Source organism: Spirosoma lacussanchae (assembly GCF_005870035.1).
GTDB classification, from domain to species: Bacteria; Bacteroidota; Bacteroidia; order Cytophagales; family Spirosomataceae; genus Spirosoma; species Spirosoma lacussanchae.
Genome location: NZ_SWJG01000001.1, coordinates 2,386,555 through 2,501,897, shown reverse-complemented (window position 1 = coordinate 2,501,897; position 115,343 = coordinate 2,386,555). Strand labels below are relative to the sequence as shown.

Sequence of the window (115,343 nt, the reverse complement as noted above, 5' to 3'; positions counted from 1 at the left end):
GGGAAGTGGGAAGGCGGTGAATGTGCAAAGGGTGGGATTATACCGGACAACGGCCCGGTTGTCGGGCCCCAGCAACCCCCATATTTCACCCGACGGCCCCGTAGCCAGCGCGGTCATGCGAAACGACCCACCCGGTAACCAGCGGGCTTCGATACCCGTTGGGGGCACCGCTTCGAAGGACTTCTGACTGGCGTTGTAGCGGTATAAAGGGGTTACGGCACTGCTGAGCCATAGGTTTTTCTGCCTATCGAACTGGTACCTAAGCGCATCGGGCCGCTGCTGCCGGATCAGGGGAGGGATCGAGCTGAGCGGAATACCCGCCTGCTGGGTCATCCAGTCAGTCGAGAACGAGCTGGTGTAGGGCCAGGCCGTAAACGGACGTTTGTTCAGATCGTATTTGATGACCCCGTCGCCGTCGAGCCCGATCCAGAGCACATTGGACCGGTCGACCAGCATAGACAGGGCCGAGAAACGGCTAAGCTTTGCATCGGCGGGTAAGGGCTGTAGACCGGTCTCATCCGTGTAGCGGTGCTGGTTGATGTAGTCGATTCCCCGTGTGTCGCTGGCGTATAGCGGGATCTGGTTCGGCGATCCTGGAAGAGATAACGTCTTCGTAGCCCGCCCAGCGGCAGGGTCGAAAAAGACGGCTTTGCCCGGAAAGCCCAGAACAAAGGTACCGCCCCGGCGTTCGTAGAGGCTGAACACATCGTTCTGGGGTAAACCCTGAGCTATACGATAGGCGACAAACTGCTTCGATTGCGGGGTATAGCGAAAGAGTCCGAGGTTGGTACCCAGCCAGAGATTCCCACCTTTGTCGAGGAGCAGCGACCGAATCAACGGCTGGGGCTCGTGGCTGGCCGCCCAGTGATGATGCGACACCGACCCGTTTGCATTCAGCCGGAAAAAGCCGTTTGTTTGCGTAGTGACCCAGACATTGCCAGACGGGTCGGGCCAGATGCCCGTAAGTTGGTGGCGACCCAGGACTTGCCGAAAGGCGGGGGAGTTGGACGGGTGATTCGTTTTTTCGGTTACGGGGTCGAAACAGTCGATATGGTTATTCTCCGTACGGATCCAGATTCGGCCGGCTTTATCTTCCCGCAGGCCGGTCAGGCTGCTGAAAGCGAGTGACCCCGGCTGCTGGGGATCATGGTTATAGACCTGAAACCGGGTGCCATCGTAGCGGCAGAGACCATCGCGCGTTGCCAGCCAGATAAAGCCACGCTGATCCTGAAGCATGGCGCTTATGAAACCCTGGGGCAGGCCATTCCGTACGGTCAGGTACTCCGAAACCGGACCGGTAGCCTTGGACGGGGTAGCTTGAGTCAGCAATCCGACAACGACTAACCTGACAAACCACCACTCGAACCGATGCATAAACCGATTGTAAAGTTGCTTAGGTCGACCTGGAAATGGCCGATTCTGACTGGTCAAATTGGCTAAAATCGGCGTCTTTATCAATTTTACGGTAGTAAGATTTATTAAGCGGTATAGAAAACTCATCGGATATAGAGTCTTTGATACGTAGCAGTACATGCACATCGTTCTCGAAACCGTAGTACAGGCGGCCCTCCCCGACGTCTGGTCTGGGTTTGATCGCAAGTTGTTCGATCAGCTCAGTCCGCCTTTTCCACCCGTTGAGGTCGTTCGTTTCGATGGTTGTTTACGGGGAGACGTCGTTCTCCTGCGGTTGAATTTTCTGGTGTTTCGTCAGGACTGGGAAAGCCTGATCACCGATCAGCAAACCACAGCTGATGAAATCTACTTCGTCGACGAAGGGGTGCGTCTGCCGTTTTTCCTGCGGTACTGGCGACATCGGCACCGACTGGTCAGACACGAGTCGGGCGGAACCGTCGTTATCGACGATATTACGTTCAGAACCCCGTTTTGGCTCTTTGATTACCTGATGTATCCGCTCCTATGGACGCAGTTTGCGTACCGAAAACCAATCTACAAACGGGTTTTTAAGGCCTGAACGATTACCGACCTAGCCGCCTGCCCGGGCTGACAGATCGGCATCCGTAAGCGGGTAAGATCTCGGGCTGCCCACGCTCTGGATAGCCTTCTGAGCGCTCTGGCTCTACTTCTGTGCGGCTCCGGTTTTCTCAACTGCTCCGATTGCGTTACTTTTGTTCATACTGGCTTTCAACCTGACTGCATGAAACTCCCTAACTTGACTACGCGTATCTTTCTGGGCATGGTGCTCGGTATCCTGATTGGATACTTGTTTCCAGCAACTGACTCTGGATTTTCGGGAACGGACCTGAATATACTTTCCAAAATTTTTCTTCGGCTGATCAAGATGATCATTGGGCCGCTGGTATTTGCCACCCTGGTCGTGGGTATCGCCAAACTGGGCGACTTTGGTACCGTTGGTCGGATCGGGCTCAAGACGCTGGCTTATTTTTATTTCGCTACCATTCTGTCGCTGGTGGTTGGTTTGCTGGTAGTAAACATCCTGAAACCGGGCGAGGTAATGAGCCTGCCCCTGCCTCCCAAGGGAACTGATACGGGTGTTGAAGTGCCCAAGATGACCTTCGAGAACTTCATTACCCATATCGTACCGACAAGTTTTATCGATGCCATGGCCACCAACGAAATACTACAGATCGTGGTCTTCAGCATTTTCTTCGGGATCGCAGTTGGGTCCATTGGGGCGCAGGGAAAAATCGTGATTAAAGCCCTCGACGCTTTGTCGCATGTCATGTTTAAAGTGACAGGGTACGTGATGTCATTTGCGCCCTTTGGGGTGCTGGGTGCTATTGCAGCCGTGGTAGCCCAGCAGGGGCTCGGTATTCTGGCGGGCTATGCCTACCTGATTCTTTGCTTCTTTGGGGGGCTGCTCTTTTTCGTTTTTGTCGTTTTGTGGGTAATCTGTCTGGTCGTGCGGATTCCCTATCTGGCGTTGCTGGCCGAAATCAAGAATGCGATCATCCTGTCGTTCAGTACCGCCAGTTCGGAGGCTTCGTTTCCGCAGACCATCGAGGCTTTACGGCGGTTTGGCTGCTCAGAACGGATCATCTCGTTCGTGCTACCCCTGGGATATTCGTTCAACCTCGATGGGTCAATGCTCTACATGACCTTTGCGACGGCTTTTATAGCCCAGGCTTATGGCGTACCGCTAAGCATTGAACAGCAGATTACGATGATGCTGACGCTGATGATCACGTCTAAGGGAATTGCTGGGGTACCACGGGCGTCGCTGGTCGTTATTGCCGGCACCATGTCCCTGTTCAATTTACCCATCGAAGGGCTGGCTCTGCTGCTGGGTATCGACCAGGTTCTGGATATGGGGCGCAGCGCCACGAGCGTGGCCGGTAACGCGGTCGCTACCTGTGTAGTCTCTAAATGGGAAGGTGAATTCCGCACTCATCCTATTGATTCTGAAGAGATTACCGCTTAGTAAAGATTGCGGCCGTAGCTGAACAGAAATGCAGAACGTTTCCGGAGATTTTGTAGGTTAGGTGAGATTTTTTTACAAACCGTTTTACCTAAACCCGTATCCTGTGTAATCGTCCTTCACCTCGCTCAGCACCCAGGTCAAAGCCAGTGCCGGTGTGCGTTTTATTGCGTATCTTATCGATGTCGTCGTGGCTTATGTGCCACTACTGATCCTGGGCGTCATCAGTTACAGGCTTTCCTTCATCGGCATGATTTTCGCCCTGGGCTATTTCCTCGTTAAAGACGCCCTGCCCGAAGTGGGCGGTTTCCTGGGTGGCCAAAGCATCGGGAAAAAGCTGATGGGCATCAAAGCGGTCCGAGAAGACACCGGTGCCGGTCTGCTGGGTGATTACGGCACCGCCATCACCCGACAGGTGTCGCTCATGATCCCGGTTTTTAACGTCATTGACGCCCTGATGGTACTAGGCGATGAGAAAAAACGCTTTGGCGACAAATGGGCCAAAACGATTGTTGTTAAGGCCTGACCAGCTGTATTCTTTATAAAAAAACCACAGTCCCGACCGGGGCTGTGGTTTTTTTATACCGTCTATATACCGCAATGGCAGTTCATCCGTAAATTGGTTGTTGATTCAGTGTAGGCCCCGTTCATTTGTCGGATCGTTAGATAACCTAAACGTTATACCAAACTCTGTGAATATTCTCGAAACCCACCACATCGTCAAGCAGTATGCCGAGCATCGGGCGCTGGACGATGTCAGCCTCCACGTACCCAAAGGCAGTATTTTTGGGCTGCTGGGCCCCAATGGAGCCGGTAAAACCTCGCTGATCCGTATAATTAATCAGATCACCGCTCCCGACTCGGGGGAGGTCATTCTGGATGGTGAGCGGCTCAAGCCGGATCACATCAAACGTATTGGCTACTTGCCCGAAGAACGCGGCCTTTACAAAAAAATGAAGGTTGGTGAGCAATTGCTTTACCTGGCTCAGTTGAAAGGGCTGACCGAGAAAGAAGCGATGGAAAAGCTCAAAATCTGGTTCGTGAAGTTCGATATCAAGACCTGGTGGACCAAACAGGTAGAAGATTTGTCGAAGGGTATGCAGCAGAAGGTGCAGTTCGTGGCCACGGTCATGCACGAGCCCGATCTGATTATTCTAGACGAGCCGTTTTCCGGCTTTGACCCCATCAATGCCAATCTGATCAAGGACGAAATTCTCGAACTGCGCGACAAAGGGAAAACCATCATCTTCTCGACCCACCGCATGGAATCGGTTGAAGAACTCTGTGATCATATTGCGCTCATCAACCGATCGCATAAAGTGCTCGATGGGCCTAAGCGAGCCATCAAGGAACAGTTCAAAACCCATACCTACCATGTCGAGTACCAGGGAACGCTTGACGACCTGCCGCCTGCCTTCGAAGTACTGACTACCACCGCTACTGACGACAACTTTCAGCGAACGGATATTCGGATTCCGCCCGACGCTGCCGTCAACGAACTGATCCGTCACCTGCTCGATCGGGTGGCTGTTCGGTCTTTTGGCGAGAATATTCCCAGCATGAACGATATCTTCATCCAGGCCGTCGGCGAAACCACTGATTAATACCGGCCCGCGCTGCCGGATCGTGTACCGTCTAAGGCCATTCACCTGTCAAGTCCATGCATACAATTTTCCTGATTATCAAACGCGAATACCTGGTCAGGGTGCGTAAACGGTCGTTCGTAATCATGACCATCCTGGGGCCATTGCTGATCTTTGCCTTCTATGCCATCATTGGCTGGGCGGCCGTCAGCTCCATCGACCAGAAAAAAGTAGCCGTCGTTGACGAAAGCGGCCGGTTCACCAACCAGTTCAAAAATGATGACGAAACGACTTACTCGTACGAAAAACAGTCGTTGAGCGTCGCCAAGAAATCGTTTGTCAAGCAAGGGTACGATGCGCTGGTGTTTATCCCCAAAGATGTCATCGAGAGGCCAAAAACCGTACAGATTTTTGCGCAGAAGAGCGTCAGCCTTGATCTGCAGAACAATATCGAACGCGCAATTGGCAAAGAGATTGAAACCATCAAACTGAGCGAAGCCGGCATTACCCAGAAGGTGATCGAAGACGCTAAAGTCAACGTCGATGCGCAGACGATCAACCTGAGCGATGCGGGTGAGAAGAACAGCAACGCCATTGCCACCACCATTATCGGGTATTTCTGTGCTTTCCTGATTTACATATCGGTATTTATCTACGGCACTCAGGTTATGCGGGGCGTCATGGAAGAAAAAACCAACCGGATTGTTGAGGTGATTATCTCATCCGTTAAGCCTTTTCAGCTGATGCTTGGTAAAATCATCGGCGTGGCCCTGGTTGGTCTGACCCAGTTCCTGCTCTGGATCACCCTTACCATTGGCCTGTTTACCATTGGCGGAACCATTATGGGCGATAAGGTGGACCGGGGGCGGCAGGCCATGCAAACATCCGGAGCCGCCGGGGCCATGGCTCAGGGTCCGGCTTCAGCTGAGGTGAAAAAGACGCAGGAGAGCGCCGTTACCAGCGTGATGCGTGCCATCGATACGCTCAATATTCCGCTGATCGTAGCCTGTTTCCTGTTCTACTTCCTGGGCGGCTACCTCATTTACAGTGCCTTATTTGGGGCCATTGGCGCGGCAGTCGATAACGAGACAGAAACCCAGCAGTTTATGTTTCCGATTACCCTGCCCATCATTGGCGCCATTGCGGTAGCTCAGTTCGTGATTCGTGATCCTGATGGACCGCTGGCCTTCTGGACGTCAATTTTTCCGCTGACCTCGCCCGTGGTTATGATGGTACGGGTACCATTTGGGGTGCCGGGCTGGGAACTGGCCCTGTCTATGGTGTTGCTGATCCTGGGCTTTATGGGTACCACCTGGCTGGCTGCCCGCATCTACCGGGTAGGTATTCTGATGTATGGCAAAAAAGTGTCGTACAAAGAACTGTCGAAATGGGTGTTTTATAAGGGCTAAGTCCAATAGAACGAAAGAAGCCCGCTGACCACAGGTTACAACCTGTGGTCAGCGGGCTTCTTTCGTTCAGGGGAGCCGGGTCAGAAGCCGATGTCAACTACCAGGGGCTGAACGAGCCATTGACCGGTAGTCAGGTTGTAAACGCCACGGGCGCCCACCTCAAAAGGAGTGCGCAGGCGCAGGGCGTTTACGATGAACGATACGTCGACGCCCGCGGTCTGGTATTGATTGGTTCGGGTCTGGTAGCCGCGCAACTGCCCTGTGGCCGTTCGAACCTCAAGTCGGCTTTGCCCCTGGGCGGCATCCAGAAAACCGGCAGCTTTGATCCGCTGTACATACAGCCATCGCCCCAGCGACCAGTGCGTATCCGCAATGGGCAGTCGGTATTCAGCGCTTCCGGCCAGGATCTGATCATCGCTGACGTAGGCCTGACCGCGTGGGTAAAATACGACCGGTGCAAACCGGTACGTACCCCGCGACTGTTGCTGAAAACCGCCCCGCAACCGTAACGAATGGTGTTTGCCGAGGCCCGGCACGAATAAATTTCCCTGAATGCCCCATTGCTCGGCCTGTAGTCGACCCCCGAAGGGCGTGTGTCGGTAAGTGGCCGAAAGTGTCTGTCCCCAGCGCGGAGCTACATCGCGCTTACTTTGCCGCAACAGCCGACTGTAGCTCACCGCGTAGCTGAGCGCATTCAGGGAACCCGCCCCGCCTACTTCGGTAATGCTGCGGAAAGGGAGGTCATAATCGGTAACGGCCAGGTAGTTGTAATAGGCAGATAACGAAGCGGCCTGGCTGTATTTGGACTGGGTGAACTGAAGGGGAAGCCGAAACCCGGCCGTGAGTTGGTTGTACTGCCACCGATCCGAGCGCAGACTGTCGACCGGAGCGGCCCTGTCAATGTACAGCGAGGTGTTGCGGTTACCCCGCTGAAAGCTGACATCGATGATCGGGTAGAGTCCCTGGTAGCTAAGCAGCGCATACGCATTGCCGACGCGTTCTGCCTGGTTATAGGTATAGCCAACGCTAACCTGGGTGGTGCTGAGCAAATCCTGCGAGCTTAACCCTACGTTTAGCGCCTGACCGGTGCTGCTCGCGATTGGTCCCCAGCTGTAGATGTTGAGCGCGTGGGCCAGCCGCCGGAAGCGGGTGGGCGTATAAACCTGGGTAGGGGCCAGTGAGTCGTTGAGAATCTGCCGGCCCAGGGCAGCACCGGGTTCGAGCTGGGGCAGGGCACCAAAATACCGCACCAGCTCGGCCGGATTGCCAGCCGGGGCGGAGGGCGACAGCGCGGTCCAGCGGGAAGGAGCCAGGGGCATGTCAACAATTCGGTACCCATCGGCCGTAAATTCTTCGACGGCTAGTTTACCCCCTGAAGGAGATACTGCCGCATGATAAGCTGCCAGAGGTCGGGACGTAACCTGGAAAACCTGCTTCGTCCTGGTGTTGACCGCATACACGTTGTCGATTCCTGACCGGGGCGAGTTATAAAAAACATAATCGGACCACGGTTGCGGATGGCTGATGTTTTCCCGGGCGCCCGGTAGCAAGTCCGTACTGAGTCCCGTTCGGGTATCAATTGTTTGTAACGTCTTAAAGCCGTTTTTCAATTTTACCGTTACGATGGTTTGATTATCGGCAGCCCAGCGGGGATGCAGATAGAAAGCATCGTCGGGGTTGGAGATGGTGGCCAGCCGCCGTCCGGTTTGCGCGTCGAGCATATGCAGGCGGGTTTTATAGGTCTCCGTATTCTCGACAACGACGAGTTTCTGGTTATCGGGCGACAAGGCCACGGCGGTGTAGCGGGTGCGGTGGGTCAGGCGGGTGAGCTGGCGGGAGGCCAGGTCGAGGAGCCGGATATTCGAATAAACGCGCTGGCCCCAGCGGGGATCATAGCCGTATTCGATCCAGCAGACCCGCTCGGCCGTAGCTGACAGCATGGCCGGATCGTTTGGGAAGCCCTGTACATGAACCAGCTGTTCGGGGCCGTTTTTGCTGAGCAAAACCAGCCGGGGGGTATCGCCAAGGCCGCTTTTGACGGCAATAACCGATGAATCGGTAATGAACTGCGGATACCGATAGCTGGTAAAAACGGGTCGATCCTGCCCTGCTTTTTCAGGTGGCGCGATGGCGTAGGGCGAAACGGGGGAGAGGGTCAGGTTTTTCTGCTGGGTGCGCCAGGTTTCGGTCAGGTCGTCCATCGTTTTCTGATACAGATCATCCACGCGCAAACCGGTCTGGTCTTTCACGCTGGCCGAAAACGCAAAAGGCCAGGGTATTCGGCGGTAGTTTCGGTTGAGGATGCTGCTCCAGGCTTCGGGGCCGTTTGCCCGTTTGAGGTAGGTCGTCAGAAAATAACCCAGTACATAATGGTTCGGCACGTTATCCCGGAATGAGCCACTTACAGCTTTAGCGTAGGGAAACTGTCGCCCGGCCAGCAGGTTAGCCCGCATACCCAGGTCGAAGTTGGGAATCCGGCCCCGACCGCCGGTACTCAGCAGCGTTTCGGTACTGACAGCGTCGCCCTCGGCAAACCAGTCCGGAACGGTCAGGTAAGGCACCGACAGCCCCGCATTGCCGAACAGCGTAAACAACACCCGCCCATAGTGCTGAAGGGCTTTTTCCGCCTGAACAACGTGCCGGTATTCGTGTACTGACAGCAGGTCTAGCCAGTCGAGGGTACCCAGCAGCCCAGGGTCCTGGGGGGGCGAGGCAAAGAATTCCGACCGTCGGGGGAGCAGCGTTACAAACCCGTTGCTGACAGTCGTTTGATTTTGCAGCAGCACCGACACCCGCCGGGGGCGCCGGTTCAGTGACGCGCTGACCGGTTCGTACAACTGCTCGAGCCGCTGGGCCGTTCGTTGGGCGGTGGTGTCGAAGCCGGCGGGGTATAAAACCCGAAAATGCGGTGTAGAGAGTCGATACCAGCGTAGCGAGGTCGGGTTCTGATCAAGGATCGGCAGCGTTTGGGAAGCGGCCGGAAAACAGAATAGCAGGCTAAGCCCTGCGAGCAGACGAAGTCGTACCATAGAATGTCAATGATACGAAGTTTTTGGCTAAACAAAACGCCCTATACACGACGTACTGAGCGGTTTGTTTAGCCAAACGGGTAGTTAAGAGAATTTCACCGCCCAGTTGATGAGTTTCTTCACCCGGTCGGTATAGGGCGGGAAGATGAACTTCATGGTGCCGAAGTCACGCTGCATAACCCCGCGCTGATTCGAGAATTCCTGAAAGCTGAAGAACCCGTTCGACTTGCCCAGCCCACTGTTGTTTACCCCGCCAAACGGCAGCTCGACATTGCCGAACTGAAGGAGTGTATCGTTAACAACGGTGTCGCCGGCTGAGGTGCGGTCCAGAATGTATTGGGTATGTTCTCGGTTGCGGCTATGTATATACAGCGCCAGAGGTTTATCCCGCTGGTTAACCCGGCTCAGGGCATCATCGAGGGTGCGGTAGGTCAGGACCGGCAGCACAGGACCGAAAATTTCTTCCTGCATTACCCGCATACTGTCGGTGACCTGCTCGAGTACGGTTGGCTCGATGAAGTTTTCGGCTTCGTTCATCCGGCCGCCAATGCTGACGGTAGCCCCCTGCTGAACAGCCTCGTCGACCAGGGACCGAATCCGCTGAAAATGCTGTCGATTAACAATGCGAGCGTAGCTGGCCGAGGCTTCGACGGGTTGACCGTCCGGGCTGTACATGTGTTTCAGACAGTTGCGCATGGCTTCCAGAAAAGGTTCGCGGATCGACTCGTGCACCAGCACATAGTCGGGAGCGATACAGGTCTGGCCGTTGTTCAGGCATTTGCCCCAGGTTAACTGCTCAGCCGCCTGCCGGACATTGGCTGAGTCATCAACAATAGCGGGCGACTTCCCGCCCAGTTCAAGCGTTACCGACGCCAGGTGCCTGGCCGCAGCCGTCATCACGATTCGTCCTACTGCCGGACTGCCGGTAAAAAAGATATGGTTGAAAGGCAAGTCGAGCAACGCCTTCGACACATCGGCATCTCCTTCGAACACGGCTACTTCATCAATTGGAAACAACTCCCGAACCATGCGGCTGATCAACGCTGCCGTATGGGGGGTCATTTCGGAGGGCTTCAGCATGCATACGTTCCCCGCGGCAATGGCCGAAACCAGCGGTTTGGCTATCAGCGCAAACGGGTAGTTCCAGGGCGCTATGATCAGCACGTTCCCCTTGGGTTCGTGCCGAATATGACTTTTAGTCCCGATTAGACTGAGGGGCGTAGGAAGCCGCTGGGGGCGCATCCATCGTTTCAGGTTTTTGATGATGTGCTTGATTTCCGCATTGACCGACATCAGCTCCCCCAGCGCTACCTCCGCGCTGGGCTTCCTGAAATCGTTGTACATCGCGGTTTCGAGTTCCGGCTGATGGCTCAGCATCCAGTCCTGAACCCGTTTGATCCGTTCGATCCGTTCCTGGGAGGTGGTCAGTGCCATCTGGGGCGCAAACCGGCGTTGCCGATCAAAAACTGAGGCTAACTCATCTCGCAGGTCGGTGGTGGCTTGTAACGGTTGCATAGGCAGGTTAAGTCGTGTTGATTAGAGTCAAACGAATAGGGTAAAAGTACAAAAATTTCCGGCAATGTATCGGCTTTAGCATTTCAAACGGGAATCGTCTATCTTAGCAACACGTTAGTAAACCCGAACCGAATGACACTTGTCAGCGAAAACATTCGTTATCTGCGCAAACTGAATGGTCTGACGCAGGAACAATTCTCCCGAAAAATAAATATAAAACGCTCTTTGTTAGGGGCTTATGAGGAGGGTCGCGCTAACCCAAACCAACAGAATATTCAGGCCATTGCCCGGGCGTTTAATACAACCGTTGAATTGCTGACCCGGCAGGACCTGCGCAAACTCCGCGAAACGCCGAACCTTAGCATCCCGCTCGGGCAACCCGCCCGACCCGCCGACGTCCGCATCCGGACCGACAATATCCGGTCAGATGGCAAGATCAACCCGGCCGAGGATGACCCGTTCGAGCATCCGGATTTTCCGGATATCTTCGCCGATACATCGCGCCCCGTACCACCGGAACCGCAGCCGCTCTCGGCCGTTCTGAACAAATACTACCGGCCCGAAGAGCAGCCCCAGCCAGTTTCCAGACCGGCACCCGTTCCGCCAGTCATTACCCCGCCGGTCCGGCCCGACCAGGTAGCCGCTGAGCGGCCGGCACCGGTCGCCTATCAGCCTGCTCCGCCCGCGTCGCCGGTAGACCGTTTATTTGGGCAGACCCCGCCCGCTCCGCCCTTCAGACCCGTAGAGCATCGCTCCGTTGACGTGCTTACCTTCAACAATGTGTATGAGGGTCCCGGAGCGGCCAGCCCGGCCAGTGTACCTGCTCAGGCTGTTGCCCCAACTATAGCGGTGGTCATGCAGGCGCGATACGCGGAGTACAATCAACGCTATCAGCAGCCTGATTTTTTACGGCAGCTACCGGCCATGCACCTCCCAACGTTACCCGAAGGGCACTACCGCGCCTTTGAAGCGGGCGATGATTTTGCTTTTCCAGGTGCGTTACTGGTTGGTCAGTTTGTACGAAACTGGTTCGACATCGCCGACGGAAAACTGTACATTCTCCTGACCAGCCGCGACGGAATCAGTAGCCGGCGAGTCTATAACCAGGTAAAGGCTAAGGGAACGCTATTGCTAACGGCCGATCGGGCTGACATTCCCAACCGCGAAATTGCCCTGAAAGAGGTGCTGGAGGTCTGGGAAATTCAGGCTTTTGTCAGCCAGCAGCTACCACCGCCCCGGGCCGACTCGACCCGCCTGCGCCAGCTGGCCGATGAACTTCGGTTCGAGATTGACCGGCTTTAAAATCCGTTCTGGGTGCGTTGCCGATGATCAAAAGTCCGCTGGCTCGACTTTCTGCTTTACCTGTGTCTGAATAAAACTCTATTTGATAAGTAGGGTTGTGACTGTGTACAATCAATCACAACCCTTATGCAGGCGCAACAGACACTGAATGCCATGGAGCTGGATAAGCTCAAAGACCGGATTAAGGATATCCGGATTGCTATGCTGACCACGCTGGAGTCGGATGGCGATTTTCACACTCGCCCCATGGCCACCCACGAGATCGACGAGGATGGCAGCCTATGGTTTTTTACCTATGACAACTCGACGAAGGTTGCCGAAATTCAGCAGGACCAGCGCGTCAGCGTTGCTTTTTCGGATCCCGGCAGCGAGGTGTACGTCACAACAACCGGGCGGGCCGACGTAGTCAAGGACCGGGCAAAAATCGAACAGCTTTGGAGCGACTTCCTGAAAACCTGGTTTCCTAATGGGAAAGAAGACCCGCACATTGCCCTGCTGAAAGTTACGATCCACGGGGGGGAATACTGGGACCGACCCGGTGGCAAAATGGTCAAGCTGTTCGAAATGGCCAAGGGCGCTTTGACCGGCGACGCCGACAAGACCGGCCGGAACGAGAAGTTTGGCGACGTGCCGAAATAAATTGTCAGGTGTTTTGCGGTCTAAAACCCGATGTCGGGCGGTTTTTTGACGTAGAAAGACGGAACTTTGGTCCGCAAAACACCCACAATTCCTGCATGCGTTATTTCCTTGAACTGGCCTACCGGGGCACCAACTACCACGGCTGGCAACGGCAACCGAACGGACTGAGTGTACAGGAGGTGCTCGAAACGGCCCTGACAACGATTATCCGGCAACCCATCGGCATTGTCGGCAGTGGCCGAACCGATGCGGGCGTTCACGCAGCCCAGCAGTTTGCGCACTTCGAACTCGAATCGCCCCTGCCCGCCCATCTGCTTCGTTCGGTCAATAAATTGATTCCAAGCGATATTGTCGTCTATGATTGCTTTCCGGTAGGTCCGCGCGATCATGCGCGCTATACCGCTACGTATCGCTATTACCAGTACAGCATAATCCGGCGTAAAGATCCATTTCGCGATGGGCTGGCCTGCGTGTTCTTTCTGCCGCTTAACGTTGACCGGATGAACGAGGCCGCCAGTCGGCTGCTGCTGCATACCGACTTTCAGAGTTTCAGTAAGGTAAAGACGGACGTAAAAACCTTTAACTGCCGAATTGACTTTGCGTACTGGAAGCGCCAGAACAACGACGAGCTGATGTTTCATATTCGTGCGGATCGATTTCTTCGGGGTATGGTACGGGCTATTGTCGGTACGCTGCTGATGGTGGGGCAGGAGCGGATGAGTGTCGATGAATTTGAGCAGATCATCCTGGCCCGCGATCGTCAGGCCGCCGGGCGGGCAGCTCCGGCCGAGGGACTGTCGCTGGTCGAAGTGGGCTACCCGGCCGAGGTGTTTGCGCAACGGCAGAACCGACCCACCGTATAGGGTGTTTACCTCGCAGAACTGAATCAGTTCAGACGTCATGGACGAGCCGCTGACGTGTATTCACCATGGAATGTCGGGAAAAGGCAGCTAACTCCATGAAACAAAAAGCATCTTGAAAATCGGAACTATAATTCTGGCCGCCGGCGATTCGTCGCGGATGGGCGGAGAACCGAAGCAACTGCTGACATATAAAGGCCAGTCGTTGATTCGGCGCGTAACAGAAACGGCGCTGGCGCTACAGCGTGGGCCCGTTGTGGTCGTACTGGGGGCTAATCGCGAACGGATCGTGCCGGAGCTGCAGGGCTTACCGGTCACGCTGGTCGATAACGCCAGCTGGCCAACCGGACAGGCTTCGTCACTCAAAACGGGCCTGGCTGCTTTGTATATTACTCATAAAGATATTGACCGAGTGCTGGTGCTGCATACGGACCAGCCGCTGGTGTCGCTGGGCTTGTTGCTGCATATGGTCGAAGTCGGCAAAGACGATCAGAAAGGTATCATTGCCTGTCGGTACGATACCCAGCTGAGCGTACCGGCCCTGTTCAGCCGCGACTACATCAGCGATCTGCTTGGTCTTGAGGGAGATAAAGGGGTAAAATGGGTCATCGGTAAACACCGGGACGACTGTTCGGAAGTGCCCTTCGAGGCTGGAGCCATCGACCTTGACTCCCGCCGGGATATTGAATTTTTTCATCAGGTATTGGCACAGGTCCAATGACATCCGTATAATTGAGCCCGACTCATCGGAGTCGGGCTTTTTCTATGTTGCCCCACGGAACCGGTACTCATGCAAAAACTCGCTACTGCCCGTACGCTGCAAACGCGGCTGACAACCATCCTGAAGACCGTCGAGAGCGAATTCGGGCACCTGTCTGACGAGCAGCTCCGCTGGAAACCGGCTCCCCGTTCGTGGAGCATCATCGAATGTCTGCAGCACCTTAACCTGGCCGAACGGTATTACATCCGCAACCTCCAGCACAAAGTCGATCAGCTGGGTCTCGTGCAAACGATGCCGACCGATCAGACCCTGGCGTCTGATCGGGTAGGGCGGACCCTGAACTGGATTGTCAACCCCGAAACCAAACTGAAATTTCCGGCGCCGGGAATTATCAAACCCCGGTCGTCTGTCGATCTGCATCCGGCCAACGTGCTGGCTCAGTTTCTGGAAATTCAGTACCTGCTTCGCGAACTGCTCGATAAAGCCGTTTACCTCGACTGGAACGCCGACAAGCTGACCACTATTTTCGGTAACTGGCTCAAAATCCGGGTTGGCGACGCCCTGCAAATGCTGGTATCGCATTCAGAGCGGCATCTGAACCAGGCCATGCGCGTAAAGAAGGAAATGGATACCTTTGCGGCTACGAACAATAACCTCTAATGAAACAATACATTACACAGGACCCCTGGTCCATTGTCGAAACCGATTTCCACCGAGACTATAATGAAATCACCGAGAGTCTGATGAGCCTGGGCAACGGCCGGCTCGGACAACGGGGTAATTTCGAGGAGAAGTTTACCGGTAAAACCCTGCAGGGTAATTACGTGGCCGGAGTGTATTACCCGGATAAAACCCGCGTAGGCTGGTGGAAAAACGGCTATCCCGAGTATTTCGCCAAAGTACTCAATGCGGCCAACTGGGCCGGTATTGATATCGATATCGAGTACGAGAGCCTCGACCTGGCCACCTGCGAGGTGCGCGATTTCCGGCGTGAGCTGAATATGCGGGAAGGGTACCTCGAACGGTCATTTGTGGCGGTGCTGAGAAGTGGGAAAGAGGTAAAGGTTAATGCCAAACGCTTCTGTTCCATCGTTGATGACGACGCCGGTGCCATCCGCTACAGCCTGACCCCGCTCAACTTCGACGCCAAGATCACCGTAACGCCTTACATTGATGGGGCTATCCGGAACCGGGATGCGAACTACGATGAGACCTTCTGGGACGAAGTGCGCAAGGAAACGGGCTATGGCGAAGCCTATATTGAGCTGCGAACCCGGAAAACCGGATTCCATGTCACGACCGGCATGTGCGTGGAAATCGAGCAGGACGGTCAGAAAATGGATTACCAGTCGCAGCCGATCAAGTACGAGAAGTACGTGGCCAACCGGATGACCCTCGACTGTCAGCAGGGCCAGGAAACGGTTATCTATAAATACGCCGTGAACCTGTCCTCGCTCAACCACGACTCCGATGAGCTGATGCGCCTGGCTCACGAGGCCATTGCCCGCGTATCCCGCAAAGGGTTCGAACGGATGCTGTTCGAACAGAAGCAGGCGTGGGCCGACAAGTGGAAAATGAACGATATCGTCATTGACGGCGACGTAGCCGCCCAGCAGGGAATCCGGTTTAATATTTTTCAGCTGAACCAGACCTACACCGGAGAGGACGAACGACTCAATATCGGTCCTAAAGGGTTTACCGGCGAAAAATACGGGGGGAGCACGTACTGGGATACCGAAGCGTACTGTCTGCCCTTTTACCTGGCTACTGCCGATCAGAAAGTAGCCCGTAATTTGCTGATATACCGGTACAAACATCTGCAGAGAGCCATCGAGAATGCGCGTAAACTGGGCTTCCGGGCCGGGGCTGCGCTCTACCCGATGGTGACGATGAACGGCGAAGAATGCCACAACGAATGGGAAATCACCTTCGAGGAAATTCATCGAAACGGGGCCATTGCCTACGCCATCTATGATTACGTGCGGTATACGGGCGATGAATCGTACCTGACCGATTACGGCCTGGAAGTCCTGATTGCCATTAGCCGGTTTTGGAGCCAGCGGGTGAACTGGTCGGCCGCCAAAAAGCAGTATGTCATGCTGGGCGTTACCGGACCAAATGAGTACGAAAACAACGTCAACAACAACTGGTACACCAACTACATTGCGGCCTGGACGCTGCGGTACACCATCGAAGCGGTTGGCAAAGTAAAGGCGTTGAACCCCGACAAATACGCTGATCTGTGTGAGCGCATCCACTTCCGCGAAGAAAAGGAAGTTCAGAATGCCCAGCATATCATCGATAACATGCACTTTCCGTACGATCCCGAACGGCAGGTTTTTCTCCAGCAGAGCGACTTCCTCGACAAGGACCTTATGCCGGTGTCGGATATTCCTAAAGGCCAGCGTCCATTGAACCAGAACTGGTCCTGGGACCGGATTCTGCGGTCGTGTTTTATCAAACAGGCCGACGTACTGCAGGGGCTCTATTTCTTTGAGGATGAATTCGATACCGACACGCTCCGCCGAAACTACGCGTTTTATGAACCCATGACGGTTCATGAATCATCGCTCTCGCCCTGCGTACACAGCATTCAGGCGTCGAAGCTGGGTATGAAAGAAAAAGCCTACGAAATGTACCTGCGTACGGCCCGTCTCGACCTCGACGATTATAATAACGATACCGAGGATGGCTGTCATATTACAAGTATGGCCGGAACCTGGCTGGCGGTGGTGAAAGGCTTCGGCGGTATGCGGGTCGATGCCGAGGGTCTATCGTTCAGCCCGTACTGTCCGGAAAACTGGCAGGGGCTGGCGTTCAAAATTCGGTACCGGGGAGCCTTGTTACAGATCACCACCACCCAGCAGGATGTAACGGTACAGAATTTTTCTGTGCAACCCGTTACGCTGCGGGTGCACGGCGAAACGGTGACCGTTGCGGGTGAAAATAAGCAGACGATAGCAATGCCAGTACTGGCGTAAACGGGGTTTGGCCCGCGGGCGCGACTTTTGTTTTACTAATTACCCAGCCAAAAGGCCCATCAGACTGCTGTTTGATGGGCCTTTTGCATCTATGCTGTTCCGCTTGTGGCCGGAACAGACAACTCGCCATGTCAGGGCGTTTCCTCGTCCGGGCCGCTGAGTAACTGATACAGCTGGCTGCCGTCGGGGTATATGATATCCGCAATTCGCCACTTGCCCCGCAGCTGGATCATGCGGCACCGGATTTCCTGTTGCTCACCAAAATTTTCGAAGGTAACCCGTACTTCGGTGGCCCCATCCCGCTCGGCAGCCGGATGAACGCTGAACTTTTTGATGTCGATATCCTGCGCATTATACAATGGATCGGCGTCAAGCATGCTTTCGCCTGCTTCAGTAGTTGTCATATCGGCCCAGATCAGGTCAGCCAGCTCCCGCTCAAAATACCGGCCCAGCAGCGGCCTGTCGTCAGTTTGGAAAAACGGTCCATTGCCCGCGTCATGCTGCCTGTACAACTCCTGGACAAGTGCGTCGGGTGTCGACGTTTTTTTTACCCGGGGAGCCGCAACGGGCGATGCCTGATCGGGGGGGGTATCCTGCTGAGTTTCCCGGATCGTACAGGCATTCATGCCTGCCAATAAGCCGATGATAAGCAGTAGCTTCGTAGCGTGCATGGGGTATAGGCAGCGTGGCGTTTCGGGTAAAGCTACAGATTATTATGGTAAACACTTTTTGCACAGTTACTTAATGGTAGTTTTGAGTGCCTGGGCAGATCAATGTGGCTGCCAGTGGGCTCATCAACGAACATAAAACCTCTCATGAGATTTGACTGGATTGAACCGGTGTACGATATACTGGCGAAGATTGTTTTTGGGTCACGGCTACAGCGGGCTCAACTCCATTTTATCGATCAGATTCAACACCAGCATACGACCCGCGAACCAGCCGACCTACCCATCCTGTCGGCGCCGGTTTCGGTACTGCTCCTTGGGGGCGGAACGGGCTGGCTGCTGCAACAGATCTTACAGCAATGCCAACCCGTTCGGGTGTTGTACCTGGAAGCATCGGGCCGGATGTTGGCCCGGGCCACCCGCCGTATCCTGCATCAACCGTTCTCCATTGAGGTCCGATTCCAGATGGGTGACGAGCAGGCGATTCCGGCAGATGAGCAGTTCGACGTGATTATCACCCCGTTCGTTCTCGACCTGTTTACCAGGGCTACCCTCCAGCGCCGAATGATACCGCGCTTACTGGAAGCGCTCCGGCCGGGGGGTATATGGCTGGTAACGGATTTTGTGCCCGCTCAGGTCTGGTGGCAGCGGGTGTTGCTATGGAGCATGATCCGGTTTTTCAGGCTAACCGCCGGCATAGAAGCCCGTCAACTACCCGACTGGCAGCTACTGATGAGCCAGGCCGGGCTAGTTTGTCGAGATCGACAGGCAGCCGTGGGAGGAATGGTGTCGGCGGAGGTGTGGGAGCGGTAGGAAGTTTACAGGTGTTCCAGGGTTTCGCTGACCTCCGTATAATCGGTAATATCGTACCAATCGTCAGTGCCCAGGTTCAGCCAGCGCCCATCGGTTCTGGGGCGTTTGATTTGGGCCTCAGCCGGGTCGTAATCATAGGCATAAACGGTGCTCATAACCCGCTGCAGGGTGGACCAGGGCAAGGTTCGGGTCCGTTCGCGCCGGTCCTGTAGGGTCAGAATCTGAACATTTCGGGCTACAAACGAGGCTGTCATGCGCAGCTCCATACCCTCTTGTCGACCGTTGATCCGCAGGTAGGTAAGCTCAAAAGGCCGTTCGCGCCCGATCGATTCGTAAGCGGCCTGAATCAGTTCCTGAACCAGATACTGCCAATCGTCGGGACTGCTGTTAGACCGCTGGTCCGGACGACCCTGGCGCACCGGGCCCCCTGTGGGTTCGAGTTTTATATCCCAGAAATCGTCGTCTTCGCCCAGCTGCTCTTCGTCCACGCGCTGTAGCTTGGTTTTTTCTGCCAGCGAAATCAGAGTTTGTCGCCAGGTTTGCGGCAGGCGCCCTGTCCAGCTAAAATCGTCGTCGCGGGTGTAGCCCTCGGCAATCAGCTCGTCCTCGTCGATATCATCGCGGTCGGGGTAGGTAATCGCCAGGTCGACGCCAATTTCGCCCACGAGTGGTGTAAGCGTCAGGGTATAAAAATAAGCGTAGGGCGCCGGTAACGAACGGGCCGTCTGGTAGCGAATCTGAATAGACGTAAACGACATGGGTGCAAAGTAGTTGGCCCGCCATCTTACAGGATACGGGCAATGGTGGCCTGCCGATCTAGTTTACCGGTGGGCGTTTCGGCAAAGTTGGCAACAATACGCCATTCTTTTGGTACGGCATACGGTCCAATAGCAGTTCGGATGGCCAGTTGAAGGGGTTCCCAGTGCAAAGGCCAGTCCGGGAACGGTTCACTGACGAGCGTTAGCCGCTGCCCGAGCCGCTCATCGGGTACGCCCGCAACAAATAAACGGGGCACGGGTCCCGATTTGGCCAATACCTCCTGAATCAGGCGTTCAACAGGCTCAGGTTGTATTTTTACGCCACCCGTATTGATGATGGTATCGGCGCGGCCCAGCAGCCGGAACCGATTATTGGGCAGTAGTGTAACGACGTCGTTAGTCTGAATGCACTGCTGGTTGGTGGCCGCCGATGTAATGTGCAGACAGCCCCGCTCATCGGTGCCCAGCGTTACCCCGTCAAGAGCCGTAAACCAGTCGCTCCGTTCCGGACCATTCAGTCGCCGGAGGGCTATGTGCGAAACGGTCTCGGTCATGCCGTAGGTGGCGTAAACGGGGGCACGAATGGCTTGTATAGCCTCTTCCTGAGCCGGGCTGGTAGCGGCACCACCTACCAGAATTGCTTTCATCGAATTGAGCAGGTCAACTTGCGCAGACTGCCCCGTATCCGGATCGATGGTGTCCAGGATGGTCTGTAGCTGTAGCGGAACCAGAGCCGTAAAGGCAAACCGGTTTGCAGGGACATGGAAACCGGCCAGGGGATTGCTGACAGGTTCGATGATTGTCATGGGCAACCCCAGTTCGAGGCCCCGAACGAGCATCATGACCCCAGCCACATACCGGATGTTCAGACAAACCAGGGCCGGATCACCGGGTTGCAGCTCCAGGGTTTGGCCGGTAAGCTGAGCGCTGGCTTTCATCTGGGCGCGCGTAAGCCGGATCGGTTTAGGCGTACCGGTCGAGCCGGAGGTGTGTAGGGTAAACTCGTCCTGACCACCCAACCAGGCCGTGCAAAAAGCCAGCGCTTCGGCTTCGTAGGGGGTATGTGCGTCCGGCCAGGTAGCCGGATCGGGGAACGCAAGCACCATAGAATCAGGGAGCAGCGTACCAGGAATCTCCCCGGCAGAGACCGCCTGGCTAACAGAATTACTCGAATACCCGAACCGTACGGGCGATCAGGTCGGGAGTTACTTTGTATTGTTTGAGCGGCAGCGAAGCCGGGCCAACCAGCACCTTGCCGCTGGTATCGAAACGGGACAGGTGCAGGGGGCAGTAAAACTGATCGCTGGCCGACTTGAACGTCAGCTTCGTACCGGCATGCGTACACTCGGCCGATACGGCTACGAAGTTGCCGTCTTTGGTTCGGGCTACAATGACATCGTTGGCAATGACATAGCCGCCGTTCACGTTTAGATTTTCGTTGTTTTTATCGTCCAGGCGAAGGGTGAAATCCAGCTTTTCGGTGGCGGGGCGGATGGGGTCGTCATTACCCTGAGCCGCGCAGCCGGCCAGGCAGCGATTCAGCAGGATAGCGCCGATGCCGGTGCCCACCAGCCGAAAGAAATGTTGTCTGTCGATCGGTCGTTTATCCGGAGCCAGTGAGCTGGTTTGCATGGTGTTTTGTTGTACTTTTGCGGCCGTAAGCCGGGTTTTTGGCGAAAATACGCAATATTTCTGTCATTCCACGACAGCGAACAAAGTCGTTCGCCGGGCGGTTATCCCAAGTACATATGGAAGAAGCGAAAGTAATCATCAATCCGATTTCGCCGGATAAAGTAGCCGAATCACCGGGCCTCCTGGCATATGCTCATACGGCGGGCGGTGCCGTCATCCGCCCTGAAGATAAAGGTAAGATTACGGGACGGGCCGTATCGGCCATGCGCGAGCAGACGGACATGCAGCTCAGCCAGCTCTATAAACAGATGCAGCTGCTGGCCGACCAGGCTACGGCCATTCGTCACCGCGTCGAAGTGTCTGAGCGGATCTATGCGGCCCAGATGAATTTTGAGCCGGTAGTTGGGCATACGTACTACTTCTACACCCGCCGTAACGGAACGGATGTGCTGTCGATGATCGGCCCGACGGAATGGGGACGAACGTTTCCGTTCGAGCGCTGCCTGGCCACCGTTCGTATGATGGCTGATCATACGTGGGATGTTCAGTATCATGATGTTTCATATAATGAGTAGCTCTTACTCAACCCCTGCACTATGCAAAGCAATTTCCCCTGGGAACCCATAAAAGAATATCAGGAGATTCTGTTCTCGTATTACGACGGTATCGCCAAAATCAGCATCAACCGTCCGCATAAGCGTAATGCTTTTACGCCCCTAACGGTCAAAGAAATGTCGGAAGCTATGGAACTGGCCCGGCAGGATGAACGGGTGGGGGTCGTTATCCTCACCGGCGAAGGGGGCGAAGCGTTCTGCTCGGGGGGAGACCAGTCGATCCGGGGCCATGGTGGCTATATTGGCGACGATCAGGTGCCCCGACTCAACGTGCTGGACCTCCAGATGCAGATTCGGCGGATACCCAAACCCGTTGTGGCTATGGTGGCCGGCTATGCCATTGGGGGCGGTCACGTGCTGCACGTAGTCTGTGACCTGAGCATCGCGGCCGACAATGCCCGCTTTGGGCAGACCGGTCCTAAAGTCGGCTCGTTCGACGGTGGGTTTGGCGCCAGTTACCTGGCTCGGGTTGTGGGTCAGAAAAAAGCCCGCGAGATCTGGTTCCTCTGCGATCAGTACAATGCGCAGGAAGCGCTGGACATGGGGCTGGTCAACAAGGTGGTCCCCCTCGATCAGCTGGAAGAGACGACCGTGGCCTGGTGCCGAAAAATGCTTGAGAAAAGCCCTATTGCCTTACGAATGCTGAAAGCGTCGTTCAATGCCGAACTGGATGGGCAGGCGGGTATTCAGCAGCTGGCCGGTGATGCCACGCTCCTGTACTACCTGTCTGACGAAGCCAAAGAAGGAAAAGACGCTTTCCTCGAAAAGCGCAAGCCCGACTTCAGTAAGTTTCCAAAATTCCCATAACGGAAGCAACTGGTATAAGAAGGCGACGGATCAATGGCAAACAGGCTGTTGATCCGTCGCCTTTTTTAGGTGTCGACAGAGCAGAGCGGGCGCAAAGGGGCAGGCCGGGCATACGTTGCCCTGACTAACCAGCTAGCGGTTGGGGATTTGTAAAACGGCTGCTCCTGTTTTGGGGTCGATCTCCCGAACGAGCCGATCCGGGTGCCGGATAATCGTGATTTCTACCGATCCTGTGCCCACCTCCAGGGCCAGAATGTGCCCTCCAGTTGTTCTGAACTCCTTGTCGGCAACCACACCATGCAGATGAAGGGCCGGTTTGTTGTCTTGCCAGGCAATACTTCCCGTTAGGCTAACTAGCTCGGTGTCGCGCAACGCCTTCGGATCGTAGGTTTTGGTAGCTGCGTTCCAGAAGCCGAACGTCGGATGAACAAAACCCAGACCGGTAATACTGGCGCTGGGAATAGCCTCCTGCTGGGTAAGCTGTTCTAGTTCCTGAAGCACATTGTCGCCCTGCTGTAATACCATCAGGTAGCCCGTTGGCGTAGTAATGTAATTTCGGGTTGCTTTTTTGGCTGGTTGCGCCTGTCCTGCGCTGACAAAAACAGTGCAGAACGCCAGTAGTATAAATAAGGAGATACGCATGACGGGGTCGATAAAGTGAAATGAAATACCGTTGGTTTGTTCATTACCCTTTCCGATCAGGAGCGGGCCAGGATAATCAGGACAAGGCCAGCTGCGTACGCACCGCCCATGAGCCATAAGTATCGATTGGCTGTCGACGGAGCATCGTTGAACTCGTGCCAGGCGAGTAGGCCCCACAGAACCGATACAACGGTAGCCCCCTGGCTAAGCCCGTACGAGACCGCGTCGCCGGCCTGTTTGGACCCGAGCAGGAGGGCAATCATGCCGATTGCCCAAATGAAACCACCCCCAATGCCAGCCAGGTGGATACGGAAGGGCGTTTGCCCGTATGTCGGCTGGCCCGATTCGTCGGTCAGGATGAACCGGCGAACCAGGTATTCGACCAGTGGGTTGCTGATGAGGATACCAAGGGCAAAAAACAGCAAGCCTGTATACGGGGTGAGCAAACCGGGTTCGGGCGATGTATGGTCGGTAACCAGCGCACTCGATATCAGCCGAAAAAAGAAGCCTGCAACCAGTCCGCCCGCCAGCGCAATCCAGATTCCGCGGGTGTCGTTGGGTGTTTTTCCGGTATCGGCCTTTTTCTGCTTTTGCTGATAGGCGAGTGCACTGAACACCATAGCTACCAGTATAGATGCCCCGCCCAGAGCCAGCAACCAGACGCTTCCCTGTGGTTCGGCGAGGTAGTTGACAACCAGCCCAATAGCCAGGGATAAGCCCGTTCCAACCGGCATCGCAATCGATATGCCAGCTATACTTATGCCGACTGTCAGTAGGGTGTTGCCAATGTTGAAAACCAGCCCGCCCGCCACCGCCAGCAGCAGGGCCTTTGTCGTTGCCTGGCTCATATCGTCGAACAGCGACCTGCCCTCCTCGCCGAAACGACCCAGCGTAAGTCCTACGGCCAGGGCAGTCAGGAAAATGCCGTACACGTAGTCCCGATAAAAGACGTAAAGCGGGGCTGACTGGGTGACGTATTTCTGGGCATTTGACCAGGAGCCCCAGAGCAGCATGGTCAGCAGGCAAAGAATGACCGCAACGGTTGGTTGGTTCGTGCTAAACATGGGCTGTAAAGAATGGTGGACTAAACTACGACGCGGGTTCCCAGTTAATCGAACTGCTGTATGAGCATCCGCACCCGAAACAGGGTGCCGCGCCCCTTGATACTCTCTATTTCCAGACTAGCCCCCACCAGTTCACAGAGTCGCTTAACGATCTGTAAACCAACGCCTTCTCCCTTTTCAGTTGAGCGGGCCATCAGATGGCTCAGGGGTTGCCCGGTCGGAACCTGATGGTCATCGTTGGGGGGCATGGGCGTCGGCTGGCCTTCTTCGGGAGACAGCACGCTGGTTTCTTCGACAGTAGGTTTAAGCTGTTTATGAAACAGCTCCATCAGATCGTCGGGTAGACCCAGGCCCGAATCCTGAACGCTGAATCCCCACCGCCAGTCATTTTCTGCTGACCAGGATATGGACACCATGCCGGGGCGATCCGGGCTGGAGGGGGTGTAGGTTAGCGCATTCAGGACGAGGTTCTGCGCAATCCGGTAAATTTTGACCCGGTCAGACCTGACCTTCAGACTTTCCGGTCCGTCAGCCCGGATGATCAGGCCTCGTTCTGCTGCCATCGGGCTTACGCTGGCAACCAGGTCGCCCAAAAGAGCGGCTGCATCGAACTCTTCCAGTTGCAGGGGTTCCTGACCCGCTTCCAGGCGGGCCAGATCCATCAGGTTCGTCAGCATCGACTGCACATGGGTTAGATTGCGGTTGAGCATATCCATAAACTGCTGCCGTTCTTCCGGGCTCAGATCGTCCATTCGGAGAAAGTAAGCGGCTCCCATGCTTAGCCCCAGTCCACTCCGTAAATCATGGGATGATTTGCGGAGGAGATCGCCACGCTGGCGCGACAGCTCTTCCATCTCGTGCAGGGCCTGCTCCAGGCTCGAAGCCCGGTTGGCAGCCTGGAGCCGCTGTAGTTCGTCGTGTTTGGTGACGCTGCCGCGTATGGTCTCATTCATCAAAACCAGAATCTGCTGCTGGGCCTGTAGTACCAGATCTGGATCAACGTGGGGGAATAATTCCCGAAACAGTTTCAGCTCATTGAATAGGATGAGAGATAGGTGATTCAGCTCCCGCAGCAGTTCTGGCAAGGCCATTGATTTTTGCCATCGATGGAGTCCGTGCGACTTAGCCGCAACAATGGGATCGTTGTCCGGCACTTTGCCCAGCAGCTGTTGCTCAAGAATGTCGAGTATAATCGGCATCAGGTTGTTAAACTCCTCGCGCGCCAGCACCGTGATCTTTCGAAGAGAAGGGTCCGACTCGCAGGCAGAGCGCCAGTTGTTGAGCAGTGTTTCCCGTCGATTGAATAGAAAAGCCGTTAGCTCGGCTATCGCGTTTGGCTGATCAGCAGGGCGTGCGTTCATAGCGTGGAATTCGTCAGGACTACGTGTCGGATCGGTACCAACGAACTGGTGCCGCGACATGTAGTCGTACAGGCAATATTGCCCTTAGTTGACTGCTAAACCCGGCAAAAGGTTTTGCGTTGGTGAGAGACTGGCCATCGGAAGGCTGCCAGGCCGCTGTGCTGGTCAATTATCCTAAACGGTACAATACCGACAGTTGAAGAGTTTCGCGGCTTCAGTAAAATTTGGCATTACTTAAAGAAAGCGATAAGAAATAAGGTGAAGCGTGGTTTTTTACTAGGATATGAACGTAAATATGGTAGTTTTGCCTTAGATCGTTTAGCCTAATTCATCCGGCCTGTTATGTCAACCCGTCGCACTTTTTTTCGTCAGTCGGCCGCTGCGGCCAGCGCTGCGCTTACACTCCCGACGTTCCTCCCCGACACATTTGCCAACCCGATGCCTGCACCCAATACAGCGCTGAAGTCGGCCGCGGAATGGGCTCAGGATGAGGATTTCTGGGCGTGGGTAAAGTCCGAGTACACGGTGTCTCCCAATCTCCTGAATCTGAACAACGGGGGCGTTTGTCCGCAACCAAAAGTTGTGCAGGACGCCCATATCCGGTTCTATCAGTACGCCAACGAAGCGCCATCCTACTACATGTGGCGGATTCTGGATCAGGGCCGTGAAGCCCTCCGCAGCAAACTGGCCGATCTGGCGGGCTGTTCGGCGGAAGAGATCGCCATCAATCGAAACGCTACCGAGGGCCTGAATACGGTTATTTTCGGGTTGAATCTGAAAGCTGGTGATGAGGTAGTGCTTACCAAACAGGACTATCCGAACATGCTCAATGCCTGGAAGCAGCGTGAGAAACGGGACGGTATCAAACTCGTGTACCTGAACCTGGATCTGCCCAGCGAAGATGACGACGCGCTGGCTCAGCAGTACATCCGGGCCTTTACGCCCCGAACCAAAGTGGTTCATGTCACCCATATGATTAACTGGATAGGGCAGGTGATGCCGGTACGGAAAATCGCTGACGAAGCCCACAAACGGGGAATCGAGGTCATTGCCGACGGGGCTCATTCCTTCGCGCTCTTCGATTTCAAAATACCGAACCTGGGGTGCGACTACTTTGCCAGCAGCCTGCACAAATGGTTATGCGCGCCCTTCGGCAGCGGTATGCTCTATGTGCGGCAAAACAAGATCAAAAATGTATGGGCGCTGCTCTCCAACAATGAACCCGACGGCCCCGATATCCGGAAGTTTGAGAGTCTTGGTACGCGTTCGTTTGCGTCAGAAATGGCCATTGGCACCGCCGTCGACTTCCATAACAGCATTGGCTCCGCGCGTAAGTTTGCCCGGGCACACTACCTCAAAAACTACTGGATGGAACGGGTCCGTGAGTTGCCGGGTGTTCATATTCATACGTCGCTCAAACCCGAGTATGCCGGTGCGGTAGCCCTGTTCTCGATCGATGGAATGAAACCCGCCGAGATTGACGGTCAGCTGCTGAACCAGTATAAGATTCATACGGTAGGGATCGAATGGGAAACTATTCATGGGGTTCGGGTAACGCCCCATATCTATCATTCGCCCAAAGATCTGGATCGTCTGGTTGCGGCTATCGAAGCCATTGCCGCTAAACAGCTCCTGGCCGGTAAGCAGAAAAAAAGCTGATACCTGCCGCCCCGAGCCAGCCTATAGCCAGCCAGACGCCAACCGGTATACCGAACATGATGGCTAGCAGACCCAGGATAAAGGCCCAGAACATAGCCGTTTGCCAACGCTCCGGCGAGACCTCGCGCCCGTAGGCCAGCCCATGCACCAGGAGTAGCCATCCCCAGCCGGTCAGCCCGAGCCAGACCATATAATCGATCCCTACTGTGGCGGGCCGGTTTTTGAACAGAAGCAGCAAGTCGGGTAGCCAGATTAACCCGTAGGTCAGCGTATAACGACGCAGCCGATCAAGCCAGGAAAAGGGCATATTGGGCAGCAGGACCAGGTAGCGGTGTTCAAAATCGCTCAGTTGCCGCCCTACCTGCGAATGGGTAATCAGAGCCAGCATCAACCCGATCAGGAGGAGCCGCTCGTCATAATCGTCGGTCGGGTAAAGCCGGCATACGCCCGCCAGCAGTAGCCCGGAAAGTATCTTAGTCAGCAGTAAAGACAAGGGTTCATGCCGAAGCCAGTAGGCCGGGAAGAACAGCCAGTAGGGGAGCCTGACGCTCAGCGTCGGCAGCCGCAGCGAGCCCGCTGGATGATGACAAAGGCGATGGTCGGCCCCGGCAGCGCCAAGAACCAGCAAACAGACTATGGTTAGTAGAATGACCGCAAACGACTCCCAGGCCTGGTAATGAACAGCCCGGGCCAGCATCCAGATCGCGTAACTACCAACTGGAACGAGCAACTGAGCAACCAGTAAAAGCCACAACGACCAGCGAATCCGCACGGGAACGAGCCGGAAGGTCTGAAGAAACAGATGGTCGGGCGCCCCCAGCGCTTTTCTGACAAAGCCGACCGTCCTTAGCGTGTACACCAGCCAGAGAAGTACAACCCCGGCCAGCAGGGCGGGTGAGCCCAGGGTGGCCGTGATCAACGCTTCGTGGTCCATAGGGCGCATAAAACCGAACGCCAGCAGAATCACGACCAGAAAAGTGCCGGCGTTGCGAACGTAGAAAGGCAGGACGAGGGTACGGTAGAGGACGGTGTACATCAGTTTATTACGGGACTGATTGCGCCATTGCCTACCTGCCACATGCTTGTCAATGATAGTCCCGTCAGGCTAATATCCTGGTGTGAGGTCAGACAAAACGAAACCGACTGGCGGGTGTGAAGCTGCCAAATGTATTCGAACAGCCGGGCTGCCGTAGCTACATCGAGCGTTGTGAGTGGCTCATCGAGCAACACCAGAGCAGGCTCGCCGAGCAGGGCCAGCAGCAGCGACAACTTTTTGAGCATGCCGCTGGAGAAAGTACCCGTCGGTTGCGTCCAAAACGAATTCACTCCCAGTAAGTCGGCCAGTTCGTTGACCTGACCTGCCGGTGCCCGTTTGGCTTTGCCTACAAAACCCACCAGATCGCGGGGTGTCAGAAAATCGGGGTAGAGCGGTTCGGCTTCGGCGTAGTTGACTCGCAGCCGATAGGCCACCGGATGGCGGTTGAGGTCATACGTTCCGTTAAGCACGATCTGTCCCGAAAAGGGGAGCAGCCCGGCCACCGTCCGGAAAAAGGTGGTTTTGCCGGAGCCGTTGCTACCCCGAAAGTAATGAATGCCGACGGGTAACCCCAACGACGGTACCGTCAGTACAGGCTGACCCGAGTAGGCTATGCTAAGGTTGGTGACAGTGAGCAAGGAATAAGGGCATTTTCAGACGGCCAAAAATAGCGATAGATTATACGCAGCCCTAGTTCATTCATCTACCACAACCAGCTCACGCGGATACCCGCCAGGGCGTTGCGGGCAGGCGATCCGTTATAAAACCGGTTCCCCACGGCATTGAGGTCGTAACCCAGCGAATAGGTCTGATCCAGGAGGTTGTCGCCACTGACGTATCCATCCAGCGTCCAGTGCCGGCCAACGGGTTTACGGAAGCCCAGGGTGGCCTGCAGGAGCCGGGTTGGATCCGACAGGGTCGTGTTGGCGTCGTTGAGCGGGAACGGGTTCAGAAACTGATAGGTTATGTGGGCATACACTCCCGCTGTCAGTTCCAGATCCAGGCCCGACACGAGCGTTACCGGAGCCACTCCCGGAATCCGATTGTTCGACAGGTCGGCCGTGCCCTGCTGGTAGCTGCGAAAGCGGTAATCGGTCAGGGTGGTATTCTGCCAGATTCTCAGCAGAGAAACGGCCGCATTCGACGCGCCCGAAAAACCAGTCGGGGCTATCAGGTCGTAGCTCACCTGGGCCTCAAGGCCCCGCTGTTCAGTACGCCCGGCATTCACGAAAAATTCGGCCCCGGCCGCGTTAGATCGACGAACAATGGTTTCGCGCAGACCGAATTGGTAAGCCGCCACATCGAACCGAAGTCTCGACTGAAGCGCTGAACCGCGAATGCCAACTTCGTAGCTGGTGCCCCGCTCGGGGTTGAGGGTCGTGTTGAAACCACCCGCTGAGGGGCGAACCTCATCGCGGGTGGGCGCTGAATAGCCGGTGCTGATGCTGGCAAAGGCTGACAACGTCTGGCCGAAGGTGCGAAGCAGTGCCACGCGGGGTAACCAGACAGGCGTGAAGTTGCGGGTGAGCAGTTCCGCCGGTAGGGCACCGGCCGCCCGGATAGGGAAGCGGGTAAAACCGTAGCGAACATCGTTGCGACTCAACCCCATCGTAAGCCGGAAGCGGGCTGGGAGTTCGGTTTCGGCCTGCGCGAACAGGCTGGTTTGCCGGGCAACCAGCTCTTCGTCGGTCTGGATCGTATCGGGCGTACCGGCGCGATTGCCAAAGTTGCGGATAACGGTAAAGGTGCGCAGCAACTCGGCACCTACGGTAAAGGTGGTGGGCAGCGGCCCGCTGGGTAGCCGGAACTGCGTAACGGTTCGCCCGCCCAGACCCTGGTCGGCGCTCTTCTGGTAGTTGGTAATAAACGGGTTGGCGAAGTCCGTCGTTGACCCATACAGGACCGTTGTATTCTGAATCCGATCGCTCCAGCGGAACTCGTGCGAGACGCCCAGGTAGCCATACTTCTGATAAATACCGGCCCGCTGGTCGGCACTACCGGGCAGGGTTCGGGTAGCGGGTCTTGAGGCTCGTGGATCGGCCCGATACTGGGCTTCTGTCAGGCCGCCGGGTGTCTGGTAGTGCAGGTCTGAATAGAGTCCCAGTACGGAAATCGTTCGTTTGTCGCTGACATTGAACGAGCCCGCCAGCGTCAGGTTATCCCGCACCAGCGCACTGTGGTTTCGGTAGCCGTCACTTTGCAGGTGATTGTAGCTGAGAGTGAGCGCTGAGTTTTGCTGGCCCGTCTGAACCGCGATGCCGTTTCCGTATAAACCGTAGCTACCACCCAGTGCCGACAGCTCCACATTGGTTTTACCGGCCGGGACCGCCAGACCACTGAACAGGAGCGTGCCGCCCGTTCCGGCGCCGTAGAGGCTGCCGGCCGGGCCTTTGATGACTTCGATGCGGCCCAGCGACCGCACATCGAGCGCGTTGAGCGGGGTGTTGCCACCAGCGTCGGTCAGCGGCAGTTCGTTCCAGTACGCTTTAACATTCCGAACCCCGAACGGCGACCGGATCGCACTGCCCCGAATGGCTAGTCGATAACTGCCCGGCGATCGTTCGTCGGCCCGAACACCGGGCAGGGTATTCAGGGCCGGTATGAGGGTTGGGGTTCCGTAACGCTGGTTCAGGTCTCGCCGGGTTAGCAGACCGATCGATGCGCCTGTTTCGAGCAGCCGCCGGTTCGATGCGTACCCGCGAACCACTACCTCGTTCAGTTGCAGGGTATCGTCCAGGGAAGAAGCGGTGGGCGCAGGGGTCTGTGCCAGGCTACCGACATAGCTGCCAAGCACCAGCAAAAAAGTAAATCGTACGGAGAACTGAACCATGAGGCAATGAGTCCTGATTGGGGAATTGATGCAGATAAAAGAGCGAATGGCGCGCTTTTGTTGTTATACAATTACGATTCTTTTGCCGATCTGTCGGCTGGGGTCGAAGATAGTTCATTAATCTATTACCCTTTAGCCGCTCATGGCCAACCCAACTGAAGATTTACACGGTAATGCGCCCGACTCCGCCCCGGTAGCGCTGCTGATTATCGATATGATCAATGATCTGGAATTCCCTGAGGGACCGGACTTTCTAGTGCCAACTCTGGCTGCTGCGGATCGGATCGCCCGACTCAAACAGCGGTGTAAAGACGCCCACATTCCGGTTGTTTACATCAACGACAACTTTGGTCGATGGCGGTCCGACTTCCGGGAAGTGCTGGATCACTGTCTATACGATGGGGTGCGTGGGCAGCCGCTGGCCGAACGGCTATTGCCCGACGACGATGATTATTCGGTCCTTAAACCCAAGCATTCGGCTTTTTTTGCGACGACGCTGGAAACGCTGCTGGCGTATCTGAAAGCGAAAACCCTGATCCTAACGGGTATCAGTGCCGATGCCTGCGTTTTGTTCACGGCCAGCGATGCCTATGTACGCGACTTTTCGCTCTACATCCCGTCCGACTGCGTGGTGGCTGGCTCGCCGGTTTACACCGAAGAAGCCCTGGCTTTTATGAAACGGGTACTGAAGGCCGACATAACCCCCGCCGATGAGATCGATCTGGCAAAACTGCTGGTTGAATCCTGATCCGCGAGTCTGCGAACAGTGACCACCAGCTGTTGGGTACTGGTTTCCTGGTAATCCTGAGCCAATAAAGCGGGCAACGGCTTCTAATTTTAGAATAAACCAAAGGTGTTAGGCGCGAAAACTGCCTGATTGAGCCGTTTTTTCTGTATATTTGGTTCCAAATCAAGCGGTTTTGCTGACCGGGAACGAAGGGTCAGCGTTTTATCACTTTTACAAGCTGTCACCTTGACATTTTCCGAATTCAATCTCCACGACGACCTGCTGGCTGGCGTGGACGCCATGAACTACCTGAAGGCCACACCTATTCAGGAAATGGCCATCCCTAAAATTCTCGACGGGCGCGACCTGATCGCCAGTGCCCAGACCGGTACCGGTAAAACGGCCGCTTACCTCATTCCACTGCTCGACAAAATCTCGCATGCCGACCACGACCATACCAGTACGCTTATTCTGGTACCCACCCGTGAACTGGCCAAGCAAATCGACGAACAGGTAGAAGGATTCGGCTATTTCGTACAGGCCAACAGCATCGCTATCTACGGCGGGGGCAAAGGAGACGACTGGGACAAGCAGCGCAAGGCGCTCGAAACCGGCGCCGATATCATCATCGCCACCCCCGGCCGACTCATCGCGCACATGCAGCTGGGCTATGTCAAATTCGACAAGATCGATTACCTGGTTCTCGACGAAGCCGACAAAATGCTCGACATGGGCTTCTCCGATGACATCCTGAATATCGTCGATAAGATTCCGGCCAAGCGACAGACACTGCTGTTCTCGGCAACAATGCCCAACAAAATCAGGGAGTTTGCCAAACGGATCCTAACCGAGCCGGAGGAAATCAGACTGGCCGTTTCAAAACCAGCGGCTGGCATCGATCAGCAGTTTTACCTCGCTTATGACAATCAGAAACTGCCGTTGCTGGCTCACCTGATCAAGAACAGTGAGAAGCCCGTTCAGAGCATGGTGCTGTTCACGTCCAAAAAATCGGAAGTGAACGGTATTGTTCGGGCGCTCAGCAAACTGGGCTACGAAGCCCGGGGCATCAGCTCTGATCTCGAACAGGACGACCGGGAGGTGGTGTTGCGTGACTTCAAGAATAAAGCATTCCCGATTCTGGTAGCCACTGACGTACTTTCACGTGGTATCGACATCGATAACCTGACCCACGTAGTCAACTACGATACGCCCCGCGACGCCGAAGACTATGTGCACCGCATTGGCCGGACGGCGCGGGCCGCTACAACCGGTACGGCCATTACATTCATCAGCGATCAGGAGCAGAATCGTATCGTAAACATCGAAAAGCTCATCGAGCGCGAGATCGACAAACGATCCATAACCGAAGAACTCGGCATGGGTAAGTCACCGGTGTTCGACCCTAAGCGGTTTGGCCGTCGCAAAGACGGAGGCCGTGGCGACAACCGGGGCGGACGCGACGGGCGCCGACCTAATGACCAGCGTTCATCCGGTACCGGAACGGGTGAAGCCCGCCCGGACCGCTCAGGAAAAGGTCGGCGCGACCGGCGGGATAAACCGGTGCCGCAGCCGACCGGCGAGGGTGTTGCCGTTACTGCCGATTCGGTAGAACCGGCGCTACCGTTGGCCAATGCCAACGGACAACCCTCCGATAAGCCTAAGCGACGCAAAAAGCGCCGGCGGGGCCCGCGGGGTGAAAAACGCGAAAATGGTCAGGAGCAACGTCAGTCTCCCGCACCAGCAGCCGAGTAAGCGAAACAAAAAAAGCCCAGACGTCAGTTTGGGCTTTTTTGTTTCGCCTGCGAGCCGGTCACAACCGATTATAGAACGTGAAGAGCGCCACGAGCCCTGCCCGCGATTTCAGATCTGGCTTTTCGGCCTGCAGATACGCTTCAACCTGCTCTTTCCGATCAGCCATCAGCTCAAGAACCGCTTTTTTGCCGGGCGAAAACTTGACGGCCTTCCCTTGTTGTCCAATATACCAGTCGGCTTTTTTAAGCAATTGATCATCTTTACTGCCGGTATTGAGGGCCGGGTTGTAGGTGCTTTTTTTTACGGAAATAAACGGGTGGAGTAAGAGCTCGACCCGGCCGGATACCAGCTGTTCGAAAAAGCCGTTGATCGCGTCTGCGTCCCCCCGGTACTCGAGCACATTAACGAAATGGCTGACTCCACCCAGCTTGCTGTTCATGGCAAATCGCTTTACGCTCAAGCCCTTAGCAACGCGTATGTCGGTTGGGCTGGCTTGTATCTCTACTTCGTTGGCCATTAGGTCGAGCCGGACCGGCACACCAGCTAGCGTATCACTCTGACCGATGCGGCCATAAAACCGGATGGTACCGGCCTGAAACGTGGTGTCCAGGTAAGCGTCGCCGACAATCTGACCCGGCGGTCCGTCGACGCCAAACAAAACGCCATTCGCGGGTATTTTGAGGCCACTGAAATTGATTCGGTCGCGGGTGGTTTGCTGCATTGGGTTGTCCGGGCTTGTCTGGGCAAAACCAGATAGCGAGAGCAGCAGCAGGAGGGGGAGGCAGCTAAATCGCATGGTGAAAGACGTTACGGTGATGAGGCTGTAAAGAAACGGATAATCTTTCAGGGTAGATACATTGGCATTCAAGGGTTAACGCAGAATGTTATATGGCATATCGTTAGACAGTGACACTATTTACGTACATTTAACGGTTAATGACCAATTTATACAACCTCTAACTTCATGACAAAACCTCTGCTGATGGGGTTGCTGGCGCTGGGTCTGATTCAGTCGGCCACTGCCCAGACAACCTTTCCGCGCAATGGCGTGTACGACGAACGACCCGGCCTGTACGCGTTTACCAACGCTACTATTGTGGTTGATCCGCAAACGACATTAACCAATGCTACGCTGCTGATCCGAAACGGTCGTATCGAAGCGGTGGGTGCCAACGTGAGCCTGCCCGCCGGCACGGTGGTCGCTGATCTGAAAGGGAAACGAATTTACCCGGCTCTGATCGATATCGATTCGGACTACGGAATGCCGGAGGTGAAAACCGAGCGCCGGTCGTTCAATTCGCTGCCTCAACTCGAGTCGAATAAAAAAGGGGCCTACTACTGGAACCAGGCTATCCAGCCCGAAAATGATGCCAGTCTGCTTTTCAAGGCGGATGCTAAAAAAGCAGACGAACTTCGTAAAATGGGATTCGGTTCGGTACTGGCCCACGCCCACGATGGTATAGCCCGCGGCACCGGCGCACTGGTAACACTGGCGGACGAGCGTGAAAATGCACTGGTCCTGAAACCAAATGCCACGGCTCACTACTCGTTCAGCAAGGGAAGCTCCACCCAAACCTCACCCAACTCAATGATGGGTTCGGTGGCGGTACTTCGGCAGGCTTTCTACGACGCCGACTGGTACAAACGCGCCGGAAACAAAGAGCAGGCCAACCTATCGCTCGACGCGCTGAACCGGATCCAGAGTCTGCCCGCCATCTTCGAGGCCAACGACAAGCTGGGCGTGCTGCGGGCGGATAAAATCGGTGATGAGTTTGGTATGCAGTACATCATCCGGACCTCTGGCGACGAATACCAGCGGATCGATGAGATAAAGGCTACGGGCGCGTCGCTGATTGTTCCCCTCAATTTTCCGCAGCCCTACGATGTCGAGGACCCCTGGGATGCCGACAATGTGTCTCTGGCCGAGATGAAACACTGGGAAATGGCACCGATGAACGCCGGTCGACTGGCCACTGCCAATATTCCGTTTGCGCTGACAACGGCGGGGCTGCGTAACAAGTCGGAGTTCTGGGCCAACCTGCGCAAAGCCATTGAGAACGGACTTCCCGAACAGCGGGCGCTGGAAGCACTGACTACGGTACCCGCCCGGCTCATCCGTGCCGACAATCAGGTGGGCACACTCAAAAAAGGGAACGTAGCCAATTTCATCATTACCTCGGGGAATCTGTTCAGCGCCGACAATGTAATTTATGAAAACTGGATTCAGGGGAAACAGTACATCGTAAACCCGAAAGATGGTACCGACCTGCGCGGCAAATGGCGCCTGGTTATCGGTAATCAGCCGCCCGTTCAGCTGAACATTACGGGCAAGTCGGCCGAAAAGCCCGAGTACCAGATTCAGGTTGATACCACCAAGATTACCCCAAAAGTGTCGGTAAGCGGTGATCTGATTACGATGCAGATCCAGCTCGACAAAAAGAAACCCGGCACCACCCGCCTGACGGGTTACCGCACCAGCCCGTCTAACCTGGCGGGCGATGGCGAAACCCCCGATGGTAAAGCCATCAGCTGGTCGGCCGCCCGGGCTGTCGATACGCCTACGTCGAGTACTGCTACCAGCGCCACCGCCACCGCGGGCCGCTCTGCCACCAGCACCGCCGGTGCCACGCTTCTTTATCCGTTTGCGGGCATGGGTAACCTCAGCAAGCCGCAGCCGCAAACCATGCTGATCCGGAACGCTACGGTATGGACCAATGAGAAAGAAGGGATCGTTCAAGCCACCGATGTACTGGTTCAGAATGGAAAAATTGCCCAGGTCGGTAAAGGGCTGACGGCCCCGGCCAACGCCACCGTGATTGACGGAACTGGTAAGCACCTGACCAACGGGATCATTGATGAGCACTCACACATTGCGTTGTTGTCCGTGAACGAAGGCTCTCAGTCCAGTACGGCCGAAGTGCGCATGGCTGACGTAGTCAACTCGGAAGATGTCGACATATACCGCCAGCTGGCGGGTGGGGTTACGACCTCCCAGCTTCTGCACGGGTCGGCAAACGCCATCGGTGGCCAGTCGGCGCTGATCAAGCTGAAATGGGGTGAGTCGCCGGAGGGGTTGCTGATAAAAGGGGCCGATGGGTTCATTAAGTTCGCCCTGGGGGAGAACGTAAAACAATCGAACCGGAGTGATGGTAGTGGCATTCGGTTCCCGCAGAGCCGGATGGGGGTTGAGCAGGTATACATGGACCATTTTATGCGGGCAAAAGAATATGCTAAAAGTTGGGATACCTATAACCGGCTCAGCACGAAGGAAAAAGCAACGGCGCTGGCACCCCGCCGGGATATCGAGCTGGACGCTTTGTCGGAGATTCTGGCCAAAAAGCGGTTCATCACCTGCCACTCCTACGTTCAGTCGGAAATCAACATGCTGCTGAAAGTAGCCGATTCGCTGGGCTTCAAAGTAAATACCTTCACCCACATACTGGAAGGGTATAAGCTGGCCGACAAGATGGCGCAGCACGGCGTTGGCGGATCGTCGTTTGCCGACTGGTGGGCCTACAAGATGGAAGTGAAAGATGCGATTCCCTACAATGCCGCGCTTATGCACCGGCAGGGGGTAACGGTATCGATCAACTCCGATGATGCCGAAATGGCCCGTCGGCTGAACCAGGAGGCTGCCAAAACGGTCGAGTATGGCGGTATGACGGAAGAAGACGCCTGGAAGATGGTAACGCTCAACCCGGCCAAACTGCTACACCTCGACAATCGGATGGGTAGCATCCGGGCTGGTAAGGATGCGGATCTGGTTCTCTGGAATACAAACCCGCTGGCGATCTATGCCCGTCCCGAAAAAACGATCATCGACGGCGCGATCTATTTTGATCTGCAGACCGAAGACGCCAGACGGGATGCCATGCAGGCCGAACGCGCCCGAATCATCCAGAAGATGCTGACCGCCAAATCCAGCGGCTCGTCAACGACCCGTCCGACACCCCGTCGCTCACGGATGTGGCATTGCGAAGATGTGGAAGGGGTGATGGCTGAAGGCGAAGAAGACGGCAAATAAAGACCAGTAACGGTATACCGAACAAACCAATGAAACGACTACTGACAACTATACTTTCGCTGGCGTCGCTTACGGGCATGGCGCAGAACCCGGCACCGGCTAAACCGCAGACCCGGCCCGTAGCGCTTCTGAACGCCACCGTCCATATCGGGAACGGACAGGTCATCCAGAACGGGGTGGTGGTGTTCGACAAGGGTATCATCACCACCGTAGCCGACGCCACCACAATCCGGCTCAACACCAACGAGATGGAGGTGATTAACGTGGCTGGTAAACACGTGTATCCTGGCTTTATATCTCCCGCATCGACGGTGGGTTTGCAGGAAATCGGAGCCGTGCGCGCCACCGTCGATAAGCAGGAAATAGGCATATTGAACCCCAACATTCGGGCGTTGATTGCCTATAATACCGATTCAGAAATCATTCCAACCATCCGGAATAATGGCGTTCTGCTCACCCAGGCCATGCCACAGGGTGGTACCGTATCGGGTAGCTCCAGTGTGATGATGGCCGACGGCTGGAACTGGGAAGATGCGGTGCTGAAAAAGGATGATGGCCTGTGGCTCAACTGGCCCGGCTACTTTGCGCGCTCGTTCGATCTGGCCGATTTTACAACCGTTGTCAAGAAAAACGAACGGCGCGAGGAAGTGATCAGCTCATTGAAGGCTACCTTCGCCGATGCAAAAGCCTATGCCGCTCTGCCCAGTTCAACTCCCATGAACCTTAAGCTGGAAGCTATGCGGGGCTTGTTCTCGGGGCGTCAGAACCTCTACATCCGGGCCGATTACGGTAAAGATATCATCGAAGCGGTTCAGTTTGCCCGCTCGGCGGGTGTGCCCAAAGTGGTTATTGTTGGGGGCGAAGAAGCCCACCGGGTTGCCGGATTCCTTAAGGAACAGAACATTCCGATTATCCTCAGCGCGCTTCACCGCCTGCCCAACCGCGACGATGAAGATGTTGACCTGCCGTATCGTATGCCGGCCATCCTGCAAAAAGCCGGGGTACTGGTAAGCCTGAGTTATGCCGATGCCTGGTGGCGTACCCGGAATCTGCCGTTCCTGGCCGGTACGGCGGTTGGATTTGGAGTCACCGATCGCGAAGAAGCCCTAAAAATGATCACCTCCAATACCGCCAGGATCATGGGTATCGATAACCTGGTTGGAACACTGGAACGGGGCAAACAGGCTACCCTGTTCGTGTCGGCCGGCGATGCGCTCGATATGCGGACCAACGTAGTGGAGCACGTATTCATCCAGGGTAAAAAAGTAAACCTGGACGATCGGCACAAGCGGCTCTACAATACCTACAAAGAAAAATACCAGCAGAAATAAGCTGCTCGACGAGTCCAGGCAAAACGCGGGAATGATTCAGTCATGCCCGCGTTTTCTTTTACAAACCATTGGGCGCACAAGCCGTTGTGGGATAAACTAGAGCGATAATTACCGTGGCTTTTACCTTCCTGACTGCCGAATGGCGGAACCTGATATTTGCAAACTACGCCATCGATCCTGAGGTGCTGAAACCGCTGGTTCCGTACGGTACCGAACTGGACGCTTACAATGGCATCTGCTACGGGAGTCTGGTGGGTTTCTATTTTCAACGGGTCAGGCTGTTCGGGGCCGTAGCTGTGCCGTTTCATCAGGAATTCGAAGAGTTCAATCTGCGCTTTTACGTCCGTCGCAAACACCAGACCGGCTGGCAGAGGGGGGTGGTGTTTGTCAAGGAAATTGTCCCGAAGCTGGCTATCTCATTGATGGCCAACACTTTATACGGCGAGCCGTATGCTACCTATCCGATGAAGCATGAGTGGCGAACCGATACGGACCAACAGTATATTCGGTATGATTGGAAGGTCAATGGAGCCTGGAACCACATTCAGGTACGGGCCGATCAGACGGGGCACGCGCTGGTACCCGACAGCGAAGAAGCGTTTATCACCGAACACTACTGGGGGTATACCAACCGCTCGTCTTCCGGTACGAAAGCCGGACGAACCTCCGAGTACGAGGTCGTTCACCCCGCCTGGTCGATCGTTCCGGTAACGGATTATTCAATTCATTGTGACGTGGCTACGCTATACGGCAAACGGTTCACCCCATTTTTTGAGGAGCCTCCGCGGTCTATATTCCTGGCCGATGGTTCGGCTGTAGCGATCAGATCCGGCGAAACAATAAACAGATAGTCGTAGGTCAGAGTAGAAAAAAAAGAAGTAAAAATATAAATAATATATAAAATACATAGGTAAAGAAGGGTCGAGTCTATTTTTGTTAATAACTCCAGTGCGGTTGTAGGCTAATGGAGTTAACTGACTTCCTCTCTTAGCGCTAATGGTAGAAAAAAAAGGTATTTGGGTTGGTATTATTATACTATCAATCATACTGTTTTACTATACTGTTGTTGGCATTTTCAGCCAGAACATACCCTACGCCGATGATCTTAGCCTGCTGGCCAGCTTATATGATCTATCCAATCAAGGTAGTGTGTCGGCAACGCTTTCCATCCTGTTTTCCTTTCACAATGAACACCGGTTGCTGATGCCCCGTTTAGCAACGATAGCAATGACAGCCTTAAACAGCGGTGTTATCGATTTTCGGTGGTGGGTCTGGTTGGGGAACGCATTTCTGCTCGTGCCGCTGGCTGTCTTCTATCAGGTCCTGGCCGGAAGAAAGATCTCGGCAGCTTATGTAGTACCCATTGCTCTGTTGCTATTTCAGCCGTTGCATACCGAGTTGGTGTATTGGGGCATGGCTTCGCTGCAGAATCTGGGTGTGCTGGCGCTGGCGGTTATCACGCTATATCTGGCAGCCGGACCTCTATCCTTCACCCGTTTGGCCCTGGTACTTGGTTTAACTCTGTTAAGCATGTTGACGGGGGCGAATGGTATGCTGCTCATTCCGGCGGTTGCCTTTATCTGGCTACTCCGGCGTCAGTACTGGCTGGTAACGGGCTGGCTGATCATAGGCAGCCTGGCTATCGGGTTATACTGGTGGGGGTTCGATTCCGCCATACAGTCGGGTATCGGGGCTGAACGGTCATCAACCCTTTTCGAAAAGGCTGAGACGTTGTTAGGCCTGTTGGGAGCACTCGTAGAGTCGCAGCGTTACCAGGAAATTACGATGGCAACCGGGTTGTTGCTATTGCTTGCCTTTGGTATTCCAGCTGTGCGTATAGTACAACGGGTATGGACCCAGTCCGTACCGTCGGCAGATCGGGGGGCGCTGTTTGTTGTAGCTTTAGGTGGTTTTCTACTGATGACCATGGCCGCCATTGCCGTGAGCCGTCAGCTGGAGGCTGCTCTCTTCGTAACCCGTTACAAAATATACCCGTTGCTCTTGCTGATCTGCGTGTATCTGATGGGGCTGACCAGCATGACCCGAACCCGCTGGACGTTGTCTGCCTACGTAGTCATTGGCCTGGCCATAAACGTAATCGGTTACTGGCGGTCGCTGCCCAGGCTTGAAAAGCATCAGGCTTACATGAACGAGCAGCTGATAAACTGGGAACGCTATCGTCGAGTAGACGCGCCAACGCCCTTTATGCGCCACTACTACGAGCAGCGCTGGACAGCTGCCCACCGGGAGGGCTTATATGTGCCGCCCCCCATTCGGTAATATCAGGTTCGTTAGTGTACCCGCAGCTTTTGACCGGGCCGCAACCGCGACCGCGACGATATGTGATTCTTACGTGTCAGAGCCGACACCGACATCCCGTATCGACTGGCAATCGAGCTGAGGGTTTCACCCGACCGGACGCGGTGAAGCACGGTTCGTTTGATACGGGGTTTGAAGCTAGGCTCAGCCGATGACGAACGACCTCCCCGCAGATAATCCCAGACGTTTCGGGTGAGTAGGAAATGATCGGAGTTGATCGCGTTTTCGGGAAATGAGTAGATATTGAGCGGGCTGAAGGGATTTCCTTCATAACGCGTCTCGAAGTGCAGGTGGGCTCCGTAGCTGCGGCCGGTATTACCGCCCAGTCCCAGCTGATCTCCTGCTTTTACGAGCTGACCCGTCTCGACAGTCTGCTTGGACATGTGACCATACAGCGTTTCGAGCCCGTTGTAGTGCCGAACGAGTACATAACGTCCATAGCCGTTACCATCCCACCCAACGACCCGTACAATACCGTCAAAAGCCGAGTAGACCGGGTCGCCGGTTTCCAGATCGAGGTCGGCTCCGGTATGCCAGCGTCCCCAGCGGTAGCCAAAATTAGACGTCAGTTTGCCTTCATTCAGCGGGGGCGACCAGAAGCGGTTGGCGGGGGGGTCATAGAGTTTGATGTCGATGGCTTCGTCGAACTCCAGCGGGTTTATGTTGTAGGGGTCGATCGTGCGCGAATCCCATACCGCGTAATAGTCGGCAATCTTAACCCATTCATTACCTACCAGCACCGAGTCGATGACTTCAACAACGCTGGTTTCTCCCTGATCGATCTGGCTCGTGTCTTCGCTGACGGCTGGGTTTAAGGCTTTTTTAGGCTCAAACTGGTTGTTGAAACGCAGTTGAGTGGTTTCCTGGTCATAGGGGTCGTCCGCTTTTCGAGGCTGCTCAACGACCGGCGCATTGGGGGAGGGTTGATTTTTTGGCGTGATCTTCAAGTTATTCTTGAATCGACCGCGTTCCTGGGCGGACGCCGTTACGGTCAGGCATAGGCATCCAATAGCCAAAAGCCACTGTGTAGCGGTTTTTCTCATCGTTCGGAAGGGGTAGGGTGTCGAATAAACTGGTTAATACAGAATCCTCTACCAGGCAGAGCGTTCTCTGCCTGGTAGAGGAGCCATGAACAGCATGGGATTATATACCTGTCAATTCGATACCCTGCCTCTTTTTAAGTTAATGAACAAGTTCCTGGTCCTGCATTTCCAGCGTGACAAGATAACGTTCGGCATCCAGTGCGGCCATACAGCCTGTTCCGGCAGCGGTAACGGCCTGCCGATAGATGTTGTCCTGAGCGTCACCACACGCAAAAACGCCGGGTATGTTGGTACGGGTACTCCCTTTCTCGGTCAGAATGTATCCATTCTCATCCAGATCCAGATACTCCCGGAATATATCCGTGTTGGGTTTGTGACCGATGGCTACAAAAAAGCCAGTCACATCTAAAACGCGTTCTTCGCCCGATACCGTATTTTTTACCCGTACGCCCGATACTTCATCGTCGCCCAGGATTTCTTCGGTTTCGGTATGGAACAGAATCTCAATGTTGGGCGCTGTTTTTACCCGCTGCTGCATGAACTTGGAAGCCCGCATGTCGCCCCGGCGGACGAGCATGTACACTTTGCGGCAAAGGTTAGCCAGATAGCTGGCTTCTTCGGCCGCTGTATCGCCGGCCCCCACAATCGCCACATCCTGTCCCCGGAAGAAAAAGCCGTCGCAGACCGCACAGGCGGATACGCCCCGACCGTTGAGCCGCATTTCGGAGGGCAGCCCCAGCCACTTGGCCGATGCGCCGGTTGAAATGATGACCGAATCGGCCGTTAGTTCAAGCTTATCGTCGACCGTAATGCGGTGGGGCCGGCCGTGACCGGGTGTTTCCGAAAAATCCACGGCGGTGACCATACCGTACCGGATATCGGTACCAAACCGGCGTGCCTGCTTTTCAAGGTCCTGCATCATCTGCGGGCCGTCCACACCATCCGGATAACCAGGGAAATTGTCGACTTCTGTCGTAATGGTCAGCTGCCCACCAGGTTGCCCACCCTGGTAAAGGACGGGCTTCATGTTGGCGCGGGCTGCGTAAATGGCGGCTGTGTAACCGGCAGGGCCGGAGCCTATAATCAGGCACTTAACGTGTTCGGGAGTCATTGCAAATGGGGCAATTCGTTGTCGGATAGCTATAGTGACCGTTCGATAAAAAACGAGTGTCAAGAGGACAACATACGCAAAATTGAAAAAAATCCCGTAGAATGCAAAGTGAGGGGCGTCCGGTCCGCCATGACTATAGATTTACCGCACCGGTCGTCAGGGCCAGAATAGATCACAGCACCCGCCATTCGATTCGTCTGTTGAGTCGCCGGTTTTCGTCGTTCGTGTTGGGCGCCACCGGGCGTGTTTTTCCGTACCCTACGGCCCGGATGCGCCCCGGATCGATGCCCGCCTGAGTTAGGTACGTCGCAACCGTTTGAGCCCGTTTTTGTGACAGGGTCTGGTTGGCGGCTGCCTCGCCGGTATCGTCGGTATGGCCCGATATTTCAATACGGAGGGCCGGGTTCATTTTAAGAAATGCCGACAGCCGGTTCAGTTCGGTGCGCGATTTATCGGCCAAGTCATACCGACCCGACTCGAAGAACAGGTTGTTCAGTATTTCTTTAGCAGTGGCTCCCGCTACCGCCGGCTCAAGTGGAACGGCCAGGGTCAGGCCATCGCCCCGCTCGCTTTTTTTCTGGGTAAAGTCGAAGGAGAGGCTCTTGAACAGATAGCCGGGGGTACTCACATAAAGTGCATATTCGCCACCGCTTGGCAGCACCGTCGTGTACTGTCCTGTTTGGGCATCGGCCTGTACCTGGGTGATAACCTGGTTGGTTTTGAGGTCGATCAGTTCGATGGTGGCCGCCAGGGGTTTCTTCGTTCTGGCATCGGCAATAACCCCTTTCAAAATACTGACCGGCCTGACCCGTTCCCGCAGCGACTCGGGCAGGTCGAACGCATACAGCCGGGACTTCTGGGATACGCCATCTTTCTGCTCTTCGTAGGAGTAATAAGCTCGTTTGCCGGTAGCTGACACAAATAAAGAGGCCTGGTCTTCGGAGGTGTTGATAGGGTACCCCAGGTTTGCCGGGGCTGACCAGCCCGATTGGTTATTGTCACTCACAAACAGATCATAGCCACCCAGGCCAATGTGCCCGTCGGAAGCAAAAAACAGGCTCTGACCATTGGGGTGAATAAAGGGTGAGGCTTCGTTCTGGGGCGTATTGATGGGGTCGCCGAGGTTGACCGGGTCGGCCCAGTTGCCCAGCGAATCCCGATCGGCTCGCCAGATATCCCGACGACCTTTGCCACCCGGCCGGTCCGATACAAAATACAGACGCCGTCCGTCGGCCGACAGGGCAGGCTGCGATTCGTAGAAACGGGTGTTGATCGTTGGGCCCAGGTTGTCAGGGGTCGACCAGGTATCGCCGGTTTTCTGGCTAACGTACAGATCACAGCTGCCAAACCCTTTTCGCCCCTGGCAGGCCGTAAAAACAATCAGTCGCCCGTCGGCCGATAAACTGGCGGTACCTTCGTTTTCGGGGGTATTGATACCGGGCGACAGCGAGACGGGCGGGGTCCAGGTTTCGCCGTTGAAGGTGGCTACCATCAGGTCTTCGTCTCCTTCGGGTTTGAGGGCTGTAAACACCAGCGTCTGCTCGTCGGCCGTAAGGACCGGAAAATACTGCGAAGGGGTCGTCTGCAGGACCGTTGACAAGGGTTTGGGGTCGACCGTCTGCGGGTGTTGCAGAGCGTTTTGTCCAAACCGGGCAGTTTCGATCTGTCGTTCGATCCGTTTGGCCTGTACCGACTGGGGAGCAAATAAGGTCTGGTATTTTTCGAGATAGGGCAGTGCTTCGGCGTAGCGCCCCAGTCGAAGGAGTGTGTTGCTGAGCGCTTGATAGGCTGCTCCCGAGGCCGGACTGTCGGGTTGCAGCCGAAGCGCGTTACGATAGGCCGCTATGGCCGGTTCGTACCGTTTGGTGAATTCATAGAGCTGCCCCAGTTTAATATAGGCATCGGTAAAATTAGGATTCTCTTTGATGGCCTGTTCCATGAACGGGATCGCTTCTGTAGCACGCCGTTCGCCAAAAAGCTTAATCGACTGATCGTAGAGCTGTCGGGCTTTGGTCATCTGCCCGAAACTAGGGCTGGTCAGCAGGAGCAGGGAGGTAATCAGGCCGATGAGTGCGAGCAGCCTCCCGTACTCTCCATTCCGTTTACCCGTTAGGGGATATCCAGATACTTGTGTGTTTGTAAAGAAAGCTGCCATTGCGGATGGTCTTTAACGTACTCAACGATGCGAGGTAGCATTTCATTGGAACGACTCCACTCGGTTTGTAAAAAGAGTTTACAATCGGGGCGAAGCGAGGGGACAAACGACTCGGCAAAGGCGAAATCAGACTGATTGTAGACAATGACTTTCAACTCATCGGCCCGTTTAAAAATGGCTGGGTTGGGCTTTTTAAACTTCTTGGGCGAAAAGCAGATCCAGTCCCACGAACCGCTAACGGCCTCACAAACGCCGGATGTTTCGATGTTGGTTCGGAAGCCGGCGGTCTGTAACGCGCGGGTGAGCGGGGTCAGGTTGTGCATAAGCGGTTCACCACCCGTAATGACCGCCATTCGGCCCGGATAGGCCAGGGCACCCGCTACAATAGCATCGATGGTACGCTGCGGATGGGCGTTGACATCCCACGATTCTTTTACGTCGCACCAGTGGCAGCCCACGTCGCAGCCACCCAGCCTGATAAAATAGGCAGCCCGCCCGGTATGCGCTCCCTCGCCCTGGAGCGTATAAAACGCTTCCATTACGGGTAATGATGACGTAATTAAGTCTGATGAAGGTTGTTGTTTCTGTTCCAAAAGCATACGACAAAGATACGGCTTTTGGTGCCTGCTTCGAGCCCCTGCCTGTTTTTGGATACGCCGACCCGCTTACCGATGGCGAAACTGGCCGGAGGCTTGTTCCAGACAGAGTTGGCTATTACTTTTGCGCCCATGATCTCCTCCCGGGCCGCCGTTCCCTATTTTCGACATCGTCGCCATCATCGCGGCTGATTGGTCCATATTCTACGACTGAATCGATCTGCCGATACGTCGTTTTCCTGTACTTTTGCCGTTCATTTAACCAGGTAGTTCTGCAACGCATCAATGTCTGCGGCCTGCCTACTCATCAGCGAATAACTCCCGGCCTTTCCTGCCTGTTGTGATTCGTCATTCGTCAAATCCATTCATGGCTTCTTTATTACGCATTGCCCTTCAAAAATCCGGTCGGCTGAGCGAAGATTCGTACCAGCTTTTCAAAGAGTGCGGTATCCGGTTCGACTATGGCACCGGTAAACTCAAATCGGTATCCTCCAATTTTCCGGCTGAGTTCCTGTTTTTGCGGGACGACGATATTCCAGGCTACGTCGAAGATGGCGTGGCTGACCTCGGTATCGTTGGGGAGAACGTAGCGGTCGAGACGGGCCGCCCGGTTCAGACGGTGCACAAACTGGGCTTTTCCAAATGTCGGCTGAGTATTGCCATTCCGCGCGGTGTCGACTGGGTCGGTACTCAGGATTTACAGGGTAAAAACATTGCCACGTCGTACCCGAATCTGTTAGGCACTTACCTGGCTGGCGAAGGAGTCCAGGCCGAGATTCACGAGATCAGCGGATCGGTCGAGATTGCCCCCAGCATTGGACTGGCCGAAGCCGTCTGCGATATTGTCAGCTCAGGCAGCACGTTATTGAGCAATGGCCTCAAAGAAGTCGAAACTATTTTCCGGTCGGAAGCAATCCTGATTGCCCGCCCGGCCCTCGACGCCGACAAACAGGCGCTGGTCGACAAACTACTGTTTCGGATTAAATCGGTGCAGGCCGCCAAAAATAACAAGTACATTGTGCTGAACGCGCCTAACGACGCCCTCGATCAGATAACGGCGCTGCTGCCGGGCATGAAGAGTCCGACCGTGACACCCCTGGCTACGGAGGGTTGGAGCTCGGTTCATTCGGTCCTGAATGAAAACGAATTTTGGGAAAACATCGAAGCGATTCGGGCCGCTGGGGCGGAGGGGATTCTGGTTATCCCCATCGAGAAAATGATTTATTAACAGCGCTGCAATCCGGGCGGTGGCGACGGGCTGCCGGCCCAGCGTATTTCTTCAGCCGTATTCATCATGACAATTATTCCTTTTCCTGACCGGAGCGAATGGCCTGCGCTGCTGGCCCGACCGGTGCAATCGACCCAGCAGATTGAAGCTGCCGTCACCCCTATACTGGCCCAGGTACGCGCCGGAGGGGATACGGCCCTGATCGAACTGGCTCAGCGATTTGATCGGCTAACGCTACAACCTGATCAGCTGGAGGTTAGTGCGGCCGAGCTCGATGCCGCAGAAGAGCAGTTGTCTGCCGAGTTAAAGGCCGCGATCCGGCAGGCGTATCAGAATATTCGGTTATTTCATGAAGCGCAGAAACAACCCGTCGAAAAAATAGAAACGATGCCGGGGGTTACGTGCTGGCGCCGGAGCGTGGGGATTGAAAAGGTGGGCCTGTACATTCCGGGTGGCACGGCTCCTTTGTTCAGTACGGTTCTGATGCTGGGCGTGCCGGCTCAGCTGGCTGGTTGCCGGGAGGTCGTGCTTTGTACGCCCGGTAGTCACCCGGCTATCTATTATGCGGCCCGGCTGGTTGGGGTCACGCGCGTTTTCCGGATTGGCGGAGCGCAGGCCGTAGCGGCTATGGCGTATGGGACCGAGACCGTTCCCCGGGTATACAAAATATTCGGTCCCGGAAATCAATACGTGACAGCGGCCAAGATGCTGGTTGCCAAAGAAGGAATGGCTATCGACATGCCCGCTGGTCCCAGCGAGGTAGCCGTTTACGCCGATGATACTGCTGTGCCGTCGTTTGTGGCGGCCGATCTGCTCTCGCAGGCCGAGCATGGGGCTGATAGCCAGGTGCTGCTGGTTTCTACCAGTAAAAAGCTGATCAATAGCGTGAATCTGACGTTAGGGACGCAACTCGATAAGCTTCCCCGGCGCGACCTGGCCGCGCAGGCGCTCGAGAATAGTAAGGCCATTCTGGTCGACACGCAGGCCGATGCAATCGAGCTGCTGAATCAGTACGCGGCCGAGCACCTCATTCTGAGTGTCAGCAATGCCGAGCAGGTAGCCGAACAGATTATCAACGCGGGGTCTATCTTTCTGGGCAACTACACTCCTGAATCGGCTGGCGACTACGCGTCAGGCACGAATCATACCTTGCCCACCAACGGGTTCGCGCGGGCCTATAGTGGCGTATCGCTCGATAGCTTCGTCAAAAAAATTACGGTTCAGCACATCACCCCGGAAGGGCTTCAGCAGGTAGGACCAGTCGTTGAGGCTATGGCCGAAGCAGAATCGCTGGACGCGCACAAACGCGCCGTCAGCCTGCGTTTAGCCAGTATCAACGAAGAAAGTCCGGTGCTGTAAATTGATCGTCAGCATCAAGGCCGACGCTGATCATTGTTGGAATAGGCCGGTCAATCCTACTGAGCTAGATTCATGAGTAGCGATGGCATTATGCCGTTGTTATTATAGTATTTAGGATCGCCAGGGATTGTCGTCATCAATGCCGATACCATTGATTGTTGGAATAAGTTGGACTATTTCATTGAGCCAGGTCTATGAGAAGCAATGGTAATTATGCCGTTGCATGAATATAACACAGCCTTGGTCTGCCGGTAGAATGAACACAATTGCCGTCTATAAAATGAAAACGCTCTCTGATCTGCTCCTGCTCGGCGATCCACGGTTGTATCAAAACTGCGACCCGGTCAGGAAAGAAGAGCTACCCCTGGTGCCAGGATGGGTGGCGGACCTGTACGCTGTGATGGAAGAAATTCGGGCCCGCTATCGGTTTGGGCGGGGTATTGCTGCGCCCCAGCTGGGCATTATGAAACGGCTGTTTTATCTGAACATCGACCGGCCTCTAATTATTATCAACCCTGAGTTGATAGACGTGAGCCCGGAGCTGGATGAACTCTGGGATGACTGTATGAGCTTTCCGAATCTATTGGTCAAGGTCAGGCGTCACAAAACGCTGACACTTGCCTATCGGGACGAGCACTGGCAGGAGCAGGTATGGACGGTAACGGACTGGTCGCTGGCCGAGTTAATTCAGCATGAGTATGACCATCTGAACGGTGTGTTGTGCACGATGCGAGCCGTGAATGAGCAAGCGTTTCGATGGAGACCCACACCGACCGAGTAAAATCCTATGGATTTGACAACGAATACTATAGCCTGGTAAGTAAACAAGAGGTTACGGATGGCTCGAAAATAAATGCAAAAAGTTGGGTTCGATAGCATACCAGAGCGGTAGAGCTACCGTTTAATCAATAAATCCAACTATATATTTTATGAAGTTTTCCTACCTCTTCGCTACGGCAGTCATGGTTATGGCTACAGCAGCGTGTCAGTCCGATCGGGAGTCGGCGCAGGTGCCGGCTCCTGTTTCGTCTTCAGTCTATACCGAAATAAACACGGGCCAAACCACCGGCCCTGCCCCAGATCTGGCCGGGGCACGTGCTGCAGCCGCCAGCTCTGCCCAGCAGCAGGAAGTCCTGACCTACATTAACGTAGCTCGCTCCAAACCCTGCCAGTGCGGCACCACAACGTACCCCGCCGTGCCTGCTCTCACGCTGGATAGCCAGCTAAATTCCGCTTCGGATAAGCATGCGCTGGATATGGCTACCTACAACTATTTCAGCCATACCGGACGTGACGGCTCGCAACCCTGGGATCGGATGACCCGGGAGGGGTACATATGGCGGGCCGCCGGCGAAAATATTGCGGCTGGTTACAGCACCACCCGGGCGGTAGTTGATGGCTGGCTGAAGTCGCCGGGCCACTGTCGCAATATCATGAGCGCCAACTTCAAACAGGTAGGGGTGGGGTATGCCTATTCAGCGACCAGCACCTACCGCCACTACTGGGTAACTGATTTCGGTACCCGTAGGTAGTAACCGCCAACGAAACCTATCCGTGCCCGGAGGCTGCGGATACGGATAGGTTTGGCTAAACAGGTAACCGAATTCTTCTGCAGGAATAATTTACAGGTAATGAGCGTCATACAGACGCCGGATTTTGTCGCGGGTGCGTTTCAGGCGCATTTTTACCGCGCTGTCTTTCAGCGCCAGCTGGTCTGCAATGGATCGGATATCCAGCCCTTCTTCGTACTTAAGCCGAAGCATCTGGGTCTCCTGGGGCGAAATGGTACCCATCACCTGAGCCAGCTGCTGAAATTGAGTTTCAATCAGTTCGTGATCCGAACTGTCTGCCAGTTGATGCTCGTCGTCATCGTCCAGCGCAACGGTTACCGTACGGTGGGCGTACCGAAGCTGGTCCATACAATAGTTGTAGGAGATGGAATACAGCCAGGTTGAAAAGGTAGAGTGCTCGCGGAAATTGCCGAGGTTTCCGTACACCCGCAGGAAGATGTCGTGGGTGAAATCTTCAGCCTTGGTAGAGTCTTTGATCAGCGAAAGACACCGGCGGTACACTTTGCTGACGTACCGATTGTATAGGGTTTCGAAATAATTGTTCTGCTGGGTGTGCAGATACATACGGATAAGTTCTTCATCTTTTAGATGTTGGTGTTTAGCCATGACAAATAAAGTATATTGAGAATAAGGTTAGCAGTGGGCGCATTAAGTGATCAATATGAGCTGATTAGATACAGAATCGACCTTAGACAATTACTATACCTAACAGCACTTTCATTCACTGTCAGTACGCTTATGCACAGAAAAGTAGCCGTTTTAAGTAAAACTTTAGATACTCTAAGGATAGATTAGACTAAAGATTTATTATTCGGTTAGTCTATAAAATAGCTTACAAACAAAAAGGAAAGTCAGCGCCCGAACTGAGATTCTTTCCGGATACCAACGTAAAATCCGAGGCTATTGTAGTAGAGATCGCCTGCATCAAGGGCTACCGCCATCGAAGCGGTCACGCCGTTGAGAATATAGAGTGGGGCCGACACGGTCAGCGCCGACGAAAACTGACGCAACGTCTGAGCAAAGGGTTTTTCATAAGTGCCCTTATTCGCGCTGTAAGACGCCTTCACCTGAAACTGAAAGAAATCCAGTACCTGCCCCGACAGACCGATGTGCATGACGGATACCCGATTGTTGTTGGTGAACCCGTACAGGGGCAGACCGGTGCGGCCATCTCCCGAGGGAGTGATGAAGGGCGTGCCGATGGTCAGCCCGTAACGCGACCAGCCGTCCTGGTACTGAGAGTGGTTGAAGTAGTTGTCCCGGCCGCGCTGGAATGGATTATTGCTGAACACCGCTCCCCCCTGATTTTGTGTATACAAATACTCGAGCAAGACGTCCTGAATCTGGAGGCCGTCGGGATTCAGGGGCCGTCGGTTGCGGATGCGGAGGCCGTGTAACCCATCGCGAATATTGATCAGGTAAAACAAAGACCCGTCTTCATAGATGCTCTGGCGATACGCAAAGACTGAAAAGGAGCGGGCGGTGTACTCGAACCCCACATCTACCGTGCCAAGGTGGTTGCCAATCCGGTTTTCGCGATCAAACTGGCTTACCCGATTGGTGTCTACATTGGTTCGGGCGCCCAGGGTGCTTCCCATTACGGCGTCGAGGTAGTCACTGAAGGTAGCGGGTAACTGCTGGTTTTTAACCAGAGTGCCTGGCAGTCGTTCGGTATTCCCGCCCCACATGACCTGGTGGTTGAAGCCGCCGTACAGTTTAAGTCGCCAGGTGGGTTTCCCCAAACGCAGGTAGAGCGCCTTCTGGTGCAGCATGGCATTTTTGACGAATCGATCGTTCTCGAACCAGCCGTGGTTATAAAAGCCTTTCAGGCTGATCAGCCCGCGTCGGGGGGTGAACTCCGGAATGCCGAACTGAAGATTCAACATCGGTAGCGCGTTGCCCGAAACCGCATAGGAGCCTGAGGAAAGAGTCGAATCTGCCAGTCCGCTCGTTGTTCGCCGACGACCGCTCCAGATTTCAAACGCCCCTAGTTTAACCTTGACATACGCTTCGGGGATCAGCAGTTTGTAAGCATAACCAGCGTTGAAGACCGCCTGAACGCCCCAGCCCCAGTCAATCCGTTTATTCACCGAACGGATGCTATCCAGCATATTGCCGGGTGGCCGGTCATAATCGACCCGCAGCGTTTGCCGGACGGTCATGATAGCATGTTCGCGCGGAACAATCCCGAACTGGTTGGCCCGTAACCAGAAGGGGGTAAGTCCGGAGGTTGAAAAATAGCTTCCGGCCTCGGTATCTAACCGGAGCGGCTTGGTAAACTGACCTGAGCAGTTAGCAAGCCCCAGTAGAAAACAGACAAGTAAGCGTAGAAACGAAGTCATCATCGGTAGGCCTGTTCAGTTGAGTCGCGGGGAGCTTCCCAGGGTCACATCCGGTGAAAGAACCTGTTGCTAAAATCATGCCCAACCACAATTATTGCCGATCGGGGGCTGCCGGTGCCTAAACCAACGAACCGGCAACCCTCAAATAGAGCGGTCTCAGGGCGGCATTTTTTCAGAACCCGTCAATATTAACTTACCTTTGCGGGACAAATTGCCGATCGGCCCGTCTGCAGCGAGCACCTGACGATGGGCGACTGTGGTTGATTTGACTGATTTATAAAGGTAAACCAACAGAGTAAGGCACTTCGTGTTATACCTACGGTTGGCATTACAACTCTGAAGCACTACGACACAACTAGAAAAGATGGTTCCTAACGACGAACTCATACGCATTATCGACTTACTCAACACCACCTACGAGAGTGAGGAGGCCTGGCATGGCCCGTCGGTGGTGGAGGCCCTGCGGGAAGTAACCCCCGATATGGCCGGGCGACGGATTAGCCCTAATACCCATACCATTGCCGAACTGGTTTTTCATATGACAAGCTGGCGGATTTTCTGCGTCAAGAAGATGCAGGGCGATGCGACGTTTGATATAACCACACCGGAGAAAAATTTTGGCGCCCTCCCCGATAAAATCGATGATTTTGAGTGGGAAGCGCTCGAAATGGAACTCAGCCTGAGTCAGGAAGAGCTAATCAACGAACTCGACAAACGAGATGATGACGAGTTTCTGGAAGACATTGTACCGGGGCGTGACTATACTTATTACGACATGCTACACGGTATAATCAACCATGACCTGTATCATACGGGACAGATCATGATACTCAAGAAAGCACTGGCATTCAACCGGGCCGGATCGCGCTACGAAGACGACGAAGATCAATACGGATCGCCCTTTGGCAGCAGCTCCGAGCACGACGATTTTTATTAATAACAACCGCCGGGTTGTCAGCTGATCCTGCCTGCAGGATTGCCGGACAACCCGGCTTTTTTGTGATTGCGCCTTGAACTACTGGCTCGTAAAATCAGAACCGGATGCGTACGGATGGCACCATTTTATCGCACAGGGACGTGCCATCTGGGATGGTGTCCGTAACTACCAGGCTCGTAACAACCTAAAGGCGATGCGGGTAGGAGATCCTGTCCTGTTTTATCATAGTGTAACCAAACCCGCCGTAGTTGGTCTGGCGACGGTTGTCCGCGAAGCCTATCCCGACCCAACGGTTGCTGATGATCCGGCGCAGACTAAGTTTGGGTGGGTGGTCGTCGAGCTGGAGCCCGTTCTGCCGTTTACAAGCCCCGTCTCGCTGGCCCAGATCAGGCAGGAACCCCTACTGGCCAATATCGCACTGATCAGGCAAGCCCGCCTGTCGGTGATGCCTATTCGTTTCGATGAATACGAGCTGATTCTCGCCCTGGGCCAGCAGAGCCCGGTCCAGTAATGGGGCGTCGGCTTCATCGTTTTCCGTTCACTTCTTTCCTATGCAACTCATTACTCCTGCGCCCTGGTCGTCGTATGAACTGATCGACTCCGGCGATTTTTATAAGCTGGAACGCTTTGGGGATTTCGTGCTGGCCCGGCCCGAACCCCAGGCTATCTGGGATAAGTCGTTGAGTGACGACGAGTGGGAACGGCGTGCCCATGCTATTTTCCGGCGTGACCGGCAATCGCCCGAACGGGGCGACTGGCAAACAACGCCTGATATGCGTGACCCCTGGTTCGTAACGTTCCGGCAGAGTGGCCTCAACCTCAAGTTTAAGCTGGCCCTGACAACATTTAAACACGTGGGTATTTTTCCCGAACAGGCCGATAACTGGGCGTACCTCTACCGGGCCATTCAAAACATGGATACAGACCGGCCCAGGGTGCTGAATCTGTTTGCGTACACCGGCGGGGCCTCACTGGCGGCCCGGCAGGCCGGCGCTGACGTGACCCACGTGGATGCGGTTAAGCCCATTATCAGCTGGGCGAGGGAGAACATGGACCATAGCGAACTCGACAATATCCGGTGGGTAGTGGATGATGCGGTGAAGTTTGTCCGGCGGGAAGGGCGCCGGGGCAATCGGTACAACGGCATCATCCTGGACCCGCCTGCCTACGGGCGCGGACCCGATGGGGAGAAATGGGTATTGGAAGAACACCTGAACGACCTGCTTAAAGCCTGTGCCGACCTGCTCGACCGGGATAACTTTTTCTTCATCATTAACCTGTACTCGCTGGGGTTCTCCTCGCTGATTCTCGACAACCTGATGCGGCAGACGTTTGGGGAGGTGCCGAATGCCGAATGGGGGGAGCTGTTTATGGATGATGCCTACCAAAAACGGCTGCCACTGGGCGTTTTCTACCGATTTGCGTCCGTACCTTTGTCGGCAGGCGTTACCGCCGGGCTTGACTGAGCCATTCCGGTGAAAAAACTAAGCATCATACCCCCACAAAAACAACGAATCAACTGGCTGATAAACCGGCTGGGTGGAGGTCGTTTGCGGGGTTACGGCTGGACCAGTACAAGTCTGGCCGTTCTGCTCGTCGGCATCCTGTTGGGCGGCTGTGACAGCGACAACCGGCAAACGGCCCACATTCCTGATTTTCCCAAGCCTGACGATAGCAGCCGGGTAGAGGGGGCACTGCGGGCACTGACGCGGGCTATCAATGCCTCATCACCAGCCTCCGCCTACGCCAAGCGCGCGGTGGTCCTGCTGGCGCTCGGCCGGGTGAACGATGCGCTGGCCGATATTAACGAAGCAATTGAGCGGAACAACAACGCGGGCATCTACTACCTGACCCGGGCTAAAGTGCTGCGGGAACTGCAAAAACCGGCCAATGCGTTGGACGATGCGCAGCGGGCCGAAATTCTGGGGGTCAACACACCTGAGTTGTACACACTGCAGGGGGATCTGCTCCAGCAACAAAGTCAGTACGATAAAGCCCGGCTATACATCGCCAAAGCCCTGCAGATGGCCCCCTACGATGGCGAAGCGTATTTCTTCAACGGCCTAATGGCGGCCAAACAGGGAGACACGGCGCAGGCGCTGGCGTTGTATCAGCAATCGCTGCGTCTCAAACCCCGGTACCTGGAAACCTATAATCAGCTGGCGTCCATTTACCGGACGCTCGGCAATCTGGACGCTGCACTGACCTATAGCGGACAGGCTATCCGGTACTTCCCCAACAACGCCCGCCTTCAGTACGGGCGGGGCCTTATCTACCACACGGCCAACCGGCCCGATAGCGCGCTGGCCTGTTATTTGCAGACCATTAAATTGCAGCCTGCCTATTATCAGGCTTATTTTCAGGTGGGTCTCATCAATCAGAAGTATCGGAATCATTACGAGGCCCTGGCAAACTACCAGAAAGTGCAGCAGCTGAGGCCGCAGTTTCCGCGCATCGACACCTACATCGGGTACTGTCACGAGCAGATGGGGCAATATGAACAGGCGGTTGCGGCCTATACCAAGGCGACCCGGCAAAATCCGGCAGACCGGCAGGCCGCAGCGGGTCTTTGGCGATCGCAGCGACGCCAGTATGCCGGATCATACAACCCACTATTTTTGCCGAATACACCAGCCGAGCCGGTAAACGTAGAACAGAAGCGAACGGAACTGGATACCAGCCGGGTCCGAATCTCGACGATTCAGCCGAAAGCCAGGGTGTCGGTCAGCGAAAGCGACTCGCTTCGGCGGGCCGTCAAGCCCATTGGGCCGAATTAATAAATACTGTTCGGGCCACTGGGCTGTGCTGACTGTATCGTGATCAGCAAATCAGTTAACGGGGGGACGGACAAATCTGGACTAGACTATGTTACATGCATAAAGTAAGTAGCCTACAGTTGTAGGTAGGCTGCGGGTACCATCTATAAACCAATTCAATCCAATGATTGCGCAGGACGAACAAATCCGCGTGACGCTGCCCGATGGGAGCGTACGGCAATACCCGAAAGGCTCTTCCGGGCTGGATATTGCCACCCAGATCAGCGAAGGGCTGGCCCGCAATGTGCTGGCTGCCAAAGTAAACGGCAAGGTACAGGACGCTACCCAGCCCATCAACGAAGATGCCAGCGTACAGCTGCTGACCTGGAACGATGCCGAAGGAAAAGCCACTTTCTGGCACTCATCGGCGCACCTGCTGGCCGAAGCCCTGGAAAGTTTGTACCCCGGCGTGAAATTCGGGATCGGCCCGGCGGTAGAAACCGGCTTCTATTACGACGTTGACCTCAACGGACAGCCCTTCTCGCAGGAGGACTTTAAAAAAGTTGAGGACAAAATGCTGGAACTGGCCCGGCAGAAGCAGGATTACATCCGCAAGCCGATGAGCAAGGCCGATGCCATTGCCTACTTTGAAGAAAAAGGAGATCCCTACAAGCTCGACTTGCTCGAAGGACTCGACGACGGTACGATCACATTCTATACACAAGGTCAGTTCACGGACCTGTGCCGGGGGCCGCATATTCCGAACACCGGGTTTATAAAGGCCGCCAAGCTGATGAATGTGGCTGGCGCTTACTGGCGCGGCAACGAGAAAAATAAGCAGCTGACCCGCATTTACGCCGTTACCTATCCCAAACAGAAAGAACTCGACGAGTATCTGCATCTGCTGGAGGAAGCTAAAAAACGGGACCACCGTAAGTTGGGGAAAGAGCTTGACCTGTTCGCGTTTTCGGAGCGAGTGGGAGCTGGATTGCCCCTGTGGCTGCCCAAGGGTACGATGCTGCGCGAACGGCTCGAAAATTTCCTGCGCAAAGCCCAGATCCGCGCTGGTTACCAGCAGGTGGTTACGCCCCATATCGGCAGCAAGCAACTGTACGTAACCTCGGGCCACTGGGATAAATACGGCGAAGATTCGTTTCAGCCCATCAAGACGCCCGATCCGAATGAGGAGTTCCTGCTCAAGCCCATGAACTGCCCGCACCACTGCGAGATCTATAAAACCCGTCCGCGCTCCTACCGCGACCTGCCCCTGCGGCTGGCCGAGTTCGGTACGGTTTATCGCTACGAACAGTCGGGTGAATTGCACGGGCTAACCCGCGTACGGGGCTTCACCCAGGACGATGCGCATATTTTCTGTCGCCCCGATCAGGTGAAGGACGAGTTCATGAAAGTAATTGACCTGGTTCTGTACGTGTTCAAGTCACTTGGCTTCTCCGATTACAGCGCCCAGGTTTCGTTGCGCGATCCGGAGAACAAGGCTAAATACATCGGTTCGGATGACCTCTGGGAGCGGGCCGAATCGGCAATCATCGAGGCTGCGGCCGAGAAAGGGTTGCGGACCGTTACCGAATTGGGTGAAGCGGCTTTCTACGGCCCTAAACTTGATTTTATGGTTCGTGACGCTTTGGGCCGCCGGTGGCAGCTGGGTACCATTCAGGTCGATTACAACCTGCCGAATCGATTTGAGCTCGAATACATCGGCGCCGACAACCAGAAACACCGGCCCGTTATGATTCACCGGGCGCCATTCGGATCGATGGAGCGGTTCATTGCTATCCTGATCGAGAACACAGGCGGTAACTTTCCGCTCTGGCTTTCTCCCGATCAAATCGCCATTCTGCCGATATCCGAGAAGTACGAAGACTATGCCAACGACCTGTATTTCACCCTCCAGGAGCACGACATCCGGGGCTTCGTGGATCTGCGTGATGAAAAGATTGGCCGTAAAATCCGCGATGCGGAAGTGAACAAGGTACCGTTTATGCTCGTTGTAGGCGAGAAGGAAGCTGCTGAAGGAAAAGTATCGGTCCGGCGGAAAGGGCAGGGCGATCTGGGAAGTATGAGCATAGCCGAGTTTGTAGAAACCTTCCAGCAGGAAGTGAAAGTATAAACGCGAAAACCGGGTATGACGACTGACAGGATGGTTACCTTTCTGTTAGTCACCATACCCGGTAGTATAAAAACGATTTACCCGGCTTCGGTAAGCGAAGTAAACTTGCGTAGCACCCGTATTTTCAATACTTTCCCGAACTTTTTGGTAGCGCGTACGTTATCCAAGCGATTTCAAAGTCACACTAAACACAATATATGGCATTACCCCAACGCAGACCACCCCGTCGCGTGGTTGAAGAACCCTACAAAGTCAATGAGCGCATACTGGCCCGCGAAGTGCGGGTGGTCGGTGAAAATGTAGAGCAGGGAATCTACGATATTAATAAGGCGCAGGCGATGGCCAAAGCCCAGAATCTCGATCTGGTCGAGGTGTCGCCCAACGCTGTTCCGCCCGTTTGCCGTATTGTCGACTACTCCAAGTTTAAATACGAGCAAAAGAAAAAACAGAAGGAAATCAAGGCGAATGCTACCAAGGTCGTGATCAAGGAAATACGGTTCGGCCCAAATACAGACGACCACGATTTTGAATTTAAACTCAAACACGCCATCAACTTCCTGAAAGAAGGCGCCAAGGTGAAAGCCTATGTGCAGTTTGTAGGCCGGGCCATTGTATTTAAGGACCGCGGTTTTCAGTTGCTGGAGCGATTCTCGAAAGGACTGGAGGAATACGGTAAGGTAGAAGCCGAGCCTAAGCTCGAAGGAAAGCGCATGAGCATGTTCCTGGCTCCCAAAACGGTAGTTCCGAAGAAATAAACGAATTCAGTTTTCAGAACAGATCCCCACCCGGTAGGCTGTCAATACGGCTTTGCGAGTGGAAGATATAGACTGAAAACTGAATTTTTTTTGTACCTTTGCGGCCTGTTTACTTATTTTTTTCTCTACTAAGCGGTTTACGACAATGCCAAAAGTAAAAACCAACTCAGGTGCCAAGAAGCGGTTCAAGCTGACCGGTACCGGAAAAATCAAGCGGAAGCACGCCTTCCACAGTCACATTCTGACGAAAAAGACCACCAAGCAAAAGCGTAATCTGGTCCATGATACGCTGGTGTTTCCCGCCGACGAGCGTCGCATCAAAGCGCTGCTGAACGTCTAAGGACAAAAAGGATGCAGGTGCATCCTGGTTTCACGTTTCACCCGATGCCCGGCCTATAAAGTGAAGGCGTATTGATAGATACACTACTTCCGCCGGTCGTCAAAAAACAAAAAAATTATGCCACGTTCCGTCAATCACGTTGCCTCACGGGCGCGTCGGAAAAAAGTAATGAAGCTGGCCAAAGGCTATTTTGGTCGGCGTAAAAATGTTTGGACGGTAGCTAAAAACGCCGTCGAAAAAGGATTAGGGTATGCCTACCGCGACCGTCGTGCCAAGAAGCGCGATTTCCGTAGCCTGTGGATTCAGCGGATCAACGCTGGCGCCCGCATCAACGGGATGTCGTACTCGGCGCTGATGGGTGCCCTCAATAAATCAGGCATCGAACTCAACCGGAAGGTACTGGCCGATCTGGCTATGAACCACCCCGAAGCGTTCGCAGCTGTTGTAGAGCAAGTAAAGTAAACAGACCTGAAGAAAACGAAACCCCGGTGATGAGCCGGGGTTTCGTCGTTTATACCCTTTCGTTTAATGTGCGTTCATCGTCGGTTCAGGCTGAAATGGCCTATACAGTTTAGGTTTGAACGACTTTCGTGTGGATGCCGGTTCGCTGGCCAGAGGGCTCCCGGCCCAGGAAGAAAACGTCCATTTCCATCTCACCTACGTAAAAAACCTGACAGACCGTTAGCTCACCTTCCAGAAACTGACGAAGCTGCTGAAAGCGAGCCGTTCGGGCTTTTTCGTCGTCTGTATGCCAGTCCTGCTCCGTCACCACGGGGTCCCAGAAATCAGTTGCCGGCCGCTCCTCAACATAAACGGCTGGTGGCAGCATTTGCCAATCCTTGATTTGACTGACCGTTAACGGCGTTTCCTGCTTCAGGTAGCAGGAAACCGGCTCAATAGGCTCATCGGATTCGCTGGGGTAAAACAAGTCGGTAACCAGCGGGTGTAGCGCCTGCTCGACGGTCGTTTTATCGGCTGATCCGTCGTTACGTTCGGGCGTGTTGTTCGTCATAAATAGGCTTTTGGCACTTAACAGAACCATCGGGCAAAAGTATAACACGTTGACGAAGTAAGGTAGCCGGTGTTTCGGATCAGGTCGATAAAAAACTGTTCGGCTCCTTTTGAGTTCAACCCAATAAAAACTTTACAGACATGTTTGAAACCCTTATGAATCTGGTTCAGCAGCAATCTGGCCAGGCAGTCGTGAATAACCCGGCTATCCCCAACGAACAGAATGATTCCGTTATGCAGACGGTAGCCAGCAGTATCCTGAGCGGTCTGGGCCAGCAGGCTCAGGGTGGTGGTCTGGGTAATTTACTCGGGATGGTTGTGAATGGGGGCGGTAATGTGCAGGCGAATCCGGTAACGGGCGATGTTCAGCAGCATGTTGAACAGAATCTGATGCAGAAGCTGGGTATTTCGCCCCAGGTGGCTATGTCGGTGGCTTCGGCCGTTGTGCCGATGGTGCTGGGTAAACTGATGAATAAAGCCGCCGACCCCAACGACAGTAGCGTGGATGGCAATAGCATCCTGGGTGCCGCCACGGGTAAGCAGGGTGTCGACTGGATGGGCATGGCCGGTTCTGCCATGGCCGACGGCAAACTGGATATGAACGATCTGCTGCGCGTTGCGGGTCAGCAGGGTGGTGGTCTTGGCGGTATGCTGGGCGGCCTATTTGGCGGGCGATAAAAACACTGAACCCATCGCGAGGGCTCAGATCGTATTCATTCGGTCTGAGCCCTTGTTGTTTTCGTGGGGCAGCCGATTATTCCTGACAGGAAATGAGGCACCCCGTGGCACAGGCCCGCCATTCTGGCCCACAATCTCGGCATTTGCTGTCAATCTGACAGCAAATCAAACAAATTTCCCGGCTGGCATTTCTATTGATAGTATGAGTTCGTCTGTCAGCATTCAATTGCAGCAAGAAAGAAACTAAACCAAATAGAATTGGTATCATGGGAAAAATTATTGGTATTGACTTAGGCACCACAAACTCGTGCGTGGCCGTGATGGAAGGCAACGAGCCGGTCGTGATCCCGAACAGCGAAGGAGCCCGTACTACGCCCTCGGTGGTCGCGTTTATGGACAACGGCAACGGCGAACGCAAGGTCGGCGCTCCGGCCAAACGCCAGGCCATCACCAACCCGACAAATACGATCTCATCCATCAAGCGTTTCATGGGTAAACGCTATGGCGAAGTATCGAACGAAATAAAAAACGTTGCGTATGACGTAGAAAACGGCCCCAACTCGACCCCCCGCGTTCGGATTGGCGACCGTCAATATACACCCCAGGAAATCTCGGCTCTGATCCTTCAGAAAATGAAGCAGACCGCCGAAGATTATCTGGGCCAGACCGTGACCGAAGCCGTCATCACTGTACCAGCGTACTTCAACGATGCCGAACGGCAGGCCACCAAAGAAGCGGGTCAGATTGCCGGTCTCGACGTAAAACGCATCATCAACGAGCCTACCGCAGCCGCACTGGCTTACGGCCTCGACAAGACCGATAAAGATCAGAAGATCGCCGTCTTCGACCTGGGTGGTGGTACGTTTGATATCTCGATCCTGGAACTGGGCGATGGTGTGTTCGAAGTAAAATCGACCGACGGGGATACGCACCTCGGGGGGGATGACTTTGACCAGGTAATCATCGACTGGCTCGCCGACGAGTTCAAGAAAGACGAAGCCATCGATCTGCGTCAGGACCCTATGGCTCTGCAACGCCTGAAAGAAGCCGCCGAAAAAGCGAAAATTGAGCTGTCGAGCTCTACGTCGACGGAGATCAACCTGCCGTATATCATGCCGGTAAATGGTATCCCCAAGCACCTGGTCCGTACGCTGAGCCGGTCGAAATTCGAGCAGCTGGCCGATTCGCTGATTCAGCGCTCGCTGGAGCCTTGCCGTAAAGCCCTGAAAAATGCTGGCTTGTCGGCGGGCCAGATCGACGAAGTAATCCTGGTCGGCGGATCGACCCGAATCCCGAAGGTGCAGGACGAAGTAGAAAAGCTCTTCGGCCGCAAACCGTCAAAAGCCGTAAACCCAGACGAAGCCGTAGCCATTGGGGCTGCTGTACAGGGTGGCGTACTGACGGGTGAAGTGAAAGACGTGCTGCTCCTCGACGTGATCCCGCTCTCGCTGGGTATCGAAACGATGGGGGGGGTGTTTACCAAAATGATCGAGGCCAACACGACCATCCCGACCAAGAAATCGGAGGTGTATTCGACGGCGTCGGACAACCAGCCCAGCGTAGAAATCAACGTACTGCAGGGCGAGCGCCCCATGGCGCAGCAGAACCGTCAGTTGGGTCGCTTTATCCTGTCTGACATTCCGCCCGCTCCCCGGGGTGTACCCCAGATCGAAGTGACCTTCGATGTTGACGCCAACGGTATTCTGAACGTAACGGCAAAAGACAAAGGAACTGGTAAAGAACAGAAAATCCGGATTGAAGCATCGAGCGGTTTGACCGACGCAGAAATCAACCGGATGCGCGAGGAAGCCAAAGCCAACGAAGCGGCCGACAAAGCCGAACGGGAAAAGATCGAGAAAGTCAACGCGGCCGACTCGATGATCTTCCAGACCGAGAAGCAGCTCAAAGATTACGGCGATAAGCTCTCGGCCGGCAACAAAACCGCCATTGAAGACGCACTGGCCGGTCTGCGTACCGCACATGGTTCGCGCGACGCAGCTGCCATCGATTCGGCCCTTGAAACGCTGAACAATGCCTGGGCTGCCGCTTCGCAGGAGCTTTACAACGCAACTAACGGGCAGGGTGCCCCGACAGACGGTGCCGGTTTTGACGGCGGAAACGCCAACCCCGGTGCTGGTCAGGGTCAGCCAACCGATGGCAACGTCTCGGACGTACCATATGAAGAAGTGAAATAAAATCCGGAACGATCCGGGTGACTGATGTAAAAGCCCCCGCCAGCACTGGCGGGGGCTTTTTAATTGGCGTGAAGACAATTACTGGCCTCCCGGAGGGGCTTCCCTGGGTTCGGGTAGGCGTCCCTGCAAACGCGAAAGGGTTGCGTTGGGCAGATAGGGAAGCACGAGCCGGGCTACATAGTCGGCCTCGTCGAGTAGGGGGTAGCCAGACAGGATGAAGGCCCGCATGCCCATGTCCATGTATCGGTTCAGTTTGTCGATAATCTGCTCCGCACTACCGACCAGTGCTCCACCCGCCCCCGACCGGGCTTTACCGATATCGGTCCACAACAGGGGTTCTACAAACCCCTCGGCATCGGCTTCGGTACGTAGCTCATTCTGCCGACGTACGCCCAGCGACCAGGAACTTTGGGACGCGTTCTTCATCGCAGCCCCCCGCACCGGGTCAAACTTTGACATAATATGCCGCGACCAGGCCCTTGCTTCGGCTTCGGTTTCCCGCACAATAACGTGAACCCTCAGCCCGAAATCGACCTGCCGCCCGTAGCGGGCCGCGCGTTGCGAAACGTCCTGCATATTGGCATACAGGCTTTCTTCTTTTTCGGGCCACATCAGAAACACATCGCAGTATTGGGCACAGACTTCCCGGGCGCCGTCGGAGGTGCCTCCGAAATAGAGCAGGGGGCCACCATTCTGCTGGTGTGGCCTGATTGGATCGGTAGAGAGGGAAAGTTTACCATAGACGGGCCCGTCGTGCTCGATGCGGTCGGCGGTCCAGGCCTGCCGGAGGATTTGTATGGTCTCGGCGCAGCGCTGGTAGCGCAGTTCGGCATCTTCCTGATAACCGGGCAGGTCGGAGTTTATGATGTTAATCGTGAGTCGCCCGTTCAGCATGTGATCGAGCGACGCGAGCGTACGAGCCAGCATGGGCGGGTGCATCTCTCCGCATCGAATGGCCGTCAGGAGGTTGATCCGCTGCAGATCAGGTGCTACCCCCGCGGCAAAGGGAACAACCTCCTGACCAGGCATGTAGGAAGTCGGGAGCAGGAGATTGCTGAAGCCCAGGCGTTCGGCCGCCAGCGCAATATCACGACAATGGGCGAAGGTGGCCCGGGCCGGGTCGCGAACGCTCAGGAATTCAGTATCTTCTCCGCATAGGTCAGAGAACCAGGCTACTTCGCAGATGCGGTCAGCCGTACGGATCGGTATAGGAACGATGGGTTGGTCAAGCATAAGATTTACAGAAATATTAGGCCGATCGCATCCGCCAGTAGATGAGTAGGCCAACCGCCCCGGCAATGGCTACATCACGGGCTTCCCGGCCCGAGCTGTTACTGAGCAGCCAGCCACACAACAGGACCGCCACGCCCGAAACCAACCAGCCTCCCACTACCCGGAACTGGGCCAAAGGCACATCCTGACGCCCACGAAGAACGGGGAGGGCCGCACAGGTCAGCGCAAAATAGGAAAGCCGTATAAGTGTACTGAGAGTAAGCGCGTACAGAAAGGTACCGGTAACGGCCAGCAGAAGCTGACTAATGGCTGTGATGAGAATAGCCACGTAAGGGGTTCGAAAGCGGGAGTGGGTGCGGGCGAGCCAGCCGGGTAGCTGCTGTTGCTCGGCCATCGCAAATAATAGCCTCGGCCCGGTCAGCATGAGGGCGTGGAGTGTGCCAAGCGCCGTCAATAAGGCAACTATGGTGATGAACAGCGCCCCGGCCGGTCCCACAAACTGCCCCGCAGCGTCGGACAGGGGGCGCTCCGACTGCGCCAGATTCGGCAAGGTGCCGATGCAGACAACCTGTACGGCCATGAACAACACCGCCACGGTACCGATCGACACCAGCAGCGCCACCGGAACGGTTCGCTGGGGCTGCTGAACCTCGCCCGACGGGATAGCCGCTACATCGAAGCCGGAGAAGGTGAAAATCAGTAGCAGAACCGCCTGCGAGAAAGGGGCATAGTCAGGAACACCGGCAAACCGGAAAGCCGCCGGATCGATGAAAAACAAGCCAACCACTGCAAAGGTACCGATCACGACCAGCTTGCTGACCGTAAAGATGGTGTTGACCCGGGCGGATCGCTGTACGCCGATGTAGTTCAGCGTTGCCAGCCCGGCAACCAGGGCCGTCATTAGCCCGGTGCGCTCCCAGCCTTCGGCCAGCTCGGGACGGAACAGCGCAGCATAACTCACAAACAGATTGCAGATCGACGCGAAGCTGGCCACCCGCGACAGCCAGAACAGCCAGCCCACCTCGAAGCCGACCAGGGGCCCGAAGGCAATCCGGCTGTACAGATAGGGCCCTCCCGTACCGCTGAATCGGCTACTGACCTCGGCAAAACAAAGGATAATCAGAGTAACCACGGCCGCACTGACGCCATAGGCCAGCAGGCTCCAGGTGCCCACCAGGGCATACAGCCGGGCTGGCAGGCCCAAAATCCCCGCGCCTATGGTAATGTTGATGATCAGCGCAATGAAGTCGAACCGACTGATGCCCCGCAGCAAGCCGGATTGGCTGGCTCCTGAACGACTCACCGGACAGCCGCGTTGGTGCCAAACTTGGTGCCGAAAAAGTCGCCTTCGTTCCAGACGGGCCGGCTGTCGGACTGGGCGGTCAGGTAGCCGATCAGGAACTGGAGCTGAACATGCCGGGCGGCCGCGTTCCAGTCGAAGGGCTGGTTCATGTCATCCTGCGGGGTGTGGTAGACCGTAGCGCGCCAGTCGAGGTTCAGCTTCGTCCCGTCGCGGTCGTCGCCGGTGGTGGACCCGCTCTTGATGTAGATGGCCGGTATACCCTGTCGGACAAAGCTGAAATGATCCGATCGCATGAAGACTGCCTGTTCGGGAATCGGGTCTTTGGCGATTTTTACCCCGACAAACTGGGCCGCTGCGTCCACGGCTCCTTTCATACTCGAATGCTCAGAACCATAAGGAACGATGTCGAGCAGCGGATGGAAGAAAAACGGCATGTCGAGGCAGAGATTCGCCACAATACTGGCTTTGGGGATGGTGGGGTTGCTGGCAAAATAGTCGGAGCCGAGCAGGCCCATCTCTTCGCCGGTTACGGCCACGAACACGATTGACCGGCGGGGTTTTTTCGGCAGGGATGCAAACAGCCGGGCTGCTTCCAGGTTGATCGAAACGCCCGATGCATTATCGTGTGCGCCGTTATTGATCGAATCGCCTTTCACGACCCGGCCCACGCCCAGGTGGTCGAGGTGGGAGACGTAAACGACATACTCGTTCCGGAGCTTCGGATCGCTGCCCGGGAGCATACCTACGATGTTTTCGCCGATCAGGCCGTCGTTGAGGTCCGTCTGGGTACGGGCGCGTACGGATAGGTTGAGCGGAAAAGCCTGTGGCTGACTTTTGTTGGCCGCGAGCCGGGCTTCTTCGAAGCTTTTGGTACTATTGGCGAACAGCGAACGAGCCGTTGAGTCGCCCAACGACGCGATGACCCGCAGTTGCGGAAAAGTGCGCTGGGTCTGCCCCTTAGGGTCGGTCCAGCGGTAGATAGCCTGTCGGTTGCGGGGCGCGTTGGACTCGATCCGCGCCCGCACATCGGTGGGCAAACTAAAAGTTATCAGGCCAACGGCGCCCCGGGCAGCAGCTATCTCCTGCTTGGCCGAACCCGTATAGGCCCGCTGGTTAGATGGAAAGGTGGCCGGGGCGCCGTTGAAACAGGCTACGATCTTACCCCGCACGTCGATACCGGCGTAATCGTCATAACCCAGCTCCGGAGCCGATACTCCGAAGCCGACAAAAACGACTGGTGCGGATACCTCGCTGGTGGCCTGCCCGAAGTTGAGGCTTAGAATAAAGTTTTTGCCGTAGGTAAGCTGTTGGTCGCGGCCGTTCTGAATCAGGGCCATCGTGCTGGCTTCTTCCCGAACCTGTGCTTTACGGAGGGGAACGGCCTGTCGGAACGTGCCGCGCTGGCCGGCGGGTTTAAAACCCAGCGTTTTAAACTGGCTTTCGACATACTGAGCCGCCAGTTCGAAGCCGGGCGTGCCTGGTCGGCGACCCGCCAGTTTGTCGTCGGACAGGTAGCGCATGTGCGCTTCGATGGCCTCAGGTCGAACCTGACGGGCTGCCTGCTGGGCTTCATTAGGAATGGTGAGCGGAGTAGTCTGGGCCGGAGCCAGCTGAAAAAGCCCCAGCTGGACACTGAGGGCAAGGGCAATGCGATGTCCTTTCATAAAGCGAGTTGATGTCGGGTGGCGGCAGGCGGACTGCCGCCGATCACGAAAGATACTAAAAAGCCCGTATCAGGGTGCTGTTGCCGTCAGTTTGCTGCGTTTACGGCCATAAGTGTAGTAGATAACCAGCCCGATGGCCAGCCAGATAATCAGCCGAAGCCAGGTATCGCCGGGAAGCGAAAACATCATGACGGCGCAGGTAATGATGCCGAGTATGGGTACCACCGGCACCCAGGGCGTGCGGAAGGCGCGGGGTGCATCGGGTTGTTTTTTGCGCAGGATCAGGACGCCCAGGCATACCATGACAAACGCCAGCAGGGTACCGATACTGGTCATTTCACCCACTACCCGAATGGGCACAAAGCCGGCAAACAGGCCGATGAATACACAGAGCAGCACGTTCGATTTCCAGGGCGTACGGAATCGGGGATGAACCTGAGAAAAGGCGCTGGGCAGCAGGCCGTCGCGGCTCATCGAGAAAAACACCCGCGACTGCCCCAGCAGGTCGACCAGAATGACCGAGGTGTATCCGATCAGAATAGCGCCGATAATCAGCTGGCCCAGCCAGGGGTAAGGGGTTTTGTCGATGGCGATGGCCACGGGGGCCGCGCTGTCTTTAAACTCGGTATAGTTGGCCATCCCCGTCATGACATAGCCAAAAACCACGAACAGAATGGTACAGACAACCAGCGAACCAATGATACCGATGGGCATGTCGCGCTGCGGGTTACGGGCTTCCTGCGCCATGGTCGCTACAATGTCGAAGCCAATAAAGACAAAGAAAACGACACCCGCTCCGCGTAGTACTCCACTCCAGCCGTACTCGCCGAACGTTCCGGTGTTGGCGGGTATGTAGGGCTGATAGTTGGCGGGGTCGATGTAGTTCCAGCCAATGGCAATGAAGACCAGGACCACCAGCACCTTCAGTACGACCACGATGGCGTTGAACAGGGCCGACCCCGAGGTGCCGCGCACGATAATGCTGGTGATCACCACCACGATCAGCACGGCGGGCAGGTTGACCAGGCCCGATACTACCGACCCATCGGCTCCGGTAGCGGTTTCGAACGGCGAAAGCATCAGCTGAGGAGGCAGATGTAACCCGAAGGTGCCGAGAAACCGGTTCAGGTACTGCGACCAGCTAATGGCCACCGTAGCGGCTCCGACCGAATATTCGAGAACCAGATCCCAGCCGATAATCCAGGCAAACAGCTCGCCCAGGGTGGCGTAGGCGTAGGTATAGGCACTGCCGGCCACGGGTACCATGGCCGCAAATTCGGCATAACAGAGCGCACTGAAGGCACAGCCTACAGCGGCAACAACAAAGGAAAGGGTAACGGCCGGGCCGGCATGATTGGCCGCAGCGATACCCGTCAGAGAAAACAGGCCGGCGCCGATGATGACACCGATGCCGATAGCAACGAGATTGAACGCGCCCAGCGAGCGTTTGAGGGTCTGCTCTCCGCTTTCGGCGGCTTCCTGCCGAAGCAGGGCAAGCGATTTTATACGCATATACTGAAGAATGTTGATGAGCCGCCGGGGCGGTGTTGTCGGCTTCGTACCAGGTTTGGCGAAGCTGACTATCCGGGCTGATTGATTAAACCCCGAAACAAAGGTACTCCTATCAGTGACTACCCTCTACCGAACGACCAGGTTCAGCAGAGGGTAGTAGGATCGATGCAGGGCCGGGGACATATGGATGGTACGCCCCCGGCGGATGAATCAGTTCTCTTCTTCGCTGATGGGCAGGCCAACGGGTGTGTTCACCAGTGGGCCAAAGAGTACGGCGTTCAGAAACAAACGCGACGTACCGTGCCAGTAAGAGCGGAACGCCGGGTTATCGGCAAAAAGTACTACCCGACCCTGTCCCTCCGGACTCACCACGATGGCCGCCGAGTTGTTGATCTTTTTCAGGTTGTCTTTGGAGACATAGCCACTTACGAGCGAATTCGGGCTGTATTTAGCCACGGTGTTGTACGGACTGCTGCCTGATTTGAGTAGGGTGGTCCCGTTGCGGAACACAAAGATCTTCCGGTCCGACAGCCCGAAACCAATAGGATGGGTGATGTCGAGGTCGGCCGTGTAGATAGATCCGGCAACGGCTTTAGTGCCTTCCCGTTCGGCTACGCGGCCAAAATCAGCTCGTTCGGTTGAACGGGTCGTATCGGGCCGGGCCGATGCCAGCAGGTTTTCGCGGGTGAGCCCCTGCCTGACCGCCCACTCAGAAGCGGTTTTGGTCGTGATCAGGGTTCCGCCGTTCTCTACCCAGCTTTTCAGCTTGCTCACCAGCGATTTGTCGAGGCTGTTGTATTGACCACCTACCAGCACCACCGTGTTGTACCGGTTCCAGTCGACCCGGTTCAGGTTGCCGGGATCGAGCTTGCTGACCGGCAGATTCAGCTGATCACTGAGCAAAAACCAGACTTCGCCAGCTTCGGACGGGTTCACGCCGGGTCCGGCCAGCAGCGCTACCTCCGGCTTGCGCAGTGCCCGGATGTTGTTGCTGCCCAGGTCAATACCTTTGGCGTTGAAACCAGTCGAAACCCCGGTAAAGGTGACGCCCGTCCGCTGGCCAACGCTGCTCAGCAGGCTGACGAGTGAGTCGGCCGTAAGCTTCTGACCGGCTACTGGAATGACGATCGAGCCCGCCTGGAAATCGGTCTGCATCGACTCCCGGGGAAGCGACTGAGCGCCCGAACCGCCCGGACGGCTCGGTGGGTTAATACTGAAGGACTTCAGCGCTACTTTGGTCAGTACACCGGCCTGTTGCAGCGCCGTCAGCGCCTTCGACGAATGGTAGTCTGACCAGTTCAGCAGATACGCGTAGGGTGACGGGCCGCCTGCCAGCCCCCCCTGCACGGGTTTGAGCGTCTTGATCGGTTCGCCGGTTGCCAGGGCCGCGTCTTTGAGCTTGGCGTAGGGGAGTCCATAGCCATGAATCAGTGACCAGCCCGTAACGTCGTAAAAAACACTGTCGTGGAATGTCGTTACCTCCTCAAAAATGGAGTGGACCAGCCGGTAGTTCGGCTGAGCGGTAGGCACCACATAGGCGCGGCCGGGCTCGAAGGTTCTGCCGCCCGCCGTTGTTGTCTGTTTCAGGTCGTAAAAGCGGATGTTATGCCGCAGAAGCAGATCGGCGAAGCGGTTAGTCAGGTTCGGGTCGGCGGCAGCCCCGAAAACATAGGATTTGGTAGGGAACTTCTGCGCATCGGTCAGGGCAGACGCAAAAAAGTCGCGCTGATGCCGCAGATATAGTTCTTTCTCCTCAACGGCGCCCTGTACCGCAGCCAGTCCCGTACGCAGGTGATTGCGGATCGTGAACGGAAATGTGACGACCCCGTTGCTGCCTTCCTGCGCCAGCCCTCGCGAACTGCCCACTTCGAAGGTAACCCCCACGCCCCCCGTAAAATCGGGATAGGTCGATCCATAAATGGGCGACAGGTTGTCAAACTGCTCTTTGGTCCAGTAGAGTGAACCGATGCCGTCGAGAGCCCGCGCAAAATATCGGGCCAGTCGCACGTTCAGCACGTCGTAGGTGGCCCGGGGGATCAAGTCGTTTTCCGTACTGAAGGGTTTCGAAGGTTCGAAGTAATACGTACTGCTGGTACCCATTTCGTGAAAATCGATCATCACGTTCGGGAGCCAGTCCTGGTGGAACGTCATCCGGTTGCGGCTCTCTATGTGGGCCAGCGGCAGCCAGTCGCGGTTGAGGTCGTTGAGGTAATGGTTGAACCGACCGTTGGGCCAGCCTTCATTGTGCTCGCGGTCGAGGGGGTCGGTCACCGGCGGAAACGATTTGTGCTGGTTGAACCATTGCGTGGCCCGGTCGCGGCCATCGGGGTTTTCGGCAGGGTCGAGGGTAACGACGGCTTCGCTGAGCCAGCGGGCTACGTCGGGGCTAGTCGAGGCCGTCAGGTAATAGGCCGTCAGCAGAGCGGCTTCGCTGCTCGAGCTTTCGTTGCCGTGTACGGTATAGGCCAGGTGAACAACAACCGGCAGCGCGGCATAGCTGGGAGTGCTGGCTTTGGGATCGGCCAGTTGCAGGTGCTGCTGCCGGATCGATTCCAGATTTTTCTGGTTGGAGGCCGAGGTGAAAAAGGCAATCACCTGCGGCCGCTCTTCGTAGGTTTTGCCGATAGACTGCAGGCTGACTTTGTCCGAGAGTCGATCCAGTTCCTTGAGGTAATCGACAATGCGGTCGTAGCGGGTAAAATGGGAGCCGATAGGGTAGCCCAGAAACTGCTCGGGGGTCGGAATGGCCGGGTCGAAGGCGGCTTTGTGATCGGCGAAGTAATAGCTGCTCTGGGCGATGGTCGGTTGGGTGACCGACAGTGAGCCCAGTAAGGCCATGGCCAGTAGGTACGGTTTGCGCATAGTGGGTAGCTTATCAGGTGAGGTTGGGTGGCCCGGCACCGGCCAAACTGGTGCCGGGCCGGAAAAATCAGGCGATGACGCGAATGACGGCTTCGGAGAACCGTTCCATCTCTTCTAGTTGCGGACTGCACTGCAGTAGCAGAAAGTCGACCCCAACGGCTTCGAAGGCCGCTACCTGCTCGGCAACCTGGTCTGGCACGCCGGTCAGGCCCGACCGCAGGCCCCGATTCGATACCGAATAGTCGGCCAGCGAAGGCTGCTTTTCCAGCTGGGTGCCGGCCAGCCACTGCTGGTAGTTTTTGTAGCCAGCCGATGAGTGCTGTACATTGGTGATGCGGTCGATCTCGCGCTTCACCTCGGCTTCGGTATTACGAACAATCGAGTAGCCCGCCACGCCGAACTTCATGGGCGGCAGCTCGGGTCGTAGCCGCGCGCGCCGTTCGCGGAGGTCGTTGATCCGGCGGCCGATAGCGGCTGGCTCGTCGCCGTGCATCACATACCCGTCGCAGAGGCTGGCAATCATGTTTTTGGCCGCTTCGGACTCACCGCCAGCGTAGATGAACGGCCGGGGCGAGGAGATCGGTTTGGGTTGCAGGATCGAGTCCTCTACCCGGTAGTAATTGCCGGTAAACGAAAAATGATCCTGTTTCCAGAGGTTGTCGACCACGTGCAGCCATTCGGCAGTGCGCGCATAGCGGTCGTCGTGCTGTTCAAAATGAACCCCGTATTTACGCGCTTCGTCCTGCCACCACGAGGATACGACGTTGAGGGTTAGCCGGCCTCCGCTGATGTGGTCGATATTGGCGGCTTGTTTGGCCAGCAGGGCGGGCTGGTGAAAAGTTGGCCGAACCGCGACCATCAGTTCGATGCGGTTCGTAACGGCCGCCAGCGCAGCAGCCGTCGACCAGGCATCGAGCGAAGGGGCCTCTTCGCCTTTTATGTCATTCAGGTTCAGTTCGGCAATCAGCGTCAGGTCGTAGCCCCAGTCTTCTGACCGCTGGGCCAGGTTTTTGACATAGGTCCAGTCGGGGCGCATCTGCTCGTCGTCGATGTTGCGAAGCCACCCGCCAAAAACGGGTAGCCAGTAGCCAAATTTCATAGTAATGGGGTTAAACGGATGCTGTCTCTAAAATCGGGACTGTCGGTGCGTCGGTCGGTAAAGTCGCCAGTTGCGTTTCCAGGTAATCGACGAAGCGGGCGTAGGGGTCGAAACCCACTACGTTCACGGCATCGGCGACGAAGTTGGAGAGAGCGTTAATGTCGTAGAAAAGCACCTCTCCGGTCTGGTCGTCGATCAGGTATTCGACCCCGCCCACGTCCATGTGAGCCGCCCGGGCAATCTGCTCCACCTGGGCGATGATCTCGGCCGGGGGCGTGTAGGCTTCTACCTGAATTCCTTTTTTGGGCGCTTCGGTCAGGCAAAAATCAGCCGAAGGCGCTTCGGGAATGGCGCAGATCTCGGCCGGACAGAGGTTGAAGCTCTCGCCCGTGGTGAAAACCTTCATGGCGTACAGAAATTTACCATTCAGCGTCTCTACGCGTACAATATGCCCACCCCGTGGCTGAATGTATTCCTGCACCAGGGCCGTCTGGTCGATTCCCAGGTCAATCTGGTCAGCCTCAATGGCAGCCTGTAACCCATCGGGCGTATCGAAACGGACAATCCCCGCCCCGGCCCCGCCGATATTCACCTTCACGACCAGCGGAACCCGGAGCTGGGCGGCTGCTTTCGGTATCTGCGACACATGGTTGACCACGAAGCTTTTGGGGAAGCGGAGATCCAGCGAGGCCAGCAACGCCAGCTGACGGGCTTTGTTCGTTTCGATGCTGGTGGCCACCGTACCGTTGACCACCCGAACGCCGATACGCTCCAGATGGGTCAGATAGCCCGCCGTATGGAAGATGCCCTGTCCGTTGCCGCGCAGGTAAGCCGATGAACTCATCCGGTTCACGACCAGTGCATACGGGCTTTCCGACTCGGACGGATCGTAGCGGTGATGAGCCGCGTCGATGCGTTCGTAGGGAATGGCCCGGCGGTCTAGCTCGGCAAACAGCGGCTTGAACCAGTCGGGGTGTTCATAATAGATGCCAATGGGTTTTTGCGGGTTACTCATAGTCTGTATTTCGTTTGCGAGACAACACCCAAATCGGGGTTCTGATTCATTAAACCGCGATTATCGCCGGGTATTTGTCCGTTCTGTCCCTGGCTGCTAATAGCCGGGGTTCTGTATCAGGTCGGGGTCGGCGGCAATGTCGTTGAACGGAATGGGGAATACCCATTTGCGTTGATCCGTCAGGCCGAGCACCTCACCCGCCCGCCCGGTGCGGACCAGGTCGAACCAGCGGTGGGCTTCGAAGGCAAACTCAATCCGCCGTTCGTTCTCGATGGCCAGGAGCAGGTTCGACTGGCTTGTTACGGTTACGGCCGAGAGGCCCGCCCGGCTTCGGATGGCGTTCAGATCGGCTAGCCCATCGGTGAGCTTGTCCTGGCGGGCACGGGCCTCGGCCCGGATCAGATACAATTCAGCCACTCGGATAATGTAGGCCGGATCGTCGCGCTGGGCAGCCCGGTTATACAGGTTTCCATACACAAAATCTGTTGTTCCAACCCGCACGGTAGCCAGTAGGGAATTACGGTTTCCACCAACATCGGCGCGGTTAACCAGTGTCGTAAACTCAGGCGTCGGCTGAAGGGTATACTGACCGCCCAATGCACTCGGGAACCAGTTGTTCCACTGGCTGTTCTGGTCGGCAATGCTGTAGGTGAGCTCCAGCACTGACTCTGTACTGCCGAAGGGGGCTGCCGAGAAGGCCCGGTAGGGAGTAACCAGCCGATAGGCTGCGCTGGCCAGTACCTGGGTCGCGTAATTCTCAGCCTCGGTCCACTGCCCCCGGTACAGGTGCAGCCGGGCCCGCAGCGCCCGGGCTGTATTTTTCACCGCCCGGTTTCTCGTTGTGCCGTCGGGCAGTAAACGTTCGGCTTCGATCAAATCGGCAAGAACCTGGTCATAGGTTTGTGCCAGTGTGCTGCGTTTGATGCCCTGTCCATCGGCTGCGGAGCGGGTCGGTTTCAACACGAGCGGTACGCCACCCCAGCCACGGCCAAGGTCGAAATACCCCAGGGCCCGGACAAAATAAGCCTCCCCCAGCAGCTGGTTTTTTTCGGTGGCTGTCAGCAGTGGATCGGTCAGGCCGGGCAGAGCCGCAATCACGTTGTTAGCCGAATTGATCGCCTGATAAATCTGGGTCCAGGTTTCGGTGATGATCACATTGTCGGCGCTCAGGGCGTTCTGATCGATCTGGTTAAACTGGTTCAGCGTCCCGTTGAAGCGAACATTGTCGCCGGGCAAATAGCCCAGCACCGGAAAGTTTAGCTGGTAATAGTTCTGGACACTACTGTAGGTGCCGAGCAGAGCCGCCCGTGCGCTGCCTGCATCGTTGATAGCCCGGCTATCGGGAAGCTGCTGAAAAGGCTGAACATCGAGCGTATCGCAGGAAGCCAGCAGAAACAGGATAAAAAAAGCGTGAATGTACTTCATGGTATTGCTCGAGAAAGTGGCTACAGACCAATGGTTAGCCCGGCCTGAATGGTACGGGGCTGGGGTACGGTGGCCCAGTCGAAGTTTTTGGTATTGGCTACGTTGCTTTGCGAGTTTACCTCAGGGTCGAGGCCCGAGTAGGGGGTAATGGTAAAGAGGTTGGTGGCCTGTATATAAGCCCGTACGGAAGCCAGCCGGAGCCGGGTCAAGAGCGGAGCCGGTAGCCGATATCCCAGCGACAGTGTACGTAGCCGGATGAACGAGCCGTCTTCGAGGTAGCGGTCGCTCAGGTTCTGCACAACGCCCCCGTAATTGTTGTTGTTGGGATCGGTGGTGAGCCTCGGAATAGAGGTCTGGTCGCCCCGCTGCTGCCAGCGGTTGAGCTGATCCGGGTAGTAGCCAATGTTTCGCTGCGTGCCGCCGTGGACCAGAAAGAACCGGTTCATATTCATGATTTTGGCCCCCTGTTCAACGTATAGGTTGAGGCCCAGGTCGAACCCTTTGTAGGCAAGGGTATTGGAGAAGCCGCCGAAAAAGTTTGGCCAGGCATTGCCAACCAGCTGCCGGTCAGCCACGGTGATGGCCCCGTCGTTGTTGACGTCCTGGTACTCGGCATTACCGGTTTCAGGATTGACCCTCGTTTGCCGATATAGCCAGAACGAGTATAAGGAAGCGCCTTCTTCGAGCCGGAAAATATCCCGCGAGCCGGTAGTGATGGGAGCCGCTAGCTTTTCGATGCGGTTGATGTTCCGGGCCAGGTTAAACGAACTACTCCAGCTCAGGTCTCGCCGGTTAATCCAGTTGGCGGTTACCTGAAACTCAATGCCTTTGTTACTGACGGCGCCGAAGTTCTGAATCACCGAGGAGTAGCCAAGCTTGCGGGGTACGGGAACATTCAGCAGCAGCCCATAGGTGTATTTGTCGTAGTAATTGACTTCCAGAGCCAGCCGCCGTTTCAGCACGGCTGCATCGAGCCCGATGTTCCACTGACGGGTCGTTTCCCAGCTCAGGTCCGGATTGGCCAGTTGCAGGGGAGCCGTACCGGGTAAATCGAGGTAGTTGGCTCCACCCTGCCACAGGCCCAGCGATGCGAAGTCGCTAATACCAGCCTGGTTGCCGGTCAGCCCCCAGCTGGCCCGGAGCTTTAGTTCATCGAAGGCATTCAAATTGCGCAGAAAATCTTCTTCCGACACCCGCCAGCCCAGGCCAACGGAGGGAAAGTAGCCCCAGCGCCGGGATACTCCGAACCGGGACGATGCATCGGCCCGCAGGCTGGCATCGAGTGAGTAGCGATCCCGGAAGTTGTAGTTGGCCTTGCCGAAGAACGAAACTAGCCCGGCTTTCGAGCGGCTCGATGAGCCGGTTTGGGTGGCTGATGACGCAATGGTTTGCAGATCGTTTGACGGAAACTGCTGTCCGCTCAGGGTGGTGCGCTGAAAGGTATTCTGCTGAAGGGTGTTGCCAACCAGAACCTGTACGGAATGCTGATCCGCAAAGGTTTGTCGGTAAGTCAGCACTTGCTCATTCAACAGGGTGACATCGCGCGAGAGAAACGACGTAGCCGTACCGCGGGGTTGCCCCGCCAGCAACAGCGTATTATTGTAATTGTTCTCGTACATGTCGTTGAAATCGATGCTCCAGCTGCTGCGCAGGCTCAGATGCGGAGAAAAGTCGTAGACACCGAACAAATTGCTGATGATGCGCGACCCTACCGCGTTGTTGTTCAGGTTATTGATGAGAGCCAAGTGGTTATCAAAGTTGCCGTATTTGGCATACGAGCCATCCGCGTTAAAGACGGGCAGGTTGGAGCGGGGAAACAGGGCTGAATTGATAACCCCCGCCGGATTGTTGTCGTTGCTGCTGACATTCCGGATGGTGCGGGCCAGGGTTGTGCTGGTCCCGATCTTGAGCCGGTCGTTTACCTGATTGTCGAGGTTGATGCGCAGGCTGTACCGTTCAAAATTGGTCGGTCGAACGATTGATTCCTGCCTGAAATAACCTCCTCCAATATAAAACTGCGTTTTGTCGGTACCGCCCGAGGCCGCCAGTTCATAGTTAGCCGTGCGGGCCGTCCGGAACAGATCGTTGATCCGGTCAAAGGTGGGCTGTTGCTGCGGTAGACCCAGGCCGCCGTCCGCTACAGCGCGGTAGGGGACATTGGCCGGGTTTCCGCCGTCGTTGATGAAGCGTTCATTTTCCAGTTCGGCCAGTTGCTGACCGGTTACTGTTTCGAAGAGCTTCGGCGCTTTCGACCAGCCCTGGTACGTGTCGAAAGTGAGCCGGGTTTTACCTGATTTGCCGCGTTTGGTGGTGATCAGGACAACCCCGTTGGCCCCACGCGATCCGTAAATGGACGTGGCATTAGCGTCTTTAAGAATCTCGATGGATCCGATATCGGCCGGATTCAGGTCTGCCAGCGGATTAGAAGGGACCTGGTTGCCGAGTCCAGTGGCTACCAGGTTGGTGTTGTTGATGAACACCCCGTCAACCACATACAGCGGATCGTTGCCGGCATTGACCGAGTTGGTACCCCGTACCCGGATAAAAATGCCACCCCCCGGCACGCCCGAGTTGGCCTGTACCTGCACCCCCGGGGCACGGCCCTGCAGAAGCTGATCGGGGCTCGCAACGGGAATGTCTTTCAGATCATCACCTTTTACGGTCGAGATAGCACTGGTCAGTGACTTTCGGCTCTGTTCGCCATAGCCCGTCACTACGATCTCCGACAATTGACGTATGTCATTCTGTAGCCGGATTGTTAAGACCTCACCTGTCGCTCTGACTTCCTGGGTGACGTAGCCAATGGCGCTGACGATCAGGAGACTGTTTGCCTGGGTAAGGGCCAGTGAGAAGCGCCCCTCGGCATCCGTCGACGTACCCTGATTGGTGCCTTTAACCGCAATGGTCACGCCGGGCAGGCGTTCTCCGTCTTCTGTTTGAACAGTGCCAGATAGGCGGGTTTGCGGGGACCCGCCAGATTGGGCCAGTACAGTACTGGTCAGGAGTAGCCAGCCGACTACCCACGCCGATAGAAATTTAAACATGGTATAAACTATGGTTACGTGAAAACTGGCCTGCCAGGGCCTGGTAATAAGCTGATCGAATCGGTTGCCGCCGATTCAGTCAGCGTCAGTTAGCGGCCGCCGGTTGCCGCCGGGACCGGTTCGTTTTTCAAGAGTTTGTCGATCGTCTGGTTAAATTCAGCTACGTAGGCATCATAATAGCTACCGGTAGCCGGACCCGTGTACCCCGTATGAATCTGCGCTACCTTACCCTGACGATCCAGTATAATCGTTGTCGGGAAGGCCAGTACTTTATTCAGAGCGGGGAGGGCGTCGGAAGCCGCTTGTTTGTCGGCCAGTCCCGCAAACAGGATGTCATATTGCACATCAAACCGGTTGATGAGCCGGGAGAGGGCAGTCCTGGCGAACGTGAGATCATTCTTCCGTTCAAAGGCCAGTCCGATAATTTCGACACCCCGCTGCCGGTTGGCTTTATACCAGGGCGCCAGAAAAGCCGCTTCGTCAATGCAGTTGGGGCACCAGCTGCCCAGTATGGTAACCACTACAACTTTGCCCTTGTATTTTGCGTCGGTAAGCGAAACCGGTTTCCCGTTCAGGTCGGGGAAAGTGAAAGCAAGTTGGTTATATCCTGGTTTCAGCTGGGTGAGGCTGTAGAGATCAGGTAGTTTGGCCGCATCATTCTTTTTGCCCGTTACCGGGATGGTGCCCCGGATGTAGCGAAACGCACCGGTCAGGCTGCCGTCAGGCTGGACGTTGCCCTGAAAAACCGAAGGCGATGATCCGCTGAACGCCGAAAGTCTGAACTCATTGCCAGTAACCTGTCCGTCGAGATACCGATAGTCCCCAGTCGTTGTCAGAATGGTTCCGGTTACGCGGCTGCCGGTTTGGGTAAAAACGCCCACGGTCTGATTGACGTCGTTTGGGTCGTTTGGATTTCGCTGGATGCCAATTTCCCATTTTCCGGTCAGGCTAATGGTCGGGGCAGCCCCTTCATCGAATCGGTCCGAACGCCCGTGCGCGGCCGTTACGGGGATGGCTCGTCCCTGACTAGCCCGGTAGATACCTGTCAACAGCTGACCCGAGCGTTTGAAACGAAGGCTGGCATCGTAGAGAGGAATGGGAATGATGATTGAATCGCCTTCGGCATGAGTGCCCGTCAGTTCTTCCCGCTCGTTTGCGTTCAGCAGGTAGACAGTTACCGCTGCATTTTCTCTGACCTGCACCTCGAAGTTAAACGGTATGGCTCCCGAGGAGGTTTGAAATTCGCCCCGGTACTGGCCGGCAGGCAACGAAACCGGCGTTTGCGCTAAGGCAACTGTACCCAAGAGCAGGGTACCGGTCAATGCACCTAAAGTTGCTTTCATAAAATTGGTTGCATAAAGTGAATGATTGATAATCAGTGACGCTTCTTTATTTTCATTCTTAATCTATATATTTAATAGATTGATCTTTAAAATAAAGAAGCCAGTGTGTAGACTGACTTGTCTGGAGTGGGCAGTGGCGGAACCGAACTACTGACAGCAAAATTGAGGTGTGAAGTTTAGTTCTGCAAGAAAAAGTTAAAAAAATGATTGTCAAGTGGTTATGTAATACTCTATCGGGTTTTAGGTGTATTGGCTAGTACGATTGCTCATAAAAAAAGTAGAGGTTGTACCAAGTAGGTCAGCCACAGGGAGTAAGCTGAACGGGCCGGAAACGAGTGTAGAGGAAGCTCGCTTTTAGGAAAAGAAACCGGTCAAAATTTTTATTTTTCAAAATAGTGCACAAAATTTATAGGACAAACAGACTAGTTCTGGTAGTCTATAGGCTTGCAACGTTAACCTAAGCACGTATGATCTCGAAAAAAGCGAAATATGCCATCAAGGCCCTCAAAGCACTGGCAGCTGCGTACGGCAACGGACCGGTGCTGATTGCATCGATTGCGGAAAAGGAATCGATTCCGCAAAAATTTCTGGAGACCATACTCCTGGAGTTGCGAAATCATGGTATTCTGCAAAGTCAGAAAGGAAAAGGAGGGGGATACATGCTCCGGGTCGAGCCCGAACGGATTACCCTGGCTCAAGTCGTGCGCATCATTGACGGGCCTATTGCGCCCACTCCTTGTGTGTCATTGAATTTCTACGTCCGCTGCGACGACTGTGAGGATGAAGAAACCTGCGCCATTCGACCCATTATGTTAAAGGTTCGCAATGCGAATCTGAGTGTGTATGAATCCACGACTATGCAGATGCTGGTTGACGGTACACACGCGCTGACCCTGCTAGCCCAGCCTGCTGTGTAAATAGAACATGGACCCTGTCCTGAAAACACCAAAGGCCGGAACCCGTGTGGTCCGGCCTTTGGGGCGCTAGGCTTCGCACGGCCTAGGCGTTTTTCATGTTCTTATCGATAGTGGTAATTCGCTCCAGGTGTTTCTGAAGCGTAGGCAGTGTTTTGGCCGCAAAGGCTTTGACGTCGGCATCTTTAGCATCATCGGCAGCCTCTTTGAACAGTTTTACGTCTTCTTCGTGGTCATCGACCATAAGCTCTACGTATTTTTTGTCAAATTCAGCGCCGGTCAGTTTAGCCAGCTCATCCACGTGTTTCTGCTCGTCATCGCCGAGTCGGGCGGGCAGGGTGATGTTTTTCTGCCCGGCCAGTGTCTTTAGCTCATCGTGAGCCATCTGGTGGTCTTTTAGCATCATGGCGGCAAACTCCTTAACGTCGTTGCTTTGGGCTTTCTCACGGGCCATACGGGCCAGTTCCATTTCGAGCATACCCCCATTAGCGGCTTTCACCGCAAAGTCGTTATCATCATCAGCCTGACCAGTGCCGGCCTGTTCTTTAGTGTCGTTGGCATCGTGGGCGTTTTCAACACTGTCGGTACTGTCTTTTTTGTTTTCGTTGCAGGCCTGTAACCCCAGGGTTGCCGCAACGAGCATCATTACGAGCGTCTTTTTCATAGCGTTGTTGTGTATACGAGTGAACCTTCTAGTATGGAACCGGCAGGCATTCATCTCGTTTACCAGCTCCCCATTTCTCTATTAAACGGACTTATGTTGGGTAATTCTGGTTGATTGTTTCCTTTCTTTAAAAGTAAAAATTACTTTCGGGACTTAACCGAATTAACGTACAACCCTTGTATGGACCCATTTCAGATTCAGAAACCCCCCACGCAGTTTGACGTAGCCATTGTTGGCTCCGGCGCTGGGGGGGGTATGGCGGCTTATACACTGGCAAAAGCCGGGGCAAAAGTCGTGCTTCTCGAAGCCGGTGGCTATTATGATCCTGCCGACCCCAAGTATATTACCCAGCTGAAATGGCCATGGGAATCGCCCCGGCGGGGGGCCGGTACCACGCGGGCCTTCGGTGATTTCGATGCCGCCTGGGGCGGCTGGGATATTGAAGGCGAACCGTATACCACCGCCAAGGGCACCGAGTTTCACTGGTTTCGGTCTCGTATGCTTGGCGGGCGGACTAACCACTGGGGACGTATTTCACTCCGGTTCGGTCCTGATGATTTTCGGCGTCGGAGTATGACTGGCGTTGGTCAGGACTGGCCCATCGGCTACGATGATCTGAAACCGTTTTACGATCGGGTAGACCGGCTTATCGGCGTGTTCGGGTCAGTCGAGAACTTTCCGAACGAGCCCGATGGTATTTTCCTGCCGGCCCCCAAACCCCGGCTCCACGAGCTGATGATCCGGAAAGGCGCCCGTAGTATCGGAATCCCGGTAATCCCGTCGCGGCTGTCGATGCTGACCAAGCCCATCAACGATGAGCGGGGGTCTTGCTTTTACTGTGCGCAATGCGGTCGTGGTTGTCAGGCCTATGCCGACTTCTCGTCATCATCGGTGCTGGTAAAACCGGCCATGAAAACCGGTAATGTTACCCTGATCAATGGAGCCATGGTCCGCGAAGTGATCACCGACCCGGCCACGGGCCTGTGTACGGGCGTGAGCTACGTCGACACCCAGACGTTGCAGGAAGTGACCATCAAGGCCAAATCGGTGGTCCTGGCGGCCAGTGCGGGCGAAACGGCCCGGTTGCTGCTGAACTCCAAGTCGAGCCGGTTCCCGACGGGACTCGCCAACAGCAGTGGTGTGGTTGGTAAATACATCAACGACTCTACCGGGGCCAGCCGTTCAGCATTCGTACCGGCCCTGATGGATCGGAAACGCTACAACGAAGACGGCGTAGGGGGGATGCACGTGTTTACGCCCTGGTGGCTGGATAACAAGAAGCTGGACTTCCCAAGGGGGTACCATATCGAATACTGGGGTGGCATGGGAATGCCTGCCTATGGATTTGGCTGGGGCGTTGAAGCGCTGAACGGTATGATTGCCGCCCGCGATGGCAGCAAGAAACCGGGGGGCGGGTACGGCGCCGGGCTGAAAGATGACTACCGCCGGTTCTACGGCGCCTACGTCGGTATGGCCGGCCGGGGAGAGCCGGTACCGCTCGAAAGTAATTACTGCGAAATCGACCCCAACGTGGTAGATAAATACGGTATTCCTGTACTGCGGTTTAACTACAAATGGTCTGATTATGAAGTGAAGCAGGCCAAACACATGCAGGATACCTTCGAGGAAATTATTCATTCCATGGGGGGGATAGCTCTGGGCGAAAAACCCGGTGCCGAAAACAGCTACGGACTGGAAGCACCCGGCAAGATCATCCACGAAGTCGGTACATCCCGCATGGGGAACGACCCGAAAACGTCGGCCCTCAACAAGTTTCAGCAGGCGCACGACGTGAAAAACCTGTTCGTGGTCGATGCGGCCGCGTTCCCGTCGCAGGGGGATAAAAACGTAACCTGGACCATCCTGGCCAGTTCGATGCGCACCTCGGAGTATTTGATCGATCAGGTTAAAAAGAAAAATATTTAACAGAACCGGTTTGCGGAGTTTTCGTTGCCGGTAGCAGGCCAGACCTGAGTATCGTTCTCAGGCTGTCTGCTACCCGACAGGTTCGAAACCCTAGGATGGTGACGAATGTGGGTCAGGGCAAACGAGACACCAGTAAACTACTAACAGGACCGCTATGAAACGGAGAGATTCATTAAAAGCGTTGTCGCTGACGGGCTTTGGGCTGGCGGTTGGTCCAACCGAAGCTGCTGTGCCGGCTCCCCCCGATGTAAAGCCACTGAAGATTCCGGGTGGCCGGCAGAAGTTCGAAGCCGAGCGGGATGCAAAGCTGATGGCGGAGAAGTTTTTTACGCCCCACGAGCTTCAGACGGTAACCGTCTTGTCGGATATTATCATACCGGCCGATGAACGGTCGGGGAGTGCGTCGCAGGCGGGGGTGCCGGCCTTCATCGAATTCATGATGAAAGATCAACCCCGGAACCAGACCCCCATGCGGGGTGGTATCCGCTGGCTCGACAACACCTGTACCAAGCGGTACGGTAAGCCATTTGTCCAGTGTACCAAAGCGCAGCAGATCGATATGGTCGAGCAGATCGCTTATCCGGCGCTGGCGAAGCCCGACATGACGCAGGGGGCTTCGTTCTTTACGCTGATGCGTAACCTGACGGCTTCCGGTTTCTTTACCAGCCAGATAGGGATCAAGGACCTGGGCTATGTCGGCAACACCCCCAACCAGTGGAACGGCGTGCCGGACGATGTGCTCAAGCAGTATGGCCTGGCCTACGAAGAGCGCGAATTAAATCCGGGGAAATAGTAAATATTTTATTTCTAAACGAAGCGGCCCCGTTACTCAACGGGGCCGCTTCGTTTGGGAGCCTAAGACGATTACCGATGAGCGGGGCGCAACACCGGAAACCGCTGTTGAAGCAGGTAGTAGCAGCCGAACAGCAGGCCACTGAAAAACAGGTCGCCGACCAGTCCGTTCAGGAAGAACGAGGTGCCGTTGTAAAAAGCAAGCCCGGCGGCATAGCAGCTCATCAGACCAGCCGCCGTTTGCGGGTAGAACGAGCTACCGAACCATACGGCAAAATTCGTAATCAGAAAAAACAGCACCGACGACGTAACCGAAGCGGCTGCTATCCGACCCGCCGTGGGCTGGCGCAGGGCGTAGAGGCCAATCAGCCAGGTCAGGGCAAAGCTGACATATACGGCCGCCATGCCACTGTGAAACCCGATCAGCGCATCGCTCAGCAGCATAGCCGCCAGCGGGGCCACCAGGCCGAGCCACCGGCGTTCGAACGCGGCTGCACCGAATAAAGCAACAGCCGCTACCGGAGTGACGTTAGGCCAGTGGGGCAGGATCCGGAACAGGGCCGTAGCCAGAACGATCGTGGTCAGGGTCGTTAAACGAATGTGAAGCGGCTTCATGAAGAAGAGTCAGCGATTGATGTATTGAATCGTATAAGACGATCCGGTTAAAGTTAGTTTCGTAACGGCCCCATAATCGAGGTTTATCCGATACGCATTTTGCAAAGATAAATCCAGAAATAGACACAGCAAAGCCCGTATGACGCCCCCGTGCGAAACAATGCAGACCGACTGGCTGGTCGGTTGATCGGCCAGGGGCAGGATCTGCTCCTGCCAGAACGAACTGACCCGCCCGAACAGGTCGCTGAAGTTTTCGCCGTTGGGGGTGCGGACGTTGACAAAGTCAGCCATCCAGGGGTCCAGCTCCGCGCGGTCGATATCGGCCCAGGGTTTCATCTCCCAGTCGCCAAAATGAAACTCTTTCAGTCGGTCATCGTACTGAACAACAGGCTGATGGGCGTCAATCACGTTGGTCTGCCCCGGTGCCGTTTCGATGCGGCTACCGACGGACAGGGCCGTAGCCAGATCTGTGGCCAGGCGTTTGCACCGACTCAGCGGAGACGAGAAAATGGCCATCGGGTCGACGGGCAGGTGGAGCAGGAGCTTGTCCCGCTGCTCCTCGTACACGTCGGCCAGATCTACATCCGTTTGCCCATACGCTACCCGACGACCCACCGAAACTTCCGTATGACGAATTAAATAAACATCCATAATGAGTGATGAGTGATGAGTGATGAGTGATGAATCATTCATATCGACACCCAGAGCAGGGAGACGAAAGAGAGGTAGATGATGACCTCGGCGAGTTGCTGGGTGGCGCCCAGGCAGTCGCCGGTGTAGCCGCCCAGCCATTTGTTGAAAAAATGAATCAGCCGCCAGCGTAGTACCAGCAGCGGGATGAGAAACAGGCTGTAGATCCAGAGACCGGTCAGCACGATCAGGGCCAGCAGGGGTGCGAGGCCCAATAGGATGGCTAGGGCCAGTTGCGGGCGGGTTATTCCCTGCGCAATGGGTTTGGCTTTGGCATCGAGGTCCTCGCGGGCATAGGGTAATGACCGAATCACCGTAGCCGCCGTCAGTCGACTCAGGCTGTGGGCCGATACGTATTTGAGGGCCAGTATCCAGCCGAACGCTTCGACGGTCAGCATAGCCTGCAAGGCGAAGAATTTGACGGCCAGCAGCAGACCCAGCCCAATTGTGCCGTAGGTACCGAGTCGACTATCCTTCATGATGGTCAGGATCTGGGACTTGGTCCAGCCTCCGCCGAAACCGTCGCATACATCGGCAAACCCGTCTTCGTGGAAGGCACCCGTGACCCATACCGTCGCCACCATGCTGAACAGGATAGGCAGAAACTGGGGCGGGAACAAGACCGTAGCGAGCCAGTAGACACCCACACCAATGGCGCCGACAATCCAGCCGATCACCGGGAAAAAGACCGTCGCCCGGTTCAAGGCTTCGGCCGAATGATCGATCGATTTCGGCACCGGCAGGCGGGTATAGAACATCAGGGCCGTAAAGAATAAACGCATATAAGAAAGCAGAACGAGTACCTACGCCTGTAAACTATCCATACTAGCCATTTCGTTCAGCATACCTACCGCGGCCTGCAGGAGCGGATACGCCAGTGCACAGCCCGTTCCCTCACCCAGCCGCATCCGCAGGCGCAGTAGCGGCTGTACATTGAGATAGTCGAGCATCAGGCGGTGGCCGGTCTCGTCAGACTCGTGGCAGAAAATGCAGAACCGGTCCAGGTCGGGGTTGATGGTCCGGGCTACCAGCAGGGCCGCCGTCGCGATGAACCCATCGATGAGAATGACCATCTGCTCCTCAGCCGCCTGCAAGAGTCCGCCCACCATGGCTGCGATTTCAAGACCGCCCATAGCCGCCAGAATCGCCAGGGGATCGGTCAGGTCGGCGTAGCGTTCGGCTACCGACCGCAGCACAGCCTGCTTGTGGGCCAGCCCGGCATCGTCGAGACCCGTACCGCGACCCACGCAATCGACCAGGGGGAGACCCGTAAACCGATGCATAAGCAGGGCGGCCGAGGACGTATTGCCAATGCCCATCTCACCGAAGCCTACGACATTACAATTTCGGTATCTAACACCGTTAACCATCGTTTTTCCCGCATCCAGGGCCGCTTCGCACTCATCCGGGGTCATGGCTGGTTCGAGGCTCATGTTCCGGGAACCAGCCCGTATTTTGTATTTCACCAGGGTCGAAGCACCCGGCGTACCGGCCTGGGTATCGAAGCTCCCGTTCACCCCGACATCGCACACGAGCAGGTTCAGTCCATTCTGTCGGCAAAAGACGTTGATGGCTGCTCCACCCGCCATAAAGTTGTGGACCATACCGTGGGTGATGTGGGACGGATAGGCGCTGACTCCTTCGGCTGCCAGGCCATGATCGGCGGCAAAGACCAGCACGTGCGGATGAAGCAGGGCCGGGGTTTCGGTTTGCTGAATGAGGGCAATCTGAACCGCCAGGTCTTCCAGCTGGCCTAATGCCCCGAGGGGTTTGGTTTTGGTGTCGATTAAATGTCTGATCCGTTCGGCATGCATACGTGTAATCACAAAAGCTTTTACGAACTCAAAGGTCTTAAATGAGTTGTTAGAAACAGACTGAACAGCCCATATAATGGACAAATTATTGGAAATCGACTGGGATAGTGTATTTATCCCCAGCAGTTCTGTAGCCGAAATTTTCGTGCGGGGTACCCTGACCTACCTGGTGGTGCTGGCTTATTTCCGTGCGTTCCGGCGGGGGACGGGGCAGCTCAATATCAGTGATCTGCTCCTGGTAACGCTGGTCTCCGACGCGGCCCAGAATGCCATGGCTGGAACATACGAATCCGTCACAGAAGGGGTTGTGCTGGTTGGCACACTCGTTTTCTGGGATTATCTGATCAACTGGCTCGGCTATCGATCCGTGTTTTTTGACCGGGTGGCCTCCCCGGAGCCAGCTCTACTGATCAAAGACGGCGTCCTGCAGCGCCAAACTATGAAGCGGGAACTGCTGACCGAAGATGAACTGAAAGGGATTCTGCGCGAAAAAGGGGTGGAGGACTATACCACCGTGAAGCTGTGCTACCTCGAAGGCAGCGGAAATGTCAGCGTTATCGAGAAAAAATGAGGATATTCGAGGGCAATCGCTTCGTCCGCTATTCTGATTAATAGTAGTCACAGTACCCTTCACTTCATGCGTATACATCTTCAATTGGTACTCCTGATCGGTCTTACAGCCGGGTCAGCATTGGCCCAAACGACCGAACCCATCCGATATACCACAACCGTACCGGCTGGCCTGAGCCTGACCCTGGAGGGAACCCTGAGCCTACCCGCTGATTCTCGTAAACCGGTTCCGGTCGTACTACTGATTGCTGGCTCGGGGCCCACCGACCGCGACGGAAACAGCCCGGGGCAGATTGCGAGCCTGGGTACGCTCAAAGCCGCTTCGTACCGTCTGCTGGCCGACAGCCTGGTTAAGCAGGGAATTGCCGTGGCTCGGTACGACAAACGCGGGTCGGGGACCAATACCCTGGCTACCAGTGCGCTGATAAAGCCGGAAGACCACCGCTTCGACTACTATGTGCAGGATGCGGTGGGGTTTATCCGGCAGCTGATGGCCGATAAACGGTTTAGCCGGGTCTACGTAGCCGGGCACTCGGAAGGTTCGCTGGTGGGTATGCTGGCGGCCCGGGCAACCAAACCGGCCGGGTTCATCTCCCTGGCCGGGGCAGGACGTAACATTGCCGAGGTGCTCAAAACCCAGTTGCAGCAACTGCCTGAATCCGCCCGCGAACTGGCCTACCGCGACCTCGACTCCCTGCGGGCCGGCCAGCGGGTTACGGCACCCGAAACAAGCGCGCTGATGGTGCTGCACCCGAAACTACAGCCCGCCATGATATCCTGGATGCAGTACGACCCCGCCCTGGTCCTTAAAGACGTGCCCGGCGCTATCCTGATCATCAACGGCCGGCACGATTTGCAGGTGGCCATCAGCGAAGCCGAAGCGCTGAAGGCCGCCCGCCCCGACGCACGGCTGCTGCTGTTCGACCAGATGAACCACGTCCTGAAAGACGCCCCCGCCAGCGGGCTCGAGCACCTGCGAACCTATACGGACCCGAACTATCCGCTAACCCCCGGTCTGGCAACCGGTATAGCCCGGTTTATACGGCCGTAGCGCCTGCCGGGTCCGCGACCGACGGTAGTTCAGTTGGCCGAGTAGTGATTGAGGTAAGCAATCAGCCGCTCGAAGTTCATCTGTTCGTAGGGGTTCTGGGTCTGGCGGGTCAGCATATGCCGATACGCATCGATGAGCCCATCGAAATGGGGGTTGTGGTTGAGTCGGGCTACGATCAGCCCTTTATAGCAGCGGTGCGCCTGGTTGTAGACGTAGGGACAAGGCTGATTTGCCTGTTCGTTGAACAGCCGGTCGAGGGTGGGCAGGCTACAGACATCCTGCAGAAACGCGAAGCCGTGAGTATCAAAAAAATCGCGGATTTCGTCACACACAGCGGCCAGGTCGGCCGGGGAGCCGATTTTATACCGGAAATAGAGCCGCTCGGTGAACTTGCCTATGGAGATGATGAGGGTATTGGCATCGGACCGGAAATCGACCAGATTGTTAAGAAACTGCTGGGCGATCTGCTCGACCTGCTGGTTGCGGCAGCCGAAATTAACTTCGAGCAGCGTCTCGCTGTCGTAGAACGAGGGCGACAGGATGACATTCAGAAACCCCTGCGGAGTCTGGTGGCGGTACTGCTTCTTTTCGGGAATAAGCGAATAGCCGTGTCCGTCAAAAAAAGGAGTCAGCAGCTGGTAGAGGTCGGTTTCGAACGGCGTCAGTGTCATTGGTGATGAAGAGCGTAGGCCGGTAGGGACCGGGGTAGCGGCATAACTAATTCAGAACGAATAAGTTTGCTGTTCTGGCACAATATGACGACAAAATTGTGAGTAAATCAGTGAACCAACCGGGTACGGCAGGCGTTGTTTGAGTACGCGCCCTACCGGGTGTTCACACTGGGGACGACCGGAATTGACAGCTTGCTGAGGTCGCGTGTAAGCATGCCGGGAGTTGACGGTATTTCCCGCCCAAACAAATCGTCAAAACAATAACTGGCGAATATAACTACGCCATGGCTGCCTAATCCGGAGGATTAAGCAATAGCCATTGTCTCCCCGGTCTACGTGCTGCTGGCTGGATCAGGAGGCATCGACTCGCAGCGCTGGCTCAGTTTATGGTGTTAACGGCTGAGTAAGACACAAGCACCTACGGATGAAGGTTGGCCTGACGCGATCCTGCCCGATTCCCGACAATCCCAATCGCGGCTAAGCATGTAGAAGGCACGACGGGTTCCTTGACTGGACGAGAGTTCGAATCTCTCCGTCTCCACAAAATTCCCAAAAACCCCGAAATTGGATCAGTTTCGGGGTTTTTAATGGGTTGCATGCAAGGTATTACAACTTCATAACTTAGTTGATAAAAGTCAATCGATTGAAGTATTCCCAGTAAAAAACATTTTAGCTTATTATGGATACACAATTACAATCCGTCTCCAAACTATTTACAGAAAAACTTTACAGAATACCTGATTATCAACGTGGATATGCTTGGGGTGAAAAGCAACTAAAAGAGTATTGGGGAGATGTTTTACAATTAGAAAATGAAAAGAATCACTACGTAGGCGTTCTGACTTTAGAAGAAGTTAGTAGCCATATTTACGAAACTTGGGAGGATGATTTATGGATAATTAAATCTAAGAGCTTTAAGCCATATTTTGTTGTTGACGGTCAGCAGCGACTAACTACTACTGTGATATTATTGCAGGCCATAACTGAATCTGTTAGCGAGACTTCTAAGCTAAATTTTAACACGATACAAGAAATTAGAAAGCGATTTATATTCGATTCTAAAGATGATGGCATATCAAGATCATATATATTCGGTTATGAAAAAGATAATCCAAGTTGCAATTTTTTAAAGAAAAATATTTTCAGAGAAAAAAATAGCGATAGCTACATAGAAGAAGAAACAATTTATACTTTAAATTTATATAGAGCTAAAAATTTCTTTATTGAAAGGTTGCAGGAACTTAATAAAGCTGATATTGAGAATATATTTACAAAAATTACACAGAGATTTCTTTTCAATATCTATACAATATCTAGTGATATAGATGTCTTTGTAGCTTTTGAAACGATGAATAATAGAGGTAAACCTCTGTCTCATTTAGAGCTATTAAAAAACAGACTAATATATCTATCGACCAAATTTGATGTTAAAGAGTATGAACAACAGAAGCTTAGAAGAACTGTTAATGATTGCTGGAAAGCCTTATACCATGTATTGGGGAAAAACAAGGAGAAACCTTTGGATGATGATCTATTTTTATTAAACCATACACTTCGATATTTTGGGCCAGAATTTTTTAAAGCAGAAAATAGAGGAGCATTAAATCGTATATATATAGAAAGATTCAGAAAAGATTATCCTGACTTTTTATTAGAAAATAAATTTACGCCGAAGAATATAGATACAAAGACTGCAAGTAAAAAACTTTCAGTAAAAAATATTTATGAGTATGCAAGTGATCTTCAAGCTTCTATACTTGTGTGGTATGATATATTTAATCCTGCATCCAGTAATAAGTTTAACGATGAAGAAAAACTGTATTTAACTAGAATACATAGATTAGGAATAAATTCAGTATTACCTCTTTTGCTTGACGTATATAGTAGCGAAACACCAAAGGAGCGTTCTGTAATATTTCTAAGTCTATTAGAAAGACTTTTATTCGTTAGCATATTCTTCCACAGATTCAATAATCAAAGTGAATTTTATGATATGGTATTGCAACACTCAAAAAAAAAGGACAAAATTGGTTCATATATAAACACCTTGATTGAGCGCAACAAAGTTATTAATAAATATGGACTAGTAGAAGATAGGTTAATTGATAGTTTCAGAAGAGGATTCTATAAATGGGAAGCAATAAGATATTTATTATACGAATATGAGCTTAGTCTTAAAGGACAGACAAAAACGGCAAGAAACAAGATAGATTGGAACGAGCTCAATAAAGAATCATCTGACTACATTACCGTAGAGCATATATATCCTCAAAATGCTAGTGCAGATTGCTGGTCTGTAATTAATAATCATTATAGTGCATCAGAGCGTCAAATTCTTGCTGATAGCTTAGGAAACTTGTTACCCTTATCTACAGCTAAAAACTCTAGTTTGCAAAATATTTGCTTCAAGACAAAAGTAGACAGGAAGGATGGTTTGGCGGGTTACAGATACGGCTCATATTCAGAGATAGAAGTTTCTCAATGTCCAGACTGGACCGCACAGGAAATATTAAAGAGAGGAGTAAAGCTACTTGAGTTTGTGGAGAAGAGATGGGCCATTAAGCTTGGTGACTACGATCAAAAAGTTAAAATTCTTCGATTGAGGTTTGTAAAATAATGGGGGAACAAGTGCACAGTTCTAAGCATTAGTATTGGCACTTATCCTTTTATTACTCATTGCTGAAACAATCAATAAATAGTTCAGATACCAATATGCAGTTGTTTAATGAGGTAAATTGATAAAAAATGCGTCTATTTTCTACAAATACGCTCCGAGAACTTTAAGCAAAGGTTACTTATCTGCCTCTAAATTATTGGAGATGGAAGATTTTACGTTCTCTGATAAGGAAATAGACAAATTCTCATCTGCTACTTTGCGTAGTAATTTATAAGATGTGGTTTATCATTATTAGATTAGGATGATGGACATGCTATAGCGTTCCATTATTCTGATTTAGTAATGATAAACCACGTCTATTTAACTGTTGGAAGGTCAATTGACGAAGCGGTGGGGTACGAGCAAAGCTGATTATAAGCAAAAAGTACCACTCAAAGACGTTATCTTGGTCACTCAAAACAGCTCCTAAATCTGTCAAGCTATTTTAGGGCAATACACCCCTCGGCATCGTCCTATTCTGGATTCGTTGCCGAGGGGTGTTCTGTTGTTGTACTTCTCCCAGATCGGGGGTCGAATCCGCCACAAGACTGCTTCAGACGGAATGCTGTTGTGGCTGACCCCTAGCGCGGCCTTCAGGGAGCCGACCAGGTAGTTAACTACCTGGTACTGACATGCATGAGCAAGGAATACTCAGTTAGTTTTCCCGTTCATCTGATAGGCCAGCGCTACGGCTAACAGGAGCAGGGCGACGAAGCACAACGCTGCCGGGAGCGAAAAATGATAGGCGATAAAGCCCAGTAAAGCGGGGCCAGCCAATAAGCCGGTATAGCCAATGGTTGTAATGACTGGTATACTTACCGTGGGCGCAATACCCGGCAATCGACCCGCTGCGCTGAAAAATATCGGAACCACGTTGGCGACTCCCAGGCCAAGCAGGACAAAACCCATCAGTGTACCCCATATCCAGGGACTGAAAACTGCGACCGTCAAGCCAACTGCGCCCAGTATACTGCCGCCTACTACCACCGTTTTGCCACTTAACCGGGTTACGAGCCTGTCGCCAACCAACCGCATGGTGGCCATGGCCACCGAGAAAGCCGCATACCCTGATCCGGCAAGTTCAGCGTTAACACCCTGATTGTCCCGTAAAAAGATAGCGCTCCAGTCGAGGATGGCCCCTTCGGCCAAAAAAACAGCGAAACACATAAACCCCAGAAATAACACACTGCCCTGTAGCCAGGCAAGAGGCCGCCTGTTTTCTGCCGGCTCACCATGCCCGGTTGTAAACTGAGCCATCGCCTGTCGCTCAACATCGGCAGGGAATAATCTCGTGTACTGGGTGCCGGTAATGACAACGATCAGCACGGCGATACTCCCGATGGCATAAACGGGGTTGAGTCCCAGCCTGATCAGAAAGCCTAAGCCCAGTGAACCGAATAGCCCCCCCACGCTAAAAAGGCCATGCAGAGACGACATAATCGGTTTTCCATATAGGTTTTGCACGTGCACGCCCTGGGCGTTCATGGCTACGTCGATCGCGCCGATGGCTGAGCCGAATATGAACAGAGTTATGGCCATGGGTAGGGTCGAGGAGAGGAGCAACAGCAGGGGCAGGGTAAAGGCCATGACCAGGGCGGCACTGGCCATGACAATCCGGCTCCCGAAACGGCTCACCAGCCAGCCTGAAGTTGGCATCATGAGCATAGCCCCGGCCCCCAGCATCAATAACAACAACCCTAAGTTGGCATCATTTAACCGGAGCCGGTCTTTGGCGAAAGGCACCATCGGGGCCCAGCTGGCCATACCCAGGCCGCATACGAAAAAGATCAGCTGAGTAGCAAAGCGGGCTTTTGATACCGCATTCGTCGAAATGCCCGGGGTAGGGATCATAAACAAACAAAGTCGTTTTTCAGTGAGAGAGTCGGCACTGGCCTTTTCGTAAGCAAGGTACAAACAAACGATCTGGATGTCATTGGGAACTATTGAGTCTGTAGGGCGACCCGTAACAGACCGTTGCTGGGTTATGCCACGTCTTTCGTTCCCGACGTATACCTACCTTCGTTACCGCGGAGTTGGGTAGTGGCCGATTGAACCGTATTTGTATGGATTCGTGCCGGACGTTTGTACAGGGCTAAGTCAGTACTTATAAATATACCCAAACACGTTGCAGCCATGTGAAGCAAATCACATGGCTGCAACGTGTTTGGGTAATGAATTATATAGCTGTTTTCTGAACTGCCAATTTAATCCAGCCGATAAATTTCTTTAATGTTTTCGAGCACTTTAATAAAGTCGATCTTCAAATCAATCAACTTGCCGGAGTGAACGTCAAACACCCAGCCGTGGATGGTAATGTCCCGATCCCGGCGGGCTTGCTGCACTTCGGCCGTTTTAAGCACATTGATACATTGCTCTTCTACGTTAAGCTCTACCAACCGTTTGTAGCGCTGTTCCTCATCCTGGATGGCATTCAGCTCCTCCCGGTGCATTCTGTACACATCCCGTATATTTCTGAGCCAGGGATTCAGTATGCCCAGGTCTTCGGATTGCATGGCGGCCTGCACCCCCCCGCAGTAGTAATGGCCACACACGACAATGTGTTTCACCTTAAGATGTAATACGGCATAGTTAACAACTGACATGACACTCAAATCCGTATTCGGAACCATGTTAGCAATGTTTCTGAGGACAAACACATCACCGGGCGATACGCCCATCAGTTCTTCTGCCGATACCCGGCTGTCGGAGCAGCCGATGTACAAAATATCGGGTGTTTGGCCTTTGGAGAGCTCACTAAAGTAATTTGGTTCGACATGTAGCTTCTGCTGAACCCAGGTTTCGTTGTTTTCGAAAATGCGTGCGATATCCATTCTGCTCTATTTACGTTGATGCTAAGCTCGTGCGAAATTAATAGATAAACTAAGCTCACTACGTTCTGTTTAAACCGACGAATGTACTACAGAGAAATGTACCGGAAACAAGATTCTCCATGTATTACCCGCATACTCGCCCCGCCTTGCTTCAATTGACAGCCCTGAACAGTCCTTTCTATGACCCGGCTAGCTGGGAATAAATCAGTAAAAATCAGTTGCTTATTCCAATTGGCGGCCTTGATTTTTGTCGGCTCGGTGTGCATAACCTGCCTGCAGGGGTAGGCAGGTTGGCTGGTGGTGTGCTGTTGAGAATTATAGACTAAAACTACCAGCCCGGTAGGACCAGCAACGAACTGGTTACCACGCTGCGAGTCAGTGATAGGTTGTTTGAGCTGGAAACAAGGATTAGTCTGCTCGTACGTTGATTCCGATGTTTCACTGGGCTATCCCTGCGCCGAGTAAAGCAAACTTACCTATATGTAAAAAAATAAAAATGCTCGCCAGGCCCTATAAATGGCTAATACACTAGTAATTAGCCCGACCAAGGCGATTGTGCGTATATATGCATCCGTAATCCATGAGTAAACCAGGAACCAGAGCGGCTTGATGCTAGTTATAAGCCCGCAAGGCAAGTCCTACCACCATGGCTCATCGTACTAAAGAATGCGTTTTCATCGTCGACGATGATGAGGACGATCTGTTTATCATCCAGCAGGTTTTTTCACAGTACAGTCCCGAATGTCAGCTTAAACCGTTGACCAGTGGAACGGCCCTCCTCGATGCGCTGGCCGAAGCCCCTGCTTTGCCCGACCTGATTCTGCTGGACCTGAACATGCCCCAGATGAGCGGGCTGGAGACGCTGGCCCACCTCCGTCAGCATACGACCTACAGCTCCATTCCCGTAGTGGTGCTGACAACATCCGATCACGCCCGCGATAAGCAGCAGGCGGCCCAGTTGAAGGCCAGCGGTTTCATCACTAAACCATCGACCATTGAACAGTATAATAAGGTCGTGCTGAAGCTTCGGCAGGACTGGCTGTTGGGCAACCACGTACCGGATCAGCCGGCTGGCTGCTGCTAGATGGGCCGGGAGCCAGCCATTTTTTAGGCAAATGCCGGATGAATTCGGGCAAGAGGGCTTATTTTCGCGCTCCTCTTATGAAACAGCTTGTCTTTATCTTCGCTTTCCTGCTGATAACCTCGTGGGCCTATGCCCACCTGGGTACCATTACGGGTACCGTAACCGACCAGACGACCCGGCAACCTCTGGCGGGCGTGACCGTGCAGCTGACGGGCCTGGGCCGCGCCACCGTAACCAACGAACTGGGCCAGTTTCGGTTCGATCACCTGCCCGCTGCTCCCTACCGGATTGAATTGTCTCACCTGGGATATGCTTCTCTTCAAAAAGAGGTGACGGTACTGGATGACCAGACAATAGCCGTCACCATCAGCTTGTCAACGGCACCCGTAGCCTTGGGCGAAGTGACCGTATCGGCCCTGCGCGCGCACGATCAGCAGCTGATCAGTAACCTGGATATCCGGCTTCGACCGATCGTAAACTCGCAGGAAATTCTCAGGCTGGTGCCGGGCCTCTTTATCGGTCAGCATGCCGGCGGGGGAAAGGCCGAGCAGATTTTTTTGCGGGGCTTCGACCTCGATCACGGCACCGACATCCGCCTGACTGTCGACGGCATGCCGGTCAACATGGTCTCCCATGCGCATGGACAGGGGTATGCCGACCTCCATTTTGTCATCCCGGAACTCGTGGAAGGGGTTGATTTTAAGAAAGGACCTTACCAGACCGACAAGGGCAATCTGGCCACGGCCGGCTGGGTCGACTTCCGAACCCGAACCGTACTCGACCGATCGTTTGCCAAGCTGGAAGCCGGCCAGTTCAACACCTACCGCGCCGTGGCCGGACTGGATCTGCTGAACCTGAACCGAACCCAGTCAACGCCCCGACCCGCAACCAGTCAGTCGGCTTATCTGGCGGGCGAATACTCGTACAGCGATTCGTATTTTGACAACCCACAGCAGTTTAACCGGGTCAACGTGCTGGGCAAATACCACGGGCACCTGGGGGCTTCAACGAATCTTACCCTGACGGGATCTACGTTCTGGAGCCGCTGGAACCACTCGGGCCAGATCCCGGATCGGGCGGTCGACGCGGGGTTGATTGGCTGGTTTGGTTCCATCGACCCGACCGAAGGAGGTAAAACCAGCCGCACCAATGCCAACGTGCAGCTGATTACCGTTACGCCCCGGAATCATACCATCCGAAACCAGTTTTACTATAGCCACTACGCTTTTGAACTGTATTCTAACTTTACCTTTTTCAAAACCGATACCGTAAACGGCGATCAGATCCGACAGAAAGAACGGCGTAACCTGTTTGGCTACACGGGCAGCTATTCGACCCGGACAGCCATAGGCCGCAGCCAGTGGACAACTACCCTCGGGGCGCAGTACCGGCAGGACATAACCCGCGGTTCCGAGCTGTCTCGCACCCGCGATCGGGTCGTCACCCTGAACCCGGTGCAGTATGGCAATGTCAACGAGATAAACGCGGCCCTCTACGCCGACGAGCTTATTCAGCTAAGCAGTCGATTCAGCCTCAACGCCGGTCTCCGGTATGACCTCTTCAGGAGCCAGTATACCGACCTGCTCGCCATACCGGTTACCGCCCGGAGCGCCACCCAGGGAATTCTATCGCCTAAACTGAATCTTTATTACACCGCCAGCCCGTCCTTGCAGCTCTACCTCAATACGGGCCGGGGTTTTCATTCGAACGATGTCCGGGTCGTCGTTCCCCAAAATGGCCGCGAGATTCTGCCGGCGGCCTACGGCACCGATCTGGGGGTGCTGGTCAAACCCTTGCCGCGGCTGCTGATCAACGCTGCCGCCTGGTACCTCTGGCTGGAGCAGGAATTCGTTTACGTCGGCGACGAGGGCGTGGTTGAGCCCAGTGGCCGGTCGCGACGGCTGGGCATCGACCTGTCGGCGCGCTACCAGCTGACCCGCACTCTCTACGCCGATCTGGACCTGAATACGGCACGACCCCGGGCGCTGGGCGTCGAAGCGGGCCAAAACTACCTGCCGCTGGCGCCAATGTTTACGTCGGCCGGGGGGCTGTCGCTCCAGACCAGCACAGGGCTGAGCGGTTCTGTTCGGTATCGGTACCTGGCTGACCGACCGGCCAACGAGGATAATTCGCTGGTAGCCCGCGGGTATTTTGTGAATGACCTGCAGCTGAACTATGCCCGGAAACACTACCAGCTGGGTATGTCAGTGCAGAACCTGTTCAACGTACGCTGGAAAGAAACGCAGTTTGCTACCGAAAGTCGGTTGCAAAACGAAACGGCGCCCGTCGATGAAATTCATTTTACCCCCGGTACGCCCTTTTTTGCCCGGCTCAGCCTGACGTATTTCTGGTAGCAATCCGGGGTTTTGCCAGACCGAAGCCGCCGGGTCAGGCCGGTCAAAGGGCACACATGTAATCAGGGTGATCTATCTTTGTAGTCGGATTGAATCGGACATGACTGGTTCAGCCGTTTACTGCCATGAAGATTTTAATCGTTGAAGATGACCGCCGGATTGCGCAGACCATCAGCCAGGGGTTAGCGGGGGAAGGCTACGAAACGGAGGTGGTGTACGATGGTCAGCTGGGTCGGGAAGCGGCCATGCAGAACCCGATCGACATGCTGATTCTGGATATCAACCTGCCGGGTCTCAGCGGGTTCTCGATCTGTCACGACGTTCGGCAGGCCAAACCCGCTCTCCCCATAATCATGCTGACCGCCCTGGGCGAGGTAGAGGATAAGGTATTGGGACTGAGCCGCGGGGCCGACGACTATATCGTAAAACCGTTCGACCTGAGAGAACTGAACGCCCGGGTAGCGGCCTGCTTTCGCCGGCTTGACCGGCAGGAAGAGCCCATTGGCCAGGAGGTGCTGCAGGTGGCAGACCTGATTGTTAATCCCACCACCAAGCAGGTGAGTCGGCACGGACAGTCTATCGAACTGACCAGCAAGGAGTTTAATCTGCTGGAGCAGCTGATGCGTCATCCCGGTCAGGTCATATCCAAAAAAGACCTGACCGAGCGCGTCTGGAACCTGCATTTCGACCCCGGTACCAACGTTGTAGAAGTCTACATCAACTACCTCCGCCGGAAAATTGACCGCAACTTTGAGCCGAAACTAATTCATACCCGCTCCGGATATGGATACATGATAAAAGAAGGATAAGAGCTTCTTTTCCGAGGCCGTTAAAATCTAAGCTTTTTCTAAGCCAAAACTCAGCCTCTTTTAAGGTGGCGAGCTTTAGTTTGTATTCGCTTCATCAATAAACACCGACCTTTGATGAACTGAGTGGGGTTTTCGCTGACGCCCGCCCGGTTCATCGCCGGTCGGTTCATCCGCTTATCCTCCGTGGAGACTGGCCCGGCAGCTGGTCAGCCCGTAGCCAATGACCATCCGCAATCGACTGCTTATCCGATTTTCGCTCATCGTCGCCACCATCCTGGTGGTGTTTTCGGTGGTCGTTTATGTGGCCTCGGCGACCTACCGGCGGGAAGAGTTCTACGAGCGGCTGAAGAGCAAAGCCCGCACTACCGCCCGCCTGCTGATCGAAGTAAACGAGGTTGACCAGGCCCTGCTTAAAATCATCGACCGGAATACCATATCGGCCCTCATCGATGAAAAGGTGCTGGTGTTTGATCATGATAATCGGCTGGTATACAGTAGCGTAGATGATCATCCGGTGGCGTTTAATCGTGAGTTGCTGGAACAGGTTCGGCAACAGGGGGAGGTCGAAACCTACAACGGAGCCAACGAGCTGATCGGTATTACGGTGCCCCGGGGCGATCAGCTGGTTGTCGTGCTGGCTTCGGCCCACGATCAGTACGGGCAAAGCAAGCTGCGTAACCTGGGGCTGGCTCTGTTATGGGGATTGGTAGGGGGGCTGGGCCTAACCGTATGGCTCGGACGTATTTATGTGGGGCGGGCGCTGCGACCGGTGGCACACATTAACCAGCAGGTTCAAACTATAACGGCCCGCAACCTGCGCCAGCGGCTCGATGAAGGCAAGAAGCAGGACGAGATCGAGCAGCTGGCGGTTAACTTCAACGCCGTGCTGAACCGGCTCGAGTCGGCCTTCGACCAGCAGCGTAGCTTTGTTTCCCACGCCAGCCACGAACTCCGAACCCCTCTGGCTGCCCTCAAACTCGAAGTCCAGCTGGGGCTCAACCGCCCCCGTCAGGCCGAAGCCGATCAGCTGACGTTCCAGAACCTGCAAACGGATACCGACCGACTGGTAGCCCTCACCAACAGCCTGCTTTTTCTGGCCCGTACCATCGAACAGGCTGATCGAACCACGCTGACCCCGGTGCGGCTGGACGAGGTTGTATTCGCAGCGCAGGATGAACTGCTGGCAGTTCGCCCGGACTACACGGTTGCTATTCAGTACGATAGCCTGCCCGAAAACGAGGCCGATCTGCTGGTGCTGGGCGAAACGACCCTGCTGCAGCGGGTGGTGCTGAACCTGTGCGACAACGCCTGTAAATACTCCGCCGATCACCGGGCCCGGGTAAGTCTGGTGGCGCACAATAACGGATGTCTGCTCACCGTGACCGATACCGGCATCGGCATCTCGCCCGACGAACAGACGCGTATTTTTGACCCCTTCTACCGGGCCGAGAGCGCCATACCTTATACCGGTTTTGGCATCGGACTGGCGATTTGCCGCCAGATTGTCGAGCTTCATCAGGGTATCATCAGCCTCCATAGCCAACCGGGCGTTGGCAGCACCTTTAGCGTTTGGCTGCCCGGAGTAACCAAAATCTAATATTATTCTAAAGGCTTTTTCCGGCATCACCCCTGTAATCGTCCAGACCTTTGCGGACAGATTATCTGTTTTTGGTGATGCGGTTATTCTTATTTCTTTTTCTGGGGGTAGTGCCGGGGCTGTTGACCAGGGCCTGGGCTCAGGATTCACTGGTATTGTCCCGGCGGCAGGCCGATAGTTTGTTTCTGGCCAATAACCTCTTACTACTGGCCGAACGCTTTCGGGTCGACGCCAGTCAGGCGCAGGTGATCCAGGCCCGCCTGTACGATAACCCGACCGTCGGGTTCGAAATCAGTACCTACAATCCGGATCGGAGGAGGGTGCTCGATGTCGGTTCGCAGGGGCAGAAGATTGTTACCATCGAGCAACTGCTCTACACCGCGGGGAAGCGTAACAAACGGATTGCCCTGGCCACCGAGGCCACCCGGCTTACCGAGCTGGAACTGCTCGATCTGCTGCGCGGCCTCCGCTACGAACTGCGCAGTCGGTTCTACGGACTCTACTTTGCGCGCCAGACGCTGGCCCGGTTTACGCAGCAGCTCGCGACCCTGCAGTCGACCGTAGACGGTTACGAGCGGGAGTACACCCGCCATAACGTGTCGCTGCGGGAGGTGCTCCGGCTGAAAGCGCTCTTGTTCCAGCTCAGCAACGACCGGACCGAGATACAATTGCAACTGGCCGATGACCAGCGGGTACTTCAGACGCTACTGTCGGTCGAGCTACCCATCCGGCCACTGGTTTCTGACGAAGGCCTTTCGACGTACCGACTGCCGACGGTGCCCGATGATTCGCTGCGGCAACTGGCGTTGCAACATCGGCCCGACCTGCGGGTGGCCAACTCCCTGATCCGGCAGGCTGAACTCAACCTCAATCTGCAACGGGCGCTGGCCCGACCCGATGTACGGGTGGGGGGCACCTACGACCAGGCGGGTAGTTACGTTCCCCATTATGTCGGAATCGGCCTATCGGTCGACCTCCCCGTCTTCAACCGAAACCAGGGCGCTATTGCCGCGGCCCGCGCCCAGATCGGGTACCAGCAGGGCCTGGAGCGGCAGCGGGTACTACAGATCGGCAATGAGGTCATGGCTTCTCTCCAGAAAGTACGCGCGGTAGAACAGCAACTGCAGTCGGTTACCGGCCGATTCACGAATCAGTTTGACGAGCTAAATAAAGGGGTTTTACTCAGCTTTCAGAAAGGCAATATCTCCCTGATCGAATTTGTCGACCTCATCGAAACCTATAACGAAAGCCTGCGGGAGCTGAATCGGCTGAAAGCTGATCGGGTCAGCACGTACGAAGAACTGAATTACCTCCTGGGTCTTGATCTATTTAACTGATATGAACTACCTGACACAAACGGGCTGGCTCCTGGCGCTGCTGACGTCGACACTGGCCTGCCAGCCGGCAACCCCGCCCGAAGAGGCAAAAGCGTTTATGCTTTCCGATACCATGCTCAGCCGTATTGCGCTCGACTCCGTGCGGATACAACCGGTTCGGTCGGAGTTAACTCTGGTCGGAAAGGTCGTCTCCGACGAAAATCGGGTTATCAAGGTGTACCCCCTGGTGGGCGGTAACGTAGAGGATGTCAAAGTAGAACTGGGCGATTACGTCCGGAAAGGGCAGACGCTGGCCGTAATCCGCTCCGGCGAGGTGGCCGACCTGGAACGGCAGTCGCTGCAGGCCCAGTCGGATCTGCTGCTGGCCGAGAAAAACCTGCTCGTGGCGCAGGACCTGCTGGAAAGCAAACTGGCCGCGCAGCCCCAGGTGATAGCCGCTCAGAAAGAGGTAGATAAGGCTAAAGCCGAAGTGAACCGGTTGCGGGAGGTCTTCCGCATCTACGGGCTGGGCCAGACATCGACCTATCTGGTTAAAGCGCCGATCGACGGATACGTCATCGAAAAGAACGTCAACCGCGATATGCAGCTTCGCTCCGACAATGCCGACAATCTGTTCACCATTGGGCAGATCAGCGACGTATGGGTACTGGCCAATGTCAACGAATCGGATATTTCCAGAATCCGGACGGGGATGGCGGCCGATGTTCAGACGCTGAGTTACCCCGATAATCGCTTCAGTGGCCAGGTCGATAAAATCTATACCGTGCTCGACCCCGGTACCAAGGCCCTGACCGTCCGGATTCGGTTGCCGAACCCGGGCATGAAGCTCAAACCCGAAATGCACGCTACGGTTACCCTCCGCTACGACGACGGGATGCAGATGCCAGCGATCCCCGCCGGCTCGGTCATCTTCGACCGCTCGAAACACTACGTGATGGTGTTTCGGAGCCGCACCGATCTGGAAACCCGCGAGGTTGAGGTCTACAAATCGCTGGGTAAACTAGCTTATATCCGCACGGGCCTGAAACCGGGCGAACGCATCATTTCAAGGGATCAATTGCTGGTATACGATGCCCTCAACGACTAATCTATGAACCGCTTCATTCGATCTATTGTCGGTTTCTCGCTGAAGAACCGCTTTTTTGTCTTTTTCATGACGGCGGTGCTGGTTGTAGCGGGGGTTGTCAGTTACCTAAAAACCCCGCTCGAAGCGTTTCCGGACGTAACCAACACCCAGATCATCGTAGTAACGGAATGGAACGGACGCTCGGCCGAAGAGGTCGAGCGGTTCGTGACGGTTCCGATTGAGGTGGCCATGAACTCGGTACAGCGGAAAACCAACGTGCGTTCGACTACCATGTTCGGGCTGTCGGTCATGAAAATCATCTTCGAGGATGATGTCGATGACTTTTTTGCCCGGCAGCAGGTGAATAACCTGTTGCGGAATGTGTCGCTGCCCGATGGGGTTGAGCCCGACGTACAGCCGCCCTACGGACCGACGGGGGAAATATTCCGTTACACCCTCGAAAGCCCCCACCGCGACAGCCGCGAGTTACTAACCCTGCAGAACTGGGTCGTTGACCGGCAGCTGCGCAGCGTGCCGGGAGTAGCCGATATTGTGGCCTTTGGCGGTCGGGAGAAGATGTACGAGCTGCGCGTCAACCCGACCCAGCTGGCTAAGTATGACATCACCCCGCTCGACGTTTACCAGGCCGTTACCCGCAGCAACATCAACGTGGGTGGGGATGTCATCGAGCGGAACGGGCAGGCCTACGTGGTGCGGGGCATCGGGCTGCTGACGTCGATTCAGGACATCGAAAACATTCTGATCGAAGAAGTGGGCGGCAATCCGGTGTTGGTCAGGAACGTAGCCGACGTGGCCGAATCGCAGCTGCCCCGCGTGGGTCAGGTCGGGCTGAATACCAACGACGACGTGGTAGAAGGAATCATTGTCATGCGCAAAGGGGAAAACCCCAGCGAGGTGCTGACGCGGGTCAAAGATAAAATCGAAGAACTGAACACCCAGGTCCTGCCGGCCGACGTGAAGCTGGTAACGTTCTACGACCGCGACAACCTGATCGCGTTCTGTACGGAAACGGTGCTGCACAACCTCACCGAAGGGATTGTACTGGTAACGGTCATTGTTTTCCTGTTCATGGCCGACTGGCGCACCACCCTGATCGTGTCGATCATTATTCCGCTGGCGCTGCTGTTTGCCTTCCTCTGTTTAAAATTACGGGGTATGTCGGCCAACCTGTTGTCGATGGGCGCCGTCGACTTCGGGATTATCGTCGATGGGGCGGTGGTGATGGTGGAGGGCATTTTCGTTTCCCTCGATCATCTGGCCCATCGGGTCGGCATGGCCCGCTTCAACCGCATGGCCAAGCTGGGGCTGATCCGGAAAACGGGAGGGGAGCTGGGTAAAGCCGTATTTTTTTCCAAGCTGATCATCATCACCGCCTTACTGCCTATTTTTTCATTCGAGAAGGTAGAGGGCAAGATGTTCTCGCCCCTGGCCTGGACCCTGGGGTTTGCCCTGCTGGGCGCGTTGCTGTTTACCCTGACGCTGGTGCCGGTGCTGTGTTCAATGTTGCTGAAGAAAAACGTCCGGGAGCGTAAAAATCCGCTCGTCAGCTTCTTCGACCGGATCGTGATGGCGGGCTTCGGCTGGTGTTACCGGAATCGGCGGCTTAGCCTGGTGGGTGCGCTGTGCTTCATGATAGCTACCTTCTTTTCGGCTTCGTTGCTGGGTACCGAGTTTCTGCCCCAGCTGAACGAGGGTGCGCTCTGGGTTACGGCCGAACTACCCATGAGTATGTCGCTGCCCGAAAGCGTCGACATGGCCAAAACCATTCGAAACGATTTGAGCGCCTTCCCGGAGGTAAAGCAAGTGCTCTCGCAGGTGGGCCGTTCCAACGACGGGACCGATCCGAACGGGTTCTACTTCTGTCAGTTTCAGGTCGACCTGAAGCCGAAAGCGGACTGGCCCAAACGCCACGATGGACGCGCGCTTACCGACGAGCAGCTCACCGATGAGATGGACAGCCAGCTGAAAAACTATGCCGGGGTGCTGTACAACTACTCACAGCCAATTATCGACAACGTGGCGGAGGCCGTGGCGGGGTACAAAGCCAGCAATGGGATCAAGATTTTTGGACCGGACGTGTACGAGCTGGAAAAATATGCCAATCAGGCGGTCGAAGCGGTGAAAGGGGTGGAAGGAATAAAAGACCTGGGAATTATCCGTAACGTGGGCCAGCCGGAGCTGAGCGTTATGCTTCATGATCATAAAATGGCGCTGCTGGGGGTTTCAACCGCCGACGCGCAGGCGGTTATCGAAATGGCTATTGGCGGAAAAACGGCGTCTGAGCTGTACGAAGGCGAACGTAAGTTCGAAATTCGGGTGCGGTACCAGCCCGAATTCCGTAAAAACGAAGATGACATTATGCGGCTGATGGTGCCGACGATGAGCGGTGGTAAGATCCCCCTAAAGGAGATCGCCACCATCCGGCAGATAACCGGTCCGGCCTTCATCTACCGGGATCTGAACAAACGCTTTATCGGGGTTAAGTTTTCGGTACGCGGGCGTGACCTGGGAAGCACCATTGCCGAAGCCCAGCGCCGGCTGAACGAGACGCTCCGGCCCGCCAAGGGGTATTCGGTTGCCTGGGTGGGCGAATTTGAGAATCAGGTGCGGGCCACCGACCGGCTGGGGCAGGTCGTGCCAATCTGTCTGGTAGCCATCTTCGTTATCCTGTTCATTTTATTCGGCAATGCCAAAGACGCCGGGCTGGTGCTGGTCAACGTGCCCTTTGCGCTGATTGGTGGAATCCTGGCGCTGCATGTGACGGGTATGAATTTCGGGATCTCGGCGGGGGTAGGCTTCATTGCCCTGTTTGGCATCTGTATCCAGAATGGGGTGATACTGGTGAGCGTATTTACCAACAACCGACGCAACCGAATGCCGCTCGACCAGGCCATCCGCGAAGGGGTTGCCTCGCGGGTAAGGCCCGTTATCATGACCGCCCTCATGGCAGCTATTGGCCTGTTGCCGGCGGCCGTGTCGACGGGGATCGGTTCGGAAACTCAGAAACCACTCGCCATTGTCGTGATTGGTGGATTGATTACCGCAACGATTCTGACGCTGCTGGTCTTTCCGATAATTTACCGGCTGTTCAACCATCGGCAGCCAACCCACCACCGCCAGACCGACGAACCGCTAACTGTTGCCTAGCGACCACGTTACAAACGCGACCGGAACAGGGAATAAATAAGACTGGTTTGCCGGCAAACCAGGACGTAACTTGAGCCATTTGACCGGCTTATTTGTTACTAAGGCATGACCCGTACTGAACTTGACGAACTGATTGGTCAGGGCGAAAGCGTTCGACTTGAATTTAAACGCAGCCTATCCTCAGCGCACCGCATAGCCCGCACGCTGACGGCCTTCGCCAATACGGCGGGCGGAACCCTGCTGATTGGGGTAGCTGATGATGGCCGTATTGTAGGAGTGCCGTCGGAGTTGAGAGAGATGCGCAAAATAGAGGAGGCTACCGATCAGTTTGTTGAGCCTCCGCTGGAAATCAGTTACGAAACTCTGGCTCCCGATGGTCGGCGGGTGCTGGTGATCCACGTGGCGGAGAGTGCGGAAAAGCCACATTTCGCCGTTGATGAAGCCGGCAAACGAACCATTTACGTCCGGGCCAAGGATAAATCGATGCCAACCAGCCGACTCATTATAACCCCGGGCAGCCCCGGCGCTCCTAACGTACAGACCCCCACCGTTCGGACGCTAATTCAGTACCTGCGTCGGAATGAAGACATTACGGCCGATAAATACGCCAGGCTGATCAACGTGTCGGAATACCGGGCGGGCAAGCAGCTGCGTCAACTGGCCGAACAGGGGCTGTTGCTGTTGCTCAACAAGCAGCGGCCGGTTCGGTACGCGCTGAAACTGGCCGAGTAGGTCAGGGGCGAGGTGCTAAGAAGCTGGCCGGGATTTGCGAACTTTACGCCGTTATGACAACACAGGCACCCATTACCAAAGAAACGATTACCGCTTTTTTTCAGGATTTGCAGGACCGGATCTGCCAGGCGCTGGAAGAGGCCGACGGGAGTGGCCGGTTTCGGCAGGACAACTGGGAGCGACCCGGTGGAGGAGGAGGTCGCTCACGCACGCTGACCGACGGAACGATCATTGAGAAAGGGGGTGTTGGTTTTTCGGCCGTTCACGGCGAAGCCACGGAAGCGACCCTGCGTTCGCTCAGGCTTACCGAGGCCGACGCACCCGCATCGCCCCCCACGTTTTATGCGACCGGGGTGTCTATCGTGCTGCACCCCCGCAACCCCATGGTACCGATCATTCACATGAACGTTCGGTATTTTGAAATGAGTACGGGGCACAACTGGTTCGGGGGCGGGATCGACCTGACTCCACATTACGTAGTACCTGACGATGCCCGCTGGTTTCACGACGCGCTACGACAGGTATGCGACCAGCATGATCCGGGCTATCACGCCCGATTCAAGCCCTGGGCCGATGACTATTTCTTTCTCCCACATCGGCAGGAGACACGGGGTATTGGCGGCATCTTTTTCGATTACCTGAAGCCCGAAAACGATAGCCATAAAGCGGATCTGTTTGCCTTTGTGCAGGCCGTGGGTAATGCCTTCGCGCCGATCTACACCCACTTCATGCAAAAAAATCATTCCCTGCCGTACGGAGATCGCGAAAAGCAATGGCAGCAGCTGCGCCGGGGGCGGTACGTTGAGTTCAACCTGGTCTGGGATCGGGGCACCAAATTCGGACTCGAAACCAACGGGCGAACCGAATCTATCCTGATGAGCATGCCGCCCCAGGCTAACTGGGTATATGATTTCAAACCGGAACCCAACAGTCCGGAAGCCGAAACCCTAAGCTGGCTCCGCAAAGGCGTAGAATGGTGAGTGATGAGTGATAAGTGTTATTCGTATTGCCGGTAGTTGATCATTCATCGCTCATCGCTACTCGCTCATCACTAAAAAGCGGCTGTCAGATCCCAGGGGCGGGCGGGGTCGTAGTGGAGCTGTCCGTGCTGTATCTGGAGCGGGCTGTCTACGTTATTGTGGTACAGCTGGCCGGTACCGAGGCCGTGAGGTAGTCCGTTTTTGAACTGGGCTGTGTATTGCGCAATGGCATTGAGACCAATATTCGATTCCAGGGCCGAGGTGATCCACCAGCCAACGTTAAGTCGTCCTGCCAGCTCGATCCACTCGTCGCAGTGACGAAGGCCACCCAGCAAGGTCGGTTTCAGGATAATGTACTGGGGCTGAATTTTTTTGAGCAGTCTGAATTTATGTACGTACTCCATCTGCCCGATTAGTTCTTCATCGAGGGCAATGGGAACGGGCGTGTGGCGACACAGCTCGGCCATCTGGTCCGCCTGTCCGGCTCCGATGGGCTGTTCAATGGAATGCAGACTATACTGCGCCAGTCGCTCGAGTTTCTGCATAGCCTCATCGGGTCGGAAAGCGCCGTTGGCATCTACGCGCAGGCTGATCTGCTCAGGGCTAAACCGATCCCGGATCATCGCCAGCAGATCACATTCCTGCTCGAAGTCGATAGCGCCAATCTTAAGTTTGAGCGTCGTAAAACCATCGCGCAGCTTGTCTTCGATCTGCTGTTTCATAAACGCCTGGTTACCCATCCAGATCAGCCCATTGATGGGTATGTCGCGGTGGCCCTGGGTGAACTCAGACTCGAACAGAAGCCGCCGTCCGCCCGCCAGAAAGTCGAGCATGGCCGTTTCAAAGCCAAACAGGATGCTGGGAAAGCGGGGACTGATGACCTGATTGAGAACGATAGGGACATTCCAGTTGAAAAGCTGCAGGTCGAGGTCGTTGAACTCCTGGCAGTACTGCTGCAGATGGGCCTCAAAATCAGGCCGGTCATCATAGCTTAAGCCCTTCAGTGGCCCGCATTCCCCGTAACCGACTACCGAGCTGTCTGTATCATCGAGAAGCCGGATGAGGTAGGAGGTTTTTTCGGTCAGGCTGCCACGCGACGTACCCGCTTCGAAGCGAAAATGCAACGTATATTTCAGGTAGTCGGCTCTCAAACTCATTGTATCAGGATAGTCAGGGCGGGTGTTATCAGTCCTAAAAGTACTACTTTTGACTGCTCCAAAAAGGCAATATTACGAAATTATTAGTGAAGCCTACAGCCATAAATCGGTTACTGCTGCCACTCAGTGGTCTTTACGGTTTAGTGACCGACTTTCGTAATTGGTTATTTAACAACCAGTTAAAGGAAGTCTATAGGGCTTCTGTCCGTACGGTAAGTGTCGGGAATTTGACCGTTGGCGGAACGGGTAAAACCCCAATGGTCGAGTTTTTGATTAAATGGTATCTAAACAAAGCCGGTACAGACCCGTATCAGACGGTTATATTGAGCCGGGGGTATGGCCGCAAAACGAGCGGATTTCGGGTGGCTGGCCCTGACGATACAGCAGCTACACTGGGCGATGAACCGCTGCAGGTGTACCGGAAGTTCGGCCGGCAGGTTCGGGTATGCGTGGGAGAGCGCCGGGCCGATGCTATCCAGACGATCGAGCGGATGTACCCGAACCCCCGGCTTATCGTGCTCGACGATGCGTTTCAGCACCGGGCCGTTCAGCCGGATGTGAACTTGCTCCTCACCGATTATGCCCGCCTGTTCGTGGCCGATCATCCGTTTCCGGCGGGGCGGTTGCGGGAACGGCGGCAGGGCGCCCGTCGGGCCGACGCGGTCATCGTCACCAAATGTCCGATGGCTCTGCCAAAGACCGAGCAGCACCGGATTGCCGGTCTGATCCGTCAGTATGCCCGGCCGGACGTACCGGTCTTTTTCGCCGGTTTGACCTACCAGCAGCCTGTTCCTTTCTCCGGGTCGACGAGCCCGGCGCCGACCGGACCCGTAGTGCTGGTGTCAGGCCTAGCCAATGCCGACCCGATGGACGAATACGTACGAACTCAGTATACCCTGCTGAGCCACCGTCGGTACGCTGACCATTATGCCTATACGCGGGCTGACCTGGAGTATGTCGTTACGGAGTTACCCGCTGGCGCATCGGTGCTGACGACGGAAAAAGACTGGGTCAAGCTGGACGCACTGCTAACCCCCGCCGAACGGGACCGGTGGCCCCTGTACTATTTGCCCGTCGGGACGCAGCTGCTCGACGGGAGCGACCGGCAGTTCGATCAGTTTTTAGACGAGCAAATCCTTAAAAATCCATAACGAATGCCAGCTGACCTGAAGGCTCTGCACTTTTGGCGTATTTTTGAGCGAATGAATCAACGTGTTTTTCTTTTATGCCTCGCTTTGTCGATACCGGTGTTGAGCCGGGCGCAGCAGTTTCCGGGGGGGGGGCAGCTCCCCGGCAGTTTTGGCGGCTTCGGCGGACAAACCGGACGCCCCGGCTCGTTTACCTCCGGCTCCGGCTCCTCGGCCAGCGGGATCGATGACTCGACCAAGGTCATTTATGGACCCAAGTCGACCCGTTACCGGCTGGAAGACGACATCCTGAACAACCGAAAAAAACTGTACACCGTCGACACGACCATGGATGACGTACACCGCTTTTTGTACGTTCAGCGCAACCAGAATCTCTACCAGGACCTGGGTAACCTGGGTACGCCCATGCGGCCGGTTTTTGTAACCCTACCGGCGCAGCTGGGTGCGCAGACCGGGTATTCGGTTTTTGCGCCCTACGCTTACCAGACGATGGCCGTCAAATATTTCAACACCAAGTCGCCATTCTCGGATATGTACCTGGCGCTGGGTGGGCGTAACCAGAATATCCTGCGGTTCGATTTTACCCAGAACATCAACCCCCGGCTCAACGCCGGTTTCGCGGTACAGCGGTTCACGTCGCAGAAACAGTTTGGGGGGATACTCAACTCAAGCAACTCGTCGGATCGGTTGCTGGCTCAGAACTGGGGGTTTCTGGGCCATACCAACTATACCTCATCGAACGATAAATACACGCTGCTGCTGCATTTCATCAACATGAACCATGAACTGGCCGAGCAGGGCGGGGTGTTGCCCGGCGAAACGCTCACCAGTGATGGCAGCACCGCTGTCAATCTAATCAATTACGACGGCGACCCCCGATTGACGTCGGTATTCGGGCGTGAGATTCGTAATGACTGGCACATCTACCAGCAGTTTGTACTGGACCAGGGGTTTCAGTTGTATCATCGGCTGGATTACCGGCGGCAGAAAAACTACTTCCAGGACGATGCCGTCCTGCAGAACCAAACCCCGATCGATACCCCCATCGGGACCCTGCCGGGCTTTTACCCGACCGGACTGAACAACCCAAATCTGGTGAACCTGGGCGATACGACCCGGATCGAGCAGGATGCGCGGTTTCGTCAGCTGGAGAATCAGGTGGGGCTGAAAGGCGTTTACCAGTTGGGCGAGTCGTCGTTTAACTACCGGGCCTACCTGCGTAGCCGTATTTATGGCCAGTATACCCGATATAACACCGCCGAGACGGCTTACAACGAATACGAAACCCGCCGGGTCGAAACCTTCCTGGGAGGCTGGCTGGGCTATTATTTCCCTGACAGTTTATCCCGGCTAACGGCAGAAGCTGAATACCAGGTCGGGGGCGGTTTCCGGCTTCAGGGGCAATTTGAGAGTCGATTGCTCACGGGTGGGTATACGGCCATGCTCGTTCAGCCAACCCTGTTGCAGGAGCGCTTTCAAAGCCCGGTTTATTTCTGGCGGAATAACTTCAGGCTCCGGGGCTACAACCACGCTTACGGACAGCTGAACCTGCAGTACAAAAAGCTCCGCCTGCAACCGGGCCTCGATTATATGCTGTTGAGTAACTACATCTACTTCGATACCGAGGGGATAGCCCGGCAGGCCAGCGGCTCGTTCAGTGTGTTACGGACGGGGCTGGGTTACTCGCTGCAGGTCGGTAAGTTCCTGACGTCAGGGCAGGCTTATTATACGGTACAATCCCGATCCGATATTCTGCGGACACCTCCGGTATTCCTGAACGCGCGGCTTCAGTACGAATTTCTGTACGCCAAAGTGCTCTACATTCAGACCGGTATCGACCTGCATTATAAGTCGGCTTACTTCGCCGATGCGTATATGCCGGTTACCCAGCAGTTTTATCTGCAGAACCGGCAGCGGGTAGAAGGGTACCTGCTGGCCGATGTATATGCCAATTTGCGGGTAAACCGAACCCGCTTGTTCATCAAGCTCACCCATGCCAACCAGAGATTGCTGCAGGGAGACGGGTATTTTGTGGCCCCCGACTTTTTGCAGATGCGCCGGGGTTTTGCATTCGGTGTCGATTGGTACCTGTTCGACTAGCCGTGGCCCTTTAGTCAGCCTGGCGAAGGGCGGCCCGGTAGGTCTCGAACTGCTGCTGGTTCACCCGTTTATCGGTTGGGATTTCCAGCAGCTTAGCCTGCGTGCCCGGCTGAAAGAAGTCGGGCAGGAGCGAGGTGAGTTCGGCCGCCGTCCGGCAGATCTGGTAGGTCACCCCCGCATCTTCGGCGGTACGACGGGCGGTGTAGCCGTGGGGTGTTTCAAAATAAGTTTCCAGTTCGGGTTGCTGACCGGGTCCATCGATGATCCGGAAAATATGCCCGGCGTCGTTGTTCAGGAGTACTATGCGTAAGTTGGGTGGTACGAGGGCTGACCATAATCCGTTCCGGTCGTAGAAGAAAGCGACATCACCAATCAGCAGAGTAACCAGTTTATCCGTAGCCAGGGCTGCCCCCACGGCCGTGCTGAGGCAGCCATCGATACCGCTTACGCCCCGGTTGGCCCATACGTCTATCTGTTGCTGTTCGCTAAGGCCGCAAAGGTTAGCGTACCTGACGGGCATGCTATTCGCCAGGTGCAGGACAGACCCCTCGGGCAGGTTCGCCAGCACGTGCTGGGTGGCCTGCCAGTCGGTTAGCGTATTCTCGGGCTGACGGAGGGAACGGAAAACCAGCTGAGCCGCTCGTCGATCGGCCGCCTGCCAGGTCTGTAAGAACGTTGTCGACTCGTCGTCATCGTCGCCCTGCAAAAACCGCTGGTAATCGAGATCACTGAACAGCTTTTCGAAGAACGCAAGGGGGGAAGCCTGCACCCGCGTGGTCAAACTCTGAAACGAGTCGTTGATTCGATCAAGCACCGGGTCGATGTGCCAGTGATGACGGGCTGGGTAACGCCGAAAGAATGTCTTTAGGTTTCGGGTCAGGAATGAGTTGCCGATTGTGATCAGCAGGTCGGGTCGCAGGCTTTCCGCTACCGACTCGCTCAGATTCGCCAGTAGTGTATCCGTATGGGTAATGAACAGACCATTGTCGGCCAGGTTACTGATTAGCTCCCCCACAACCGGTACGCCGAATTCCTCGCTGACCTTGGCCAGTATATGCCGAAGGGCCGGATTGGGTGGCAACTGGCCAACCGCTATCAGAATCCGCTCATGACGATCCCATTCCTGCAATAACCGGTGCCAGCTCTCGGTGGGTAAACCGGGTTCTGCCCGGACGGTATCGATGGTTCGAACGGGACCAGCGGTAAATGACTCCCCGGCCGTGGGGTAAAAAGGTTCGCGCAGCGGGACATTAATATGGACCGGTCCGGCCGGTGAAAACTGGGCGAGGTCAATAGCTTCGTTGACCGACCGCTCAATGAACCAGCGGCTGTCAGCATGGGTGTAGTCGGCGGGCAGATCATAACTCCGCTTCACATGATGACCGAAGAGGCCCGTTTGGTGAATTGTTTGTCCATCCTGCTGGTGAAGCCATTCGTGGGGGCGGTCGGCGGTAAGCAGCAGGAGGGGTATTTGCTGGAAAAATGCTTCTACCACTGCCGGAGCCAGATTATACACCGCGCTCCCTGACGTACAGATCACCGCCACCGGTCGGCCCGTTTGCTGCGCTATGCCCAGTGCCACAAACCCCGCGGCCCGTTCATCGGCCATGACCCGTACCCGAAGGGCCGGGTGTCGGGCAACGGCCAGCGTCAGGGGAGCCGATCGGGAACCCGGCGAAACCAGGACGTCGGTGATGCCTTTCTGGTGGAGGAGTTCCGCCATGTTAACAATGGGCTGGAGAATGGGCATGGGTAAAAACAGACAGAAAATGGGAAAAGTAACTGGAAAGCCAGTCTGCAAACATACTGTCTAAACCAATCAGCCCCGGCAGATGTCCCAGCCGTATCGCTGAATTTCCGTTACTTTGTCAACAAAAGCGTAAAAAGATTCCGGTCCCTTATTTTGATAAATAAACGAAGCCGGTCGAATCAGCGTTATTCTACCGTATTTTAGTCTGTGCCGTATGAGCCGCCTTACCTACGATAACGAAAATGAAATCCGGCTGAAGTCGTTTGCCGGTGCCTTGGTCATCAACGTACTGTTGCTGGTGGTCCTGTTTCTCGTGAGCCTGTCTCAGACGGTGCCTAACCCGCCACCTATCCAGTTTGTGGAGGTGAACTTCGGAACCGATGCCCGCGGGAGTGGAAAGATACAGACCTACAATAAAGCCTCTGACTCGCCGAATCCGGTAGACGTAAAACCGTCGGAAAATAAGCCGAACCCCAAGGTGAATACCACGCCCCGGGTTGAGCGTACGCGGGTTACCCCAAGTCCGAAAATAGAGGATGTCAAACCGGCCAAAGTAGCTACCGAGAAACCCATCATTGCCAGCAAGGCCGAAAGCCCCGTAACAACCCCCGAGCGTCCGGAACCGAAGCGGGCCGAAGCGCCCCGGCCCACCGCTCCGGTAGAACGGCCGGCCCCGCCCGCGCCTGCGC

General features: G+C 55.2%; 94 protein-coding genes and 1 other RNA gene (2 of these 95 only partly in view). 54 read left to right on the top strand and 41 right to left on the bottom strand.

What is annotated here, in order from left to right; all coding sequences use genetic code 11:
- Window positions 1-1,374: the start of a hybrid sensor histidine kinase/response regulator transcription factor gene (locus FBR45_RS10345; protein ID WP_138501745.1), read on the bottom strand. The gene continues 2,619 nt to the left of window position 1, outside the view; only the first 1,374 of its 3,993 coding nucleotides appear in the window; the start codon lies at window positions 1,372-1,374; the stop codon falls past the left edge of the window.
- A 157-nt stretch (window positions 1,375-1,531) separates the two neighbouring features.
- On the opposite strand from FBR45_RS10345, the gene FBR45_RS10340 reads away from it, so the two are divergent.
- The 5 genes from FBR45_RS10340 (at window position 1,532) to FBR45_RS10320 (ending at window position 6,389) form a co-directional block, all read left to right on the top strand.
- Entirely contained in the window at window positions 1,532-1,972 is a 441-nt protein-coding gene (locus FBR45_RS10340) for an SRPBCC family protein (RefSeq protein WP_138501743.1), read from the top strand.
- Window positions 1,973-2,155: 183 nt separating this feature from the next.
- Window positions 2,156-3,400, top strand: coding sequence for a dicarboxylate/amino acid:cation symporter (locus FBR45_RS10335; RefSeq protein ID WP_077921004.1), 1,245 nt, complete (start codon window positions 2,156-2,158; stop codon window positions 3,398-3,400).
- Between the two features lie 154 nt (window positions 3,401-3,554).
- A complete protein-coding gene (locus FBR45_RS10330; RefSeq protein ID WP_138501741.1) occupies window positions 3,555-3,923 on the top strand; it encodes an RDD family protein in 369 nt (122 codons plus the stop codon).
- A gap of 166 nt (window positions 3,924-4,089) precedes the next feature.
- Entirely contained in the window at window positions 4,090-5,001 is a 912-nt protein-coding gene (locus FBR45_RS10325) for an ABC transporter ATP-binding protein (RefSeq protein WP_138501739.1), read from the top strand.
- A 56-nt stretch (window positions 5,002-5,057) separates the two neighbouring features.
- Window positions 5,058-6,389 (top strand): ABC transporter permease, encoded by a 1,332-nt coding sequence (locus FBR45_RS10320; protein ID WP_138501737.1) that lies wholly within the window; start codon window positions 5,058-5,060, stop codon window positions 6,387-6,389.
- An 80-nt stretch (window positions 6,390-6,469) separates the two neighbouring features.
- Here the strand turns inward: FBR45_RS10320 and FBR45_RS10315 are convergent, their stop codons facing one another.
- Together FBR45_RS10315 and FBR45_RS10310 are read right to left on the bottom strand one after the other, a co-directional pair.
- Window positions 6,470-9,418 carry a TolB-like translocation protein gene (locus FBR45_RS10315; protein ID WP_138501735.1) on the bottom strand — a complete coding sequence of 983 codons (2,949 nt, stop codon included), beginning with the start codon at window positions 9,416-9,418 and terminating at the stop codon, window positions 6,470-6,472.
- A gap of 84 nt (window positions 9,419-9,502) precedes the next feature.
- Window positions 9,503-10,933 (bottom strand): aldehyde dehydrogenase family protein, encoded by a 1,431-nt coding sequence (locus tag FBR45_RS10310; protein WP_138501733.1) that lies wholly within the window; start codon window positions 10,931-10,933, stop codon window positions 9,503-9,505.
- 132 nt (window positions 10,934-11,065) lie between these two features.
- Between FBR45_RS10310 and FBR45_RS10305 the strand changes: the two genes are divergently transcribed.
- The 6 genes from FBR45_RS10305 to FBR45_RS10280 all read left to right on the top strand — a co-directional run bounded on the left by FBR45_RS10305 (window position 11,066) and on the right by FBR45_RS10280 (window position 17,436).
- Complete coding sequence (locus tag FBR45_RS10305; RefSeq protein WP_138501731.1) at window positions 11,066-12,235, top strand: helix-turn-helix domain-containing protein; 1,170 nt, start codon at window positions 11,066-11,068, stop codon at window positions 12,233-12,235.
- Between the two features lie 126 nt (window positions 12,236-12,361).
- A complete protein-coding gene (locus FBR45_RS10300; protein WP_138501729.1) occupies window positions 12,362-12,874 on the top strand; it encodes a pyridoxamine 5'-phosphate oxidase family protein in 513 nt (170 codons plus the stop codon).
- 95 nt (window positions 12,875-12,969) lie between these two features.
- Window positions 12,970-13,737 (top strand): tRNA pseudouridine(38-40) synthase TruA, encoded by a 768-nt coding sequence (gene truA / locus FBR45_RS10295; protein ID WP_077920997.1) that lies wholly within the window; start codon window positions 12,970-12,972, stop codon window positions 13,735-13,737.
- A gap of 112 nt (window positions 13,738-13,849) precedes the next feature.
- Window positions 13,850-14,455: a nucleotidyltransferase family protein gene (locus FBR45_RS10290; RefSeq protein WP_138501728.1), complete on the top strand. Its 606-nt coding sequence runs from the start codon at window positions 13,850-13,852 to the stop codon at window positions 14,453-14,455.
- Between the two features lie 69 nt (window positions 14,456-14,524).
- Window positions 14,525-15,115, top strand: a complete 591-nt coding sequence (locus FBR45_RS10285; RefSeq protein WP_138501725.1) for a DinB family protein — start codon at window positions 14,525-14,527, stop codon at window positions 15,113-15,115.
- The gene (locus tag FBR45_RS10280; protein WP_138501723.1) at window positions 15,115-17,436 is read left to right on the top strand and encodes a glycoside hydrolase family 65 protein; all 2,322 of its coding nucleotides are present in this window, start codon (window positions 15,115-15,117) and stop codon (window positions 17,434-17,436) included. The genes FBR45_RS10285 and FBR45_RS10280 overlap by 1 nt, the downstream gene beginning before the upstream one ends.
- 131 nt (window positions 17,437-17,567) lie before the next feature.
- Here FBR45_RS10280 and FBR45_RS10275 read toward each other — a convergent pair whose 3' ends face one another.
- A complete protein-coding gene (locus tag FBR45_RS10275; RefSeq protein WP_138501721.1) occupies window positions 17,568-18,107 on the bottom strand; it encodes a DUF3828 domain-containing protein in 540 nt (179 codons plus the stop codon).
- Between the two features lie 144 nt (window positions 18,108-18,251).
- Here FBR45_RS10275 and FBR45_RS10270 point away from each other — a divergent pair, with 144 nt between their 5' ends.
- Entirely contained in the window at window positions 18,252-18,917 is a 666-nt protein-coding gene (locus FBR45_RS10270; RefSeq protein WP_138501719.1) for a class I SAM-dependent methyltransferase, read from the top strand.
- Window positions 18,918-18,922: 5 nt separating this feature from the next.
- On the opposite strand, the gene FBR45_RS10265 is transcribed toward FBR45_RS10270, so the two are convergent.
- From FBR45_RS10265 to FBR45_RS10255, 3 genes are read right to left on the bottom strand one after another with little or no spacing between them, the layout of a single operon-like run.
- Window positions 18,923-19,675 (bottom strand): hypothetical protein, encoded by a 753-nt coding sequence (locus FBR45_RS10265; protein WP_138501717.1) that lies wholly within the window; start codon window positions 19,673-19,675, stop codon window positions 18,923-18,925.
- 26 nt (window positions 19,676-19,701) lie between these two features.
- The gene (locus FBR45_RS10260) at window positions 19,702-20,781 is read right to left on the bottom strand and encodes an AMP-binding protein (protein ID WP_138501715.1); all 1,080 of its coding nucleotides are present in this window, start codon (window positions 20,779-20,781) and stop codon (window positions 19,702-19,704) included.
- A gap of 58 nt (window positions 20,782-20,839) precedes the next feature.
- Window positions 20,840-21,307, bottom strand: a complete 468-nt coding sequence (locus FBR45_RS10255) for a QcrA and Rieske domain-containing protein (protein WP_138501713.1) — start codon at window positions 21,305-21,307, stop codon at window positions 20,840-20,842.
- A gap of 116 nt (window positions 21,308-21,423) precedes the next feature.
- On the opposite strand from FBR45_RS10255, the gene FBR45_RS10250 reads away from it, so the two are divergent.
- Together FBR45_RS10250 and menB are read left to right on the top strand one after the other, a co-directional pair.
- Window positions 21,424-21,882, top strand: coding sequence for a DUF2452 domain-containing protein (locus FBR45_RS10250; protein WP_077920989.1), 459 nt, complete (start codon window positions 21,424-21,426; stop codon window positions 21,880-21,882).
- A gap of 21 nt (window positions 21,883-21,903) precedes the next feature.
- On the top strand, window positions 21,904-22,728 hold the full coding sequence (gene menB / locus FBR45_RS10245; RefSeq protein WP_129601681.1) for a 1,4-dihydroxy-2-naphthoyl-CoA synthase: 825 nt from the start codon (window positions 21,904-21,906) through the stop codon (window positions 22,726-22,728).
- Between the two features lie 132 nt (window positions 22,729-22,860).
- Here the strand turns inward: menB and FBR45_RS10240 are convergent, their stop codons facing one another.
- Genes FBR45_RS10240 through FBR45_RS10230 form a run of 3 tightly spaced genes read right to left on the bottom strand, consistent with a single transcriptional unit; the run spans window position 22,861 to window position 25,795 of the window.
- Window positions 22,861-23,370: a PPC domain-containing DNA-binding protein gene (locus tag FBR45_RS10240; protein ID WP_171044864.1), complete on the bottom strand. Its 510-nt coding sequence runs from the start codon at window positions 23,368-23,370 to the stop codon at window positions 22,861-22,863.
- Window positions 23,371-23,426: 56 nt separating this feature from the next.
- Window positions 23,427-24,434 carry a GRP family sugar transporter gene (locus FBR45_RS10235; protein WP_138501709.1) on the bottom strand — a complete coding sequence of 336 codons (1,008 nt, stop codon included), beginning with the start codon at window positions 24,432-24,434 and terminating at the stop codon, window positions 23,427-23,429.
- Window positions 24,435-24,478: 44 nt separating this feature from the next.
- Window positions 24,479-25,795, bottom strand: a complete 1,317-nt coding sequence (locus FBR45_RS10230; RefSeq protein ID WP_138501707.1) for a sensor histidine kinase — start codon at window positions 25,793-25,795, stop codon at window positions 24,479-24,481.
- 342 nt (window positions 25,796-26,137) lie between these two features.
- On the opposite strand from FBR45_RS10230, the gene FBR45_RS10225 reads away from it, so the two are divergent.
- Window positions 26,138-27,454, top strand: coding sequence for an aminotransferase class V-fold PLP-dependent enzyme (locus FBR45_RS10225; RefSeq protein WP_138501706.1), 1,317 nt, complete (start codon window positions 26,138-26,140; stop codon window positions 27,452-27,454).
- Here FBR45_RS10225 and FBR45_RS10220 read toward each other — a convergent pair.
- From FBR45_RS10220 to FBR45_RS10210, 3 genes are all read right to left on the bottom strand, one after another.
- Complete coding sequence (locus FBR45_RS10220; RefSeq protein WP_138501704.1) at window positions 27,417-28,490, bottom strand: hypothetical protein; 1,074 nt, start codon at window positions 28,488-28,490, stop codon at window positions 27,417-27,419. The two genes, FBR45_RS10225 and FBR45_RS10220, sit on opposite strands and share 38 nt — an antisense overlap.
- On the bottom strand, window positions 28,490-29,128 hold the full coding sequence (locus tag FBR45_RS10215; RefSeq protein WP_138501703.1) for an ABC transporter ATP-binding protein: 639 nt from the start codon (window positions 29,126-29,128) through the stop codon (window positions 28,490-28,492). Before FBR45_RS10215 ends, FBR45_RS10220 begins: the two co-directional genes overlap by 1 nt.
- 65 nt (window positions 29,129-29,193) lie before the next feature.
- The gene (locus tag FBR45_RS10210; RefSeq protein ID WP_138501701.1) at window positions 29,194-31,320 is read right to left on the bottom strand and encodes a TonB-dependent receptor; all 2,127 of its coding nucleotides are present in this window, start codon (window positions 31,318-31,320) and stop codon (window positions 29,194-29,196) included.
- 142 nt (window positions 31,321-31,462) lie between these two features.
- Between FBR45_RS10210 and FBR45_RS10205 the strand changes: the two genes are divergently transcribed.
- Window positions 31,463-32,068 carry a cysteine hydrolase family protein gene (locus tag FBR45_RS10205; RefSeq protein WP_138501699.1) on the top strand — a complete coding sequence of 202 codons (606 nt, stop codon included), beginning with the start codon at window positions 31,463-31,465 and terminating at the stop codon, window positions 32,066-32,068.
- A 279-nt stretch (window positions 32,069-32,347) separates the two neighbouring features.
- On the top strand, window positions 32,348-33,799 hold the full coding sequence (locus FBR45_RS10200; RefSeq protein WP_246082192.1) for a DEAD/DEAH box helicase: 1,452 nt from the start codon (window positions 32,348-32,350) through the stop codon (window positions 33,797-33,799).
- A 58-nt stretch (window positions 33,800-33,857) separates the two neighbouring features.
- Here the strand turns inward: FBR45_RS10200 and FBR45_RS10195 are convergent, their stop codons facing one another.
- Window positions 33,858-34,667, bottom strand: a complete 810-nt coding sequence (locus FBR45_RS10195) for a hypothetical protein (RefSeq protein ID WP_246082178.1) — start codon at window positions 34,665-34,667, stop codon at window positions 33,858-33,860.
- Between the two features lie 96 nt (window positions 34,668-34,763).
- Between FBR45_RS10195 and FBR45_RS10190 the strand changes: the two genes are divergently transcribed.
- The 4 genes from FBR45_RS10190 to FBR45_RS10175 all read left to right on the top strand — a co-directional run bounded on the left by FBR45_RS10190 (window position 34,764) and on the right by FBR45_RS10175 (window position 41,434).
- Entirely contained in the window at window positions 34,764-37,823 is a 3,060-nt protein-coding gene (locus FBR45_RS10190; protein WP_138501693.1) for an amidohydrolase family protein, read from the top strand.
- Between the two features lie 29 nt (window positions 37,824-37,852).
- Window positions 37,853-39,154, top strand: a complete 1,302-nt coding sequence (locus tag FBR45_RS10185) for an amidohydrolase family protein (protein ID WP_138501691.1) — start codon at window positions 37,853-37,855, stop codon at window positions 39,152-39,154.
- A 113-nt stretch (window positions 39,155-39,267) separates the two neighbouring features.
- The gene (locus FBR45_RS10180; protein WP_138501689.1) at window positions 39,268-40,005 is read left to right on the top strand and encodes a YqjF family protein; all 738 of its coding nucleotides are present in this window, start codon (window positions 39,268-39,270) and stop codon (window positions 40,003-40,005) included.
- A gap of 376 nt (window positions 40,006-40,381) precedes the next feature.
- Window positions 40,382-41,434, top strand: a complete 1,053-nt coding sequence (locus FBR45_RS10175) for a hypothetical protein (protein ID WP_138501688.1) — start codon at window positions 40,382-40,384, stop codon at window positions 41,432-41,434.
- 11 nt (window positions 41,435-41,445) lie between these two features.
- On the opposite strand, the gene FBR45_RS10170 is transcribed toward FBR45_RS10175, so the two are convergent.
- The 4 genes from FBR45_RS10170 to FBR45_RS10155 all read right to left on the bottom strand — a co-directional run bounded on the left by FBR45_RS10170 (window position 41,446) and on the right by FBR45_RS10155 (window position 46,381).
- Complete coding sequence (locus tag FBR45_RS10170; RefSeq protein WP_138501685.1) at window positions 41,446-42,516, bottom strand: peptidoglycan DD-metalloendopeptidase family protein; 1,071 nt, start codon at window positions 42,514-42,516, stop codon at window positions 41,446-41,448.
- A 139-nt stretch (window positions 42,517-42,655) separates the two neighbouring features.
- Window positions 42,656-43,627 (bottom strand): thioredoxin-disulfide reductase, encoded by a 972-nt coding sequence (gene trxB / locus FBR45_RS10165; protein ID WP_138501683.1) that lies wholly within the window; start codon window positions 43,625-43,627, stop codon window positions 42,656-42,658.
- A gap of 172 nt (window positions 43,628-43,799) precedes the next feature.
- On the bottom strand, window positions 43,800-45,782 hold the full coding sequence (locus tag FBR45_RS10160; RefSeq protein ID WP_138501681.1) for an OmpA family protein: 1,983 nt from the start codon (window positions 45,780-45,782) through the stop codon (window positions 43,800-43,802).
- Window positions 45,737-46,381: a 7-carboxy-7-deazaguanine synthase QueE gene (locus FBR45_RS10155; protein WP_138501679.1), complete on the bottom strand. Its 645-nt coding sequence runs from the start codon at window positions 46,379-46,381 to the stop codon at window positions 45,737-45,739. The genes FBR45_RS10160 and FBR45_RS10155 overlap by 46 nt, the downstream gene beginning before the upstream one ends.
- 364 nt (window positions 46,382-46,745) lie before the next feature.
- On the opposite strand from FBR45_RS10155, the gene hisG reads away from it, so the two are divergent.
- From hisG to FBR45_RS10135, 4 genes are all read left to right on the top strand, one after another.
- On the top strand, window positions 46,746-47,606 hold the full coding sequence (gene hisG / locus FBR45_RS10150) for an ATP phosphoribosyltransferase (protein ID WP_138501677.1): 861 nt from the start codon (window positions 46,746-46,748) through the stop codon (window positions 47,604-47,606).
- Between the two features lie 66 nt (window positions 47,607-47,672).
- Complete coding sequence (gene hisD, locus FBR45_RS10145) at window positions 47,673-48,965, top strand: histidinol dehydrogenase (protein WP_138501675.1); 1,293 nt, start codon at window positions 47,673-47,675, stop codon at window positions 48,963-48,965.
- A gap of 280 nt (window positions 48,966-49,245) precedes the next feature.
- The gene (locus tag FBR45_RS10140; RefSeq protein ID WP_138501673.1) at window positions 49,246-49,746 is read left to right on the top strand and encodes a peptide deformylase; all 501 of its coding nucleotides are present in this window, start codon (window positions 49,246-49,248) and stop codon (window positions 49,744-49,746) included.
- A 148-nt stretch (window positions 49,747-49,894) separates the two neighbouring features.
- Window positions 49,895-50,497 carry a CAP domain-containing protein gene (locus tag FBR45_RS10135; RefSeq protein ID WP_138501671.1) on the top strand — a complete coding sequence of 201 codons (603 nt, stop codon included), beginning with the start codon at window positions 49,895-49,897 and terminating at the stop codon, window positions 50,495-50,497.
- 90 nt (window positions 50,498-50,587) lie between these two features.
- Here FBR45_RS10135 and FBR45_RS10130 read toward each other — a convergent pair whose 3' ends face one another.
- A complete protein-coding gene (locus tag FBR45_RS10130) occupies window positions 50,588-51,142 on the bottom strand; it encodes an RNA polymerase sigma factor (protein ID WP_129601697.1) in 555 nt (184 codons plus the stop codon).
- Between the two features lie 245 nt (window positions 51,143-51,387).
- Window positions 51,388-52,881 (bottom strand): capsule assembly Wzi family protein, encoded by a 1,494-nt coding sequence (locus FBR45_RS10125; RefSeq protein ID WP_171044863.1) that lies wholly within the window; start codon window positions 52,879-52,881, stop codon window positions 51,388-51,390.
- 361 nt (window positions 52,882-53,242) lie between these two features.
- Here FBR45_RS10125 and FBR45_RS10120 point away from each other — a divergent pair, with 361 nt between their 5' ends.
- The 8 genes from FBR45_RS10120 to rplT all read left to right on the top strand — a co-directional run bounded on the left by FBR45_RS10120 (window position 53,243) and on the right by rplT (window position 60,256).
- Window positions 53,243-53,815: a DinB family protein gene (locus tag FBR45_RS10120; RefSeq protein WP_077920966.1), complete on the top strand. Its 573-nt coding sequence runs from the start codon at window positions 53,243-53,245 to the stop codon at window positions 53,813-53,815.
- Between the two features lie 73 nt (window positions 53,816-53,888).
- Complete coding sequence (locus tag FBR45_RS10115) at window positions 53,889-54,326, top strand: EVE domain-containing protein (protein ID WP_138501669.1); 438 nt, start codon at window positions 53,889-53,891, stop codon at window positions 54,324-54,326.
- Between the two features lie 40 nt (window positions 54,327-54,366).
- Window positions 54,367-55,281: a class I SAM-dependent methyltransferase gene (locus tag FBR45_RS10110; protein WP_138501667.1), complete on the top strand. Its 915-nt coding sequence runs from the start codon at window positions 54,367-54,369 to the stop codon at window positions 55,279-55,281.
- A 9-nt stretch (window positions 55,282-55,290) separates the two neighbouring features.
- Window positions 55,291-56,592, top strand: coding sequence for a tetratricopeptide repeat protein (locus tag FBR45_RS10105; RefSeq protein ID WP_246082176.1), 1,302 nt, complete (start codon window positions 55,291-55,293; stop codon window positions 56,590-56,592).
- A gap of 163 nt (window positions 56,593-56,755) precedes the next feature.
- A complete protein-coding gene (gene thrS, locus FBR45_RS10100; protein ID WP_138501665.1) occupies window positions 56,756-58,699 on the top strand; it encodes a threonine--tRNA ligase in 1,944 nt (647 codons plus the stop codon).
- Window positions 58,700-58,896: 197 nt separating this feature from the next.
- Window positions 58,897-59,454 (top strand): translation initiation factor IF-3, encoded by a 558-nt coding sequence (infC, locus tag FBR45_RS10095; protein WP_077920962.1) that lies wholly within the window; start codon window positions 58,897-58,899, stop codon window positions 59,452-59,454.
- A gap of 145 nt (window positions 59,455-59,599) precedes the next feature.
- On the top strand, window positions 59,600-59,794 hold the full coding sequence (gene rpmI / locus FBR45_RS10090) for a 50S ribosomal protein L35 (protein ID WP_077920961.1): 195 nt from the start codon (window positions 59,600-59,602) through the stop codon (window positions 59,792-59,794).
- A 117-nt stretch (window positions 59,795-59,911) separates the two neighbouring features.
- Window positions 59,912-60,256, top strand: coding sequence for a 50S ribosomal protein L20 (rplT, locus tag FBR45_RS10085; protein ID WP_077920960.1), 345 nt, complete (start codon window positions 59,912-59,914; stop codon window positions 60,254-60,256).
- 109 nt (window positions 60,257-60,365) lie between these two features.
- On the opposite strand, the gene FBR45_RS10080 is transcribed toward rplT, so the two are convergent.
- Window positions 60,366-60,836 (bottom strand): nuclease A inhibitor family protein, encoded by a 471-nt coding sequence (locus FBR45_RS10080; protein WP_246082175.1) that lies wholly within the window; start codon window positions 60,834-60,836, stop codon window positions 60,366-60,368.
- A 110-nt stretch (window positions 60,837-60,946) separates the two neighbouring features.
- Between FBR45_RS10080 and FBR45_RS10075 the strand changes: the two genes are divergently transcribed.
- Together FBR45_RS10075 and dnaK are read left to right on the top strand one after the other, a co-directional pair.
- Window positions 60,947-61,483: a DUF937 domain-containing protein gene (locus tag FBR45_RS10075; RefSeq protein WP_138501663.1), complete on the top strand. Its 537-nt coding sequence runs from the start codon at window positions 60,947-60,949 to the stop codon at window positions 61,481-61,483.
- 266 nt (window positions 61,484-61,749) lie between these two features.
- Entirely contained in the window at window positions 61,750-63,678 is a 1,929-nt protein-coding gene (dnaK, locus tag FBR45_RS10070) for a molecular chaperone DnaK (protein ID WP_138501662.1), read from the top strand.
- A gap of 78 nt (window positions 63,679-63,756) precedes the next feature.
- On the opposite strand, the gene FBR45_RS10065 is transcribed toward dnaK, so the two are convergent.
- The 10 genes from FBR45_RS10065 to FBR45_RS10020 form a co-directional block, all read right to left on the bottom strand.
- Window positions 63,757-64,911, bottom strand: coding sequence for an LLM class flavin-dependent oxidoreductase (locus FBR45_RS10065; RefSeq protein ID WP_138501659.1), 1,155 nt, complete (start codon window positions 64,909-64,911; stop codon window positions 63,757-63,759).
- Window positions 64,912-64,927: 16 nt separating this feature from the next.
- Window positions 64,928-66,214 (bottom strand): APC family permease, encoded by a 1,287-nt coding sequence (locus FBR45_RS10060; protein WP_171044862.1) that lies wholly within the window; start codon window positions 66,212-66,214, stop codon window positions 64,928-64,930.
- A complete protein-coding gene (locus FBR45_RS10055; RefSeq protein WP_138501657.1) occupies window positions 66,211-67,878 on the bottom strand; it encodes a M28 family metallopeptidase in 1,668 nt (555 codons plus the stop codon). The genes FBR45_RS10060 and FBR45_RS10055 overlap by 4 nt, the downstream gene beginning before the upstream one ends.
- Window positions 67,879-67,947: 69 nt before the next feature.
- A complete protein-coding gene (locus FBR45_RS10050) occupies window positions 67,948-69,390 on the bottom strand; it encodes an amino acid permease (RefSeq protein WP_138501655.1) in 1,443 nt (480 codons plus the stop codon).
- Between the two features lie 210 nt (window positions 69,391-69,600).
- Entirely contained in the window at window positions 69,601-72,252 is a 2,652-nt protein-coding gene (locus tag FBR45_RS10045) for a M14 family zinc carboxypeptidase (RefSeq protein WP_212748617.1), read from the bottom strand.
- A gap of 67 nt (window positions 72,253-72,319) precedes the next feature.
- Window positions 72,320-73,351, bottom strand: a complete 1,032-nt coding sequence (locus tag FBR45_RS10040) for an LLM class flavin-dependent oxidoreductase (protein ID WP_138501653.1) — start codon at window positions 73,349-73,351, stop codon at window positions 72,320-72,322.
- A 10-nt stretch (window positions 73,352-73,361) separates the two neighbouring features.
- The gene (locus FBR45_RS10035; RefSeq protein WP_138501651.1) at window positions 73,362-74,366 is read right to left on the bottom strand and encodes an ATP-grasp domain-containing protein; all 1,005 of its coding nucleotides are present in this window, start codon (window positions 74,364-74,366) and stop codon (window positions 73,362-73,364) included.
- Window positions 74,367-74,462: 96 nt separating this feature from the next.
- Window positions 74,463-75,791, bottom strand: a complete 1,329-nt coding sequence (locus FBR45_RS10030; protein ID WP_138501649.1) for a RagB/SusD family nutrient uptake outer membrane protein — start codon at window positions 75,789-75,791, stop codon at window positions 74,463-74,465.
- A 20-nt stretch (window positions 75,792-75,811) separates the two neighbouring features.
- The gene (locus FBR45_RS10025; RefSeq protein ID WP_138501647.1) at window positions 75,812-78,835 is read right to left on the bottom strand and encodes a SusC/RagA family TonB-linked outer membrane protein; all 3,024 of its coding nucleotides are present in this window, start codon (window positions 78,833-78,835) and stop codon (window positions 75,812-75,814) included.
- A gap of 89 nt (window positions 78,836-78,924) precedes the next feature.
- A complete protein-coding gene (locus tag FBR45_RS10020; RefSeq protein WP_138501645.1) occupies window positions 78,925-80,178 on the bottom strand; it encodes a peroxiredoxin family protein in 1,254 nt (417 codons plus the stop codon).
- Between the two features lie 467 nt (window positions 80,179-80,645).
- On the opposite strand from FBR45_RS10020, the gene FBR45_RS10015 reads away from it, so the two are divergent.
- Complete coding sequence (locus FBR45_RS10015; protein WP_138501644.1) at window positions 80,646-81,095, top strand: RrF2 family transcriptional regulator; 450 nt, start codon at window positions 80,646-80,648, stop codon at window positions 81,093-81,095.
- An 82-nt stretch (window positions 81,096-81,177) separates the two neighbouring features.
- On the opposite strand, the gene FBR45_RS10010 is transcribed toward FBR45_RS10015, so the two are convergent.
- A complete protein-coding gene (locus tag FBR45_RS10010; protein ID WP_138501642.1) occupies window positions 81,178-81,756 on the bottom strand; it encodes a DUF4142 domain-containing protein in 579 nt (192 codons plus the stop codon).
- 180 nt (window positions 81,757-81,936) lie between these two features.
- On the opposite strand from FBR45_RS10010, the gene FBR45_RS10005 reads away from it, so the two are divergent.
- Both FBR45_RS10005 and FBR45_RS10000 read left to right on the top strand, forming a co-directional pair.
- Window positions 81,937-83,682 (top strand): GMC family oxidoreductase, encoded by a 1,746-nt coding sequence (locus FBR45_RS10005; protein WP_138501639.1) that lies wholly within the window; start codon window positions 81,937-81,939, stop codon window positions 83,680-83,682.
- 154 nt (window positions 83,683-83,836) lie between these two features.
- Window positions 83,837-84,475, top strand: a complete 639-nt coding sequence (locus FBR45_RS10000; RefSeq protein WP_138501637.1) for a gluconate 2-dehydrogenase subunit 3 family protein — start codon at window positions 83,837-83,839, stop codon at window positions 84,473-84,475.
- A 71-nt stretch (window positions 84,476-84,546) separates the two neighbouring features.
- Here FBR45_RS10000 and FBR45_RS09995 read toward each other — a convergent pair whose 3' ends face one another.
- Genes FBR45_RS09995 through cobT form a run of 4 tightly spaced genes read right to left on the bottom strand, consistent with a single transcriptional unit; the run spans window position 84,547 to window position 87,605 of the window.
- Window positions 84,547-85,089, bottom strand: coding sequence for a DUF6580 family putative transport protein (locus FBR45_RS09995; RefSeq protein WP_138501635.1), 543 nt, complete (start codon window positions 85,087-85,089; stop codon window positions 84,547-84,549).
- A 9-nt stretch (window positions 85,090-85,098) separates the two neighbouring features.
- A complete protein-coding gene (gene cobC / locus FBR45_RS09990) occupies window positions 85,099-85,740 on the bottom strand; it encodes an alpha-ribazole phosphatase family protein (RefSeq protein ID WP_138501633.1) in 642 nt (213 codons plus the stop codon).
- A 38-nt stretch (window positions 85,741-85,778) separates the two neighbouring features.
- Window positions 85,779-86,561 carry an adenosylcobinamide-GDP ribazoletransferase gene (locus tag FBR45_RS09985; RefSeq protein ID WP_138501631.1) on the bottom strand — a complete coding sequence of 261 codons (783 nt, stop codon included), beginning with the start codon at window positions 86,559-86,561 and terminating at the stop codon, window positions 85,779-85,781.
- Between the two features lie 21 nt (window positions 86,562-86,582).
- Entirely contained in the window at window positions 86,583-87,605 is a 1,023-nt protein-coding gene (gene cobT, locus FBR45_RS09980; protein ID WP_317128611.1) for a nicotinate-nucleotide--dimethylbenzimidazole phosphoribosyltransferase, read from the bottom strand.
- Between the two features lie 64 nt (window positions 87,606-87,669).
- Here cobT and FBR45_RS09975 point away from each other — a divergent pair, with 64 nt between their 5' ends.
- Together FBR45_RS09975 and FBR45_RS09970 are read left to right on the top strand one after the other, a co-directional pair.
- A complete protein-coding gene (locus FBR45_RS09975; RefSeq protein ID WP_138501627.1) occupies window positions 87,670-88,164 on the top strand; it encodes a DUF421 domain-containing protein in 495 nt (164 codons plus the stop codon).
- Between the two features lie 66 nt (window positions 88,165-88,230).
- Window positions 88,231-89,214 (top strand): alpha/beta hydrolase family protein, encoded by a 984-nt coding sequence (locus tag FBR45_RS09970; protein ID WP_138501625.1) that lies wholly within the window; start codon window positions 88,231-88,233, stop codon window positions 89,212-89,214.
- 29 nt (window positions 89,215-89,243) lie between these two features.
- On the opposite strand, the gene FBR45_RS09965 is transcribed toward FBR45_RS09970, so the two are convergent.
- Complete coding sequence (locus FBR45_RS09965; RefSeq protein WP_138501623.1) at window positions 89,244-89,885, bottom strand: hypothetical protein; 642 nt, start codon at window positions 89,883-89,885, stop codon at window positions 89,244-89,246.
- A 170-nt stretch (window positions 89,886-90,055) separates the two neighbouring features.
- On the opposite strand from FBR45_RS09965, the gene ssrA reads away from it, so the two are divergent.
- Window positions 90,056-90,429: a transfer-messenger RNA gene (ssrA, locus tag FBR45_RS09960) on the top strand.
- 135 nt (window positions 90,430-90,564) lie between these two features.
- Entirely contained in the window at window positions 90,565-92,502 is a 1,938-nt protein-coding gene (locus FBR45_RS09955) for a DUF262 domain-containing protein (protein ID WP_138501621.1), read from the top strand.
- Window positions 92,503-93,192: 690 nt separating this feature from the next.
- On the opposite strand, the gene FBR45_RS09950 is transcribed toward FBR45_RS09955, so the two are convergent.
- Window positions 93,193-94,392 (bottom strand): MFS transporter, encoded by a 1,200-nt coding sequence (locus FBR45_RS09950; protein WP_138501619.1) that lies wholly within the window; start codon window positions 94,390-94,392, stop codon window positions 93,193-93,195.
- Between the two features lie 353 nt (window positions 94,393-94,745).
- Window positions 94,746-95,372, bottom strand: coding sequence for a carbonic anhydrase (locus FBR45_RS09945; RefSeq protein WP_138501617.1), 627 nt, complete (start codon window positions 95,370-95,372; stop codon window positions 94,746-94,748).
- Window positions 95,373-96,018: 646 nt separating this feature from the next.
- Between FBR45_RS09945 and FBR45_RS09940 the strand changes: the two genes are divergently transcribed.
- From FBR45_RS09940 to hemF, 9 genes are all read left to right on the top strand, one after another.
- On the top strand, window positions 96,019-96,456 hold the full coding sequence (locus FBR45_RS09940; protein ID WP_138501615.1) for a response regulator: 438 nt from the start codon (window positions 96,019-96,021) through the stop codon (window positions 96,454-96,456).
- Between the two features lie 77 nt (window positions 96,457-96,533).
- Entirely contained in the window at window positions 96,534-98,810 is a 2,277-nt protein-coding gene (locus FBR45_RS09935) for a TonB-dependent receptor (protein ID WP_138501613.1), read from the top strand.
- Between the two features lie 125 nt (window positions 98,811-98,935).
- On the top strand, window positions 98,936-99,619 hold the full coding sequence (locus FBR45_RS09930) for a response regulator transcription factor (RefSeq protein WP_138501611.1): 684 nt from the start codon (window positions 98,936-98,938) through the stop codon (window positions 99,617-99,619).
- A 220-nt stretch (window positions 99,620-99,839) separates the two neighbouring features.
- Window positions 99,840-101,216: a sensor histidine kinase gene (locus tag FBR45_RS09925; protein ID WP_138501609.1), complete on the top strand. Its 1,377-nt coding sequence runs from the start codon at window positions 99,840-99,842 to the stop codon at window positions 101,214-101,216.
- 77 nt (window positions 101,217-101,293) lie between these two features.
- Window positions 101,294-102,553 carry a TolC family protein gene (locus FBR45_RS09920; RefSeq protein WP_138501607.1) on the top strand — a complete coding sequence of 420 codons (1,260 nt, stop codon included), beginning with the start codon at window positions 101,294-101,296 and terminating at the stop codon, window positions 102,551-102,553.
- Between the two features lies 1 nt (window position 102,554).
- Window positions 102,555-103,640, top strand: a complete 1,086-nt coding sequence (locus tag FBR45_RS09915; protein WP_138501605.1) for an efflux RND transporter periplasmic adaptor subunit — start codon at window positions 102,555-102,557, stop codon at window positions 103,638-103,640.
- Window positions 103,641-103,643: 3 nt separating this feature from the next.
- Window positions 103,644-106,787: an efflux RND transporter permease subunit gene (locus FBR45_RS09910; protein WP_138501603.1), complete on the top strand. Its 3,144-nt coding sequence runs from the start codon at window positions 103,644-103,646 to the stop codon at window positions 106,785-106,787.
- Window positions 106,788-106,892: 105 nt separating this feature from the next.
- Window positions 106,893-107,519, top strand: a complete 627-nt coding sequence (locus FBR45_RS09905; RefSeq protein WP_138501601.1) for an AlbA family DNA-binding domain-containing protein — start codon at window positions 106,893-106,895, stop codon at window positions 107,517-107,519.
- A 53-nt stretch (window positions 107,520-107,572) separates the two neighbouring features.
- Window positions 107,573-108,499 (top strand): oxygen-dependent coproporphyrinogen oxidase, encoded by a 927-nt coding sequence (gene hemF, locus FBR45_RS09900; protein ID WP_138501599.1) that lies wholly within the window; start codon window positions 107,573-107,575, stop codon window positions 108,497-108,499.
- A 71-nt stretch (window positions 108,500-108,570) separates the two neighbouring features.
- Here hemF and FBR45_RS09895 read toward each other — a convergent pair whose 3' ends face one another.
- A complete protein-coding gene (locus tag FBR45_RS09895; RefSeq protein WP_138501598.1) occupies window positions 108,571-109,656 on the bottom strand; it encodes an o-succinylbenzoate synthase in 1,086 nt (361 codons plus the stop codon).
- Between the two features lie 86 nt (window positions 109,657-109,742).
- Between FBR45_RS09895 and lpxK the strand changes: the two genes are divergently transcribed.
- Window positions 109,743-110,807, top strand: a complete 1,065-nt coding sequence (gene lpxK / locus FBR45_RS09890) for a tetraacyldisaccharide 4'-kinase (RefSeq protein WP_246082174.1) — start codon at window positions 109,743-109,745, stop codon at window positions 110,805-110,807.
- Between the two features lie 51 nt (window positions 110,808-110,858).
- Window positions 110,859-112,904, top strand: coding sequence for a putative porin (locus FBR45_RS09885; RefSeq protein ID WP_138501594.1), 2,046 nt, complete (start codon window positions 110,859-110,861; stop codon window positions 112,902-112,904).
- Between the two features lie 10 nt (window positions 112,905-112,914).
- On the opposite strand, the gene menD is transcribed toward FBR45_RS09885, so the two are convergent.
- Window positions 112,915-114,654 carry a 2-succinyl-5-enolpyruvyl-6-hydroxy-3-cyclohexene-1-carboxylic-acid synthase gene (menD, locus tag FBR45_RS09880; protein WP_138501592.1) on the bottom strand — a complete coding sequence of 580 codons (1,740 nt, stop codon included), beginning with the start codon at window positions 114,652-114,654 and terminating at the stop codon, window positions 112,915-112,917.
- A gap of 214 nt (window positions 114,655-114,868) precedes the next feature.
- Between menD and FBR45_RS09875 the strand changes: the two genes are divergently transcribed.
- On the top strand, window positions 114,869-115,343 hold the 5' portion of the coding sequence (locus FBR45_RS09875) for a hypothetical protein (protein ID WP_138501590.1). Its footprint extends 467 nt past the window's final position; the window shows 475 of its 942 coding nt (coding positions 1-475); the start codon lies at window positions 114,869-114,871; the stop codon falls past the right edge of the window.

Excerpts from the sequence above, each read along its gene's own strand:
- FBR45_RS10340 (WP_138501743.1), top strand. The coding sequence starts at position 1,532 with ATGCACATCGTTCTCGAAACCGTAGTACAGGCGGCCCTCCCCGACGTC.
- FBR45_RS10335 (WP_077921004.1), top strand. The coding sequence starts at position 2,156 with ATGAAACTCCCTAACTTGACTACGCGTATCTTTCTGGGCATGGTGCTC.
- FBR45_RS10320 (WP_138501737.1), top strand. The coding sequence starts at position 5,058 with ATGCATACAATTTTCCTGATTATCAAACGCGAATACCTGGTCAGGGTG.
- FBR45_RS10315 (WP_138501735.1), bottom strand. The coding sequence starts at position 9,418 with ATGGTACGACTTCGTCTGCTCGCAGGGCTTAGCCTGCTATTCTGTTTT.
- FBR45_RS10310 (WP_138501733.1), bottom strand. The coding sequence starts at position 10,933 with ATGCAACCGTTACAAGCCACCACCGACCTGCGAGATGAGTTAGCCTCA.
- FBR45_RS10305 (WP_138501731.1), top strand. The coding sequence starts at position 11,066 with ATGACACTTGTCAGCGAAAACATTCGTTATCTGCGCAAACTGAATGGT.
- FBR45_RS10300 (WP_138501729.1), top strand. The coding sequence starts at position 12,362 with ATGCAGGCGCAACAGACACTGAATGCCATGGAGCTGGATAAGCTCAAA.
- truA (WP_077920997.1), top strand. The coding sequence starts at position 12,970 with ATGCGTTATTTCCTTGAACTGGCCTACCGGGGCACCAACTACCACGGC.
- FBR45_RS10285 (WP_138501725.1), top strand. The coding sequence starts at position 14,525 with ATGCAAAAACTCGCTACTGCCCGTACGCTGCAAACGCGGCTGACAACC.
- FBR45_RS10280 (WP_138501723.1), top strand. The coding sequence starts at position 15,115 with ATGAAACAATACATTACACAGGACCCCTGGTCCATTGTCGAAACCGAT.
- FBR45_RS10275 (WP_138501721.1), bottom strand. The coding sequence starts at position 18,107 with ATGCACGCTACGAAGCTACTGCTTATCATCGGCTTATTGGCAGGCATG.
- FBR45_RS10270 (WP_138501719.1), top strand. The coding sequence starts at position 18,252 with ATGAGATTTGACTGGATTGAACCGGTGTACGATATACTGGCGAAGATT.
- FBR45_RS10265 (WP_138501717.1), bottom strand. The coding sequence starts at position 19,675 with ATGTCGTTTACGTCTATTCAGATTCGCTACCAGACGGCCCGTTCGTTA.
- FBR45_RS10260 (WP_138501715.1), bottom strand. The coding sequence starts at position 20,781 with ATGGTGCTTGCGTTCCCCGATCCGGCTACCTGGCCGGACGCACATACC.
- FBR45_RS10255 (WP_138501713.1), bottom strand. The coding sequence starts at position 21,307 with ATGCAAACCAGCTCACTGGCTCCGGATAAACGACCGATCGACAGACAA.
- FBR45_RS10250 (WP_077920989.1), top strand. The coding sequence starts at position 21,424 with ATGGAAGAAGCGAAAGTAATCATCAATCCGATTTCGCCGGATAAAGTA.
- menB (WP_129601681.1), top strand. The coding sequence starts at position 21,904 with ATGCAAAGCAATTTCCCCTGGGAACCCATAAAAGAATATCAGGAGATT.
- FBR45_RS10240 (WP_171044864.1), bottom strand. The coding sequence starts at position 23,370 with ATGCGTATCTCCTTATTTATACTACTGGCGTTCTGCACTGTTTTTGTC.
- FBR45_RS10235 (WP_138501709.1), bottom strand. The coding sequence starts at position 24,434 with ATGTTTAGCACGAACCAACCAACCGTTGCGGTCATTCTTTGCCTGCTG.
- FBR45_RS10230 (WP_138501707.1), bottom strand. The coding sequence starts at position 25,795 with ATGAACGCACGCCCTGCTGATCAGCCAAACGCGATAGCCGAGCTAACG.
- FBR45_RS10225 (WP_138501706.1), top strand. The coding sequence starts at position 26,138 with ATGTCAACCCGTCGCACTTTTTTTCGTCAGTCGGCCGCTGCGGCCAGC.
- FBR45_RS10220 (WP_138501704.1), bottom strand. The coding sequence starts at position 28,490 with ATGTACACCGTCCTCTACCGTACCCTCGTCCTGCCTTTCTACGTTCGC.
- FBR45_RS10210 (WP_138501701.1), bottom strand. The coding sequence starts at position 31,320 with ATGGTTCAGTTCTCCGTACGATTTACTTTTTTGCTGGTGCTTGGCAGC.
- FBR45_RS10205 (WP_138501699.1), top strand. The coding sequence starts at position 31,463 with ATGGCCAACCCAACTGAAGATTTACACGGTAATGCGCCCGACTCCGCC.
- FBR45_RS10200 (WP_246082192.1), top strand. The coding sequence starts at position 32,348 with ATGAACTACCTGAAGGCCACACCTATTCAGGAAATGGCCATCCCTAAA.
- FBR45_RS10190 (WP_138501693.1), top strand. The coding sequence starts at position 34,764 with ATGACAAAACCTCTGCTGATGGGGTTGCTGGCGCTGGGTCTGATTCAG.
- FBR45_RS10185 (WP_138501691.1), top strand. The coding sequence starts at position 37,853 with ATGAAACGACTACTGACAACTATACTTTCGCTGGCGTCGCTTACGGGC.
- FBR45_RS10175 (WP_138501688.1), top strand. The coding sequence starts at position 40,382 with ATGACAGCCTTAAACAGCGGTGTTATCGATTTTCGGTGGTGGGTCTGG.
- FBR45_RS10170 (WP_138501685.1), bottom strand. The coding sequence starts at position 42,516 with ATGAGAAAAACCGCTACACAGTGGCTTTTGGCTATTGGATGCCTATGC.
- trxB (WP_138501683.1), bottom strand. The coding sequence starts at position 43,627 with ATGACTCCCGAACACGTTAAGTGCCTGATTATAGGCTCCGGCCCTGCC.
- FBR45_RS10160 (WP_138501681.1), bottom strand. The coding sequence starts at position 45,782 with ATGGCAGCTTTCTTTACAAACACACAAGTATCTGGATATCCCCTAACG.
- FBR45_RS10155 (WP_138501679.1), bottom strand. The coding sequence starts at position 46,381 with ATGCTTTTGGAACAGAAACAACAACCTTCATCAGACTTAATTACGTCA.
- hisG (WP_138501677.1), top strand. The coding sequence starts at position 46,746 with ATGGCTTCTTTATTACGCATTGCCCTTCAAAAATCCGGTCGGCTGAGC.
- hisD (WP_138501675.1), top strand. The coding sequence starts at position 47,673 with ATGACAATTATTCCTTTTCCTGACCGGAGCGAATGGCCTGCGCTGCTG.
- FBR45_RS10140 (WP_138501673.1), top strand. The coding sequence starts at position 49,246 with ATGAAAACGCTCTCTGATCTGCTCCTGCTCGGCGATCCACGGTTGTAT.
- FBR45_RS10135 (WP_138501671.1), top strand. The coding sequence starts at position 49,895 with ATGAAGTTTTCCTACCTCTTCGCTACGGCAGTCATGGTTATGGCTACA.
- FBR45_RS10130 (WP_129601697.1), bottom strand. The coding sequence starts at position 51,142 with ATGGCTAAACACCAACATCTAAAAGATGAAGAACTTATCCGTATGTAT.
- FBR45_RS10125 (WP_171044863.1), bottom strand. The coding sequence starts at position 52,881 with ATGATGACTTCGTTTCTACGCTTACTTGTCTGTTTTCTACTGGGGCTT.
- FBR45_RS10120 (WP_077920966.1), top strand. The coding sequence starts at position 53,243 with ATGGTTCCTAACGACGAACTCATACGCATTATCGACTTACTCAACACC.
- FBR45_RS10110 (WP_138501667.1), top strand. The coding sequence starts at position 54,367 with ATGCAACTCATTACTCCTGCGCCCTGGTCGTCGTATGAACTGATCGAC.
- thrS (WP_138501665.1), top strand. The coding sequence starts at position 56,756 with ATGATTGCGCAGGACGAACAAATCCGCGTGACGCTGCCCGATGGGAGC.
- infC (WP_077920962.1), top strand. The coding sequence starts at position 58,897 with ATGGCATTACCCCAACGCAGACCACCCCGTCGCGTGGTTGAAGAACCC.
- rpmI (WP_077920961.1), top strand. The coding sequence starts at position 59,600 with ATGCCAAAAGTAAAAACCAACTCAGGTGCCAAGAAGCGGTTCAAGCTG.
- rplT (WP_077920960.1), top strand. The coding sequence starts at position 59,912 with ATGCCACGTTCCGTCAATCACGTTGCCTCACGGGCGCGTCGGAAAAAA.
- FBR45_RS10080 (WP_246082175.1), bottom strand. The coding sequence starts at position 60,836 with ATGGTTCTGTTAAGTGCCAAAAGCCTATTTATGACGAACAACACGCCC.
- FBR45_RS10075 (WP_138501663.1), top strand. The coding sequence starts at position 60,947 with ATGTTTGAAACCCTTATGAATCTGGTTCAGCAGCAATCTGGCCAGGCA.
- dnaK (WP_138501662.1), top strand. The coding sequence starts at position 61,750 with ATGGGAAAAATTATTGGTATTGACTTAGGCACCACAAACTCGTGCGTG.
- FBR45_RS10065 (WP_138501659.1), bottom strand. The coding sequence starts at position 64,911 with ATGCTTGACCAACCCATCGTTCCTATACCGATCCGTACGGCTGACCGC.
- FBR45_RS10055 (WP_138501657.1), bottom strand. The coding sequence starts at position 67,878 with ATGAAAGGACATCGCATTGCCCTTGCCCTCAGTGTCCAGCTGGGGCTT.
- FBR45_RS10050 (WP_138501655.1), bottom strand. The coding sequence starts at position 69,390 with ATGCGTATAAAATCGCTTGCCCTGCTTCGGCAGGAAGCCGCCGAAAGC.
- FBR45_RS10045 (WP_212748617.1), bottom strand. The coding sequence starts at position 72,252 with ATGCGCAAACCGTACCTACTGGCCATGGCCTTACTGGGCTCACTGTCG.
- FBR45_RS10040 (WP_138501653.1), bottom strand. The coding sequence starts at position 73,351 with ATGAAATTTGGCTACTGGCTACCCGTTTTTGGCGGGTGGCTTCGCAAC.
- FBR45_RS10035 (WP_138501651.1), bottom strand. The coding sequence starts at position 74,366 with ATGAGTAACCCGCAAAAACCCATTGGCATCTATTATGAACACCCCGAC.
- FBR45_RS10030 (WP_138501649.1), bottom strand. The coding sequence starts at position 75,791 with ATGAAGTACATTCACGCTTTTTTTATCCTGTTTCTGCTGGCTTCCTGC.
- FBR45_RS10025 (WP_138501647.1), bottom strand. The coding sequence starts at position 78,835 with ATGTTTAAATTTCTATCGGCGTGGGTAGTCGGCTGGCTACTCCTGACC.
- FBR45_RS10020 (WP_138501645.1), bottom strand. The coding sequence starts at position 80,178 with ATGAAAGCAACTTTAGGTGCATTGACCGGTACCCTGCTCTTGGGTACA.
- FBR45_RS10015 (WP_138501644.1), top strand. The coding sequence starts at position 80,646 with ATGATCTCGAAAAAAGCGAAATATGCCATCAAGGCCCTCAAAGCACTG.
- FBR45_RS10010 (WP_138501642.1), bottom strand. The coding sequence starts at position 81,756 with ATGAAAAAGACGCTCGTAATGATGCTCGTTGCGGCAACCCTGGGGTTA.
- FBR45_RS10005 (WP_138501639.1), top strand. The coding sequence starts at position 81,937 with ATGGACCCATTTCAGATTCAGAAACCCCCCACGCAGTTTGACGTAGCC.
- FBR45_RS10000 (WP_138501637.1), top strand. The coding sequence starts at position 83,837 with ATGAAACGGAGAGATTCATTAAAAGCGTTGTCGCTGACGGGCTTTGGG.
- FBR45_RS09995 (WP_138501635.1), bottom strand. The coding sequence starts at position 85,089 with ATGAAGCCGCTTCACATTCGTTTAACGACCCTGACCACGATCGTTCTG.
- cobC (WP_138501633.1), bottom strand. The coding sequence starts at position 85,740 with ATGGATGTTTATTTAATTCGTCATACGGAAGTTTCGGTGGGTCGTCGG.
- FBR45_RS09985 (WP_138501631.1), bottom strand. The coding sequence starts at position 86,561 with ATGCGTTTATTCTTTACGGCCCTGATGTTCTATACCCGCCTGCCGGTG.
- FBR45_RS09975 (WP_138501627.1), top strand. The coding sequence starts at position 87,670 with ATGGACAAATTATTGGAAATCGACTGGGATAGTGTATTTATCCCCAGC.
- FBR45_RS09970 (WP_138501625.1), top strand. The coding sequence starts at position 88,231 with ATGCGTATACATCTTCAATTGGTACTCCTGATCGGTCTTACAGCCGGG.
- FBR45_RS09965 (WP_138501623.1), bottom strand. The coding sequence starts at position 89,885 with ATGACACTGACGCCGTTCGAAACCGACCTCTACCAGCTGCTGACTCCT.
- FBR45_RS09955 (WP_138501621.1), top strand. The coding sequence starts at position 90,565 with ATGGATACACAATTACAATCCGTCTCCAAACTATTTACAGAAAAACTT.
- FBR45_RS09950 (WP_138501619.1), bottom strand. The coding sequence starts at position 94,392 with ATGATCCCTACCCCGGGCATTTCGACGAATGCGGTATCAAAAGCCCGC.
- FBR45_RS09945 (WP_138501617.1), bottom strand. The coding sequence starts at position 95,372 with ATGGATATCGCACGCATTTTCGAAAACAACGAAACCTGGGTTCAGCAG.
- FBR45_RS09940 (WP_138501615.1), top strand. The coding sequence starts at position 96,019 with ATGGCTCATCGTACTAAAGAATGCGTTTTCATCGTCGACGATGATGAG.
- FBR45_RS09935 (WP_138501613.1), top strand. The coding sequence starts at position 96,534 with ATGAAACAGCTTGTCTTTATCTTCGCTTTCCTGCTGATAACCTCGTGG.
- FBR45_RS09930 (WP_138501611.1), top strand. The coding sequence starts at position 98,936 with ATGAAGATTTTAATCGTTGAAGATGACCGCCGGATTGCGCAGACCATC.
- FBR45_RS09925 (WP_138501609.1), top strand. The coding sequence starts at position 99,840 with ATGACCATCCGCAATCGACTGCTTATCCGATTTTCGCTCATCGTCGCC.
- FBR45_RS09920 (WP_138501607.1), top strand. The coding sequence starts at position 101,294 with ATGCGGTTATTCTTATTTCTTTTTCTGGGGGTAGTGCCGGGGCTGTTG.
- FBR45_RS09915 (WP_138501605.1), top strand. The coding sequence starts at position 102,555 with ATGAACTACCTGACACAAACGGGCTGGCTCCTGGCGCTGCTGACGTCG.
- FBR45_RS09910 (WP_138501603.1), top strand. The coding sequence starts at position 103,644 with ATGAACCGCTTCATTCGATCTATTGTCGGTTTCTCGCTGAAGAACCGC.
- FBR45_RS09905 (WP_138501601.1), top strand. The coding sequence starts at position 106,893 with ATGACCCGTACTGAACTTGACGAACTGATTGGTCAGGGCGAAAGCGTT.
- hemF (WP_138501599.1), top strand. The coding sequence starts at position 107,573 with ATGACAACACAGGCACCCATTACCAAAGAAACGATTACCGCTTTTTTT.
- FBR45_RS09895 (WP_138501598.1), bottom strand. The coding sequence starts at position 109,656 with ATGAGTTTGAGAGCCGACTACCTGAAATATACGTTGCATTTTCGCTTC.
- FBR45_RS09885 (WP_138501594.1), top strand. The coding sequence starts at position 110,859 with ATGAATCAACGTGTTTTTCTTTTATGCCTCGCTTTGTCGATACCGGTG.
- menD (WP_138501592.1), bottom strand. The coding sequence starts at position 114,654 with ATGCCCATTCTCCAGCCCATTGTTAACATGGCGGAACTCCTCCACCAG.